Here is a 112,578-nt window from a genome sequence, read left to right as displayed (position 1 = left end):
CGTGCAGATGCAGGAGCGGCTGATCTTTGCGAACCGGCGCTTCTTCACGCTGACGCGCTACGAGGATCTCGACGCGCTGGAAGCCGCCGGCGGCCTCGACCATCTCGTGCAGACGTCGGGTTCCGGCTTCGACGACGAGACGGCGCTGATCCAGTGCGCGGACGGCTCGTTCGAGCGCGCGCGCCTCCATCTCCAGCGCATCAGCGTCGCCGGGCGCTCCTGCCTTCTCATGTCCTTCCCGCCGGCCGAGGCCGAGCCCGAAGAGGACATGACGCCGATCCTTCTCGACCTCCAGGGCGAGGTCGAGGAACTCCAGGCCGTTCTCGACACGGCCACCGACGGCATTCTCCTCCTCGACGAGGGCGAGCGGCTGCGCAAGATGAACGGCGCCGCCGAGGCGCTGTTCGGCCTGCGGCCCGAGTCCTACGTCGGGCTGCCGCTGCAGGAGCTGCTGGCGCCCGACAGCCGCCGCGTCCTTACCGACTATATCGGCACGCTGCGCGACAACGGGCTCGCCGCGATCCTCAACGACGGGCGCGAGGTCGAGGCACGGGTCGCCGGCGGCGACCGCACGATCCCGCTCTTCGTGACGCTCGGCCGTCTCAGCCAGGGTCGCGGCTGGTGCGTGGTGATCCGCGACATCGCCCAGTGGAAGAGCGCCGAATCCGATCTCATCGAGGCGCGTCGCCTCGCCGAGGACGCCAGCCTCCACAAGAGCCGCTTCCTCGCCAATATCAGCCACGAGTTGCGTACGCCGCTCAACGCCATCATCGGCTTTGCCGACGTCATGGCCTCGGAATGCTTCGGCCCGATCGGCCACGAGCGCTATCTCGAGTATCTCGGCGACATCAAGCGCTCGGGCCACCACGTGCTCGATCTCGTCAACGACCTCCTCGACATCTCCAAGATCGAGGCCGGCAAGGTCGACCTTGCCTTCGAGGCGGTGTCGCTCAACGAGGTGGTCGCCGAGGTCGTGTCGCTGATGCAGCCGCAGGCCAACCGTGAGCGCGTCATCGTCCGTTCGGTGCTGCCCGCGAGCGTTCCGAGCGTCGTCGCCGACCGACGATCGGTGCGCCAGATCGCCCTGAACCTCATCGCCAACGCCGTGCGCTTCACGCCGGCCGGCGGCCAGATCGTCGCCTCGACCCACTATGGGGCGGCGGGCGAGGTCGCCCTGCGCTTCCGCGATTCGGGGATCGGCATGACCGAGCGCGAGATCGAGATCGCGCTGACCCCGTTCCAGCAGGTGAATGCCGGCCGCAACGAGCGCGGCGAAGGCACCGGCCTCGGCCTGCCGCTGACCAAGGCGATGGCCGAGGCGAACCGCGCCCAGTTCTCCATCGCCTCGACGCCCGGCGAGGGAACGCTGGTTGAGATCGTCTTCCCTGCGCAACGGGTGCTGGCCGACTGACGCGAAATGCTTCGCAAGCATTAGCATTGTCGCGTTGCTATTGGAACGATTCCAATCTGGCAGTTGAACGGAACGTTACTGCCGGATCTACTTGATTTCATCTCATGACTCGGGCATCCGAAACCGGACTGCGAAACGCAAGTTTCGCGGGCCGCCCGGCGGGGCCGTTCCGGCGCTGCCGTCCCCATCCGCGACCGGCGCATGGCGTCGGTGCTGTCCCGAGGACCCGACATGACCAAGCTTCTTTCGAGCCGCGCCGCTTTCGGACTGGGCGCCTGCGCCCTCGCCCTGTCCGCGCCGGCCGCGGCGCAGGCGGCCGACGTCAACATCTACTCCTCGCGCCAGCCGGCGCTGATCCAGCCGCTGCTCGATGCCTTCACCAAGGAGACCGGCCTCACCACGGCGACGATCTTCATCGAGAAGGGTCTCGAGGAGCGCATCAAGGCGGAGGGCGCGAACTCGCCGGCCGACGTCGTGCTGACGGTCGACATCGGCCGCCTCGACGCCACCAAGCAGGCCGGCGTGCTGCAGCCGCTGGAAGATGCGGTGATCGAGAAGGACATCCCGGCGGAGTTTCGCGACTCGGGCAAGGAATGGTCGGGCGTGACCTCGCGCGCCCGCGTCGTCTACGCCTCGAAGGAGCGTGTCGGCGACGAGGCGATCACCTACGAGAGCCTCGCCGACCCGAAGTGGAAGGGCAAGATCTGCATCCGCTCGGGCCAGCACCAGTATAACGTCGCCCTGGTCGCGGCCTATCTCGCCCACCATGGCGAGGAGGCGACGCGGACCTGGCTGACGGGCCTGCGCGACAACCTCGCCTCGGCGCCCGAGGGCGGCGACCGCGACCAGGCGCGCAACATCGCGGCCGGCCAGTGCGACATCGCCATCGGCAACACCTATTACGTCGGCCTGATGCAGAACAACGAGAAGGAGCCGGAGCAGAAGGAGTGGGCGAACGCCATCAAGGTGATCCTGCCGACCTTCGAGAACGGCGGCACCCACGTCAACATCTCCGGCATGGGCCTCGCCAAGAATGCGCCGAACCGCGACAACGCGGTGAAGTTCATGGAATTCCTCACCACCGACGAAGCCCAGCGCATCTACGCCGAGGTGAACTACGAGTACCCGCTGAAGCCGGGCGTCACCCTGTCGGAGACGGTGAAGAGCTTTGGCGAACTAAAGCCCGACACGCTGTCGCTGAGCGACATCGCGGCCAACCGCGCCAAGGCCTCCGAACTCGTCGACGAGGTCGGCTTCGACAACGGCCCGAAGTCCTGAACCCTCCTCTCGCAAACATGATGGCGCGGGCGGCCGAAAAGGCCGCCCGCGCCGCCGCGTGGACGCACGAGGGACGGCTTTGAGCGAATTGCGGCTGGGCAGCGCGGGCGTCTCCCCGGCGCGGCGGGCGAGCGTCGGCTCGGAGCGCCTGTTCCTCGCCGCGGCGCTTGCCGTCGGGCTCCTCGCCGCGCTTCCCGTCCTGTCGCTCGCGGCGATCGCGCTCACCGGCGGCACCGCGAACTGGTCGCACCTCGCCCGCACCGTCCTGCCGCGCGCCACCGGCACGACGTTGGCGCTGATGGCGGGCGTCGGCGTCGCGACCGCCGTCGTCGGCACGTTCACCGCCTGGCTCGTCACGAGCTTCCGCTTCCCCGGCCAGCGCGTCTTCGCCTGGGCCCTGGTGCTGCCGCTCGCCGTACCGACCTATATCGCGGCCTACTGCTTCAACGAGCTCCTGCACTATGTCGGGCCCGTCCAGTCCGGCCTCCGGGCGCTGTTCGGCTGGACGACGCGCTCCGACTACTGGTTCCCCGACATCCGCTCGGCCGGCGGCGCCGTCCTCGTCCTGTCCAGCGTCCTCTACCCTTATGTCTTCCTGACCGTGCGGCTCGTCTTCCTGATGCAGGGGCGAAAGGCGGCCGACGTCGCGCGCACGCTCGGCGCGGGTCGGCTGCGCATCCTCGCCACCGTGCTCCTGCCGATGGCGCGCCCCGCGATCGCCGTCGGCGTCGCGCTGGTCCTCATGGAGACCGTCAACGACATCGGTGCAGTCGAATTCCTTGGCGTCCAGACGCTGACCTTCGCGGTCTACGCGACCTGGCTGAACCGGGGGGATCTCGCCGGGGCGACGCAGATCGCGCTCCTGATGCTCGCCTTCATTCTGCTTCTTCTGTGGGTCGAGCGCTTCGCCCGGCGGCGTCAGCGCTTCACGGCCGGGCGCTCCGACACCGTGCGCGCCGGCGCCGAGCAGCTCGCCGGCTGGAAGGGCTGGGCAGCCGCCGCGGCCTGCCTCGTGCCGATCGCCTCCGGTTTCGGCGTGCCGCTCGCCATCCTCGGCGGCTACGCCTTCCGGCGCCCGGAGGACTTCGCCGATCCCCAGCTCTGGCGGGCCCTGCAGAACACGATCGTCGTCGCCGGTTCGACCGCGCTCCTGACGGTCGCGATCGGCTTTCTCGTCGCCTACGGCATCCGCCTGACCAACGCCCGGCCGCTGCGCGTCCTGTCGCGTCTGGCCGCCTTCGGCTACGCGGTGCCCGGCACGATCCTCGCCATGGGCATCCTCGTCCCCTTCGCCGCCTTCGACAACGCGCTGGATGCCGCCCTTCGCGCCGCGTTCGGCGTGTCGACCGGACTTCTCCTGTCCGGCTCCGGCTTTGCCATCGTCTTCGCCTGCACGGCACGTTTCATGGCGATGGGCCACGGCTCGCTCGACAACGGCTTCGCGCGCCTGTCGCCGCATCTCGACATGGCCTCGCGCGCGCTCGGGCACGGACCGGGCGGCACGCTGCGGCGCGTCCTCCTGCCCTTGATGCGGCCGGCGCTCCTCACCGCCATGCTCCTCGTCTTCGTGGAAGCCGCCAAGGAATTGTCGGCGACGATCCTCCTGCGGCCCTTCGACTTCGACACGCTCGCCACCTTCGTCTACGCGCAGGCCTCGCGCGCGGCCTTCGAGGACGGGGCGATCGCCAGCCTCCTCATCGTCGCGACCGGCATCCTGCCCGTCGTCGTGCTCACGCGAAGCCTCGCACGGGACGGCCGTCCGCGCGCCGACTGACAAGGTTCGGGCAAGCCGGAAGCGCCAACGCCTTGGCTCCGGCACAATTCGATGCGACACAAGCGACGATCCGTCGGCCGTCGGTCCGACCGACCGCCCGATTCCGCCATCCGAAAGGCCCTTCTTGACCCCAGCGCGCGATCCGTCACCTCGTGTCCCGACGGACGCGAGCCCGCGCCGACGCGGGGTCAAGCGCTCGCTGGCGATCGGCGGCGTGGCGGCGCTGGTGCTGGGCGGCGGCCTCGTCGCGGCCTTCTCGACCTTTCCCCTCACCCTGCCCGCGGCGCAGGCCGAAATCGAGGCCCGGCTCGGCCGGCTGGTCGGCGCGCCGGTCTCGGTGGCGGGCACGGCGGAATTCTCGCTCCTCCCACGCCCGAGCGTGATCCTCTCCGACGTGCGCGCCGTCACCTCGGCGGACGGCGCGGCGCTGCAGCTCGACGTCGACCGGCTGGAAGCCGACTTCAACCTGCTCGATGCGCTGGCGGGACGCGCCGAGATCCGCCGCGTGACGATGGTGCGGCCGGAACTCGGCCCTGCCGATCCCGCAACGCTCAGCCCCCCCGGCTCGCCTTCAGCCGGGACACCGCCGGCCGCCGCCGTGCCCGCGCCGCCAACGCCAGCCGGCGGGCGCGAGGCGATGCGGGCCCTCCTCGCGCGGTTCCAGGGCGTCAACGAGCTGCGGCTGCGCGACGGGCTGGTCCGCCTGCCGGGAATGGACAGTCCTGTTTCCAGCGCCGACATCGACTTCCGCTGGAACGGCGATGGGGCGTCTGCGAACCTGTCCGGCTCCTTCGTCTGGAACGGCCAACCGGCCAAGGTCCAGGGTCAACTCGACCGTCCCGTCCCCTTCTTCGACGGCGAGACGAGCCCGCTCCGGCTCGTCCTGTCCGGCCCTTCCGGCGAGGTCAGCTTCTCGGGCGAGGGCTCCGGACGCACGCCGCTTCAGCTGTCCGGCCTCGTGCGCCTTGCGACCCCTTCCCTGTCGCGGGCAGCGCGCTGGCTCGGCGAGCCGTCGGTGCCCGATCTCGGCGCGCTCGCGCTGGAAACGCGCATCGAGCTGTCGGGCGAGCGACTGAACTTCGGCGCGGTCCAGCTCGACCTTGGCGGCAATCAGGCGCGCGGCGCGCTGGAGGCCGATCTGTCAGGCACGGCGGGACGGCGCTCGCTGTCGGGAACCCTCGCGTTTTCCGATCTCGACCTCGGGCGCGCGTTCCAGGCGATCGCCCCGATCCCGCGCAACGTTCTCGATCTCCAGCGGCCGATGCACTTCGCGCTCGGGCGCGACCTCGACATCGATCTCCGCCTGTCGGCCGAACGCGCCCAGCTTGGCCCCGTGGCGGCGAGCGAGCTTGCAGCCGCCATCAAGGTGGTCGGCGGGGCGGGCACGCTCGATATCGGCGACATGGCGGCGCTCGGCGGGCGCGGCGGCTTGCGCCTGCGCTTCGCCTCGACGAACGGGCATCCGAGCGTCGACGCCAGCCTCCGCCTCTCGGCCGTCAGCATGACCGAGCTCGACGCCCTGTCCGGCGTGCCCCTGCCGGTATCGGCCGGGTCGGGCGATCTCGACGTCTCGTTCCGCGGCCCGGCCGCCAGCTGGGGCGACCTTCTGGCCAATGGGCGTTCGACCCTGTCCCTGCGCGTCTCGGACGGGCGGATGCGGGGCTTTGCCAACGAGCTGATGCGGGCATCCGGCCGCCACGAGATCGAAGCCGGCACGGCCTCGGCAGCGCAGGGGTTCCAGTCGCTCACCGCCTCGCTCGAAGGGTTCGGCACGCGCATGCGCCTAGACACGCTGTCGATGACCACCACCGCGGGCAAGAGCGAGGCGCGCGGCGTCCTCGACGCCTACACGCGACGCCTGAATCTCTTCGGCACGACGCAATCGTCAGTGGTCGAGGCGTCGGGCGCGAGCGAAGCGTTCACCTCCTCTCAACCCATTCCGTTTACGATCCAGGGAGAATGGCCCCGCCCGGTCATGACCGTGGACGCGCCCGAGGCGCCGATCTGAATCCGGCGGGCGGGGTGCCAACCCTTGCCCGGGAGCCGGACGTCCATGGCCACGACGACCCACCGCCGCACCGCTGCGGTCCGCTCGCTGTTTCTCGCCCTCGCAGCCACGGCCGCCGTCTCGGGCACTCCAGCCGCCGCCTCGTCGGTTCTCGTCGTCGGGGCCTCTCGGACGCCGCAGGCGCCTGCGGCGACCACCGCGGCGCCAGCCAAGCCCGCCTCGCCCGCCGCCTGCGCCGACGCCTTCCACGCGCGCTTCGGCGCCATTCGCGAGAGCGAATTCGCAGCTCTCAAGGCTGCGGCCGGCGCCGAGGCCGGTGCGTCCGATGCGGCGCTTCCGGGCGTTCTGATCTTCCCCCCAGCCGGTCGGGCGCAGCCGGGCGGCAACGCGGCGGCGCTGCGTACAGCAGCCGATCTTGCCAAGGCTAGAGGCCGCACCGTCGGTCCGCTCGACGCCAACGCGCGCTGGATCGCCGCCCGGATCCGCGAGGATCTCGGCGACTTCCTGTCCCAGAAGGAAACGCCGTTCCTGTGCAGCGGCATCGACGCCTATCTCACGACGCTGCGGGCTCAGGCGGCGCGCATCGGCCAGTCGCCCGACCGGCTCGCGGCCCTCGTGAAGACGCAGCGCGAGGCAGCGCGCGTCAGCCTCGACGCCGCCCGCACCGCGCTCCGGCCGGCGCCCATCCCCCGGTTCGCTCCCGACGACCGGCCGGGCGAGGCGCTGGTCGCCAGCAACCTGCGCTCCAGCGTCGGCTTCCAGGCGAGCGACGTCTACGGCCCCGTGATGCGCGTGGCGACGCGCCAGGACGTCGGCGTGTCGGAGGGCAGTTCCGATCCCGACCTGCCGCCGCTGAAGCCGAGCGAAGCGCTGGCCAGCGAAAGCGACATCGCGCGGGCGATCCGCGACCTGTCGAGCCGTGCCGAAACCGCAGGCGTCCTCGGCGGCCCCGCGGTCGCCGGCACCGACCCAATGCAGACCGGGGCAATCCCGGCGCCGGGACCGGGCGCGTCCGACGCCCGGCCTTCGCTCGCACTCCTCGCGGCGCTTCGCCAGCGCCTGGTGCAGCCAGCCGCCGATCCGCTGCAGCGCGCCGACTTCGTGCGCGCGCTCTCCGACCTCGAGGCGCTCGACTATCTGATGGCGGCGGCCGCGGCACCCTCCCACCCGCTGCCGGCGGCGCTGGAAGCCACCTTCTCGGCGATCGAGACGGCGCATGCGGACAGCTGCGGCTGCAAGGGCTGATCAGGCCCCGGCGGCGAGCCGCTCGTCGCGCAGCCGCCGGACCTCCTGGCGCTTCGTCAGAAGCGAGGCGATCACGACGCCGACCGCCACCACCGCGATCAGGATGGTCGAGATCGCGTTGATCTCGGGCGTCACGCCGAGGCGCACCTGGCTGTAGATGCGCATCGGCAGCGTCGTCGCGCCCGGCCCCGAGGTGAAGCTCGCGATCACGAGGTCGTCGAGCGACAGGGTGAAGGCCAGCATCCAGCCGGCGGCGACCGCCGGCCAGATCACCGGCAGGGTGACGAGGAAGAACGCCTTCCAAGGCGGGCAGCCGAGATCCTGCGCCGCCTCCTCCAGCGACAGATCGAACGACACCAGCCGCGACTGCACCACCACGGCCACGAAGCACATCGTCAGCGTCGTGTGGGCGATCGTCACCGTCCAGAAGCCGCGGTCGAAGTCGATCGCGACGAAGAGGAGGAGGAGCGAAAGACCGGTGATCACCTCGGGCATGACGAGCGGCGCGAACACCATGCCGGAGAACAGGAGCCGCCCGCGGAAGCGCTTGTGGCGCACGAGCGCGAGCGCAGCGAGCGTGCCGAGGATCGTCGCCAGCGTTGCCGAGACGATGCCGACCCGCAAGGTGACGAAGGCGGCGTCGAGGAAGAGCCGGTTTCCGGCCAGCGCCGTATACCACCGCGTCGAGAACCCGCCCCAGACGGTGACGAGCTGCGAGGCGTTGAAGGAATAGACCACGAGAAGCAGGATCGGCAGGTAGAGGAAGGCGAAGCCGACGACCAGCGACACGACGTTGAAGAGCGAGAGGCCGCGTCCCATCAGTTCACCCTCGCCTGGACGCGCTGGAACAGCATGATCGGGATCACGAGGACGAGAAGCAGCAGCACCGCCACCGCCGAGGCCACCGGCCAGTCGCGGTTGGTGAAGAACTCGTCCCAGAGCGTCTTTCCGATCATCAGCGTCTGCGAGCCGCCGAGAAGATCGGGAATCACGAACTCGCCGACCGCCGGGATGAAGACCAGGAAGGCCCCGGCGAGGACGCCCGGCAGCGAGAGCGGGAACGTCACCTGCCAGAAGGCGCGCAGCGGCGTGCAGCCGAGATCGCTCGCGGCCTCGAGAAGCCGCCCATCCAGCCGCTCGAGGCTGGCATAGATCGGCAGCACCATGAAGGGCAGGTAGGAATAGACGATGCCGATGAAGACGGCGGTCTCGGTGTTGAGGATCTCGAGCGGCGAGGACACGAGGCCGCTCCAGAGCAGCACCTGATTGAGGTAGCCTTCGCTGCGCAGGATGCCGATCCAGGCGTAGACGCGGATCAGGAAGCTCGTCCAGAACGGCAGGATCACCAGCATCACGAGGATCTGGCGCATCGTCGAGGATGCCCGCGACATGGCATAGGCGAGCGGATAGGCGACGAGAAGCGCCAGAACCGTCGAGATCGCGGCGATGCGCAGCGACGAGAGGTAGGCGTCGAGATAGAGCGGGTCGTCGGCAAGCCAGACATAGTTGTCGACGGTGAGACGCTTCAGGTTGGCCAGAAAGTCCGGCCAGTTCTCCAGTGCGAAGGCCGGCTCGTAAGGCGGCATCGCGATCGTCGTCGTCGACAGCGAAATCTTGAGGACGATCGCGAAGGGGACGAGAAACAGCGCCAGCAGCCAGAGATAGGGGATGCCGATCACGGCGCCCCGCCACCATCCGCCGCCGGTCTTCGAAGGCTCGGCCATCCGCCCTACTCCGCCAGCACGACGCCGGCGTCGCGCGCGAAGGAGAGCGTGACCTCTTCCTCCCAGGCGATCTGCTCGGACGCGACGCGCGCCGCGTTGATCACGGTGGAGCGCACCAGCGTGCCGTCGGTGAGCTTGATATTGAAGAGCGTGACGTCGCCGAGATAGCCGATGTCCCACACCGTGCCGGTCAGCGTGTTGGCGGCGCCCGCTTCCGGAGCGCGGCGCGACAGGCGCACCTTTTCCGGGCGGATCGCGAAGGCGACCGTCTGCCCCGGCGAGAGCGGAACCGTGGTCTCGGTCTCGATGCGCCCGGACGCGGACCGCAGGACCGCCAGCCCCCCGGCGACACTTTCCACCTCCGCCTCGATCAGCGAGACGTTGCCGACGAAATCGGCGACATAGCGCGAGGTCGGTGCCTCGTAGACGACGGCGGGCGGGGCGACCTGACAGATGCGACCGGCCCGCATCACGGCCATGCGGTCGGCCATGGTCATCGCCTCCTCCTGATCGTGGGTGACGATCACGAAGGTCAGGCCGAGCTCCTGCTGGAGGTCCATCAGTTCGAACTGGGTCTCCTCGCGCAGCTTCTTGTCGAGCGCGCCGAGCGGCTCATCGAGTAGGAGCACCTTCGGCCGCTTGGCGAGCGAACGGGCGAGCGCCACGCGCTGCTGCTGGCCGCCCGACAACTGGCTGGGCTTGCGGCGCCGGAAGGGCTCGAGCTTGACGAGCTTCAGCATCTCGTCGACGCGCGCGTCGATCTCCGATCGCGCCATGCCGTCCTGCTTCAGGCCGAAGGCGACGTTCTTCTCGACGCTCATGTGCGGGAAGAGCGCGTAGGACTGGAACATCATGTTCAGTGGGCGGCGATAGGGCGGAACGCCCTTGAGGCTTTTCCCACCTAGGCGGATGTCGCCGCTCGTCGGCTCCTCGAAGCCCGCCAGCATGCGCAGGAGCGTGGACTTGCCGCAGCCCGACGGCCCGAGCAGCGCGAAGAACTCGCGAGTGTAGATGCCGAGCGACAGGTCGTCGACCGCCACCGAGTCGGCGAACCGCTTGGTGACGTGGTCGAACTCGATGAGGGGCTTGGCGGCGGGATCGTTCCAGGGATCGAAATTGCGTCGGATGTTGCCGAGGGATTTCTGTGCGCCCGCCATGCCCGTCCTTCGTGTCGCGGTTGCCGGTCGTCGGGCGCTCGAGGGGCACCCGACCGTTTCAGCCGTCAGCGGCCGGTCTTCACCGTGGTGAAGGCGCGGGTCGCCAGGCGCTGGGCGCGCGAGTCGTAGGGGCGCTTGATGAAGAGCTTCTGGAGCGTCGCCTCGTCCGGGTAGATCGCCGGATCGTCGAGGATCTCCTTCTTGATCAGCGGCTGCGAGGCGAGGTTGCCGTTGGCATAGGACACGAAGTCCGTCGCCTTCGCGATCACCTCGGGGCGCATCATGTAGTTGATGAAGACATGCGCTTCCTCGACATGCGGCGCATCGGCGGGGATCGCCATCTGGTCGAACCACATCATCGCGCCTTCCTTCGGGATCGAATAGCCGATCTCGATGCCGCGCCCGGCCTCGGCCGCGCGGTCGCGCGCCTGGAAGACGTCGCCGGAGAAGCCGACCGCCACGCAGATGTCGCCGTTGGCCAGCCCGTTGATGTATTCCGAGGAGTGGAACTTGCGGATGAAGGGGCGCACGCTCATCAGGAGCTCCTGCGCCTTGCCGAGCGAATCCGCGTCGGTCGCGTTCGGGTCGAGCCCAAGATACTGGAGGGCGGCGGGCAGGATCTCGCCCGGCGCGTCGAGCATGTCGATGCCGCATTTCGACAGGGGCTCGGCGAACTTCGGATCGAAGACGAGGGCCCAGGAATCCAGCGGCGCGTCGGGCGCGAGCTCCTTCACCTTGGCGGCGTTGTAGCCGATGCCCGTCGTGCCCCACATGTAGTTGACCGAATGGGCGTTGCCGGGATCGTAGGCCGCCACGCGCTCGGTCACCACCGGCCACATGTTCTTCAGGTTCGGCAGCTTGGACGGGTCGAGCTTCTGGAAGACGCCCGCATCGATCTGGCGCGACAGATACTCGGCCGAGGGCACCACGACGTCGTAACCGCTGCCGCCGGCTAGCAGGCGCGTTTCCAGGATCTCGTTGGAATCGTAGGTGTCGTAGACCACCCGGATCCCGGTTTCCTTGGTGAAGTCGTCGATGATCGAGGTGTCGATGTAGTCCGACCAGTTGAAGACGTTGAGCACCTTTTCCTGCGCGGAGGCCGCATGAGTGCCGAGACCGGCGAGCACGCCGGCAAGCAGGAAGGGGGTCAATCGCATCGGACGGGCACCTTTCGCATCGAACTGTATTGCAAGGCAATATTGCGAAAGCGTCCTGATTTGCCTAGGGCCGGCGGCCGACTTTCATCCTTCCTTCATAGTCTCGCGCAGCATGAACACGGCGTCCTCGCCGTAGCTCGCGAGCTTGGACGTCAGCGCCTCGTCCTCGACGGGCCGGAATCCGTGCCGCGCCCAGAAGGGCGGCGTGCCGTAGACCGACACGAGAACCGCCGCACCGAACGGCTCGGCCAGCGCGAGGAGCCTTTCGATCGCGGGCTCGGCGAGCCCTCGCCCGCGCCATTCCGGCGCCACGGCGACGTCGTGGATGTAGAGCGCGTCAGCGCCCTCCGGCAGGCGGCCGAGCACCGTGTCGAGCGGCGGCGGGACGAAGCGGCGCACGGGATAGGCGATCGCATAGGCCGCGAGCCCGCCGCCCGGCGCCGCCAGCACCAGCGAGCCGTCCGGAAACAGCGAGAGTCGATCGCGGAAGACGGCCTCGTCCTCGTGGAACGTCGGATGCACCCGGTCGGCGAGCGACACGACGGCGGCCGTGTCGCTCGGCACCATCCCCCGCCAGTCGGCGGCGACCGGCGCGCCGTCCACGCTCATCGGTGCTTGCGCCCCTCGCCGTAGAACATCTTTTCCCAGGCCTTGTGGGCCTTGTAGCCCTCGCGGATGAAGGGGGTGAAGACGGCAAGGTTGAGCACTGCCTTGTTGGTGACGCTGGCCGGGAAGCGGAGCGGCTTCTCGAAGTCGACGAACAGCACCACACGCACCAAGTCCGAATGGTTCCAGGCCTCGTGTTCGTAGGCGTCGTCGAAGATCAGCGCCTCGCCCTCGCGCCAGTGGCGCGTGTCGTCGGCGATGCGGATGCCGATCTTCTCGGGCTGGTCGGGCACGATCAGGCCGAGATGGAAGCGCAGGACGCCGTTATACGGCCCGCGATGCGGCGGCAGATGCTTGCCCGGCTCGAAGATCGAGAACATCGCCGACTTGAGGCCCGGGATCTTCTGCAGGATGCGCCAGGTCTCGGGGCACTGGCGGATCGCCTCCTCCGACTTGATCCCGTAGCCGCACAGGAAGAACGTCTTCCAGTTCTGATCCGACGAGATGGAGCGGACCTCGGACGAGATCTCGTGGAAGGCCGGCAGGTCGCCCTTGCGCACCAAAATCTTGTCGAGTTCGGCGCGGATCAGGCGCCATTCGGCCTCGACCTCGCGCGCCCAGGGAAACTCGTCGGTCGGATAGACCGGCGGATTGCCGTTGGGGGCGTATTTCAGGTTCAGCGCCTCGGCCTTGTCGACGAGGCCCTGCACGACGCGGGCCGCCGTGCCCTGGCGGCTCATCGTGTCCTCGAGCCCTTGCGTCTTGCCGGTCTGCTGGGGGCCGGCCTTTTTCGACGACGTGTCTGTCATGATCGTGTCCGATACTGTCACGGCCGCGCGGCCGTTCGTCCTTTGCATGGCGCTCTTTCCACGCCCGTTTCAACGGAAATCGTAAGGCGTGAGACCGGATACCCATTCGTCGAGCGCGAGCGGGCGCGTCAGCGGAGGCTTGGCGCGCGACGCGCAGGCTTCTCGCTCGCAGGTCCGGCAGGCCGGGCCGATGCCGACGGCGCGCGCCGTCCCGAGCGCGCGCGCATAGACCGTCTCCGCCGCGGCGTCCCATTCGCAACCGAGAAGGACGCGCGTTCGCCGGCCGGGATCGGGGAAGTCGCCGGGCAGGCCGGCCTCTCCCTTCGCGACGAGGAGCCAGGCCGTGCCGTCCGGCATCTCGGCGCGCTCGGCGACGACCGCATCGCCGGCGCGCACATGCGGGAGCCTCGCGCAGGCGCCGCCGAAGAGCGCCGCCGGAAAACCCCGCGCGCCTGCCCGCCGGAGGACATGGCCCACTGGGTCGGTTTCCAGGAAGAAGAAGGGCAGCCCAGGTGCCGTGTGCCGCTGGAGAGAGGTCAGCCGCTCCGCGGCGTCGGTGAAGCTCGCGCCGAAACGGGCGGCCAGCCGCTCGACGTCGTAGCCGACCGACACGGACACATCGCGGAACGCACCGTAGGGCATGACGAGGGCGAGCGCCCCGTAGCGCGTCAGTTCGCGCACCGCGATGCGCTGCGCCTCATTGCTGGAGAAGCCGAAGCTCGCGACCTCGGCCTCCACAGCGTCGCCAAAGGCGAGGCGCACGGCCTCCGCCGCGGTCTCGCGCAGGCGGCCCGCGGCGTCGAGGCGCTCCGACAGGAACAGGCGGCGCGAATGCCGGTCGTAGCGCCGCCGCCAGAGCGGCATCACCTCGACCGGCAGGACGCGCACCGCAATGTCGTGCCGCTCGCGCAGCCAACGCCGCAGCGCGCCGCCGAGGTCCTCGCCGACGGGTCCGACCTCGGTGCGCAGGCGCTCGGCCGCGCCCTCCAGCGCGGCATGATGGTGCGGGCGGGTTTCCAGGACGTCGCGCACCTCGTCGAGCGGCAGGCGGGACAGCCGGAGCCCCGCCCCCTCGCCGCGACCCATCGCGGCCGACAGGTCGGACAACCGCGCCTGCGTCTCGCCATAGGCTCGATGGAGCTTGGCGAAGGCTGCGGCGACGTTGGGCGCGGCGTCGGCCAGTTCGACGAGCTCGCCCTCGCCCGGCAGTTCGCCCGCGATCAGCGGATCGGCAAAGATGCGCCGGAGGTCGGCCACCACCTTCTCGCGGTCGCCCCCCTGCCACTCCCCGAGGTCGAGCGAGAAGGCCTGCGCCATCTTCAGGAGAAGCTGCACGGTCAGCGGCCGCTGGTCGCGCTCGATGAGGTTCAGATAGGACGGCGAGATGCCGAGCGTGCCGGCCATCGCCGTCTGCGTCAGGCCGAGCTGATTGCGCAGGCGCCGCACTTTGGGGCCGGCGAAGACCTTGTTGTCGGCCACATCCGCTCCTTGACTGGATTTTACAAACCGACCGGCCGGCTTGTCGGGATCGCGACAACCCGACACGAATTGCGAGGGCATTCCTGCAGATCAGGGTCGCTCCGAGAGCCCAAGCTTGTCAATTTCTTTCCACGGACGCCGCTTCGAGACGGCGCGCCAGGACGGACCGGACACAGGAGCCATCGCGATGACCGATTTTTACACGCTCGTTCCCAGCGCGCCCGAAGGTCGCTTCGACGGTGTGGAGCGCGCCTATACGGTGGCCGATGTCGAGCGGCTGCGCGGCTCGGTCGCGATCCGCCACACGCTCGCCGAGAACGGCGCCAACCGGCTCTGGAAGCTTCTCCACGAGGAGGACTTCGTCAACGCGCTCGGCGCGATGACCGGCAACCAGGCGATGCAGCAGGTCCGCGCCGGGCTGAAGGCGATCTACCTGTCGGGTTGGCAGGTCGCGGCGGACGCCAACACGGCCGGCGCGATGTATCCCGACCAGTCGCTCTATCCCGCCAACGCCGCGCCCGAGCTCTGCCGCCGCATCAACCGCACGCTGCAGCGCGCCGACCAGATCGAGACGGCGGAGGGCTGCCATTCGGTCGACACGTGGTTCGCGCCGATCGTCGCCGACGCCGAGGCCGGCTTCGGCGGACCGCTCAACGCCTTCGAGATCACCAAGGCCTTCATCGAGGCAGGCGCGGCCGGCGTCCATTTCGAGGACCAGCTGGCATCGGAAAAGAAGTGCGGCCATCTCGGCGGCAAGGTGCTGATCCCGACGGCGGCGCATATTCGCAACCTCACCGCCGCGCGGCTCGCCGCCGACACGATGGGCACGCCCACGCTCGTCATCGCGCGCACCGACGCCGAGGCCGCGACGCTCCTCACCTCCGACATCGACGAGCGCGACCGGCCGTTCGTCGATCACGACCGGGGCCGCACGCCGGAGGGCTTCTTCCATGTCAGGAACGGCCTCGAGCCCTGCATCGCGCGCGCCATCGCCTATGCGCCGCATGCCGACCTCATCTGGTGCGAGACCTCCAAGCCCGATCTCGCGGAAGCGCGGCGCTTTGCGGAAGCGGTGCGGCGCGAGCACCCCGACCAGATGCTGGCCTACAACTGCTCGCCCTCGTTCAACTGGCGCAAGAATCTCGACGAGGCGACGATCGCGACGTTCCAGCGCGAGCTCGGCGCGATGGGCTACAAGTTCCAGTTCATCACGCTCGCCGGCTTCCACCAGCTGAACTTCGGCATGTTCGAGCTGGCGCGCGGCTACCGCGACCGGCAGATGGCTGCCTATTCCGAGCTGCAGGAGGCCGAGTTCGCAGCGGAAGCGAACGGCTACACCGCGACGCGCCACCAGCGCGAGGTGGGCACCGGCTACTTCGACGCGCTCGCCACGGTGATCGGCGGCGGCGCCTCCTCCACCACTGCCATGCACGGCTCCACCGAAGCCGCGCAGTTCCGCCACGCCGCTGAATGACCATCCGCCACCCAACCGCGACAAGGAGAAGCACCATGAGCAACGTCAGCCCGATCGAGCGTCCCCGCACCCATGTCCGCGAGCGCGCCGAGGCGCAGGCGAGCACGCTGTCGGAGGACGCACAGAACGCCATCCGCATCCTCGCCAACGACCTGCACCGCCTCAACCAGTCCGTGATGCGCGCCGTCGAGGCCGGCGTGTCGGTCGAGCTCGTCCGCTCGGCCCGCCATCACGGCGGCGACGGAAGCTGGGGCGACCTGATGATCCCGGTGGTGCTCGCCGGCCGCATCTGAGCTGGCGCCCTGCCCTCGACCTGAGCCTCCGGCGCCCTGCCGCCGGAGGCTTTCGGCTTTCCCGGCAACCGGCTATGCTTTTGCCATCTGCCCCTTGCCAGCAGGACCGCATGCAGGACCGTACCCGACCGCCCAAGCACGACGCCGGCGCCTTGTCGAAGATCAAGCGCGACAAGCCCAAGCGACGCGGTGCACCGGAGGCGCGGACGATCGGCAAGGTGTCGGGCGCGCCGGCGGAACGGCCGCGAATTGCCAAACCCGTCCCCGCCGCGGCCGTGGACCGCTCCGGCTTCCTCGATTCCCGACGCGGCGTGCGCTCCATGGCGGAAGCCGCCGAATGGCTGCGCGTGCGGGGCATCGAGGATCTCGAATGCATCACGCCCGACCTTGCGGGCGTCGCGCGCGGCAAGATGATGCCGGCCAAGAAGTTCACCGGCAACACGTCGCTGGCGCTCCCCTCCGCGCTCTTCATGCACACGATCTCGGGCGAATACCCGGAGGAGACGGGCTCGTTCCGCTATTCGCCGAACGACGGCGACCTGAAGCTCGTGCCGGACCTCTCGACGCTGTCGGCCGTGCCTTGGGAAACCGACCCGACGGCGCAGGTGATCTGCGATCTCGTGGACACGGCGGGAGAGGCGGTCGGCTACACCCCGCGCAATGTGCTGAAGCGCGTCGTGAAGCTCTACGAGGACCGCGGCTGGCGCCCGGTGGTCGCGCCCGAGATCGAGTTCTACCTCGTCTCCAAGAACGTCGACCCCGACTATCCCCTGACGCCGCCGATCGGCCGCTCGGGGCGCCAGATCCAAGGCGGGCAGGCCTATTCAATCGGCGGCATCAACGAGTTCGACGAGCTGATCGACGACATCTACCACTTCTCCGACGGGCAGGGCCTCGAGATCGACACGCTGATCCACGAGGACGGCGCGGCGCAGCTCGAGATCAACCTGCGGCACGGCAACCCGGTGGAGCTGGCCGACCAGGTCTTCATGTTCAAGCGCACGATCCGCGAGGCGGCGCTGAAGCACGACATCTACGCGACCTTCATGGCGAAGCCCATTCAGGGCCAGCCGGGCTCGGCCATGCACATCCACCAGTCGGTCGTGGATCTCGCGACCGGGCGCAACGTCTTCTCAGGTGAAGACGGCTCGCCGTCGCCGCTGTTCTATCACTTCCTCGGCGGCATGCAGCGCTACGTGCCGGCCGCGCTCGTGATGATGGCGCCTTACGTCAACTCCTATCGCCGCCTCACCTACGGCATGTCGGCGCCGACCAACAACGCCTGGGGCTTCGACAACCGCACCACGGCCTTCCGCGTGCCGGCGTCGGACGCCGCCGCCCGGCGCGTCGAGAACCGCCTGCCCTCCTCCGACGCCAATCCCTACCTCGCGCTCGCGGCCTCGCTCGCCTGCGGCTGGCTCGGCATGGTCAACGCGGTGGAGCCGGACCAGCCGACCGACCGGACCGTCAACGAGGACGGCGTGATCTCGCTGCCGCGCGGCCTTCTCGAGGCGGTCGCCGCCTTCGAGGCGGAAGAGGCGTTCCAGGAGGTGCTGTCGAAGGAGTTCGTCGGAACCTATGCCGGCATCAAGCGCGGCGAGCACGAGACCTTCATGCAAGTCATCAGCCCGTGGGAGCGCGAGTTCCTGCTCCTGAATGTCTGAGCCCTACCAGTCCCCGATCTCGCCGGGCCGGTCCTGGTACGAGGACTCCGTCGGCGAGCGCCCGCGATATCCGGCGCTCGACGGCTCGGCCCGCGCCGACGTGCTCGTCATCGGCGGCGGCTTCACCGGCCTGTCCGCCGCGCTCCACCTCGCCCGCGCCGGCATCGATGTCGTCGTCTGCGAGGCCGCCCGGATCGGCGACGGCGCCTCGGGGCGCAACGGCGGCCAGTTCGGCACCGGCCAGCGCCTCTGGCCGGAGGAGATGGAAGAGAAATACGGGCTGGAGCCCGCCCGCCGCCTCTTCGCGATGGCGGAGGAGGCCAAGGCCGGGCTGCACGAGACCATGGTGCGCGAGGGCATCGCCGCCGATTTCCGCCCCGGCCAGATCTCGCTCGCCCATCGCACGCGCTATGTCGACGAGTTCCGCCGGCATGCCGACCATCTCGCCGAGCGCTACGACTACCCGCATCTGCGCTTCATGGACCGCGAGGAGACCGCCGAGCGCCTCGGCTCCAGCACCTACCATGCCGGCCTTCGCGACGTCGGCACCGGCCACCTCCACCCGATGAAGCTCCTCGTCGGCCTCGGGCGCGCGGCCGCCCGTGCGGGGGCCAGGCTCTGCGAGGAGACGCGCATCGAAAGCCTGACGCGGACTGCCGCCGGGCTCTGGGAGGCGCGAACGGCGCGCGGGACGATCAGCGCCGCGCGCGTGCTTCTCGCGACAAACGCCCATGGCGGCCGGCTGGAGCCGAGGAGCGCCGCACATGTCATGCCGATCCGCTCCTTCATCGCGGCGACCGAGCCGCTGGCCGAACCGGACCGCGTGCTGCCCGGCAACGAGGCGGCGGACGATTCCCGCTTCGTGGTGCGCTATTTCCGCAAGAGCGCCGACGGGCGGCTCCTCTTCGGCGGTCGCGAGGCCTACACCTCGGCGTCGGGCGACATCGCCGGGCAGATCCGCAAACAGGTCGTCTCGATCTGGCCGCACCTGTCCGACGTCCGCTTCACCCACGCCTGGGGCGGCTCGGTGGCCGTCACCATGCCGCGCATGCCCTATGTCGCGGAAACCCAGCCGGGCCTCGACGTCGTCGCCGGGTTCTCGGGCCACGGGGTGATGCTGACGCACTGGACAGGCAAGCTCTACGCCGACCGGCTGACCGGCCACGGCGACCCGCTCGCCGCCCTTCGCGATCTCGACATCCCCGCCTTCCCCGGCGGGACGTGGCTGCGCGCGCCGCTCCTGTTTCTCGCCATGACGTGGTACGCCTTGCGCGATCGGTTGTGATGACGGAAAAGGGCGAAAGGAACGGTCGCGTTTCCATTTTGTCCGATCTATCAGAAGTTGCTGGATTTGAGCGCCATCCCCGCCCCCTCCCGCTCCGAACCCTCGCTGCGGGATCGGCTGCGCGCGGACACACAAGCGGCGCACGAGGCGCTCGACGCATCCTTCGCCGATATGTTCGCGGATGCCTCCGGCGCGCAGTACCGGCGCTTCATCGCCATGAACCTTCAAGCCCACCAAGCGATCGAGCCGGTGCTGTCGCAGAGCCCGCTCGGACGGCTGGGTGCGGACGGCGACCACGCCGACCGCCTGGAGGCGGCGCGCCGCGACGCGGAGGTCCTCGGCATCGAACCGCGTGCGGCGGCACCGTTTTCGTTGCCGCGACCGGATATCTTCGAGGCTTTCGGCATCGCCTATGTGCTGGAAGGCTCGCGCCTGGGCGCTAAATACATGTCGCGCGCCATCAAACGTGATGAGCGACTTTCTGGCGCGCGCTGGCCGACTCACTATCTGGAGGCCTCCAGCGACGCGCGCCCGTTCACATGGCTGCTCGATCGCATGGCGGCCGAGCCGGCGGGCGAGGCGGACATGCGGCGGGCCGTGGCGGCAGCGGACGCGACGTTCCGCTACTTCCGCATGCTGTGCGGGGACGACGACAAGAGGACGACCCGCGCTTGACGATCCAGCCACCGCCGTTCGGCGACGTCGACATCACCAACTGCGAGCGCGAGCCGATCCAGTTTCTGGGTCGGATCCAGAACTTCGGCTATCTGCTGGCGGTGTCGACCGACTGGCTGATCGAACGCGTCTCGACCAATATCGGTGACGTCGTCGGGCGCGAGCCCGAAAGTCTTCTCGGCGAATCCGTCCTCACCATCGTCTCGGAAAGCGCGCTCCACTCGATCCGCGGCCGCCTGCAGATCCTGTCGGGCGACAACGGGGCCGAGCGCATCGTCGGCCTCGACCTCTTCGGCACCGGTACGCGCTTCGACGTGGCGATCCACGTGTCCGCCGGCTCGATCATCATCGAGGCGGAGCCGCAGGCCGAGCGGCCGTCGACCAATCCCGGCGCGCTCGTCAAGAGCATGATCACGCGGGTTCAGAAGACGCAGGGGCTCGACGGGCTCTACAAGGAAAGCGTGCGCCAGCTGCGCGGCATCACCGGCTTCGACCGCGTGATGCTCTATCGCTTCGCGAGCGAAGGCGCCGGCTCCGTGATCGCGGAGGCCGCGCGCTCCGGCATCGGCTCGTTCCTCGGCCTGAACTATCCGGCGACCGACATTCCGCCCCAGGCGCGCGCGCTCTACGTGCGCAACCAGGTGCGCCTCATCGCGGACGTCCAGTCCGAGACGGTGCCGGTGATCCCGGAGTTCGATCCGCACGGCAAGGCGCTCGACCTGTCGCTGTCGGTGCTGCGCTCGGTCTCGCCGATCCACATCGAATATCTCACCAATATGGGCGTCTCGGCCTCCATGTCGGTCTCGATCGTCATCGACGGCCAGCTCTGGGGCCTTTTCGCGCTTCACAACTACGCCCCGCGGCATCTCGCGATGGAAGTGCGCGCGGCAGCCGAACTGTTCGGCCAGATGGTCTCGCTGATCATCGAGGGGCGCCTTGCCAAGGAGCAGCGTCAGCTGGAGGAAGCCGGTCGCGTCCTGCACGACCGCTTCGTCTCGCGCATCGTCGCGGCGTCCTCGACGCTCGACACGATCGGCGAGTTCGCCGACGACCTGCGCGAAATCATCCCCGCCGATGGCTTCGCGGTCTACGTGAAGGGCGAGGCGCAGTGCTACGGTCATTGCCCGTCGCCCGAAGAGATCGCCCATCTCGCGCGCTTCCTCAACCGCGCGGGCTCCGGCCGAATCTTCGCGACCGACGAGATCTCGGCGGTCCATCCGCCGGCAGCCGACTACATCGAACGCGCCTCGGGGGTCCTTGCGATCCCGATCTCGCGCTCGCCGCGCGACTATCTCCTGTTCTTCCGGCGCGAGATCATCCAGACCGTCACCTGGGCGGGCGACCCGAAGACCAAGGAGCGGACGGTCGGCCCGAACGGCGTGCGCCTGACGCCGCGCAAGAGCTTCGAGGCCTGGAAGCAGACCGTCCACGGCAAGAGCTTCCCATGGACCGTCAGCGAGACCAAGGCCGCCGAGGGGCTTCGCGTGTCGATCCTCGAAGTGCTCCTGCGCTTCAACGAGGAGTCGCAGCGCCAGCAGACGCTGGCGACGCAGCGCCAGGAACTCCTGATCGCCGAGTTGAATCACCGTGTGCGCAACGTCCTCAGCCTGATCCGGGCGCTGGTCGTTCAGTCGAAGCCGGGCGCCGCGACCGTCGACGAGTTCGCCGCGATCATCGGCGGGCGCATCCAGGCGCTGGCGCGCGCCCACGACCAGATCACCAGCGCCGACGCGGGCGCGGTGACGCTGAGCGACATCATCCGCACCGAGGTCTCGGCCTATATCGGCGAGAAGGCGGGACGCGTCCTGATGTCGGGCCCCGAGATCGTCGTCGAGGCCGTGACCTTCTCGACGCTGGCGCTGGTGTTCCACGAACTCGTGACCAACTCGGCCAAGTACGGCGCCCTGTCGGACTCCTCGGGCAGCGTCGCCGTGAACTGGTACATCGACGAGAACGACGCCTGCCGCATCGAATGGGCCGAGAGCGGCGGGCCGCCCGTCACCGCGCCGACGCGCCGCGGCTTCGGATCGACGATCATCGAGCGCTCCATTCCGCACGACCTGTCGGGCGAGGCGCGCATCGACTACCACCTCGCCGGCGTGCGCGCGCATTTCACCCTGCCCGGCAACGTCTTCCATCTTGCCGGCGATCCGGGTGCGCCCGTCGCGCAGGCTCCGGTCGAAACGCAGTCCGCCGCGGCGCCCGTCGCGGCCCTCGCCGGCCTTCGCGGCCTCGTGGTCGAGGACAACCTCATCATCTCGCTCGACGCTGAGCAGATGCTCGCCGAACACGGGATGACGGAAGTCTTCACCGCCGCCAGCGTCGGCGAGGCGCGCAAGGTGATCGAGGGTCAGGCGATCGACGTCGCGCTGCTCGACGTCAATCTCGGCTCGGAAACCTCATTCCCGCTGGTGCGCGACCTCAACACCAAGGGCATCCCCTTCGTGTTCGTCACCGGCTACGGCGAGGCGATCGAGTTTCCCGAGGAAGCACGCGGGGCCGATGCGGTGAAGAAGCCGTTCGTCAGCGATCTTCTGGTCAGCGCGATCGCCCGCGCGGCCGCGCGCCGTCCTCGCAAACCATGATGCGTCCCGCCGTTCGGGCCTTGGCCCGGACGGTTCGACCTTTCCTTTTTCAATCGATTGAATTATCCACGGCTGCGGGATCGGATCGGCTGTAACCGGTTCCCCGCTGAACGGAGAAGGCATCGCGTGTCCAGTCAGATCATTCCTGTCGAATGCTTCGACTACATCGTCTTCGGCGGCAACGGTGACCTTGCCGAGCGCAAGCTCCTGCCCGCGCTCTACCACCGGGACCTCGACGGCCAGATCCCGCCCGGCGCCCGCATCATCGGCGCCTCGCGCACGCCGTTCACCGACGAGGAATACCGCGCCTTCGGCCGCGAGGCGCTGAACAGCTTCGTCGGCGAGGCCCATCGCACCGAGGAGGCCGTCGAGCGCTTCCTGTCGCGTCTCTACTACCGCCAGGTCGACGCCAGGAGCGAGACCGGCTGGGCCGAGCTGAAGAGCCTTCTCGACGAGGCGGGTCAGGACCGGATCCGCGCCTTCTATCTCGCCGTCAGCCCCAGCCTCTTCGGCGACCTCGCCTCCTCGGTGAAGCGTCACGGCCTCGCGCACGAGAAGACGCGCATCGTCGTCGAAAAGCCGGTCGGGCGCGACCTCGCCTCGGCGAAGGCCCTGAACGCCTTGATCGGCGAACATTTCGACGAAAGCCAGGTCTTCCGCATCGACCACTATCTTGGCAAGGAGACGGTGCAGAACCTGATGGCTCTGCGCTTTGCCAACATGCTCTACGAGCCGCTCTGGAACTCGGCCTATGTCGACCATGTCCAGATCACGGTGGCCGAGAGCGTCGGCCTCGAGGGGCGCGCGGGCTACTACGACAAGGCCGGCGCGCTGCGCGACATGGTGCAGAACCATATCCTGCAGCTGGTCTGCCTCGTGGCGCTGGAGCCGCCGTCCGCGATGGACGCCGACGCGCTGCGTGACGAGAAGCTGAAGATCCTGCGCTCGCTGAAGCGCATCGACGAGAGCAACATCGAGCACCTCACCGTTCGCGGCCAGTACAAGGCCGGCGCCTCCAACGGCGGCGCGGTGAAGGGCTATCTCGAGGACCTCGGCGAGCCGACGAGCGACACCGAGACCTTCGTCGCCATCAAGGCCGAGATCAACAACTGGCGCTGGGCGGGTGTGCCCTTCTACATCCGTACCGGCAAGCGCCTGTCGGAGCGCATGAGCGAGATCGTCGTCACCTTCCGGCCGATCCCGCACTCGATCTTCGACAACGCCGCCGGCCACGTGCAGCAGAACCAGCTCGTCATGCGCCTGCAGCCCGACGAGGGCGTGAAGCAGTGGCTGATGATCAAGGACCCCGGCCCCGGCGGCATGCGCCTGCGCCACGTGCCGCTCGACATGAGCTTCGCCGAGAGCTTCCACGTGCGGAACCCGGACGCGTACGAGCGTCTTCTGATGGATGTGATCCGGGGCAACCAGACCCTGTTCATGCGCCGCGACGAGGTCGAGGCGGCGTGGGAATGGGTCGACCCGATCCTCAAGGCCTGGGATGCGCGCGCCGTGCGTCCGCAGGGCTACACGTCCGGCACCTGGGGCCCCTCCTCCTCGATCGCCCTGATCGAGCGCGACGGGCGCACCTGGCACGAACCCGATTGAGGCTGGAATGACGATACGCGAGCACCATTACCCGACGCGCGAAGCGCTGGCCGAGGCGCTGGCGACGGGCGTCGCCGCGGTTCTTTGCGGCGGCATCGCGACGCGCGGCCAGGCGGTGCTCGCGGTCTCCGGCGGCTCGACGCCGAAGCTCTTCTTCCGGACGCTGGCGAAGGCCGATCTCGACTGGTCGCGCGTCACCGTCTGCCTCGTCGACGAGCGCTGGGTGCCCGAGACGAGCGACCGCTCCAACACGCGCCTCGTGCGTGAGAACCTCCTGACGGGACCGGCCGCGAGCGCGCGGCTCGAACCTTTATTCGAGGAGGGGGCGAGCGCCCGCGAGGCCGAGGACGAGGTATCGCGGCGCCTGGCGGCCCTGCCCCGCCCATTCGACGCCGTGATCCTCGGCATGGGCAACGACGGGCACACCGCCTCGTTCTTTCCGGGCGCCGATCGCCTGGCCGAGGCGATCGACCCGCAAGCCGGGCACCGCGTCCTTGCGATCGGGGCGCCGGGCGCCGGCGAGCCGCGCATCACGCTGGCACTGCCCTTTCTCCTCGAGGCGCGCCTTCTCGCGCTGCACATCGAAGGCGACGAGAAGCGCGAGACGCTGCAGAAGGCGCTGGCCGACGGAACGGTCGCCGAAATGCCGGTCCGCTCCGTCCTTCGCGCCCCGCGCGAGGAACCCTTGCAAGTCTTCTGGGCGCCCTGACGCGCCGCAAACCACACCCCTGCGACCCGAAGGGATGATGCCATGGCCGCCGACCGCCGCATCGAAGAGATCACCAACCGCATCCGCGAGCGCTCCAAGCCGACGCGTGAGCCCTATGTCGACCGCATCCGCCTGAAGGGCGAGAGCGCGCCCAAGCGCACCGCCCTCAACTGCGGCAACCTCGCCCACGGCTTTGCCGCCTGCGGTCCGACCGACAAGGCGCGGCTGACCGGCGACGCCACGCTCAATCTCGGCATCATCACGTCCTACAACGACATGCTCTCGGCCCATCAGCCGTTCGAGACCTACCCTGAGATCATTCGCCAGACGGCGCGCGAGGCTGGCGCGACGGCGCAGGTCGCGGGCGGCGTGCCGGCCATGTGCGACGGCGTCACGCAAGGCCAGATCGGCATGGAGCTGTCGCTCTTCTCGCGCGACGTGATCGCCATGTCGGCCGCTGTCGGCCTCAGCCATGACATGTACGACGCCGCCGTCTATCTCGGCGTCTGCGACAAGATCGTGCCGGGGCTCGTCATCGCGGCGCTCTCCTTCGGCCACCTGCCGGCGATCTTCGTGCCGGCGGGCCCGATGACGACGGGCCTGCCCAACGATGAGAAGGCGCGCATCCGTCAGCTCTACGCGGAAGGGAAGGTGGGCCGCGACGCGCTGCTCGAGGCCGAATCGAAAAGCTACCACGGGCCGGGCACCTGCACCTTCTACGGCACGGCCAACTCCAACCAGATGCTGATGGAGATCATGGGCCTGCACACGCCGGGCTCGTCCTTCGTCAATCCGAACACGCCGCTGCGCGACGCCCTGACCCGCGAGGCGACGCGCCGCGCCCTCTCGATCACCGCGCTCGGCAACGAGTATACGCCGGCCGGCCTCGTGGTGGACGAGCGGGCGGTGGTCAACGGCGTCGTCGGCCTCCATGCCACCGGCGGCTCGACCAACCACACGCTGCATCTCGTCGCGATGGCCGCCGCAGCCGGCATCCAGCTGACCTGGGCCGACATTTCAGACCTCTCGGAGGTCACGCCGCTGCTCGCGCGCGTCTATCCCAACGGGCTCGCCGACGTGAACCACTTCCAGGCTGCCGGCGGCATGGGCTTCCTGATCCGCGAGCTCCTGTCCCACGGGCTCCTGCACGACGACGTGCGCACCGCCTGGGGCACCGGCCTCTCGGCCTACACGGTCGAGGCGAAGCTCGGGGACGAGGGGCAGGTCGTGCGCGTACCGGCGCCGGCCGAAAGCGGCGATCCGAAGGTTCTCACCACCGCCGACAAGCCCTTCTCCTCGAACGGCGGCCTTCGCGTCCTCAACGGCAATGTCGGCAAGGCCGTCATCAAGGTCTCGGCGGTGAAGCCGGAAAAGCGCGTCGTCGAAGCGCCAGCCCGCGTCTTCCACGACCAGGACTCGCTGCAGCGCGCCTTCAAGGCCGGCGAACTGACGGGCGATTTTGTCGCCGTCGTGCGCTTCCAGGGCCCGAAGTCGAACGGCATGCCCGAGTTGCACAAGCTGACGCCCTCGCTCGGCGTTCTGCAGGACCGCGGCCAGAAGGTTGCCCTCGTCACCGACGGGCGCATGTCCGGCGCGTCCGGCAAGGTACCGGCCGCGATCCATGTGACGCCGGAAGCCCTCGACGGCGGGCCGATCGGCAAGATCCGCGACGGCGACCTGATCCGCCTCGACGGCGAGGCCGGCACGCTGGAAGTGCTCGTGGATCCCGCCGAGTTCGCGCGTCGCCCCAACGCCGAAGCCGACCTTTCGGGCAACGAGGTCGGGCTCGGGCGCGAGCTCTTCGCCGTGTTCCGCCGCGCCGTCGGCACCGCCGATACGGGTGCCAGCGTCTTCTGACGCCGGCACCGCGGCCGGCCGTTCGCGTGACATTTGCCGCCGTTCGGTTAGAGGTTCGCAGGAGGTGAAGCCGCCCCGGCGGCTTTTCCGCGCCCCTGCCCTTCGGAACTGCCGATGCTGCCTCGCCTTCTGTCCCTTCTGCCCCGCGGCTCGTTCCGCTCGCTCGGCATCGTCCACGACGTCCTGATCGCGGCCATCGCGATCTCGCTGTCGCTCGGCCTCGCCTTCGGCTTCCGCATCACATTCAACAACTGGCAGATCTGGTCGCTGATCGTCGCGTTCACGGCGCTGTCGGCCGCCATGTTCCCGCTGTTCTCGCTGAACAGCGGTGCCTGGCGCTATGCCTCGCTCCTCGACGTCCTGTCGATCGTCAAGGCGGTGACCGCGATCAACGTCGTCTTCCTCGCCGGCCACTTCATCCTGTTCCGCGGCCTTTACCTGCCGCGCTCGTCGCTGGTGATGACGTGGTTCATCATGATCGTCGGTCTCGGCGGCCCGCGCCTCGCCTACCGCCTGTGGAAGGAGCGCGGCCTGTCGGCGCGCTTCTTCGACACGAGCGGCATTCGCGTGCCGGTCGAGAACGTCGTGATCTACGGCTTCACCGACAATGCCGACCTCTTCATCCGCGACGCCCGGCGCTCCCACCACGGCGTCCACATCGTCGGCCTCGTGGACGACAAGGCGAAGAACCAGGGGCGCCAGCTTCACGGGGTGAAGGTGCTCGGCGCCCTCGCCGACCTGCCGGAGATCGCCCGCCGGGCCGAACTCGGCGCGACGCCGATCAACCAGCTGATCGTCGCTAAGGCCCAGGTGCCGCCGGCTGAACTTGCGGCCGTGGTCGAGGTCGCGGCGCCCCTCAAGATCGCGGTGAAGCGCCTGCCCGATATCTCGCGCGCCGGCGATCTAGGCGAGGCGCCGATCGAAGTGCTTCCCGTCTCGCTCGAAGACCTCCTCGGCCGCCGCGAGATCCGGCTCGACATCGACGAGGTGGCGCGGCTGATCGAAGGCCGCTGCATCGCGGTGACAGGCGCCGGCGGCTCGATCGGCTCCGAGCTCGTGGCGCAGATCGCCTCGTTCAAACCGAAGCGCCTCGTCCTCATCGACGCCGGCGAGTTCAACCTCTACTCGATCGGCCGCCGCATGGCCGACCAGCATCCGGGCGTCGAGACCGTCGAGCGCGTCGCCGACGTGCGCCAGCGTGCGCGCATCATGGCGATCTTCGACGAGTGGAAGCCGGAGGTGATCTTCCACGCGGCGGCGTTGAAACACGTGCCGATCGTCGAGGAAAACCCGCTCGAGGGCATCGAGACCAACCTTCTCGGCTCGCGCAACGTCGCGGACGCCGCCCTCGGCTGCGGGGCACTCGCCTTCGTCATGGTGTCGACCGACAAGGCGGTGAACCCGACCAACGTGATGGGCGCCACCAAGCGCGCGGCGGAAGCCTATTGCCAGGCGCTGGACCTCGGCCAAGCCGGCACGCGCTTCATGACCGTGCGCTTCGGCAACGTCATGGGCTCGGCGGGCTCGGTGATCCCGCTCTTCCAGAACCAGCTGTCGCGCGGCGGGCCGCTCACCGTCACCGATCCCGACATCACCCGCTTCTTCATGACGATCCCGGAAGCCTCGCGGCTGATCCTCCATGCCGCGGGCCACGGCATCGCCGACCGCGCGGCGGAGGGGCAGATCTTCGTGCTCGACATGGGCGAGCCGATCCGCATCACGGAACTCGCCGAGCGGCTGATCCAGCTGGCGGGCCTCAGGCCCTACAAGGACATCCGCATCGAGTACACGGGGCTTCGAAAGGGCGAGAAGCTCTACGAGGAACTGTTCGGCGAGGGCGAAACCCGCGAGGACACCGGCCTGCCCGGGCTTCTGATCGCCCGCTCGCGCGTTTCGGACGTCGCCTTCCTGCGCGCCCGCTTCGAAGCGATCGCAGAGGCGATCGCCGCCGGCGACGCCCCAGCGGCCGTCGCCCTTCTCTCGGACGTGGTGCCGGAGTTCGGCCGCGCGCGCCTGTCGAACGCGGCCCTCATCAGCCCCGCCCTGCCGGCGCCGCGCCCGGAGGCGTAGCGCCCCTGGCGTTCAGCCGTGTTCGACGTCGGCCCGGTCGGTGATGTCGGCACGGCGCCCGCGAGCGGCCGCGAGGCGCAGGCTGATGCGCTCGCGCCGTTCGTCGGCAGACAGGGTCTCCGGCGCAGCGGGTGCGAGATGCGGCGCGCCGAGGCTGCGGGCGCCGCGCACGGCGCCGAGCTCGCGGATTCTCTGACGCAGCGCCTCGCGGCGTGCCTCGATCTCGCTGACGCCCGTCGGAGCGTCATCCTCGTCGTCGGAAGGGGTCTCGTCGATCCGGGGCACCACGGGCGGCTCGGCTTCGGCCACCGGCTCGTGGATGGCTTCATTCGGCTCCTCGACCGCGGTCGGCTCGACGATCCGGTCGTCCTCATCGACCTTCGCCGCGACGATAGGCGTTTCGCGGACCTCTTCCGGCTCCGCATCGGCGACGTCGAAGGAGCCACCGCGCAGCGACCAGTCGCCTTCGCTGGTGTCGAGCGCCGGGGCGGTTTCGGGCGTCGAGGGCCGGGGCGATGCCGCAACGGGCGCTGCCGCAGCGACCGCGGCGACCGGCACGACGGCGGGTTCCGCCATGTGATCCGGCGTCTTGCGCTCTCTGGCGCGCATGTCCGTAGCCAGCGCCGCCATGGCGGGGGAGGCGGCCGTGCCGTTGATGGCGCGCACCATGGCAACCAGAAGCGCCAGCGCGATCCCGAGGCCGATGCCCCCGACGAAGCCGAGGATCACCACGATCTTGCGCGACAGGCTGGAGGGCTGGAACGGGACGGTGGCGTCGGAGATCACGCGCACGTTGGTGGTGTTGAGCCGCTCCTGCTCGCTCGTCTGGCGGGCCCGCAGGAGATAGGCCTCGTAGACCGCGCGCGAGGCATCGACCTCGCGCTCCAGTTCCCGCAGCCGCACGAAGGCGCCGCTGGTCTCGATCTGGCGCGAGCGCAGCGTGTCGATCTGGCCGGTCAGGTCGCGCTCGGTCGCCTGGGCTCTGGCGAGTTCGGTCTGGGCCGAGGCGACGATGCGCGACAGTTCGGTCTCGATCGCGCGGCGCGCGGTGGCGAGCGCCTGGTCGGCGGCGATGCGCTGGGGATGGCGGGGCCCGAGGCGCGAGGCGAGGATCGCCTGGTTCTGCGCGGCCTCTGAATAGACCTGACGCAGGCGCAGGAGCGATTCCGAGTTGAGGCCTTCCGGGAAGGAGCCGGCGGCGATGTCCTCGACGCTCGCCTCGCGCAGCGAGCGGGCGCGCACGTTCAGCGAGGTGATCTGCGAGCGGACGTCCGCCAGCTGGTTGTTGACGCGGGTGATGTAGTCGTCGTCGATCAGCCGTCCGCCGACGCCGACGAGCTGGTTCTGCGCCTTGTAGGCCTCAGCCGCGTCCTCGGCCTCGACGACGCGGGCGCGCAGTTCGGCGAGGCGCGACGACAGGGCCTCGGTCGCGCGCCGCGCGAGGTCCGACTGCGCGCGGCCCTGTTCGGCGATGAAGGTCTGCGTCGTCAGGTTGGCGAGCCGGGCCGCCTTGTCGGCGTCCTCGCTCGTCACCGACACGTTGATGACGAAGCTGTTGGCGTTGCGCACCGCCGAGATGTGGCGCCAGAGGTTGGTGACGGTGCGAAGCTCGCGCGTGTCGGCCGCCGCGACGGGATCGTCCGACATCAAGGCGGAGAGCGTCGCCGACAGGCCGCCGAGCCACGTCTCGCGCAGACCGTTGAACTCAGTATCGGCGGTAAGGTTCGCCTCCCGGACGACGCGCAGGAGCACGCTGTTCGAGGTCATCACCGAGATCTGCCCCTCGACGAGGGCGAGCGCCGCATCCGTGTTGAGGCCGTTCGCCGTCGGGGTGAGCTCGTTCTGGACGAGGTTCAACTCGCGCGGGTCGAGGACGATCTGTGCGGTCGCGGTGTATTGCTTGGGCTGCGACAGGGCGAAGGCGCCGGCCACGGCCGCTCCGAGGACCCCTGCGAGGAGGATCTTGCGCTTCACCCGCCAGACCGAGGCGGCGAGATAGGCCGGATCGAGGAAGCTCTCGTGCCGGCGCACGGGTTCCGCCTTCGGAACGGGGTCCCAGCGGGACGCGGGGCGGGATGCGGCATCCTCGGCGTAGAACATGGAAGGGCCCTGGACAGGAACGGCGCGGTTTGCAGCCCGCACCTTTCACCGCTCATGGCAAAGAAAGGGTTAACCCCCTGCCGGTCTCGGCGAAGCGGTCAGGCCTGCGACAGCCGGCGGCGCAGCATCCCGTACCAGTCCTTCGGCCGGAGGTCGGCGTCGAAGGGCAAGGGGCGGCAGGGCGCACCGTCACTGCGCGGCATGACGTCCTCAACCCAGTTGTAGCGGTCCGTCAGTCCCCAGGTGATGACGGTCTCGGGGCGCTGCCCCCCCATCAGCCCGTCGAGGAAGTCGCCGACCACCCGGGACGCGGCCGCGTCGATCTCCGCCGGTCCGCCGCGGACCTGGAAGTCGATGACGTCGAGTTCCGTGGCGAGGAGCCCGACGCCCAGCGCCTTGAGGTCGGCACCGAAGCGCGCCAGCGCCTCCACGTCGATCTCCTGATGGGCGTAGAGATGGCCCTGGATACCGACCGCATCGATGCGGATGTCGGCCTTCTGGAGCTGGCGCACGATCGACAGGACGATGGCGCGGCGCTGGTCGAAGCGGGGCCCGCGAAACTCGAGGTCGTAGTCGTTGAGCACGAGCCGCGCCGTCGGATCGGCGCGCGCGGCGGCCTGGAAGGCGACGGGAATGTGCCGGGGCCCGAGGCGGCGCAGCCAGAACGTGTCGCGCAAGGGGCCGCGATGCTCCTGCGGATCGTGCGCGACGACCTCGTTGACGACGTCCCAGCTCGTCAGCCGGCCCTTGCAGTGGTCGGCGACGCGCTCGATGTGCTCGACGAGCGCCCGTTCGAGATCCAGGGGGTCCTCGATCGCTTCGAGCCAGGGCGGGTTGGTCGACCACCAGACGAAGGTCGTGCCGCGGGCGCTCTGCCCGTTGGCGTCCGCGAAGGCGAGGAGGCGGTCGGCGCGGCTGAAATCGAACTGCCCGCGCTCCGGCTGGACCAGCGCGAACTTCAGCTCGTTCATCGGCATCACGAGATCGCATTCGCCGGTGAAGAGCTGGCGATAGCCGAGGTCGTCGAAATACTCGTTCTGGATGGCGGCGCCGAACGGGATGCCCGTGCCGCGCGCCGACGCCGTGGCCGGAATGCCGGCGGCCAAGGCGGCGGCGCCGGCGAGGAGCGAACGCCGCGTTAAGCTCGGGCCGGTATGGAAGGGGGAGCGCGGCGCGGCGCGGGGAGCGCTGCTTTGGTCGTTCGTCATCCGTCCCCGCCCTTCCAAGGTGCCTCATGCGACGCCCCGGAGTCCTGACAGGAAGTCTTGAAGCAAAGCTGAAGATGGCACGCGACTACGCCAAGCTGCTCGGCGGGTCGGGTGGCCGGCTGGTCCTGTCGCTCGCCTATTTCACGGCGGTCGCCAACGTCCTGACCGTCTCCGAGTTCGGCCTCTTCGCCACGGCGTCCGCCACCGGCATCGTCCTGTCGCGCGTGGCCGGGCTCGGCTTCGTCTCGCCGCTCTACCGCTCCGCGACGCGAAAGCCCCATCTCGTGGGCACCTACACCGCCGGACTGCTCGCCGCCTTCGCCCTGTCGCTGCCGCTGGTCGCGCTCGGCGCCGCGCTGTTCTATCTCGGCGTCTTCGCCGGCGACATGGCGCTGGCGCCCTTCGCCGCGATCCTCGCCGCCGAGATCGTCTGCTGGCGGGCGCTCGAGGTCGTCTGCATCGTCAACAATGGCATGAACCGCTTCGGCCGCGCCTCCGTGCTGGTGGTGATCGGCACGGGCGCCAAGGCGCTCGCCGCACTCGTCTTCGCGGCCACCACCGGGCGCGAGGGCGGGCTCGCCGCCTGGAGCCTCTTCTACCTCGCCGCCAACGGGCTCGCGGCGCTCGGCGGCATCCTGTTCCTCTACCCGCGCCAGCGCCTGCGCTGGCGGCCGGACCTCTACCACCGCCGTGCCGCCGACAGCATCGCCGTGGCCGGGGCCGAGGTCCTGTTCTACCTCCAGTCCGAACTCGACAAGCTGCTCGTCCTGTCGCTCGGGGGCCCGCACATCGCCGGCCTCTACGCCATGCTGATGCGCCTTGTGGACCTCACCGCCCTGCCCGTGCGCTCCTTCAACATGATGGCGGTGCAGGCGCTGATGCGGCGGCCCGACCGGCTGGACTCCTGGCGCGTGCGCTGGGGCGTCGAGGCCGGAATCGCGCTGGTGTCAGTCGGCGGCCTCGCCGCGCTCGGCCTCGTCCTCCACGCCCGCCCGACGCTGCTCGGCGCCAATGTCGCGGATGCGGCACCGCTCGTCCTGATGGCGCTTCTCGTGCCCGCCTTCCGCAATCTCGTGGAGTACGAGGGCGAACTCCTCTACGCCCGCGGCCGCACGGGCACGCGCGCCGTGGTCCTCGGCTTCCTGACGCTGACCAAGGGTGCGCTCCTGACGCTGGTCCTGCGCGGGGGCGAAGCAGCCGGCGACACGGCCTGGGTCGTCGGTCTCAACGGCGTGTTCGCCGCGCTCTGGCTCGCCTCCGCGATGGCGACCTACACCGCGCTCGACACGCGCCGGATGCCGATCGCGCGGCCGGCCTGAGCGGCCGGCGGGGTCAGAGGCCGACGACGCGGCGGATCAGGGCGGGGTCGGTGCCGGTGAAGGACTGGAGGCCGATCGCCACCTGATGGGGCGCGAGATCGGCGAGAAAGGCGGCAAGGCCCATCTCGTCGAGCGGCGGCCCGTCCCAGTAGACGGCGCAGCGCTGCGTGGCGTCCGGCGCATGGCGCTCCGGCCGTGCCTCCGCTTCTTCAACGAAGCGGCCGTAGATCGTGCATTCGGAGAGGGCCCGCGAGGCGCACAGCACCATCATCGTCGGCCGCCGGCCGACCGCCGCGATCCGGGCGAGAAGGCCGCACACCGTGTCGCGACGCCAGGCGATCAGCGTGCCGATATAGGTGGTGCGGGTGGTGGACGGCGGGCGAAGCCCGATCAGCCGGGCGGCCCGCAGGGCCCAGGTCTCGTGCTCTGCCTGAAGTTGCGGGAGCACGCGGTCCATGCCATCCGGCACGCGGTAGAACGCGACGCGCCCGCCCGCCTCCATCGACCGGACGTCGAACGGCTTCACGAAGACGACGTCGGAATCCAGAGACACCATCGCCTCCTCCGCCATCGTCTCGGCCATCGCGAAGCGGCGAAGCTGCTGGACATGCCAGCCGTGCAGCGGCAGGCCGAACGGATGGATCCAGAGCCGGCGACCGCGCTGCCGCGGGTGGTTCACCGGCCGCAGCCACCAGGGCAGGAGATCGCGCTCGCTGACGACCCGTCGCCGAGGGCCTTCGAACCTTCTGAACAGCGGGAGATCGCGCGCCTCGACGAGAAGGTAGTGCGTCTCGAAGCCCGTGACGAAACGATCGATGCTGTCGCACAGCAGGCGGCAGCGTTCGAGATCGCCGCGATAGCTCGAGGTGACCAGCGCAAAGCGCATCGACGTCACTTGCGAAGACGCTGGCGGGCGATGCGAGCGAGGAAGGCCGGATTGCCGGCGAGATATCGCCGCGCGAGACGCCGCGGCTCCATCAGGAGGCGCCAGATCCATTCGATCCGCAGGCGCCGCACGAAGGCGGGCGCCCGGGCGACCTTGCCGGCGGTGAAGTCGAGGAGCGCGCCGACGGCGAAGGCGACCGGCGCCTCGCGCACGCCGACATGGCGGGCGAGGAAGCGCTCCTGCCGGGGCACGCCGATGCCGACGAGAAGCACGTCGAGCCGTGCCAGGCGGATCCAGTCGAGCAGCCGCTCGGTCTCCTCGCCCTCGGCGAAGAACCCGTGCGAGACCGCGATGAAGCGATGCTGCGGGAAGCGCTCGCCGAAGCGCTCGGCCGCGCGGTCGACGATGCCCGGCTCGCCGCCGACGAGGCCGACGCGCAGCTCGCCCTGCGTCTCGCCGAAGAAGCGCGGCAGGAAGTCGGTGCCGTTGAGGTTCTCTGGGAACGGCTCGCCGAACAGCATGCGCGAGCCGACGTCGACGCCGATCCCGTCGGGCAGGCACAGCATCTCGGACATCACCGCCGCATAATCCGCATCGGTCATCGACACGTTGACGCAATGGGCGTTGACGAAAGCGATCTGCAGGCGTTGGCGCGAGGCGATGGCCGCGTCGATGCGAGCGATGGCGTCGACGCCGGTGACATCGAGGCCGCCGAGCCGCCGGACAGGTGTCTGTGCGTCGGCCCGTTTGCGGATGACGACCGGTTTACCGGCCGCGGGCTGGATGGGCGCGGGATCGATCATGACGCAAGTGCCTCCATCGCCGGGACCGCCGGTCCGCTCGCTTCCTCCGCACCCAGACCGACGAGCGCCAGCCCGGCGCGCACGCCCCGCTTGCAGTCGAGCCGCTGGCGTTCGGCAAAGGCGCGGCCGTCGAGGCGCAGGACCTCGCCGGCGCGCTCGCGGGTCACGAGGTCTTCCAGGGCGCGGGCAAAGCTCACCCCATCGCTCGCCACGCGCACGTTGCCGGGCAGGGCCGCGCCGATGCCACGGAGCGCGGACGGGGTCGCGACGGCCGGCATGCCCTCTTCCAGGGTCTCGATCGTCTTCAGCTGAACGCCGGTGCCGCCGCGCGTCGAAAGCGCCACGACGCGCCCCGAGCGCACGAAGGCCTGTGCGTCCGGCACGCGCCCGAGAAAGGATACGTTGCCGGGTGCCTGCGGCGGCGTGCCGTCGAACCGACCGGCGACGCCGACCGTGATGCCGGGCGACAGGCGCGGCGCGACCTCGGCGGCGAACCAGTCGAGACCGAGGCGGTTGGGCGCCCAGCTCCAGGTGCCGATCATCACGACGTCGAACTGCCGGGCGCCGTCGTCGGCGGGCGCGGTGCCGCGCCCGATGCCGAGGCTGAGCGGGATCGAGCGGGGATCGCCGGACAGACCCAGCCGCTCGGCGTCGGCGGCGGCGAGGCTGTGGACGACGCGCGCGGCGGCGCAGAGGCGCTCTTCCGCCGCGCGCAGGAGCTTCGCCTCGCGGCGATAGAGAAGGCGGGACGCGGCGCTGCCCGCGCTCCGCCCCATCTCGGCGGCCGAGAGATGCTCGACATTGTGGGCGACGAAGATCGGCGGGGCGATGGTGAGAAGGCCGGGAAAGGCGATCGGAAGCTGGGCCGCCGACAGCACCACGGCATCGAAGGGTCCGGCCGCGCGCAGGCGCCCGAGAAGCGTCGCCTCCGGCATCACCCGGAGCTTGGCCGCGCCGACCGGTAGGCCGCGGCGGATCGCGTTCAGCACCCAGCGCACCTTGCGCGCGCGCCCGGCCCCCGCGTTTTCGATCGCGACCTCGCCGAGATCGACATGGGCGACGTCCGGCAGCGCCGCGCCGGGGCGCCGGAAGCCCGCCACCGTCACCCGCGCCCCGGCCGCGCGATAGGCGTCGGCGATCGCACGGTTGGCGATCTCGAAACCGGTCGCCGGTTCCCTTTCGGGCAGGAGCGATGTCGCAAAGAGGATATGCATCGGCGCTACGATTGACCCTGTTTGACCGACACATTGGCACCCCGCCCGTTGCGATTTCGTCAAAGCCGGCGTTTTAACGCGTCATCTTCGCCGCTTATTCAGGACTGCCGCGCTAGCGTGCCGGTCATGGATGATCACAAGCCCGCCTCCCCTTGCGTCACGATCGAAGCGCGCTCGCCGCATGCCGCAAGCGGGTTCGAGGCGGTGGTGATCCTACCAACCTTCCGACGCCCCGACGGGCTCCTGCGGACGCTCGCCTCGCTGGCGGCGCAGGTGACGAAACGGAACCTTGCCGTCGTCGTGATGGAGAACGACGCGGACGGCCGGGCGGGCCTTGCGGCGGCACGCGGCCTCTTCGAGACCGGGGCGATGGCGGGGCTCGTTCTCGTCGCGCACGAGCGCGGCAACTGCTCGGCCTACAATGCCGGCTTCCAGGTCGCGCTGGCCGAGTTTCCCGCGATGCGCTACTGCCTCGTGATCGACGACGACGAGGCGGCCGGCACGGACTGGGCCGAGCGGATGATCGAGACGGTGGAGCGGCTCGACGTCGACGTGGTCGGCGCCCCGCAGGTCCCGGTCTTCGAGGGGCCGGCGCGCGACGCCGTCGCCCGACATCCCGTGTTCCGCCCGCCCTACGGCGCGACGGGCCGCGTCCCGATCCTCCTGTCGTCCGGCAATCTCTGCCTCACGCGTGCGCTGCTGGAGCGCATGGGCGACCCGGTCTTCGACACCGCCTTCAACTTCACCGGTGGCGGCGACTCCGACTTCTTCTCGCGCGCCGCCCGCAAGGGCGCCCGCTTCGGCTGGTGCGCGGAAGCCCCGGTCGACGAGACGGTGCCGGCGCGCCGCACGGAATGGTCGTGGCTCCACGCGCGCTCGCTGCGCAACGGCGCCCTGTCGAGCGCCATCCAGCGGCGGCGCGACGGGCGCGTGCGCTCGGCCGCCAAGACCGCGGCGCTTCTTCTTGCCGCCCCGCCTCGCGCCATCCTGCAGGCGATCCGCCAGCGCTCGCTCCTGATCGGCCTCTACCCCTTGCAGATCGCGCTCGGCCGGGTGCAGGGCGAGTTCGGACGGATCGGCGAACAGTACCGCAAGCCGGAAGCGAACTGACGGGAACCGGACGGTCGGACCGGCCGCCCCTTCCCTTCCGCGAATCGATGGGCTAGACGGGCCGCCCCGCCCCGTCCCCCGTTTCGACGCCTCGCCCGGCCGAGGTGGCGACGCCGTTCCTGCATGAGCCCGCCCCCATGTCCGCCTCCTTCGCCGGCCTCGACTTCGGCACCACGAACTCGACCCTGTCGCTTTGCGCCCCCGGCGGCGCGCCGCGGCTCCTGCCCGTCGAGGGCGACCACCTGACGATCCCCTCGGCCCTGTTCTTCTCGCTGGAGGACGGCCAGACCTACTTCGGCCGACGCGCCGTCTTCGAATATGTCGACGGTGCGGAAGGCCGCTTCATGCGCGCGCTGAAAAGCATCCTCGGCTCGTCGCTGATGAAGGAGACGACGCAGGTCGGTCGCCAGCGCATGAGCTTCGAGGCGCTGATCGGCACCTTCCTCGAGCACCTGCGCAAGACGCTGGAGCGCGAGAGCGACGCGCCGGTCGACCGCATCGTGCTCGGCCGGCCCGTGCGCTTCGTCGACGAAAGCGACGCGGCCGACCAGGAAGCCGAGGACCAGCTCGCCTCGGCCGCGCGGGCGCAAGGCTTCGCCCATGTCGAGTTCCAGTACGAGCCGGTTGCTGCCGCCCTCTACTTCGAGAGCGGCATGAACGCCGAGCAGGTGGCGCTCGTCGTCGATATCGGCGGCGGCACGTCGGACTTTTCGATCCTGCGCCTCGGCCCCGAGCGCGCCCGGCGTCCCGACCGCGCCGACGACATCCTCGGCACCACGGGCGTCCATGTCGGCGGCACGGATTTCGACCGCCTCCTGAACATCGCCCGCATGCAGCCGCTGCTCGGGCTCGGCTCGACCACGGCCGACGGCAAGCGGACGCTGCCGGTCTGGTACTTCAACGATTTCGCGACCTGGCACCGTATCAACACGCTCTATACGCCCAAGGTGCTGGCCGACATCCGCTCGCTCGCCAAGGAAGCCGCCGAGCCGGAAAAGCTGAAGCGCATGGAGCACATGCTGGCGCACCGCTCCGGCCACCGGCTGGCCGGGGCCGTGGAGCGGGCGAAGATCGCTCTCACCCACGAGGAGGAGGCGACGATCAGCCTTCGCGAATCGGGGCTGACGCTGGAGGCTCCCGTCACGCGCGCCGAGTTCGAGGCGGCGACGGCCGAGCTCGTGGAACGGATCGACGGCGCGATCGCTGCCTCGCTCCAGCTTGCCGGCATCGGGCCGGAGGCGATCGAGACGGTGATCCTGACCGGCGGCGGCGCGCAGGTGCCGGCCGTGGCGAGGGCGGCGACGGCGCGCTTCCCGGAGGCACGCGTCGCCTTGTCGGACGCCTTCGGTTCGGTCGGCCTCGGTCTCGGCCTCGACGCGGCCCGCCGCTTCGCCTGAACGGCGGTTTGCCAGCAGTGGTCGCCGCGCGCTAGGGAGGGCTCCCCGACACGAGGAGCCCTTGAGCCCATGACCGCACTGACGCTCGACACCGCCCGCCGCATCGTCGAGGCCGCCCGCGCCAAGGGGCGCGAGCTCGGCCTGAAGCCGCTGACCGTCGCGGTGCTCGACGCCGGCGGCGACCTTCTGGTGCTGGAGCGCGAGGACGGCGCCTCGCCGCTGCGCCCGGCGATCGCCATCGGCAAGGCCAACGGCGCGGTGCAGATGGGCATGGGCTCGCGCGCGCTGTGGAAGCGCGCCGAGGAGCAGGCCTATTTCATCAACGCGATGAACACGCTGACGAGCGGCTCGCTCGTGCCGGTGCCGGGCGGGGTCCTGATCCGCGATGGCGGCAAGGTCGTCGGCGCGGTCGGCATCACCGGCGACACCTCGGACAACGACGAAGCGGCGGCTACGGCCGGCATCGAGGCTGTGGGTCTCACCGCCGACGCCGGCTGATTTCTTCCGCAATGCAGCAGGGGCGGCGCGCGGGATATTGCGCCGCCCTCGCCTCTTTGCCACTCTTCCCGCCATGGAACCCCGCCCCGCCCTTGCCGTCCTGATTGTCGACGAGAACCGGGCGCGGGCCGCGATCATCGAAGAGGGCCTGCGCGAGGCCGGCCACGAGCGCGTCCACATCGTCGCGGACGCGCAAGGGCTGGTGCGCGAGATCGAGGCGTTCCGGCCCGACGTGATCGTGGTCGATCTCGAAAATCCCAACCGCGACCGGCTGGAGGCCTTCTTCCAGGTCTCGCGCTCGGTGCGCCGTCCGATCGCCATGTTCGTCGACCGCTCGGACGCCGATTCGATGGAGGCCGCGATCGCCGCCGGCGTTTCGGCCTATGTCGTGGACGGGCTGAAGAAGGAGCGCGTGAAGCCGATCCTCGACACGGCCGTCCTGCGCTTCGAGGCCTACTCGCGGCTGGAGCGCGAGTTGCAGAACGCGCGTTCGGAGCTCGCCGACCGCAAGGTGGTGGAGCGCGCCAAGGGGCTTCTCATGCGGATGCGGGGCCTGTCGGAAGAGGAGGCGTATCGCCTGATGCGCCAGACCGCCATGAACGAGAAGAAGAAGCTCGTGGACATCGCCCGCTCGCTGGTGACGGCCGCCAGCCTTCTCGGCGGGGAGGATTGAGGATGAGCGCTCCCGAACGGATCGTGCGCGCGGGCTTCATCCCGCTTCTCGACGCCGCGGTGCTCGTGGCGGCCTCGGCGCTGGGCCTCGACCGGCGCGAGGGCGTGCGGATCGAGCTGACGCGCGACGTATCGTGGTCGAACATCCGCGATCGCCTCGCCTTCCGCCAGTTCGACGTCGCCCACATGCTCGGCCCCATGGCGGTCGCGGGCGAGCTCGGCCTCGGCTCCAACCCGCACAAGGTCATCGCCCCCTTCGCGCTCGCCGAGGGCGGCAACGCCATCACGCTCTCGACGCCGCTGATGGCCGCCATGCGCGCGGCGATGGACGGCGAGGACTACCCCGACGTGGCCGGCGCCCATGCGCGGGCGCTGAAGCGGGCGCTGGAGCGACGACGCCGGGTGGGCGAAGCCGTCCCGGTGTTCGGCGTGACCTATCCCTTCTCCTCGCACGCCTACGAGTTCCGGCTCTGGCTGGCGTCGGCGGGGATCGATCCCGACCGCGACGTGACGCTGACGGTGGTGCCGCCGCCGATGACCGCCGATGCCCTGCGCGCCGGGCTGATCGACGGGTTCTGCGTCAACGCGCCGTGGAACGTGATGGCCGTGGAAGAGGGGATCGGGCGCATCGTGGCGGTGAAGGCCGACATCTGGCCCGGCTCGCCGGAAAAGGTGCTGGGCCTTCGGCCGGACTGGTGGCAGGACCAGCGCGACACGGCCGAGCGTCTGCTCGCGGCGCTCGACGCCAGCGCCCTCTGGTGCGCCGAGCCCGCCAACCGGCGGGAACTGGCCGCGATCCTCGCCGAGCCCGCCCATGTCGGCGGCCGCGCCGCCCTGTTCGAGACGGTGCTGGGCGGCGACCTGCCGGTGGACCCGGACGGCACCCGCCGGGCGCTCGCCGCCTATGTCGACTTCCGGCCGGAGGGCGCCAACCTGCCGCGCCGCTCGCAGGCGCTCTGGGTCTTCGCGCAGATGGTGCGCTGGGGACAGGCGACCTACTCGCCGGACGCGGCGCGCCAGGCCGCGCAGGCGTTCCGGCCCGACGTCTACCGCTCGGCCCTGCCCGGACGCGCCGAGGCGCTGCCCGACAGTCGTATCGAACGCTCGCCCGATGCCGGCCCGGACTTCGATCCGGATGCGATCGAGGCGGCGCTCGCGAAGATCCCTGCGGCGCCCCCCGGCGCGTCACCAGCCAGCGACTGACGAGCGCTCGAGGATCGATGCCCAACATTTGCGCGTCGTGACCGAAGAACACGCGCGAGGCCAAAGCACCATCAAACGCCTGCGGCGCCGCAATCTGGAACCATTATGCTGAATTTCTAGGCGTGCTTATCTGGCGTACATTTGTGCTTTGCAAAATGACGCTTCTGCGGTTGGATAGCACCATGACCCGTCAAGGACGACAGGGTCACCGAGCTTCTCCCAAGCCTCGACGACATCGACGTCGCGAACCCGATGCCACCCAACCCACGCCGGACGAGGCGCGGACGGGGCATGTGGTCCGCGGCGTCGTTTTCGTTTGGCCTTCCCTCACCCGCCGAGGACCGCCATGCCCGCTTCCGACAATTCCGGCCTCAACCGTCGCCGCTTCCTTCTCGGCACCGCCGCGACCGCGGGCACCGCCGCGCTCGTCTCGGCGATCTCGGCGAGCTTCCCAGGCGGCGCGTTTGCGCAAGGCGCGGGCCCCGAGACCACCAAAGCCGTCCTCGGCTTCATCGCCCTGACCGACGCCTCACCGCTCATCATCGCCAAGGAAAAGGGCCTCTTCGCCAAACACGGCATGCCCGATGTCGAGGTGGTGAAGCAGTCGTCCTGGGGCACGACGCGCGACAACCTCGTGCTCGGCTCGGCGGGATCGGGCATCGACGGCGCCCACATCCTCACCCCCATGCCCTACCTGATGAGCGCCGGGACGATCACGCAAGGCGCGCCGCTGCCGATGCAGATCCTCGCCCGTCTCAACCTCGACGGCCAGGGCATCTCGGTCGCGACCGGCCTGCGCAAGGAGAATGTCGGCCTCGACGCCGGTGTCCTGCGCGACGCGTTCGCGGCCAAGAAGGCGGCCGGCACCGTGTCGAAGGTCGCCGTCACCTTCCCCGGCGGCACGCACGACCTGTGGATGCGCTACTGGCTGGCCGCCGCCGGCATCGATCCGAATTCCGACGTCGAGACCATCGTCGTGCCGCCGCCGCAGATGGTGGCGAACCTCAAGGTCAACACGATGGACGCCTTCTGCGTCGGCGAGCCGTGGCACGAGCAGATGGTGAACCAGGACGTCGGCTACAGCGCCATCACGACGGGCGAGCTCTGGGCCAGGCATCCCGAGAAGAGCTTCGCGATGCGCGCCGACTGGGTCGCGGCTCACCCCAACGCCGCCAAGGCGCTGACCATGGCGGTCCTCGAGGCGCAGCAGTGGTGCGACGCGATGGAGAACAAGGACGAGCTCAGCCAGATCGTCGGCAAGCGCGCCTGGTTCAACGTCGCCCCCGCCGATATCGTCGACCGCCTCAAGGGCACCTACGACTACGGCAACGGCAAGCCGGTGGTCGAGAACTCGCCCCACGTCATGAAGTTCTGGCGCGACCACGCCTCCTACCCCTTCCAGAGCCACGACCTCTGGTTCCTCACCGAGGACCAGCGCTGGGGCTACCTGCCCGCCGGGCTCGACAAGGCGGCGCTGATCGCGGCGGTCAACCGGGAGGATATCTGGCGCGCCGCGGCCAAGGACCTCGGCGTCTCAGCGGCCGACATCCCGGCCTCGACCTCGCGCGGCGTCGAGACCTTCTTCGACGGCAAGACCTTCGATCCCGCCAATCCCGACGCCTACCTCGCGAGCCTGTCGATCAAGCGCATCGCCTGAAGCCCGTCCCGCCCCTCGCTTCAACGGAGGCCGTCCCCCGTGTCCCAGACCGTCACCAAGCTGCCCCTGAAGGGCCCGGCGCCCGCGGCCAAGGCCGGCGCCGCCGTCCTCGCGCTGCCGACGCGCCGTGCGCCCGTCGGCCCCGCTCTCGTCCGGCGCTCGCGCGACTGGGCGGCCGAAATCCTGCCCTTCCTCGTCACCCTCACGGTGCTTCTCGGTCTGTGGGAGCTCCTGTGCGCCCATCCCGGCGCCGCGCTTCCGGCGCCGAGCCAGGTGCTCAGCGATAGCTGGGAGCTGATCGCCCATCCGTTCTACGTCAATTCGGGCAACGACGTCGGCCTCGGATGGCAGATCTGGGCGAGCCTCCAGCGCGTCGCGATCGGCTATTCGATCGCGGTCGCCGTCGGCATCTCGCTCGGCGTGCTCGTCGGCCAGTCGACGCTCGCCATGCGCGGCCTCGATCCCATCTTCCAGGTGCTGCGCACGGTGCCGCCGCTCGCCTGGCTGCCGCTCTCGCTCGCCGCCTTCCAGAACGGCCAGCCGGCCGCGATCTTCGTGATCTTCATCACCTCGGTCTGGCCGATCATCATCAACACGGCCGTCGGCGTGCGCAACATTCCGGCCGACTATCGCAACGTGGCGGCGGTGCTGCGCCTGAACGGCCTCGAGTTCTTCGCCAAAATCATGCTGCCGGCCGCCGCCCCCTACATCTTCACCGGACTTCGCATCGGCGTCGGCCTGTCGTGGCTGGCGATCGTCGCGGCCGAGATGCTGATCGGCGGCGTCGGGATCGGCTTCTTCATCTGGGACGCTTGGAACTCGTCGCTGATCTCCGACATCATCGTCGCCCTCGCCTATGTCGGCCTCGTCGGCTTCGTGCTCGACCGGATCGTGGCGCTGGTCGGCCGTCTCGTCACCCGCGGCACGGCCGCGGCCTGATCTCTCCTCGACAGACCCGGAGCGAACCCATGCAAGCCAAGCCGTTCCTGTCGATCGAAGGCGTCGACATGACCTTCAAGCGGGGCGCCGCCACCACCCAGGTCCTCAAGGGCATCGACCTGACGGTGGACAAGGGCGAGTACATCTCGATCATCGGCCATTCCGGCTGCGGCAAGTCCACGCTTCTCAACATCGTGGCGGGCCTGACGAAGGCCACGACCGGCGTCGTCCTCCTCGAGGACAAGGTCGTGGACCAGCCGGGCCCCGACCGGGGCGTCGTGTTCCAGAACCATTCGCTCCTGCCCTGGCTCACGGTCTACGAGAACGTCGCGCTCGCGGTGGACAAGGTGTTCGGCAAGGCCAAGTCGGCACCTGAGCGCCGCGAATGGGTGATGCGCAACCTCGAGCTCGTCCATATGGGCCACGCCCGGGACAAGCGTCCGTCGGAGATTTCGGGCGGCATGAAGCAGCGCGTCGGCATCGCTCGCGCACTCGCCATGGAGCCGAAGATCCTCCTCCTCGACGAGCCCTTCGGCGCGCTCGACGCGCTCACCCGCGCGCATCTGCAGGATCAGGTCATGCAGATCCAGGCTGACCTCGGCACCACGGTGATGATGATCACCCACGACGTGGACGAGGCCGTGCTCCTGTCGGATCGCATCGTGATGCTGACGAACGGCCCATCGGCCAACATCGGCGAGATCCTCGCCGTGCCGCTCGCCCGGCCGCGCGACCGCATCAAGCTCGCGACGGACCCGATCTACCTCAAGTGCCGCCAGGCGGTGTTGCGGTTCCTCTACGAGCGCAACCGCTTCGTCGAAGCGGCCTGACGCCGGACTGATCGCCCGGCGCGCCACCGACGCCGCGCCGGACGCCCTTCTCAACCTTTCCGTTTCGGGATGAGACCCATGACCCAGAAACTCGTCGTCGTCGGCAACGGCATGGCCCCCGGCCGGATGCTCGAACACCTCTTCGAACTGGCGCCGAATGCCTTCGAGGTGACGATCTTCAACGCCGAACCCCGCGTGAACTACGATCGCATCATGCTCTCCCCCGTCCTGTCGGGCGAGAAGAGCTTCGAGGACATCGTGATCCACGGCGACGGCTGGTACGTCAGCCACGGCGTCACGCTCCACAAGGGCCATCGCGTCGTCGCGATCGACCGCGCGGCAAAGACCGTGACGTCGGACAAGGGTGTGACCGCGCCTTACGACCACCTGGTCATCGCCACCGGCTCGACGCCCTTCATCCCGCCGGTGCCCGGCCACACCCTACCCGGCGTCCTCGCCTATCGCGACCTCGACGATGTCGACGCGATGATCCTGGCGGCACAGTCCAAAGCCAAGGCCGTCGTCATCGGCGGTGGCCTCCTCGGCCTCGAAGCCGCCGCGGGCCTGCGCGCGCAAGGATTGGAGGTCACGGTCCTCCATCTCATGCCGACGCTGATGGAGCGCCAGCTCGACCCCGCCGCCGGCTTCCTCCTCCAGCGCGCCCTGGAGAAGCGCGGTATCGAGGTGATCTGCAACGCCAACACGGAAGAAATCCTCGGGACCGAAAAGGTCGAGGGCGTGAAGCTCAAGGACGGGCGCGTCATCCCCGCGAGCCTCGTCGTCATGGCCGTCGGCATCCGCCCCTCGGCGGGTCTCGCGAAGGAGGCGGGCTTGGCCGTCGGGCGCGGCATCCATGTGGACGACCAGCTTCTGACCTCGGACGAGAGCATTTCCGCGCTCGGCGAGTGCGTCGAACTCGACGGGCGCGTCTACGGCCTCGTCGCCCCGCTCTACCAGATGGCGGAAGTGGCGGCCCGCCGCCTCGCGGGCCAGCCGGGCGAAGGCTTCCGCCACTCCGACACGCCGACCAAACTGAAGGTCACGGGCATCAACCTCTACTCCGTCGGCGACTTCGCCGATGCGCCCGACCGCGAGGAGATCGTGCTGCGCGACGCCTCGGCCGGCGTCTACAAGCGCCTCGTCGTCAAGGACAACAGGATCCTCGGCGCCGTGCTCTACGGCGAGACGGCGGATGGGGGCTGGTTCGGCGACCTTCTGAAGAAGGGCACCGACATCGGGGAGATGCGCGACACGCTGATCTTCGGCCAGAGCTACCAGGGAGGGTCCCCGCTGGACCCTATGGCGGCCGTTGCAGCCTTGGGCGATGACGCCGAGATCTGCGGCTGCAACGGCGTCTGCAAGGGCAAGATCACGTCCACCATCACCGCCAAGGGCCTGACGACCTTCGACGACGTGCGCGCCCACACCAAGGCCTCGGCCTCCTGCGGCTCCTGCACCGGCCTCGTCGAGCAGCTGATGAGCGTGACGCTCGGCGACAAGTTCAACGCGCAAGCCGTCAAGCCGATGTGCGGCTGCACCACGCTCGGCCACGGCGACGTGCGCCGGCTCATCAAGGCCAAGGAACTGAAGTCGATCCCGGCCGTGATGCAGGAGCTGGAATGGACGACCTCCTGCGGCTGCGCCAAGTGCCGCCCGGCGCTCAACTACTATCTCCTCGCCGACTGGCCGGGCGAGTACCAGGACGACAAGCAGAGCCGCTTCATCAACGAGCGGGTCCACGCCAACATCCAGAAGGACGGCACCTATTCCGTCGTGCCGCGCATGTGGGGCGGCATGACCTCGTCAGCCGAGCTGCGCGCCATCGCCGACGTCGTGGACAAGTTCGCCATCCCGGCCGTCAAGTGCACCGGCGGCCAGCGCATCGACATGCTGGGCGTGAAGAAGGAGGACCTTCCCGCCGTCTGGGCCGACCTCAACGCCGCCGGCATGGTCTCGGGCGCGGCCTATGCCAAGGGGTTGCGCACGGTGAAGACCTGCGTCGGAACCGACTGGTGCCGCTTCGGCACGCAGGATTCCACCGGCCTCGGCATCCGGCTGGAGAAGTTCATGTGGGGCTCCTGGACCCCGGCCAAGCTCAAGATGGCCGTCTCCGGCTGCCCCCGGAACTGCGCCGAGGCGACGTGCAAGGACATCGGCGTCATCTGCGTGGATTCGGGCTACGACATCCACTTCGCCGGCGCCGCCGGCCTCGACATCCACGGCACGCAGGTCCTCTGCCATGTCGTCACCGAGGACGAGGCGGTGGTGGTGATCGCCGCCCTCACCCAGCTCTACCGCGAGCAGGGCCACTATCTCGAGCGCATCTACAAGTGGCTGAAGCGCGTCGGCATGGACTCGATCCGCGCGGCGGTCGTCGACGACCTCGAGAAGCGCCAGGCCTATTTCGAGCGCTTCGTGTTCTCCCAGCAGTTCGCGCAGGTCGACCCCTGGGCCGAGCGCGCCTCGAAGGGCGTCGCCTCGCACGAGTTCAAACCCATGGCGGAGATCGGTTTCCGGGAGGCTGCGGAATGACGATGCAGGGCGCATGGGCGGCGATCGGCCGCCTCGACGACATCCCCCGGCGCGGCGCGCGCTGCGTGACCTCGCCGCTCGGCCGGATCGCCGTGTTCCGTACGATGGATGACAAGGTCTTCGCGACCGAGGACCGCTGCCCCCACAAGGGCGGCCCGCTGAGCCAGGGCATCGTCCACGGCGGCTCCGTCACCTGCCCGCTCCACTCCCAGGTGATCGCCCTCGACACCGGGCTGGTGCAGGGGCCGGACGAGGGCCGGGTGCGCACTTTTCCCGTTCGCGTCGGCGCGGACGGGGCGCTGGAAATCCTGCTGGAAGCCGAAGCCTTTCAAGAAGCCGCGGAATAGGAGACGCACCATGCTGTCGAAGAAGGACGTCACCGACCTCGTCTACGAGCGCAAGCGCCAGGCGGGCCTGTCCTGGGCCTCGATCGCGGAGGGCATCGGCATGAGCGAGGTCTTCACGACCTCCGCCTGCCTCGGCATGAACGCCCTGCCGCGCGACAAGGCCGACCTCCTCGTCACCAATCTCGGCCTGCCGCAGGAGGCGGCCGTCACGCTGGCCGAGTACCCGACCAAGGTCTGGGACCGCAGCGTTCCGACCGATCCCTGCATCTACCGCTTCTACGAGATCGTCGGCGTCTACGGCGACACGCTGAAGGAGCTCGTCCAGGAGAAGTGCGGCAACGGCATCATGAGCGCGATCGACTTCCACATGGAGGTCGAGAAGGTGCCGAACCCCAAGGGCGACCGGATCGAGGTGCGCATGAGCGGCAAGTACCTCGCCTACAACGCGTGGTGAGATGAACACGCTGGCGACCCCGGGCGCAACCCGCACCACCTGCCCCTATTGCGGCGTCGGCTGCGGGGTCGTCGCGACGCCCCGCCCCGACGGCACGGTCGCGATCGCGGGCGATGAGACGCACCCCGCCAATTTCGGCCGCCTCTGCTCCAAGGGCTCGGCGCTTGCCGAGACGCTGGTTCCCGACCGCCGGCTGCTGCATCCGCAGATCGGGGGCGAGCGCGCTTCCTGGGATGCGGCGCTCGACACGGTGGCCGCCCGGTTTGCCGAGACGATCCGCGACCACGGGCCGGATTCGGTGGCGCTTTATGTCTCCGGTCAGATCCTGACCGAAGACTACTACGTCGCCAACAAGCTGATGAAGGGCTTCGTCGGCTCGGCCAATATCGACACCAATTCGCGCCTGTGCATGGCCTCTTCCGTCGCCGGCCACAAGCGCACGTTCGGCTCCGACACCGTGCCCGGCACCTACGAGGACCTGGAGGAGGCCGACCTCCTGGTGCTTGTCGGCTCCAACCTCGCCTGGTGCCATCCGGTGCTGTTCCAGCGCGTCCAGGCGGCGCGGGCGCGACGCCCGCAGATGCGCCTCGTCGTCATCGATCCACGCGAGACGGCGAGCGCGCGGGAAGCCGACCTGCATCTGCCGATCCGCGCCGACGGCGACACGGCGCTGTTTCTCGGGGCTCTCGCCGCGATCGAGGCGGCGGGCGCGATCGACCGCGCCTACACGCAAGCGCACACGGAAGGCCTCGACGCCGCGCTGGAGGCCGCGCGTCCTTTCGCCGACCTCGATCGTCTTGCGGAAGCGACCGGGCTCGACACGGACAAGCTCGCGGCCTTCCTCGACCTCTATGCCCACACGGACAAGACCGTCACCGTCTACAGCCAGGGCGTGAACCAGTCGGCGGGCGGCACCGACAAGGTATCGGCCATTCTCAACTGCCATCTCGCCACCGGCCGCATCGGGAAATCCGGGACCGGTCCCTTCTCCGTGACCGGCCAGCCCAATGCGATGGGCGGGCGCGAGGTCGGCGGGCTCGCCAACCAGCTCGCCGCCCATATGGACCTCGGCAATCTCGCCCATGCGGACGTCGTGCGCCGCTTCTGGAATGCGCCGAGCGTGGCGCAGACGCCCGGCCTCAAGGCCGTGGACCTCTTCCAGGCGGTCGCCGACGGCCGGGTGCGCGCGCTGTGGATCATGGGGACCAATCCCGTCGATTCGCTTCCCCAAGCCGACGGCGTCGCTGAGGCGCTCCGCCGCTGCCCCTTCGTCGTCGTCTCCGACGTCGTGACCGACACCGACACGATGCCTTTCGCCCATGTCGCCCTGCCGTCCGCCGCCTGGGGGGAGAAGGACGGGACGGTCACGAATTCGGAGCGCCGCATCTCGCGCCAGCGCGGCTACCTCGCCCTGCCCGGAGACGCGCGGCCGGACTGGTGGCAGATCCAGGAAATCGCGAAGCGCATGGGTTTCGCAAAGGGCTTCGACTTCGCCAACGCCGCCGCGATCTTCCGCGAGCATGCCGCGCTGTCCGCCTTCGAGAACGAGGGCACGCGCGATTTCGATATCGGCGCGCTCAAGACGCTCGACGATGCGGCCTACGAGGCGCTGGCGCCGGTGCAATGGCCGATGCCGGCCGGCGCCGCGCCGACCACCCGCTTTTTCGCCGACGGCCGCTTCTTCACGCCGAGCGGCCGGGCGAAGCTCCTGGCCGTCGCCCCCGCCGAAGCGCCCGCCCTCACGGCCGAGCGTCCGTTCGTGCTCAACACCGGCCGCATCCGCGACCAGTGGCACACGATGACGCGAACCGGCCGTTCGCCCCGCCTGTCGGCCCATCTCGCCGAGCCCTTCTGCGAGATCCACCCGGCCGACGCGGAACGCCTCGGCATCGCGGAGGCCGATCTCGTGTCGCTCTCGACGGATCACGGCGGCGCCACCCTGCGCGCGCTCCTGACGCCCCGCGTCGCGCCCGGCACGCTCTTCGCCCCCATGCACTGGACCGGCCAGTTCTCGGGCGCGGCCCGCGTCAACGCGCTCGTTCCCGCGCGCACCGATCCGATCTCGGGCCAGCCGGCGTCGAAGGCCGCGCCCGCCGCGCTCCGTCGCGTTTCGGCCGAGTGGTACGGCTTCGCGGTCTCACGCGCCGAGCCGGAGGCCGGCGATCCTCTCTACTGGGCGAAGGCCCGCGCCTCCGGCGGCTGGCGGCTGGAGCTCGCCGGCAACGGCACCGCGCCGAACCCCCACGCCCTCCTCAGCCTCGACCCCGCCGCAGACCTCCTCGACTACACCGACCGCACCGGCCAGCGCCGCCTCGCCGCCTTCGATGCCGACGGCCGGCTCCTCGCCGCGCTCTGGCTCTCGCCGGAGCCCGTCGCCGTCTCGCGCGCCTTCGCCGTCTCGCTGCTCGACGCTCCGGCCTTCGAGCCCCAGGCCCGCGCCCGCATCCTTGCCGGACGCGCCGGCACCGAGCGGCCCGACCCCGGCGCGCTCGTCTGCTCTTGTTTCGGCGTCGGGGCCAACGACATCAGGAGGGCTGTGGGCGGCGGCTGCGCCAGCGTCGCGGCCATCGGCCAAAGCTTGCGGGCGGGCACGAATTGTGGCTCCTGCAGAACCGAGATCCAGGGATTGATCGATGCGGAACGACGTGTCCTCGAGCCAAGCTGACACCGCGCCCGCCCGCCAGCGCCCGCAGCGCATGGGCGAGCTCGCGACCCTGCCCGTCTTCTTCGACCTCAAGGGCAAGCGCGCGGCGATGGCCGGCGGCTCGGACGGCGCCGCCTGGAAGGCCGAACTGCTGGCCGCCTCCGGCGCGACCGTCGATCTCTATTGCCCCGCCGACGACCTCGGCGAGGAGATGCGCACCGTCCTCGCCCTCCCCTTTGCGGACGGCGAGATCCGCCATCACGACCGCCCTTGGGCACTCGACGTCTTTGCCGCCGCCTCGCTTGCGGTCGCCGACTGCGAAAGCGAGGCGGAAGCGCAGGCCTTCTTCTGCGCCGCGCGCGCCGCCGGCGTCCCGGTCAACGTCATCGACAAGCCGGACTTCTGCCAATTCCGCTTCGGCACGATCGTCAACCGCTCGCCCGTCGTCGTCGGCATCTCGACCGATGGCGCGGCGCCCATCCTCGGCCAGGCGATCCGCCGGCGCATCGAGACGCTGCTGCCCGCCACCCTCACCGGCTGGGCGAAGATGGCCGCGCGCGTGCGCGCCGAGGTGATGGACCGCCTCACACCGGGCCCGTCCCGCCGTGCCTTCTGGGAGCGCTTCTCCGACGACGCCTTCACGCGCCGTGCGCCCGACGAGGCGGCCGAGCTGGAGGCCCGCGCCTTCGTTCGCGACCTCGCCAATCGCCCGCAGGCCGGCGGACGGGTGACGCTGGTCGGCGCCGGCCCCGGCGACGCCGAGCTTCTGACGCTGAAGGCCGTGCGCGCCCTGCAGGCCGCCGACGTCATCCTCTTCGACGACCTCGTGTCCGACGACATCCTGGAGCTCGCCCGCCGCGAGGCCAAGCGCATGCTGGTCGGCAAGCGCGGCGGGCGCGAGAGCTGCCGGCAGGAAGACATCAACGCGATGATGGCGCAGTTCGCCCATGCCGGTAAGCATGTCGTGCGGCTGAAATCCGGCGACGTCTCCGTCTTCGGGCGCTCGGGCGAGGAGATCGCCGATCTACGAGCGCAGGGTATTCCCGTCGCGATCGTGCCGGGCATCACGGCGGCCTCGGCCATGGCCGGCGCCTTCGGCGTGTCGCTGACCCACCGCGACCGGGCGCAGGCCGTGCGCTTCGTCACCGCGCACAGCCAAAAGGGCGACCTTCCCGACGACATGGACTGGCGGGCGCTCGCCGACGACAACGCGACCACGATCTTCTACATGGGCGGGCGCATGGCGCGGCGCATCGCCGAGCAGCTCATCGCCCACGGGCTTCCACCGGAAACGCCGGTGGCCGTCGCCGCGGCCCTCACCCGGCCGGACGAGATCCGTGTGGTCGGACCGCTCTCATCTCTCGGGGAGATCGTCGGGCGCGTCGGCATCGACCGGCCGATCCTGATCGGCGTCGGGCGCGTGTTTGCCGATGTCGAGCCGTCCGCCCTCCTCGGCTACGAGCCCGAGCGGCTCGATCCCTCTCGCCAAACCTCGCGCCTTCAGGCAAAGGCCGTCTGACCACTTCGGGAGGACGGACATGGGCGAGCAGGTGACGCTGGCGGGGCTGACGAACGCGCTTCTCAGCGAGGAGGGCGAGCGCCGCCGGATCGTCGCGATCGCCGGCGCGCCGGGCTCCGGCAAGTCCACCACGGCCGATCAGCTGAGGGAACGCCTCAACGCGCGCCGCTCGGGCGTCGCCGACGTCTTTCCAATGGACGGTTTCCACTACGACGACATGGTGCTGAACGCGCGCGGCCACCGCCCGCGCAAGGGCGCGCCGCACACGTTCGACCTCGACGGCTACCGCACGGCGCTGGAGCGGCTTCGCGCCGACGACGGCCGCGAGGTCGCCGTGCCCGTCTTCGACCGATCGATCGAGATCGCGCGCGCGGGCGGTCGCATCATCGAACCGTCGACGCGCATCGTCCTGACGGAGGGCAACTACCTCCTCCTCGACGAGCTCGGCTGGCGCGACCTCGGCGCCCTCTTCGACGTCACCGTGATGGTCGAGGCGAGCGAGGAGGTGCTGATCGGCCGGCTGACGGAGCGCTGGATGGGGTTCCAGCTCGATCCGGACGCGATGGTGCGGCAGATGGAGGGCAACGACCTGCCGAACATGCGCCTCGTGCTGGCCAAAAGCCGGCCGGCCGATCTCGTGCTGCGCTCCGACGCCTGAGGGACCAAAGACTCAAGGTCCCGCGAGCCAGACCGCGACCGTGATCCAGATCGGCAGCGTGACCAGCGAGGCGACCGTGGTCGCGACCAGCGCACCGCCCGATTCCGCCGTGCCCTCGCGATAGATCGCCGAGAGGATCGTGCCGACGAAGCCGGCAGGGATCGCCATCGCGACCAAGATGCGCGCTTCGACCGCCGGCGGCAGCGACAGGAGGAGGCAAAGCGCCAGCGCCAGCGCCGGGCGCAGGACATTCGACAGGGCGACGGCGAAAAGGCTCGTCCGAGACAAGCGCAGGCGCTGCGTCGACAGGATCACCCCGGTCAGGAACAGGCCGACGCCGCCGGTCGCCTGCGCCAGGGGCTTCAGGACCGCGATGCCGAGCGCCGGAAACGGCACCTCGGCGAAGGCGATGACGAAGCCGAGCACGGGCAGGATCGTCATCGGCTTGACCAGCGCTGCACCGACGGCTCGGCCGATATGGCCGCCGCCCTGCATCTCCAGCCGGACGAAGCAGTAAAGCGTGACGGTCAGCGTGCCGACGAGGTTGGCGACAGCCAGCGTCACCTCCGACCCCGGCCCTTCCAGCGCCTGGAACAGGCCAAGACCGATGCCGCCAAGATTGGGAATGCCGACGGTTTGGGCAAAGAGCGCCGTGGTGATCGGCGTGAGGCCCCAGCGTCGTGAGACGAGGAGCGTGAGGCCGAGCATCGCCGCGAAGGTCGCGACGTAAGCAGCGGTCGGTGCGAGTTCGGCCGTCAGCAAGCTGCGGGGCGCTGTGACGATCGCGAGGAACAGGGCGATCGGCAGCGCGAACTGCGCGACGAAGGCGCCGAGCATGCCGGTGGCACTCGCGTCCACCCACCGACGGCGACCCGCGACGAAACCGAGCCCGATCACGAAGAAGACCGGCGCGAGCGAGAAGAGAAGGATCTGGAACATCGGGTCGGACGGGAATGCGATGAAGGGCCGGTGGAGCGACCGCCGACCCTTCTGGCATGCTTACGTTCTCAAGGCGAGGTTCTGCCCACGCCTTGGCGCATCACCGGCGCCGCGCCTTCAGCGCATCACCGGCATCGAGAACTCGGCGCCCGACTTGATGCCGGACGGCCAGCGGCTCGTCACCGTCTTGGTGCGGGTCCAGAACTTGATCGAATCCGGTCCGTGCTGGTTGAGGTCGCCGAAGGACGAGCGCTTCCAGCCGCCGAAGGAGTGATAGGCGAGCGGGGTCGGGATCGGCACGTTGATGCCGATCATGCCGATCGGAACGCGGCTTGCGAAATCGCGCGCTGCATCACCGTCGCGCGTGTAGATCGCGACGCCGTTGCCGTATTCGTGCTCGGTCGGCAGGGCGAGCGCGGCCTCGTAGTCCTTGGCGCGCACCACCGAGAGCACGGGCCCGAAGATCTCGGCCTTGTAGATCTCCATGTCGGGCGTGACGTGGTCGAAGAGGCAGGAGCCGACGAAGAAGCCGTCCTCGTAGCCCTGCATGCGGAACTGGCGACCGTCGACGACGAGCTTGGCGCCTTCCCGGACGCCCGTCTCGACGAGGCCGAGGATCTTCTCCTGGCTCGCCTTGGTGACGACCGGTCCGTAGTCGGCGGCGGCATCGGTGTAGGGACCGATCTTGAGCGCCTCGACCTTCGGGATCAGCTTCTCGATCAGGGCGTTGGCGGTCTCCTCGCCGACCGGCACCGCCACCGAGATCGCCATGCAGCGCTCGCCGGCCGAGCCGTAGCCCGCGCCGATCAGCGCGTCCGCCGCCATGTCGAGGTCGGCGTCGGGCATGATGATCATGTGGTTCTTGGCGCCGCCGAACGTGTGGGCGCGCTTGCCCCGCTTCGTCGCCTCGGCATAGACATGGGCGGCGATCGGCGTCGAGCCGACGAAGGAGATCGCGCCGATCTCCGGATGCTCCAGCACCGCGTCGACCGCCTCCTTGTCGCCGTTGACGACCTGCAGGATGCCCTTCGGCAGGCCCGCTTCCATCATCAGTTCGGCCAGGCGCATCGGCACGGACGGGTCGCGCTCCGATGGCTTCAGGATGAAGGCGTTGCCGCAGGCGATCGCCGGGGCGAACATCCACATCGGGATCATCGCCGGGAAATTGAACGGCGTGATGCCGGCGCCGATGCCGACCGGCTGGCGGATCGAGTACATGTCGATGCCGGGCCCCGCGCCTTCGGTGAACTCGCCCTTCATCAGGTGCGGAATGCCGATCACGAACTCGCAGACCTCGAGGCCGCGCACGATGTCGCCCTTGGAGTCCTCGACCGTCTTGCCGTGCTCCGACGACAGGAGTTCGGCGAGTTCCTGCATGTGGGCGTTCAGCAGCTCGACGAACTTGATGAAGACGCGGGCCCGGCGCTGCGGGTTGGTGGCGGCCCATTTTGGCTGGGCGGCGCGCGCCGCGTCCACCGCACGCTGCAGCTCGTCGCGGCTGGCCAGCGACAGACGCGCCGTCGCCTGCCCCGTGGCCGGATTGAAGACGTCGGCGAAGCGCCCACTGGTGCCCGCGACGCGCGCGCCGTCGATGAAGTGACCGATCTCGTTCATGCGTCTCTCCCTTGTGCTGCCCGTTTGTGGCCGCCACCCGCCCTTGAAAGCAAGGGGCGGGATCGTGCATCCATTGTGCGAAAATCGAAGTCTTAGGAGACGTCCGCGTGAATTGGGACGACGTGCGCGTATTTCTGGCGGTCTCGCGCGCCGGGCAGATCCTGGCGGCTTCGCGGCGGCTCGGCCTCAACCATGCGACCGTCGGCCGGCGGCTCGACGCACTGGAGGGTGCGCTCGGCACCCGCCTCTTCGAGCGGCGACCGGGCGGCTGTACGCTGACCGGCGAGGGCGAAGCCTTCCTTCCGGCGGCCGAGCGAATGGAGGCGGAAGCGCAGAACGCGCGGGCCCTCATCGGCGAGGCGGACCTGGCCCTGTCCGGCACCGTGCGGATCGGCGCGCCGGACGGGTTCGGCACCGCGTTCCTCGCCCCGCGCCTCGGGCCTCTGATGGACCGCCATCCCGGCCTGACGCTGCAGCTCGTGCCGGTGCCGCGCGCTTTCTCGCTGTCGCGGCGCGAGGCCGACATCGCGATCACCGTGGAGCGTCCCGAGCAGGGCCGGCTCGTCGCCCGGCGTCTCGTGTCCTACAGCCTGCGCGCCTACGCCTCGACGGATTATCTCGACCGGGCGGGGCGACCCCAGGGCGTCGGCGATCTCGCCGCCCATTCGCTCGTCGGCTATGTCGACGACCTCCTCTACAGCGCCTCGCTGCAATACGCGGCCGAGTTCGCGCCGGGGTGGCAGAGCCGGATCGAGATCTCCTCCGCTCTCGGTCAGGCCGAGGCCGTGGCGGCGGGCCTTGGCATCGGCATCCTGCACAGCTTCTCGGCGGCCGGGCGCCACGGTCTCGAGCGCGTTCTGCCCGAGCGGGAGCTCCGGCGCGAATATTGGCTGGTGTACCATGAGAGCGCACGCGACCTCTCGCGAGTCCAGGCCGTCGCTCGCTTCATCGCCGAACTGGTGGATACGGAGCGGGCGATCTTCGCCTAGAAAGCATCACCGATGCCATATCATTTTGCATCGCAGCATGACGACATCCCAGCGCAACCCCGCACTTCGGGCTGAATTGCATTCAATTCCGTCGGGCTCACGGATCGTTACAAGCTCGTTATAACGATTTATCCCGGGCTTTTTGACGGTTCTGCGAACCCTGAAGTTGTTGAAACCGCTTTCTCAGGCCGCCTTGAGAGGTGTCTTCCGCAACCTGCGCGTCTAGCGCAAACCCGCCCTGCACTGTGCAACTGCGAACGGAGCGTTGCCGGGAAGCATCAACTCCTCTATAAGATGCTTACCGTTCTTTAAAGAACCCGACGGGAATCCGATGGCAAAGATCACCACGTTGGCGACCACCACCAGCGACGTCACCCGACAACCTGCAGCGGTCGATCTTTCCCGCCCGGTCGGCGGATCGCTGAAGCGGGCCGTCGACATCACGCTGACCTTGGGCGCCCTCCTCGTTCTCAGCCCCCTGATGCTCATCATCATCGCCGCGATGAAGATCAGCGACCCCGGCCCGGTCTTTTTCGGCCATAAGCGCGTCGGCTTCGATGGCCGACATTTCCGCTGCTACAAGTTCCGCTCGATGGCCACCAACTCGGCCGAGCTCCTGCAGCGCCTCCTCCAGACCGACCCGGCGGCGCGCGCCGAGTGGGAAGCCACGCAGAAGCTTCGCAACGATCCGCGCGTCACGCGCCTCGGCCGATTCCTGCGCGAGACCAGCCTCGACGAGCTGCCGCAGCTCTTCAACGTGCTGCGCGGCGAGATGAGCCTGATCGGCCCGCGCCCGATCGTCGATGAGGAGGTGCATCGCTACACGCACCGCTTCGAGGCCTACAAGCGCACCCGTCCGGGCGTCACCGGCATGTGGCAGGTCAACGGCCGGTCGAACACGAGCTATGCCTCGCGCGTCAAGTTCGACACCTACTACGTCCGCCATTGGTCGCTGTGGCTCGACATCCAGATCCTCATCAAGACGGTCAAGGTCGTGATGAAGCGCGAGGGTAGCTGCTGATCTCAGCCGCTTCGCACTCGAACTGAAAAGGGGAAGGTCGCCCGCGGCCTTCCCCTTTTTGCTGTGGCGGCGCGGCTTTCCTGACGACGCGCTTCGTGCGAAGGACTGCAGGCATGACGCACCCGCTCCCCCCTTCGCCCGACCGGCCGGCGCTCGATCTCGATGCGCTGCTCGAGCCGCTTTGCGCGCTCGCGCTGGAGGCCGGCGCCTGCATCCTGCGACACTACAGGCCGGACGTCGCGGTGGCGACGAAGGGCGACGGTTCGCCGGTCACCCAGGCCGACGGCGAGGCCGAGGCGATCATCCTCGAGGGATTGGCTGAGATCGCGCCGGGAATCCCCGTGGTGGCGGAGGAGGAGGCGGCGGCTGGGCGGTGCCCCGACGCCAGCGCCCGCTTCTTCCTGGTCGACCCCCTCGACGGCACGCGCGAGTTCATCACCGGCAACGGCGAGTTCACGGTCAACATCGCTCTCATCGAGAACGGCGTGCCGGTTCTCGGCGTGGTCTATGCCCCGGCGCTCGGACGCCTCTTTGCTGGCGGCCCGGCAGGCGCCTGGCGCCGCGAGGGCGCGGAGAAACGCCATTCGATGCGGGTGCGCGCGGCACCGGGTCCCCTCACCGTTGTCGGCTCGCGCAGCCACGGTTCGGCGGAAACGGCCGTTTATCTCGAACGCCTGCCGGTCGCGGGCTTTGCCGCCTGCGGCTCGTCGTTGAAGTTCTGCATGCTGGCCGCCGGCGAGGCCGACTTCTACCCCCGCTTCGGCCGAACGATGGAATGGGACACGGCGGCCGGCGACGCCATCCTGCGCGCGGCGGGCGGATGCGTGACGACCTGCGACGGGGAGCCGCTGCGCTACGGCAAGCGGCAACAGGGGCATGACGCCGATTTTGCCAACCCGCACTTCCTTGCCTTCGGCGATCCCGCCATTCTCCCGCTCGCCTGCACGGATCGCATCGCCCGCGAATCGTGAGCTGTCGAGCCTGACCCGGGAGATCCGTCGCATGCCGCCCCACGCCCCCGAAGCGTCCGCTCCGCTGCGCCTTCTCCTCTGCGGCCTTCGCGGTGGCGGCGACATCGACCTGCCGAACGGGTCGATACGTGGTCGCCCGCTGATGGTCAGCGACCTCCGAGGCACCGACGATCCCGGCGCGCTGGCGCGGGCCGGCACAGGATGCGAGGCGGCGGTCGTCGTGTCGGATCGGCCTCTTCGCGACGTCGGGACCCACCGCCTTCTCGAAATCGTCCGGCTCATCGGGCTCGACCATATGCTCGTGCTGGTCGAATCGCCCGATGGCGAGGAGACGCCGCCTTCCCGGACGGGGAGCGCGGCGGCACGCGAACCCGGTGAGGTCACCGTCACCCTCGGGCGGAACAGTGCCGACTTGCTGCGTCATCTCGACGACTGGCTCGACAGCCTGCCGGACGTTGCCCCCTCGCCCGACGCTCCCTTTCGCGTCAGCGTCTCGGGCGCGCCGTCCGCGCAGACGGCGGTCGGCACCATCGTCGCGGGGTCCGTGCGCCCCGGCGACAGGATCGCCGCCGTGGAGACGGGGCGGGTCGCCGGTGTCCTCGCCGTCGAGGTGGAAGGCGAGGCGCGAGCAGCGGCTGGGCCCGGCGATACGGCGACGATCCGTTTCGACGCGCCGCTCGGTCCGGTCGCGGGCGACGTGCTGGCGGCGGCCGGCGACCGGCCCGAGACCTGCGACCAGTTCGCCGCCGATCTCCTCTGGCTCGACCCGGACCCTCTCCTGCCCGGCCGCGCCTACCGGATCGAGATCGGCCCGCGGCAAGTGGCGGGAAGCGTGACGCGCATCAAGCACCGGATTGCCGGAGACGGAGCCGGCGCGGCGTCGAGCACGTTTCGCGCCGGCGACCGCGGACGGGTGAACCTGTCGCTGGCGCAGTCCATCGCCTTCGAGCCCTTCGAGCGCAACCGCGTGCTTGGCACCTTTATGGTCGCCGATACGGCGAGCGGGCGGACGGTCGGGGTCGGCACCATCGATTTCGCCCTTCGCCGCGCGGCCAACATCCATCGGCAGGCCGTGGATGTGACAAAGGCCGCGCGCGCGGCCGCCAAGGCGCAACGCCCCGCGCTCCTCTGGTTCACCGGCCTGTCGGGCGCCGGCAAGTCGACCATCGCCAACCTCGTGGAGAAGCGCCTCTTCGCGCTCGGCCACCACACCTATCTTCTCGACGGCGACAACGTGCGCCACGGGCTGAACCGCGACCTCGGCTTCACGGCGGCGGACCGGGTGGAGAACATCCGGCGCGTCGCCGAAACGGCGAAACTCATGGTCGACGCCGGCCTGATCACGCTCGCCTCGTTCATCTCGCCGTTCCGCGCCGAGCGGCAGCTGGCGCGCGATCTCCTCGCCGAGGGCGAGTTCGTCGAAGTATTCGTGGACGCGCCGCTCGGCGTCGTCGAGGCCCGCGATCCGAAGGGGCTCTACGCGCAGGCGCGCGCCGGCCGAATTCCGAACTTCACCGGCATCGACAGTCCCTACGAGCCGCCGGCTGCGCCGGAACTGCATCTCGAGACGCACCGCCGCTCCGCCGACGAACTGGCGGACGAGGTCGTCACCTATCTCGACCGGGCGGGCTTCCTGTATCGGACCGGCGGCTAGACCAGCATCGCGATATTCACGACGGCCAGCCAGAGGATGGCCGAGAGCGCCAGCCCGACCGCGAGACCTCGCGCCGGGCGAAGGACGTCCGGGCATTCCACATAGGCCTTGGCCGCGGCGCGGCGGAGGAGAGCGGCAAGCTCCAGCGATCCCGTCATGAGATGAGCCCTTCGCCACATGCTGGTCCGCCCAACGTTAACGGATCGCGCCGCCCCTGTCGCCTAAACTCGCGTTCAGGACTTCGTGGTCTTGCGCCGAGCCCAAAGATCCGGACGCCGCTCCGCCGTCAGTCGCTCGGCCGCTTCGCGGCGCCAGCGCTCCACCGCGCCGTGATGGCCGGAAGCCAACACTGGCGGAATTTCGCGCCCTTCCCAGACCGCAGGGCGCGTGTAATGCGGGTGCTCCAGAAGTCCGTCCTCGAAGCTCTCGGTCTGGCCGGACTGGGCATTGCCCATGACGCCCGGCAGGAGACGCACCACGGCGTCGAGGAGCACCAGCGCCGCCATTTCGCCCCCGGAGAGGATGTAGTCGCCGATCGAGACCTCCTCGAGCGCCCGTGCCTCGATGACGCGCTCGTCGACGCCCTCGAACCGGCCACAGACGATGACGGCGCCGGGCCCCGCGGCGATCTCACGCACCCGCGCCTGATCGAGCGGACGACCGCGCGGGCTCATGAGAAGGCGCGGCCGCGCGTCGCCGTCGGGCGTCGCCGCGTCGATCGCCTCGGCGAGGACATCGGGCCGCAGCACCATGCCCGGCGAGCCGCCCGCCGGCGTGTCGTCGACCGTGCGATGGCGCCCGATCCCGTGGTCGCGGATCTGGCGCGCCTCGAGCCGCCAGTCCCCGCGCTCCAGCGCCCGACCGGCGAGCGATACGCCCAAGGGGCCGGGAAACATCTCGGGATAGAGCGTCAGGACGCTGGCGTGAAACGGCATCGCGTGGCTGGCTCGGGTCAGGCGAAGGGTTCGACCGAAGCCGTTTCGATCAGCTTCAGCTGCAGTTCCTTCACCTCGACGGTCTTCAGGGCGTCGCGCCACACGGTCATGTGAGCCGCCTTGCCGTGGGCATCCAGCGCCTCGCGGCTTTCCCATTCCTCGTAGATGCGAATGAGGCCCGGCTCGCGGATGTCCTCGGCAAAGGCGTAGACGATGCAGCCGGCCTCGGTGTTGGTGGTCGTGACGGTCGCGCGCGCGACCTCGCGAACCGCAGCAAGGCCCTCGGGCGTCAGTCTCAAGATTCCGGCAACGACGATCATCGGCACGCATCCCTCCGGCGCAGCCGGGGTTCGGCCCGCGTTGCCGTCTGGCCTATCGCGTGCGTCGGCTCGACGCAACGCGGCGTTGGCATCGGCCTCGCCGCGCGACATGACGCAGCGCAGCAATGCGGCTTGACGGCGCTCCGGTGAAGGCGGCAATGATGAATCTGTTGCCGGACAACGAATAAAGGACGATGCGCATGCCTTGGATCGCCTGCCGCCCGTCCACCCTTGGTGCCGCGCTTCTCGCCGGGCTCCTCGCCTGCGCGCCCGTCTCGGCCGGCGAGCCCTACAGGCTTCAGGTCGGCGACATGGTCGACTTTGCGATCCTTGGAACGCTTCCCGTCACGCGCAAGATCATGATCGACCAGGACGGCACGATCAGCATTCCGCTCGGCGGCCGGTTTCCTGCCGCCGGGCTGACGATCGAGGCCCTGCGCGAGAGCGTCTCGCAGCGCCTGAAGACCGTCTCCTATCCCGCCGGCGTCGATGTGCAGGGCGCAGCCGTCTGGAGCGTGATCTACCCGGAGGGCGTCCTTCTCGACGTCGGCGAGTTCCGCCCGGTCTATGTGTCGGGCGACGTCCTGACCCCGAGCGCCCAGCCGTTCCGGGCGGGCCTCACGGTGGCGCAGGTGGTGGCGGTCGTCGGCGGCCCGAGCGTCTCGCGATCGCGGCAGGACCATTCGCTGGACCGCGCCGGGTTGGGCGAGGAGGAGACCGCGGCATTCTCGGCGCTGTTCCAGGCGCGGCTCAAGGTGGCACGCCTCGAAGCGGAGCTTGCGGGACCGGGCGAAGCCGACCTTGCCGCGGTTGCCGCCGACGGAGTCGAGCCGGCACTGGCCGAGCGTCTGCGCACGCTGGTCGGCGAACAGCTCGCGGCCCGCCGCGACGACCGCGAGAAGTCGCGCCGAAACATCGTGACGAGTATCGAGGGGTCCACCGCGCGCCTCGGCTTCCTTCGGCAGACGCAACGCAACCTCGCGGACGAGACCCGCAATTACGACGATGAGATCAAGCGCGTCGAGGACCTTCTGCAGAAGGGGCTGACCCCGATCGACCGGCTCCGGGCGGCCCAGCGCGGCGCTCTCCTGGTCTCGACCCGTTCGCTCGACACCCTGTCGGCGATCAGCGTGGTCGAGCGCGACGTGACCGATCTCCAGCGCGAACTCGCGAAGCTCGACGACACCGCACGCATGGAGAATCTTGCCGCGCTCCAGATCGCGTCGGCCGAGGCGAATCATGCGTCGGCGCATGTCGAGGGGCTACGCCAGAAGGCACGCATCGTGTCGGGAGTCGGCGACGAGCCGGAAGCGATCCGCTACTTCATCACGCGCAGCGGCGGCGCGTCGGCGCGGCAGGAGGTCGAGGCGACTGCCGTCCTCCAACCGGGCGATCTTGTCGAGGTCGTTCTGGTCGAGCCGCCTCGCGGGTCACTGCCCGAAGCCGATAGCGTCGCGCAGGTCGGCCCGGTCCTGCCGACCGTTGCGGCCCCGGATATGGCGCTGGCGGCCGCCGACGCTGCTGCGGCCGATCGGGTGCCGACGCCGACGCCGGCCCTGCACTAGGGTCGATCGTCAGCCGAAGATCAGCGCGCCGATCCCGGTCCAGATCATCGCGGAGATCCCGAGACCGAGCATGATGCCGCGGGCGGGCTTCAGGGCTTCGCCCGCTGGTGCGGTGGCAGCGCGCGAACGGCGGCGGGAGGGGTTGGCCGACAGGACGGAAGCGGACATGGCGAGTTCCCCGGATGGATCTGACGCCAGAATGCCGGACCGGCAGCTAACGCATTCCCTCGGCAATCCGTAAGATTCGACGCAAGCCCTACTTTGCGCCGCGCGGCTACCGAAACATCGTGGTCATCAGCCGTCGTCCGGCCTCATCGCACCGAACCAGGCCGATAGGATCGCGCGCGCGCCGTCCGAGACGCCGCCGAGAAGGGCCGGCGTATCACGGCCGCAGCGAAAGAGGGGCGCGCGGCGGTCGGCAAAGGCGACCGCGCGCTCCAGCCCGGACCCCGTCGGCCCTGCAACGTCCTGCGCTGCCCCGACGAGGCAGGGCGCCTCATCATCGCTCGGCGCCTTCAGCACGACGAGGAGGTCGGGCGTGCTCGATGCGGCATCGGGAAACCGGTAGCGAAGGACGGCGGCGAACGGGCGATCACCGAGAAGCCGCCACGTGACCGAACGGCCGAGCCGCCCGCCCTCGGGCGGCGGCGGCAGGAAGGCGTCGGGCCTGCCGAGGGCCACCTCGCGCGACGCCTCGTCGCCGCGCAGGAAGACATCGGTCCCGACGAGCCCGGAGCAGCGCAGGACAGCCCCGTCGCCCTGCCCTTCGCCAAACGGCCGGCAGAGACCGGCGATAAGCGGCGAGACCGCGCCGGTGATCTGCGAGGGCGGCGGAGCGGCGGGCTGCCCGGACAGGACGCCGAGAACGAGAAGCAGGGGATGCATCGAATGTCTCCCGTCTGGACCGATCCCTAGAGTTCGAGTGTGCCTTCGATCAGGATGGTCACCGCGCCGCCGATGAGGACCCGTCCCTTTCCGTCCGAGCGCACACGCACGCGTCCGAGGCGGCCGATCGCGGTTCCCTGCGCCGCCGTGTAGCGCTCCGGCAGACGACCCTCCCCCTCCAGCCAGCGGGCCAGCGCCGCATTCAGCGATCCGGTGATCGGATCCTCCTTGATGCCGTGCCAGACCGTGAGCATGCGCACCTCGACGTCGGCGTCGCCGCCGGGCGGATGCGCGCCGATCAACCCGATGCGGCGCTCGGTCGGAAAGCTCGCGCCGCGCGCGTCGGCGGCCAGCACGGCTTCCGCGCCGTCGAGCTCGATCGCATCCCAGGTCGGGCCGTTGTCGAGACGCACGGCGCGGCGCACCGCGCCGGAGGGAATGCGCAGCGCCGCCAGGGTTTCGGCGAGGCGCTCGGGCTCCATCGGCTGGATGCGGATCGGCGGCGCCACGAAGGCCGGGACCGGGCCGCTGCGGTCGATCTCGACGACCCCGATCGCGCATTCCTGGCGCACCAGCGCGGCATCGCGCGGCGTGCCGCCGGCCTGGAGCCACGCGGCGCAGCTTCCGAGCGTCGGGTGGCCTGCAAAGGGCAGTTCGCCGGTGGTGGTGAAGATGCGCACGCGGTAGTCGGCGGCCTCGGGATCGCTCGGCGGCAAGAGGAAGGTCGTCTCGGCAAGATTGGTCCAGGCCGCGAAGCGCTGCATCGCCTCGTCGTCCAGCCCGGCGCCGTCGAGCACCACGGCCAGACCGTTGCCGAGGGTCGGAACGTCCGAAAAGACATCGCACTGAATGAACCGACGACGCATGGCCTTTCCTTTCCACATCTCGCGCATGGATCGGCTTATGCGCCGCAGTGGCCGCCCCGTCCAGCCGGGTGCCTTGCCGTCCCCGGCGCGCTCGGCTACGCGCGAAATGCAAGCGCATCAGGTACGATCGGACAAGGGTGGCATGGCGACGATCTTCGGCTTCTCGGCGATCCTGATGTGGGCGCTTCTCGCGCTGCTCGCCGCGCGGAGCGGCACGATGCCGGCCTTCCAACTGGCGGCGATGACGTTCGCGATCGGAACCCTCGTCTGCCTCGTCCCGCTTCTCGTCCGGCCCGGCGGCCTGCGCGTCCTGCGCCAGCCGCCGCATGTCTGGCTCGTCGGGGTCGGCGGCCTGTTCGGCTACCACGCCCTGTATTTTGCTGCCGTGCGGGCCGCCCCGCCGGTCGAGGCGAGCCTCATCGCCTATCTCTGGCCGCTCCTGATCGTGGTCGGCTCGGCGCTCCTGCCCGGCGAGCGGCTGCGCTGGTACCATATCGCGGGGGCGGCGATCGGCCTGGTCGGCACGGCGCTGGTGATCGCGGGCCGCGGCGAGGGTCTCTCCTTCTCGCCCCAGTACACGCCGGGCTATCTCCTCGCCGCGACGGCGGCCGTGTTCTGGGCGGGCTACTCGCTCCTGTCGCGGCGGCTTGCCGCCGTGCCGAGCGAAGTCGTCGGCGGCTTCTGTGCGGCGACCGCGATCCTCTCCCTCCTCTGCCATCTCCTGTTCGAGGAGACGGTCTGGCCGACGGGCGGCGAGGAATGGGCGGCGATCGTCCTGCTCGGCCTCCTGCCCGTCGGCGCCGCCTTCTTCTCGTGGGACATCGGCGTGAAGCGCGGCGATATCCAGTTGCTCGGCGCTGCCAGCTATCTCGCGCCGATCCTCTCGACCCTGGCGCTCGTCGCCTTCGGCGAGGCGCCGTTTTCGCTCTCGCTTCTTGCGGCAGCGCTCCTGATCACAGGCGGCGCGGCACTGGCCGCCCTGCCGATGTTTCGAAAGCTTGCGATGCGCGGGGTCTCCTGAAGCCGTCCCGTAGCCGGGCAAGGATCGTTCACGCATCCTCGATCATCAGACAGACAGACTTTTAAGCCGCAGGTGAGACCTTCGCCCTCGAGAACAATTCAGGGGGGAACCATCCGCACCATGCGTCTTACGATCTCACGCAAGCTCGCCATGCTTATCGCGCTCGCCGCGATGGGCAGTCTCGCCGTGATGGCGGTCCAGCTCATGGAGCTGCGCTCCACCATCTGGGCCGACCGCCAGCACATGCTGCAGATGCAGGTCGAGGCGGCCGTCTCGGTGATGAAGCACTTCGCCGAGGAGGCGGATGCGGGTCGCATGACGCAGGAGCAGGCGCAGACCGCCGCGCGCGAAGCCGTGCGCAACGCGCGCTACGGCAAAGGCGAATACGTCTTCGCCTTCCTGCCGGACGGCACGCGCGTCATCCACGGCGACAGCAAACTCGAAGGCAAGAGCGGCTGGGATGAGCGCGACAGCAACGGTCTTTACCATATCCGGGCCCTGATCGCGAACGCGGCGAACGGCGGCGGCTTCACCAGCTACTACCGCACGCGCGTCGGTGAGGACGTGGCGCAGCCCAAGCTCTCCTTCACCACCCAGTTCGCGCCCTGGAACTGGACGGTCGGGACCGGCGTCTACGTCGACGACCTCGAGACGCTGTTCCGCTCGTCGCTCTACAAGGCGGCCGGCTGGAGCGCGGCGATCCTCGCCGTGCTGTGCGCCGCAGCCTTCGCCATCGCCGGCTCGATCTCCAAGCCCGTGATCCGTCTCACCGCCGACATGCGTCGCCTTGCCGAGGGCGACAAGACGGTCGAGGTCTCGGGCCTTGGTCGTCGCGACGAGATCGGCGCCATGGCCGAGACGGTGCAGGTGTTCAAGACCGCCGCGATCGAGAAGGAGCGGCTGGAAGCCGAGGCCGAAGCCTCGCGCATGGCGCAGGCCTCGACCCGCGAACGCCAGGCGGCGATCGACAGCGCCCGCGCCGAGGATCTGCGCGCCTTCGTCCATCTCGTCGAGACTAGCTTCGAGCGCCTCGCGTCGGGCGACCTGACGGTGCGCATGGACGCGGGCGTCGCGCCCGAGTTCGAGCCGATCCGTCAGACCTTCAACGCCTCCGTCGATTCGCTGGAGACCGCGATCGGCGCGGTGGTCGGCGCGATCGGGACGATCCGCCTCGGCCTCGGCGAGATCTCCAACGCGTCCAACGATCTCGCCCAGCGCACCGAGCAGCAGGCTGCCAATCTCGAGGAGACCGTCGCGGCGCTCGGCGAGGTGACGCGTGCAGTGAACGGCACGGCCGAGGGCGCCTCGAAGGCGCAAGGATCGGCCGCCGCCACGCAGAAGAACGCCGAGGCCGGTGGCGCGGTGGTCGCGCGCGCCATGGCGGCGATGGCCGAGATCGAGGATTCGTCCGGCAAGATCGGCCGCATCATCGGCGTGATCGACGAGATCGCCTTCCAGACCAACCTGCTGGCGCTGAACGCCGGCGTCGAGGCCGCACGTGCCGGTGAGGCCGGCCGTGGCTTCGCGGTCGTCGCGCAGGAGGTGCGCGGGCTCGCCCAGCGCTCGGCCGAGGCCGCCAAGGAGATCAAGACGCTGATCTCGGCCTCGGGGACGCAGGTCGAGGCGGGCGTCGAGCTCGTCACCGCCTCGGGGCGTAGCCTCGAGCAGATCATGGGCGAGGTCGCCGACATGAACCGGATCGTCGGCAAGATCGCGGGTTCGGCCCGCGAGCAGGCCGTGGCGCTTCGCGAAGTGTCGACGGCCGCCGACCAGATGGACAAGGTCACGCAGCAGAACGCGGCGATGGTGGAGGAGACGACGGCGGCCGCGCAGGCGCTCTCGGCCGAGACCGAGCAACTCGCCGCCCTCACCCGCCGCTTCCGCACCCGTGCCGGGGGCCTGGCGGCCGAGACCGCACCCGCGCGCGTCCCGCATCGCCCCGCCCCGGCGGCCTCGCGGCCGGTGGCGCAGATGCGAAGCGTCGCTCAGGCCAAGGCGAGCCCCCATGCCGCCGTGGCCGAGGACAGCTGGGAGGAGTTCTGAGACCGGACGCCCGCCGCGCTATCCGGCGCGCGGCGGGCGCGGCGTCGGCCGCCAGTCGGGCGGCGCCATCTCGAAGCTTTCGAACCGTAAGCCCGGCGCGACGGTGCAGGTGACGAGCGTCCATTCTCCGAGGCTCGTCGCCGTCTGCCACCAGCCGGCCGGCACGGTGAACTGGGGCGCCTCGCCGGTGAGGATGCCGGGCCCGAGCCGCTGGGCCGAGGCGTCGTGCCCGTTGGGCGACACGGTGATCACGAGCGGCGCGCCGGCATGCCAGGCCCAGGTCTCGGCGGCATCCGTCACGCGGTGCCACTCCGACGTCTCGCCGAGGTCCAGAAGGAAGTAGATCGCGGTCGAGCGCGCTCGGCCCGTCTCGTCCGTGGCGGTGTCGCGGAACGTCTCGCGATACCAGCCGCCCTCGGGATGGGGTGCGAGCTTCAGCGCCGCTATGACGTCGCGCGCCCTCAATATCCGTTCCTCTTCTCACGCAGCGCCGCGAACACGGCGACGGGGTCCTCGCCCGCCATGCCGAAGGCGGCCTGAAGCTCCGGGTCGTCCGCCCTGAGGAACGGATTGGTCCGCTTCTCGCGCCCGAGCGCGACGGGCAACGTCCCCTCGCCCCGCACCCGCAGCGCCTCGACCTCCTTCACCCGCTCCTGCAGGAGAAGGTTGCCGGGATCGACGTCGACCGCAAAGCGCGCGTTGGTCGCGGTGTACTCGTGCCCGCAATAGAGCAGCGTCTCGTCCGGCAGGGCGCGCAGGCGCTGGAGGCTCTCCCACATCGTCGCCGCATCGCCCTCGAACAGCCGGCCGCAGCCGAGCGAGAAGAGGGCATCGGCCGCAAACAGCGCGTTGGCCCCCGGCACGAAGTAGGCGACGTGCCCGGCGGTGTGGCCGGGCGTGTCGATCACCTCGACGCCGAGCGACCCGACCTCGAACCGGTCGCCCCCGCGCACGCCCCGGTCGATGCCGGGAATGCGGTCCCGCTCGGCCTCGGGGCCGATGACCTCGGCCCCGAACCGCGCCTTCAGCGCCGCGTTCGCCGCGACGTGGTCGCCGTGGTGATGGGTGGTCAGGATATGCGTCAGGCGCCAGCCCTCGCGCTCCAGGGCATCGAGGATCGGCCCCTCCTCCGGCGCGTCGATCGCGATCGTGTTTCCTGCCTGCGGGTCGTGCAGGAGAAGACCGATATTGGTCTCGCGACAGGGAAACTGCCGAATCGGATACTCTGACATCGCAAACCTCGCGCCTTGGCCTCGCCCGCGCTAGGTAGGGCGCGAGCCCTGCACCGGGAGAGCGGATGACGACCGTGAACGCCGACATCGTGGACCTGCGCGATTTCTACGCCTCGCGGCTCGGCGATGCCTGCGTGCGCTCGCTCGCCATGGCGCTCGGCACGGTGTGGAAGCCGATCCGCGACGAGCGCCTTGTGGGCCTTGGCTACGTCACCCCCTATCTCGACCGCTTGACCGGCGAGGCCGAGCGCACGCTCGCCTTCATGCCGGCGGCGCAGGGTGCGGTGAACTGGCCGCTCGGACGCCCCTCGCTCGCCGCCCTCGTCCACCCCGCCGAACTGCCGCTCGGTGACGCGGCCGTCGACCGCATCCTCATGGTGCACGCGCTGGAGTTCGCCGAGGATCCGGCGGAGATGCTGGGCGAGGCCTGGCGCGTCCTGGCGCCGGGCGGACGCCTCGTGATGGTCCTGCCGAGCCGCGGCGGAATGTGGTCGCGCTTCGAGCACACGCCCTTCGGCTCGGGCCGTCCCTGGTCGCGCGCGCAGGCGACCCGTCTCCTGCGCGACACGCAGTTCACGCCCGCCGGCTTCTCGGAGGCATTGTTCTTTCCGCCCTTCCGCCGCGAACGCTTCCTCAACCTCGCCGGCCCCTGGGACCGCGCCGGGCGTCGCTTCTGGCCGATCTTCGCGGGCGCGATCGTGATCGAAGCGGTCAAGCTCGTCTATCGCGGCATTCCCGTCACCAGCCGCGAGCGCAGCCGCATCCGCGCGATGCGCCCGGTGCTGGTGCCGCAGGGTCGTCCGGCGCTACACCTCGAAAAGCCGCCCGAGGCACCCTAGCTCCCGGCCTCGGCCATCGAACAGGAGTGCCTCCATGGAACAGCGCAAGCTCGGCCCCGATCTTCAGGTCTCCGCCCTCGGCCTCGGCTGCATGGGCATGTCGGAATTCTACGGCGCGGGCGACGACGGCGAATCGCTCTCCGTCATCCACCGGGGGCTCGACCTCGGCATCACCTTCCTCGACACGGCCGACATGTACGGCGTCGGGCGCAACGAGGAGCTCGTCGGGCGCGCGCTGAAGGGCCGCCGCGACCGCGTGGTGCTCGCCACCAAGTTCGGCAATGTGCGCGGGGCGAGCGGCGAGCGCCTCGGCATCAACGGCCGGCCGGACTACCTGCGCCGCGCCTGCGACGCCAGCTTGAAGCGCCTCGGGGTCGAGCACGTCGACCTCTACTACCAGCACCGGGTCGACCCGAACGTTCCGATCGAGGACACGGTCGGCGAGATGGGCCGCCTCGTGGAGGAGGGCAAGGTGCGCTTCCTCGGCCTGTCGGAGGCCGGACCCGAGACGATCCGCCGCGCGCACGCGACCCATCCGATCGCCGCCCTCCAGACCGAGTACTCGCTCTGGAGCCGCGACCCGGAGGCCGAGATCCTGCCCACTTTACGCGAACTCGGCATCGGCTTCGTGCCCTACTCGCCGCTCGGCCGCGGCTTCCTCACCGGCCGCTTCCAGACGCCCGAGGATCTGCCGGACGACGATTTCCGGAAAGGAAGCCCGCGCTTCTCGCCGGAGAATTTCGCCAAGAACCTGAAGCTCGTCGATACGGTGAAGGCGATCGCCAAGCGGAAGAACGCCGCCCCGTCCCAGCTCGCGCTCGCCTGGGTTCTGGCGCAAGGCGACGACATCGTGCCGATCCCCGGCACCAAGCGGATGCGTTATCTCGAGGAGAACGCGGAAGCCGTCCATGTCGAGCTGACCGCCGACGATCTCGCCGAGATCGACGAGGCCTTCCCGGCGGGAGCGGCCGCCGGCGAGCGCTACCCGGAAGCGGGGATGAAGGCGGTCAACCTCTGACGATCGGCTGCCGGGCGGCGCGTCAGCGCCGCCTCAGCACGAACACGCCCTGCGCGCCGAGGAGGTTCCACACCGCCCAGGGCAGGCGCATGCCGATGCGCTCGCCCGCGGAGTTCAAGGCGACCGCGCTTTCCACCTCGGCGCCCAGCTCGCGGGTCAGTTCGACGAAGTCGCGGATCGTGCAGAAGTGGATGTTGGGCGTGTCGTACCAGGAATAGGACAGGCTCTTCGTCACCGGCATCCGCCCCTTGAAGAAGAGCGACGAGCGCACCGACCAGTGGCCGAAGTTCGGGAACGACACCACGGCGCGCCGGCCGATCCGCAGGAGTTCGCCAAGCACGAGCTTGGGGTTGTCGGTCGCCTGGATGGTCTGCGAGAGGATCGCGTAGTCGAAGGCGGCGTCGGGATAGTGGACGAGGTCGCGGTCGGCGTCGCCCTGGATCACCGACAGGCCGCGCCGGACGCAGGCGTTGACGCCGGGCTGCGAGAGCTCGATGCCGCGCGCGTCGACGCCGCGCCGCGCCTGCAGGAGTTCCATCAGCGAACCGTCGCCGCAGCCGATGTCGAGGACGCGCGTGCCCGGCTCGACGAGTTCGGCGATGATGCGCAGGTCGACGCGCGCGCCCGCGTCCTCGAAGGCGACGCCCGGCGTCGTCGGCACCGGCAGGCTATCCACCGCGCTCATGAGAGGCCCCTCGCCTTGGCGGCCGCCGACACGAAGCCCTGCACCGCGCCGGTGAACTCGGGCTCGTCGAGCAGGAACGCGTCGTGGCCCTTGTCGGTCTCGATCTCGACGAAGGAGACCGAGGCGGCGTTGGCGTTCAGCGCATGGACGATCGCCCGGCTTTCGCTGGTCGGGAACAGCCAGTCCGACGAGAAGGACACGAGGCAGAAGCGCGTGCGCGCGCCGCGGAACGCCTCGGCAAGCCGGCCGCCGTGCTCGGCCGCGATGTCGAAATAGTCCATCGCGCGCGTGAGGTAGAGATAGGCGTTGGCGTCGAAGCGGTCGACGAAGGTCATGCCCTGGTGGCGCAGGTAGCTCTCGATCTGGAAGTCCGCCTCGAAGCCGAAGCCAAGCTTCTCGCGGTCCTGTAGGTTGCGGCCGAACTTGCGGTGAAGCGCGGCCTCCGACAGGTAGGTGACGTGCGCGGCCATGCGCGCCACGGCGAGCCCCTTGTGCGGGCGCGTGCCGTGCTGGAGGTAATGTCCGCCGCGCCAGTCGGGGTCGGCCATCACGGCCTGCCGCCCGACCTCGTGGAAGGCGATGTTCTGCGAGGAGTGGCGTGCGCCGGTGGCGATCGGCAGCGCCGCGAAGACGCGGGTCGGATAGGCCACCGTCCACTGCAGCACCTGCATGCCGCCCATTGAGCCGCCGATCACGGCAAAGAGCTGGTCGATGCCGAGCCGGTCGATCAGCATGGCCTGCGCCCGCACCATGTCGCCGATCGTCAGCACCGGCAGGTCGAGCGCGTAAGGGAGCCCCGTCGACAGGTCGACCGAGGCCGGCCCCGTCGAGCCCATGCAGGAGCCGATGACGTTGGAGCAGACGACGAAGAAGCGGTCGGTATCGATCGGCTTGCCCGGACCGATCAGGCTCGACCACCAGCCAGGCTTGCCCGTCACCGGGTTGGGGCTCGCCGCGTACTGGTCGCCCGTCAGCGCATGGCAGACGTAGATCGCGTTGGACTTGGCCGCGTTGAGTTCGCCATAGGTCTCATAAGCGATGTGGAAGGGCGAAAGCGTCCGGCCGGCGTCAAGGCGCAGCGGCTCGCCCTCGCCGAAGAAGGCGACCTTCGAGGAGGGCTGGCGCGCCTCGCGCGCGCTCAAGGTTTCTTCGGTGGCGGGATCGGCGATGATCGACATGGCCCGTGCTATCGCCGACCGTCCCGCAGCGCAACGGATTGTTGCGCTTCGTCTCGACAGGCGCAGCGGTGGGGAGTATGCGCGGGCGCATGTCACTTACCGGCCGACCGTCAGGACCCGCCATGACCAGCCTTCCCGCCCGCCCGCAGCCCAAGCCCGGCGTCCTCGACATCGAGGCCTACGTGCCGGGCAAGAGCAAGGCTCCGACGGGCGTCAAGCTGCACAAGCTCTCGTCCAACGAAACGCCGTTCGGCGCCTCGCCCGACGTGCAGGCCGCGCTGCGCGACGTGGCGGCCCATCTCGAGCTCTACCCCGACGGCCAGGCCGGCGCGCTGAAGGCGGCGATCGCCGAGGTGCATGGGCTGGAGCCCGCGCGCATCCTGTGCGGCAACGGTTCGGACGAGCTTCTCGGGCTTCTCGCGCAGGCGTTCCTGTCGCCGGGCGACGAGGCGATCCACACCGAGCACGGATTCCTCGTCTACGACATCTACATCCGCGCCGCCGGGGCGACGCCGGTGGTCGCGCGCGAGCGGGACGAGCGCGCCGAGGTCGACGCGATCCTCGCCTGCGTCACCGCACGCACCAAGATCGTGTTCCTCGCCAACCCGAACAACCCGACCGGCACCTACCTGCCGGAGACGGAGGTCCGTCGGCTGCATGCCGCGCTGCCGGGTCACGTCCTCCTCGTCCTCGACGCGGCCTATGCCGAATACGTCCGCCGGGAGGACTACGAGGCCGGCGCCAAGCTCGTCGCCGAGTTCGACAACGTCGTGATGACGCGCACCTTCTCGAAGATCCACGGCCTCGCGGCGCTGCGCATCGGCTGGATGCTCGCCCCCGAAGCCATCGTCGACGCGCTCGACCGCATCCGCGGGCCGTTCAACCTCAATGCGATGGCGATCGCGGCGGGCGCCGCCGCGATCCGCGACCGCGACCATGTCGAGAAGACCGTCGCGCACAACGACGCGTGGCTGGAGCGGCTGACGCGCGAGTTGTCGGCGCTCAACCTCCGCGTCACGCCCTCGGTCGGCAACTTCGTGCTGGTCCACTTCCCCGACGAGGCCGGTCGCACCGCGGCCGATGCCGACGCCTTCCTGACCGAGCGCGGCTTCATCCTGCGGCGCGTGGCGGGCTACGGCTTCCCCAACGCGCTGCGCCTCACGGTCGGCTCGAGCGAAGCCAACGAGGGCGTCGTCGCGGCACTGAAGGACTTCCTCGCGAAATGACGGAACCGCTCTTCGACAAGATCGCGCTGATCGGCATCGGTCTGATCGGCTCCTCGATCGCGATCAACATCCGCGACCGGGGCCTTGCGCGTCACGTCTCGATCGCCACGCGCCGCGAGGCGACGCTGCGCCGCGCCGAAGACCTCAGGCTCGGCACGAGCTACCATCTCGATCCGGCAGACGCCGTGCGCGATGCCGACCTCGTGATCCTCTGCCTGCCGGTCGGCTCGTGTGGTGCGGCGGCGGCCGCCATTGCCTCGAGCCTCAAGCCGGGTGCGATCGTCTCGGACGTCGGTTCGGTGAAGAAGGCGGTGGTGGACCAGATGCAGCCGCATCTGCCGCCCCACGTCCATTTCGTGCCCGGCCACCCGATCGCGGGCACCGAGCAGTCCGGCCCGGACGCCGGCTTCCTCGAGCTCTTCGAGAACCGCTGGACGATCCTCACCCCCCTGCCCGAGACCGACGAGGCGGCGACGGAGCGCTTGCGCGCCCTGTGGTTGGCGACCGGCGCCATGGTCGAGACGATGACGCCCGAGCACCACGACCTCGTGCTCGCGATCGTCTCTCACGTGCCGCACCTCATCGCCTACAACATCGTCGGCACGGCCGCCGACCTCGAGACGGTGACCCAGTCCGAGGTCATCAAGTTCTCGGCCTCGGGTTTTCGCGATTTCACCCGCATCGCGGCGTCCGACCCGACGATGTGGCGCGACATCTTCCTCACCAATCGCGAGGCGGTGCTGGAAATGCTCGCCCGCTTCTCGGAGGACCTTGCGTCGCTCCAGCGCGCGATCCGCTGGGGCGACGGCGAGGCGCTGTTCGACCTCTTCACCCGCACGCGCGCCATCCGACGCTCCATCGTGCAGGCCGGCCAGGACACGGAAGAGGCGAACTTCGGGCGCCTCAAGCCGCGCAAGGACCCGTGGAACGAGGCCGGCGCGCCCGGCGAATAGAGCCTTTTCGTCAGATGCGCGGCAGGCGGCCGAGGGGAATGAACCCGAGGCGGGCCTCGCCGTCGCGGACCGCGACGTCGAGCACCGTCTGGCCGCTCTCCTGACGCCCGACGAGGCCGATGCCGCTGGCGATCGTGGACGCGATGCCGGCGGTGCCAGGCACAAGCACCGAGACGAGCTGCGCGATCGCCTGCGGGTTCTGGAGCCCCAGGCGGAAGTCGCCGGAGATTTCGCCGGTCTCGGACACGCGGAACGGGCCGGAGACGTCCACCATTGCACCGACCGAGGAGCTCAGGCGCAGGGCGCGGATCATGCCGGCTTGCCCACGCAACGCCGGACCGACCTGGCCGCCGGGCACCCCGTCGCGCAGCCAGTTCGCCGCGCCGTCGACGGTGAGGTCGACGGCCAGATCGAAGGCGGGAATATCGCCGATCGGCGGGATGGTGGCGATGACGCCCGTATCCGACAGGGCGAAGTCGAGACCCGCCCCGTTCTGGCGGGCATGCGTCTCGAGCCGCGCCGAGCGGGCGAGCGGCGTCAGCGCCCCCGCTTCGCCGACCAGCGACAGGACGGGCTGGTCGACGGCGACCGACACACGCTCCAGCCCTTCGCTCCAGAGGCTCGTCGAGCCCTGCGCGAGCGACCAGCTCATTTCCATCGTGGGAAGGTCGGGAACCGTGGCGCGCAAGGGACCGGCGAGCTCGGCCACGATGTGGGATGGCTGGTAGACCTGCGCCGCGGTGCGCAGCGAGCCCGCCGACAGGCGGATGCCGTTCTCCGGGGCGTCGACGCCGACGCTGTCGCAGGACAGGCCGATGCGGAAGGGGTAGCCGAAGACGCCGCGGTTGTCGCAGGTGATCATGGTGCCGCCGCCCGCCGCCGCGTCGAGCGCCGAGGCGACGCGCCGGTCGAGTTCGCCCGCCAGCCAGTACCAGGCACCGGTGAGGGCGGCCGCCAGCACGACGACGAGGATCGCGACGCCCGCGAAGACCCTGCCCGCGCCGGAGCGACGGCCCGTTTCCCCATCCGCCCTTGACCTTGCCATCCCGGCATCCTTTCTGCACGGCCGAACCGGCGCCTTCATGAAGCGCCGGGAACGGGAATGGCAAGAGCGATGGACGATTTGTGGGTGTTCGGATACGGCTCGCTGATCTGGCGGCCGGGCTTCGAGTACGAGGAACGCGCCAAGGCGCGCCTTGCCGGCTTCCACCGCTCGCTCTGCATCTATTCCCATGTCCATCGCGGCACGCCGGAGCGGCCGGGGCTGGTGTTCGGCCTCGACCGCGGCGGCTCCTGCGTCGGCATGGCGTTCCGTGTCGCGGCGAGCCGCGCCGAGGCGACGATCGCGTATCTGCGCGAGCGCGAACTCGTGACCAGCGTCTATCTCGAGACGACCCTGCCGGTGCGCCTTCTCGACGGACGGCCGGTGCGCGCACTCGCTTATGTCGTGGACCGCGGCCACTCGCAATATGCGGGCCGGCTGTCGGTGGAAACGGCGGCGGCGCTGGTCGGGCGCTCGCACGGCCAGTCCGGCGCCAATCGCGACTATGTGCTCTCCGCGCTCGCCGAGATCCGCGCGCTCGGCCTCAGCGACCGCTGGCTCGAAGGGGTCGCCGCGCGGCTCTAGAGCCCCTGCGTGCCCGCCGGCGCGCGCTCCTCGACCGCCGGATGGGGGTCGGGATCGGCAAGGAGCCGCGTCACCAGATCGCTCTTCGGCAGGTCCGGCCGTTCGGCATAGGCGCGTTTGACGAGGTCGAGCGAGCGGGCTTCGATCCGGTCGCGCAGTTCCGAGATGAACGGCTCGCGCTCCAGCCCCGGCGGGATCGGCTCCAGAAACTCGGCCCGGATCGTCCCCGGCTCGCGGCGCACCGCCTGGCGCGGCCAGAACAGGCCGGAATTCAGGGCCACGGGCACGACGGGCAGCCCGAGTTCGGCGTAGAGATAGTGGATGCCGGGGCGGTAGTTCGGCGCGGTGCCGGGCGCCGAGCGGGTGCCTTCCGGGTAGATCACGATCTGCCGCCCCTCGGCCACCGCCTTGCGGGCGCCGGCCAGGAGCGAGGGCAGGACGGCGGCGCGGCGCGAGCGGTCCACCGGGATCATGCCCATGGTGCGCGCGTACCAGCCGAAGACCGGAATGCCCATCAGCTCCTTCTTCAGGATGAAGGTCGGGCGCTCGACCACCAGGAGAAGGACGATCACGTCCCAGAAGGACTGGTGCTTGGCGGCGACGATGCAGGGGCCGTTCGGCACGAGGTCGGCCTTCTCGACCACGGAATGCGTTCCGGCCACATGGCGCAGCAGCCAGAGGCTGTTGCGGGCCCAGCCCTTCACGGTGCGCCAGCGCGCCTCTTCCGAACGGAGGAAGAAGACCGGCAGGTTGATGAGGAGCTGTCCGATCAGGTGCGTGTAGAACAGGACCTGGAACAGCACGGAGCGCAGGGTGATCATCGGGCGAAAGGCTCGGGAAGTGCGGCGGCCCACGGGCGGGCGCCTTCTCATACGGGGTGCGGCGGCGGAGGGGAAGCGGCGCGCGCCTAGTCCGACCGCTCGGCCACGCGGTGATGCGTGCTGCCGCTCAAGGTCGAGAGATCGACGCCGGTCGCCAGCCGCGCCTTTACCACCAGCACCTTGGCGTATTCGGTGACGAGCAGGCGCAGGCCGAGCCGCGTCGGCCAGCCGTCGCGCCGCCACAGCTTCTCCGGCGATACGGGGTAGGGCACGATCGCCGGCGGGTCCGACACGCCGCTCATCTCGAGGAGCGAGCGGGGAATGTGGTAGTCGCTGGTGACGAGCAGCAGCCTCGCGAAGCCGTGCTCCTTGGCCCAGCGGGCCGTCGCCTCGGCGTTGCCGATCGTGTCCATCGCCTCGTAGTCGAGGTCGACGCAGCAGTCGATCAGCGCCATCTCGGTGCCGGTGGCGCGCGCGATGGCGCCGGCGCTCGTGTCACGGTTCACGCCGCTAATGAGGAGCCGACGCCCCTCGCCCTCGCGCAGGAGCCCGATCGCCTTGCGCAGGCGCTGCTCGCCGCCCGTCAGCACCACGATTCCATCAGCATGGGCGGCGGTCGGCGGCGCCGACAGCGCCGCGACGTCGCTCGCGAACCGCGCGAAGCCGCCGACGAGATAGGCGCCGCTCGCCAGGACCGCGAACAGCACGAGCCATGCGATGCGGCGCGGCCAGCGGCTGCGCCGTTCCTCCAGTGCCCTCACCGCACCGCCTCGCGTTCAGAGCGGTCGCTCGTATTCATTCTCATCCGTCCACCGGCGACAGCATGTCGATCGCGGCCAATTGGCTGGTGACCGTGATGCGGGAGGTGAGTGCGGTCAAGACGCCGATCAAGACCACCAGCGCCGCCGTGCCGCCATAGCCCCACCAGGAGATGGCGAACGAGCCGAACAGCGCGCTGATCTGATCGGCCTCCGGCGTCGCCTGGTTGGCGCGCGTCCACTGGCCGATCGCCAGGAACACGAGGAAGGCGCAGGCGCCCCCGGTCACGGCCCCGATCAGCCCGAGCTTCAGGAAATGGCGCTGGAACTCGCCCGCGATGAAGCCGCTGCGCGCGCCGACGAAATGCAGAACCTCGATGATGTGGCGGTTGCCCGTCATTGCGCCGCGCGTCGCGAAGACGACGGTGAGAACGGTCGCGATCATCACGAGGCCGAGGATCGCGATGCCGATCAGGACCGTCGCATGGGCCATGGAGACGAGGCGCGAGACCCAGGCGCGGTGGTCGTCGAGGCTGGCCTGGGGGACCGCGGCGCGAACCGCCTCGCGCAGGCGCTGGAAGTCGGGCGGCGAGCGCTCGTCGATGCCGACGATCACGAGGCGCGGCACCGGCAGTTCGTCGAGGTCGAGGCCCTCGCCGAGCCAGGGCTCCAGAAGCCGCCCGGTCGCCGCGTCATCGAGCGCGCTCGCCGACACGACGCCGGGAACGGCCAGCACCGTTTCGCGGACTTTTGCCAGCGCCGCGGCCATGTCGAGACCTTCGTCCGGCCGGATCTGCACCGTCACCTCGCGCGCGATCTCGCTCTGCCAATCGGCCGCCGTGTCGGCGACGAGCGTGACGGCGCCGAGCGTCAGGCTGGCGAGAAAGGTCATGATCGCGATTACAGTCAGGAGCGCGCGGCCCGCGACGTTGCCGGGCGGCACGATCGGGGTCGGCCGCGCCTCGGCGCGCGCACGCCACCATGCGAGGAGGGCGCGCGGATCAGTCATAGATCTGCAGCCTCCCCTCGGCGAGGATGAGGCGGCGCGCCTCGACCTGGTCCATCAGGCCGAGGTCGTGGGTGGCGATGACGACCGCCGTGCCGGTGCGGTTGAGTTCCATGAAGAGACGCAGGAGGCGGCGGGCGAGCGGCGGGTCGACGTTGCCGGTCGGCTCGTCGGCGAGAAGGATGTCGGGCCGGTCGATGAGGGCCCGCGCGATCGCCGCGCGCTGCTTCTCGCCGCCCGACAGCACCACGGGCGAAGCGTCCATGCGCTCGCCGAGCCCCACCCACTTGATGAGGTCCTCGACGTCGCGCCGGTAACTCGCCTCCTCGCGCCCGCGCACGCGCAGGGGAAGCGCGACGTTCTCGTAGGTCGTGAGATGGTCGAGCAGGCGAAAATCCTGGAACACGACACCGATGCGGCGGCGGATCGCGGGCAGATCGGTGCGCTTCAGGGTCGAGGCGTCCTTGCCGAGCACGGTGATCATGCCGCGCGTGGGTTTGAGCGCCAGGAAGAGCATGCGCAGGAGGCTGGTCTTGCCGGCCCCTGACGGTCCCGTCAGGAACTGGAAGGACTTCGACCGGATCTCGAAGGTCAGGTCGCGCAGGACTTCCGGTCCCATGTCGTAACGCAGGCCCACGTTCTCGAACCGTATCAAGCCGCCCCGGCCTCCCTCTCGCACCGGCGCCGCGCGGCGCCGAACCTCGTCCCTGATCCATCATTCCGGCCGCATTCGGGCCGCGTTCTCGATCCCACAAGCTTCCGTTAACCATAGGAGCTTACCGAATCCTGACCTGTCGCGCCGATCTCGCGCGCGATCTTAATCGGAAGGAGGGTGGCATGGAGTCGATCCACCGCGAAACCCGGCGCAGCCGGCTTCGGGACGACTGGCGCAACGCCCGCGGCCTCGTGATCGAGGGCCACGTCGTTTCAGGCGGCCGCTCGTCCTTCGCACCGCCGTCCGTGCCCCGCTGGGGCGCGGCGCTCGAGGCCGCGTCGCGGTTCGCGCCCGCAACGCCGGGCCTCACCCGTCTCGCGCTGCCGGCCGGCGTCGCGCTGGCGGCGCTCGCCGTCTTCGCGCTCCTGCCCGGCGAGCCCGTGCGCCATGGCGCGGCTGAGTCGAGCGTGCGCGTCGCCGCCGCCCCGCAGGTGGTCCGATGACCCGGGTTCGCGGGCGCGAGCTGGAAGTCCTCTTCGGCGAGGAGGCCATCGTGCGCGAGATCGACCGCATGGCGGGCGAGATCGCGGCGAAGGAGCCGGAGAATCTCCTCGTCGTCGCCGTGCTGAAAGGCTCGTTCGTCTTCGCCGCCGACCTCATCCGCGCGCTGCATCGACACGGCGTCGCGCCTGAGATGGAGTTCATCTCCCTCTCCTCCTACGGCGCGGGCACCGTCGGCGGCGACGTCAGGATCGTGCGCGACGTCGAGGGCGCGATCGAGGGCCGCAAGGTGCTGATCGTCGACGACATCCTGGAATCGGGCCGCACGCTCCTCTTCGCGCGCGACCTGATGCTGAAGCGCGGTGCCACGGCTTGCGAGATCGCGGTTCTCCTCGACAAGAAGATGAAGCGCGCGGCCGCGATCGAGGCCGAGCATGTCGGCTTCGACTGCCCGGACGTCTTCGTGGTCGGATACGGCATGGACGTCGGCCACGCCTTCCGCGAGCTGCCTTTCGTCGGTCGGGTCGTGGACTGAACGCCCCCTCGGGACATTTAAGGTTCTGCGCGCGTTTGCGCGTGGAGCCGCAGCGTCGCCGACGCGTTGTCGCCTCCAATCGGATCAGGAGTAGACGCCAATGCCCAAGCCGTCATGGATCACCCTCGCCCTGGTCCTGGCGATGGGCGAGACCGCGCTCGCAGCGCCCCCGATGCCCGACCTCTCGGAAAGCGCGATCAATTCGGCAAGCTTCGAGGACTGGACGGCGCGGCAGCAGGCCGCCGACGCCGCGGCCGAGAACCCGGGCGACCAGCCGGCCGACGATGATGCCGCCGCCCCGGTCGAGGACGGCGACGAACCCGCCCCGCCGGAAGGCTCGCAGACTGCAAGCCCGACCGCCGAGCCGCCCGCGGAGGCCGAGCCGGAGGATGCGCCGGACCCGTTCATGATTCGCGTCCAGGTGCTTCTCGACCGCGCCCACGCGTCGCCGGGCGTCATCGACGGCCGTTCGGGCGGCAACACCGAGAAGGCGATCCGCGCCTACGAGGAGGCGCACGATATGAGCGTCGACGGCGTCGTGGACGAAGCGCTCTGGAAGGCGCTCTCAGTGGATGGCGGCGCGGCGGTGAAGACCTACCAGCTGACGCGCGAGGACATCGACCAGCGCTACATCTCCGAGATCCCGTCGGACTACGGCGCGATGGCCAAGCTCGACTGCCTCTGCTACCGCGGCCCCTCGGAAATGCTCGCCGAGCGGTTCCACATGGACGAGAAGCTGCTTCTCGCCCTGAACCCCGGCGCCGACTTCAAGTCCACCGACACGAAGCTCATCGTCGCCGACCCCGGCGCGCCGCCGGAAGGCGAGGTCGACCACATCGTCGTCGACAAGTCGAAGGGCGAACTCTTCGCCTACGACGCGGACAACCGCGTTCTGATGTCGGCCCCCGCCACGATCGGCTCCGACGACACGCCCTCGCCGAGCGGCACGATGAAGGTCAACGGAAGCGCGCCCAACCCGACCTACGAGTACGATCCGGACAAGAACTTCCAGCAGGGCAAGAACCGGAAGAAGCTGACCATTCCCGCAGGCCCGAACGGCCCCGTCGGCGCGATGTGGATCGACCTGTCGAAGCCGACCTACGGCATCCACGGCGCGCCCGAGCCCTCGCAGATCGGCAAGACCGGCAGCCACGGCTGCGTCCGCCTGACCAACTGGGATGCGGAAGCGCTCGCTGAGCTCGTCCAGCCGGCCAAGACGACGGTCGAGTTCAAGGGCTGAGGGCGCGCGGAGCGCCTTCACCAACGGTTAGCCCTGTTCGGTAAGGGTTCGGACAAGGATCGCCCCGCATACTCCGTGCCACGGACCGGGTCTTGCCCTGTCCGGCCGGTGCTTTCCGGCGCATGCGAGGAAGAGGACACCATGGCCCGAATCTTGATCGCCGAGGACGACACCGGCATCCGGCTTCTCGTGGCGCGTGCCCTGCGCCTCGAAGGCCACGAGGTGCTGGTCGCCGAGGACGGCGAGATGGCGGTGGACATTCTCGCCGAGGAGAACGGCGCGTTCGATCTCCTCCTGTCCGACATCCGCATGCCGGGCATGACCGGGATCGAACTCGCCCACGCGGCCCATGCGACCTTCCCCGACCTGCCGATCCTCTTGATGACCGGCTATGCCGAGCAGAAGGAAGCGGCCGAGGACCTGTCGGCCTTCATTCTCGGCGTCGTCGAGAAGCCCTTCACGATCGCCGAGATTCGCCAGCGCGTGGCGCATGCGCTGCGCGGCTCGACCGCCACGCAGACCTCCGAACCGCTCCGCCGCTACGCCTGACGCGTCACGCCTTCCGCGCGACCATGAACAGGCGCGGAAAGGCGAGGAGCCGCCGACCGTCGGCGCGCGGCGGGTAACGCCGGTCCATTTCCTCAGTGTAGCGCTGGGAGAACGCCGCCCTCATTGCCGCGTCGAGCGGGTCGAGAAACGGCTTCAGTCCCGTCGACGTGAACCAGTCGGTGATCGCCTGCGGCGATTCCATCGGATGGTTGTAGACCGTCGCCCACACGTCGACCTCCGACGCCTCCGCCGCCAGCCAGTCGTAATAGCGCTCGCGCGGGGCGATCACCTCGCGCGCCTCGTCCATGCCGCCGAGGACCGCCGCGAACGGCGCTTCCGCCGCGATGTCGCGCATGGCCACCTGCGAGGGATCGCCGAGATTGTCGGGGATCTGCGCAGCGAGGAGACCGCCCGGGCGCACATGCGAGAACAGCGCCGGCAACAGCTGCGCATGCCCCGTCACCCATTGCAGAGCGGCGTTGGAAAACAGGAGATCGAAGGAGACGCCCGGTGCGAAGGCGCCGATGTCGGCACGCTCGAAGCGGGTGTCCGGGAGGCGGCGTCGCGCCGCTTCCAGCATCGACTCCGACATGTCGTAGCCGATGATCTCGGCCTCCGGAAAGCGCTCGACGAGGAGCGCGGTGGAGTTGCCGGGGCCGCAGCCGAGGTCGGCGATCCGCAGACCCGCACCGCGCTCGCCCGCGCCGATCCGGCACCGGGCAAGGAGATCGCGCGCGGGCCGGGTGCGTTCGTCCTCGAAGCGGGAGTAGAGCCCCGGGTTCCAGTCGACCATGGCAAGCGATCCTTCGGGCGTGCGGATGCCCGCTTCTACGCCCACCGACCTTCCGCGCCAACCCGCCGGCGACGCGTCAGGGCGTCTGCAGGAGGCGCTCGAGGTACTGCCGCTCCTGTTCCGGCGACAGCTGGTGGCCGAGGCGATCGCGGATCTGGTCGAGGATGCGGCGCGCGCGCTGGATGTCGATCTCGTCGGGCACGCCGACATCCTGCCCGAAGTCCGGTCCCTGCGTCTGGCGTTCGCGACCGAGCGGGTCGCGGCCGGAGCGCTGCTGGCCCGGAGCCTGACCGAACTGGCCGGGACCACCCGGCTGCATGCCTTGGCCCGGCTGCTGGCCCTCGCCCTGCCCTTGCCCCTGCATCGCCTGCATCTGGTTCATCGCGTCCTGCGCGCCGCGGCGGAGCGCGCTCATCGCCTCGCCCTGCTGGCCGACGGCCTCGCCATCGTCGCCCTGGCCGATCGCGCCTTCAGCCCGCCCCATCGATTCGCCGGCCTGGCCGAGGTCGTCGCTCGGCTGCAGTCCCTGACCGCGCATCGCCTCCTGCAGAGCCTGAAGGTCCTTCTGAAGCTGGCCCTGCTCGGCCTGCAGGCGTTCCTGCATGGCGCGCAGCTCCTCCGCCGTCATCGGGGCCTGCTGCCCTTGCTGACCCTCCTGTCCCTGCTGAGGCTGCTGGCCCTCTCGACCCGGTTCGCCGCCGCGCTCATTCTCCATCTGGCGGCGCATCTGCTGCCGGCCGAGCTCGAACGTCTCGTCCATCAGCTTCTGCTGGCGCTGCAGCATCTCGCCGAGCTGGTTCATCTGCTGCTGCATCGGGCTCTGCTGCCCGGACTGCTGCTGGCCCTGGTTCGGGCGCATGGCCTGCAGGCTGTCCATCATCTCGCGCAGTTCCGACAGAAGCTGCTGCGCGGCGTCCTTCGACCCGGAGCGTGCGAGGTCCTCGATCTTGTCGAGCATCCGGTCGAGATCCTGAGGGCGGATCTCCTGCGCTTCGCCCATCTGCGACAGGCTCTGCGGCGGCATGTTGCGCATCGCCTCGGCCATGGCCTGCATGTATTCCTGCATGGCCTGGCGCAGCTCCTGCATGAGCTTGGCGATCTCCTCGTCGCTTGCGCCGTTCTCGAGCGCCTCGCTGAGCTGCTCCTGCAGGTCGCGAAGCCGCCGCTCGGAGGCGCCGAGATCGCCGTCCTCGATGCCGATCGCGATCTGCCAGAGGAAATCGACCGCCGAGACCAGCGTCTCGTCGTCCGGCGCGTGGGCGATGCGCTCGCGCACGGCGCGCAGCGCCAGGTAGTGCGAGGGGTTCGGAATGAACTCGTCGCCGCGCAGCGTGATCGCGTCGAGCATCGAGACGACGCGCGGCACGGCGTTGGCGTCGAGCGCGAGGATCCGGCGCTGCTCGACCACGGCCCGCGCCATCGGGTCGGTGAAGCGGCGCTCGGGGAGCGTCACCTCCAGCGGCGGCGTCTCGCCGACCTGTCCGGCATCGTCGCGCACGGTCAGCGTCAGCGCGGCGCGCGTTCCGGCATAGGGGCTGTCGGCGAGCGCGAGGCTGGTGCGCCCTTCCGACTCGCCCGCGCGTCGGCGCGGCAGGGACAGGGCCGGCTCGGGCGGCGCGATTAGCGGCCGCGCGCCGGGCGCCACCGGCTCGCGCGTCGCGAGCTTGGCCTCGCCCGACGCGACGCCGTAGTCGTCGCTCACCGCAAAGGCGAGATTGAGCGAGCCGTTGCGCCCCGGCTCCGGCTCTCCGCGGAAGGCGACGGTCGGCGCATGGTCCGGGGTGACCGAAAAGGTCCAGGCGCCGAGTTCGCGGAACGTCGTCGCGATGCGCGCGGTGCCGCTGGCCTGGAGGGGAAGCTCGTACTCGCCGGCCACGGGCGCATCGGCCTCCTCGAGCGCCGCCGCATCGGCCGGCGCCTGCCCCTCGGGCACGACGGGCGCGATCGGTGCGGCATCGCTGCCCTCCGGCCGAAAGCTCACGTCGGTGCCGCGGCGGTCGGACACGCGCAGCGACAGGACGGTGCCCTCCGGGACCTCGATCGGGCCGGTCGCGCCCACATCGGCGCTGAGAAGGATCGGCGCGCGGCCGGTGTAACCCGGCGGCGTCGCCCAGGCATCGACCCGCACGCCCGCGACGAGCGCGGTCTCGAACGGCGCCACGGCATCGGCGATGCGCCCGCCCCGCGGCCCGAAGGAGAAGGCGAATCCGGTGACGACGAGGAGCGCCAGCACGGCGCGCAGGCCATAAGGGTCGATCGCATAGGTGCGCGTGCGCGGCCCCGACGCGCGAAGGCCCCGGAGCCGCTCGGCCATGCGGCGCTGGTGCTCGCGCCAGAGCGCGGCGGCGAAATCGTCGCCCGCCGGCACCCGGTCCTCCTGCGCCTGCAACGGCTGGTGCTGGAGCGCGCTGTCGGCCTCGACCCGCCGCGCGACGTCCGCCTTGGTCGGCAGGCGCACGCGCCGCGCGCCCCAGAGGATGGCAAGAGCGCCGAGAGCAAGGACGACGAGTAGCGCGATGCGCAGCCAGTCCGGCACGGCGGCGAGGATGCCGAACCAGGCGAGGACGAGGAAGATGCCACCGAGCGCCACGAGGCGCACCGCGACCGGCCAGGTCCGCTCGACCAGAAGCGCGGCAAAGGCGGCACCGCGCACGGAGGCGGTGCGGGCCATGTCGAAGCCGGAGGTTTCAGGACCCATGAAGCCGCTTTCGAAACGGGCGGGCCGTGCCGCCGCCGGCTCGGGCTCCGCGCCTCATCGCGAGGGGCGTGGCCGGCGATCGCAGCCGCCGGGCGCCCTCAAGTCATTCAACAGACTAACAGCTTTTGAGGCGAAGGCGAGGCGCTGACGCGGGCGTGATGCCGCGCCGTCCCAGGTCTCAGAGCCAGGGCGGCAGGCGGTCGAGCGCAATCAGGTCCTCGACCTCCATGCGCGAGCGCACCACGGCGTAGGCGTCGTACTTCACCAGCACCTCGGGCACCAGCGCCCGCGTGTTGTAGGTGCCGGACTGCACGGCCCCGTAGGCCCCGGCCGAGGCGACGGCGAGAAGATCGCCGGCGTTCGCCGCCGGCAGCGAGCGGTCCTTGGCGAGGAAGTCGCCGCTCTCGCAGACCGGGCCGACCACATCGGCGGTCACGAAATCGGCATCGCGATCGGGCTCCACCACGGGCCGGATCTCGTGCCAGGCCTCGTAGAGCGTCGGGCGGATCAGGTCGTTCATCGCGGCGTCGACGATCAGGAAGGTGCGACCCGCCTCTTCCTTGCGGTAGATCACCGAGGTGACGAGGATGCCGGCATTGGCGGCGATCAGCCGGCCCGGCTCGAAGATCACCTTGGCGCCGAGGTCGCGCACATGCCGCTTGACGATCTCGGCATAGGCCGGGGGTCCGGGCGGCAGCTCGTTGGACTGGCGGTAGGGCACGCCGAGCCCGCCGCCGAGGTCGATATGGGTGATGTCGTGGCCCCGGCCGCGCAGGCGGCGCACGAGTTCGGCGAGCTTGGCGAAGGCGAGGTCGAAGGGCTCGAGATCGACGATCTGCGAGCCGATATGCATGTCGATGCCCGAGACCGCGATGCCCGGCAGCGTCGCCGCAAGGTCGTAGACCGCCTCGGCACGCTCGAAGGCGATGCCGAACTTGTCGGACTTCTTGCCGGTCGAGATCTTGACATGCGTGCGGGCGTCGACGTCCGGGTTGATGCGGAACGAGACACGGGCGGTGCGCCCCGAAGCGGAAGCGCGCACCGAGATGGCGTGAAGCTCGGGTTCCGATTCGACGTTGAAGCAGAAGATGCCGGCGTTGAGGCCCGCGTCGATCTCGGCCGCCGTCTTGCCGACGCCGGAGAACATGATCTTCTCCGCCGGAATGCCGGCGGCGAGCGCCCGCGCGAGTTCACCACCCGACACGACGTCGGCGCCGGCACCCAGCGCCGCCAGCGTCTTCAGCACCGCCTGGTTGGAGTTCGCCTTCATCGCGTAGCAGACGGTGGCGTCGATGTCGGCGAAGGCGTCGGCGAAGACGCGGTAGTGCCGCGTCAGCGTCGCGGTGGAATAGCAGTAGAACGGCGTGCCGACGTCGGCCGCGATCGACCTGAGATCGACGCCCTCGGCATGGAGGATGCCGTCCCGGTATTCGAAATGGTTCATGGCGTCGCCTTGGGCGGTCTAGTTCAGAAGGCCGTCGAGGACGAAGCGCTTCTTCTCGGCATTCGGGTTGGTGGTGACTTCGGTCGGCAGCACCGAGCGATCGCTGGCGAGCGGCGCGACCTTCGGCAGGCGGGCGGTGCCGGTCGCGTCGGGAACGATGGCTCGCGACACCTGCCCGTCGGCACGCGTCGCCACGGGCACGGCCTTGCGCCCGCATCCGGCCAGCGCCAAGGCGGCCACGAGGCCGAGGCAGATCGCGTAAGCTGGTTTCGTCATGCTGTCCGGCATCCCGTCGCCCATCGGTCCGGGCGCGTCGCGCCCGGCTGCCTCGTGCTTACCCCGTCCGCGCAGCTTTCTCTAGCCTTCGGCACTCAAGCGCTCGCGCCAAGCCTTGGCTTGTGCGCGCACGCCCTCGGGTGCCGTGCCGCCGAAGCTCGTCCGGCTGGCGACCGATGCGTCCACGGAGAGGACCGAATAGATCTCCTCGCCGATCCGCGCCTCGATCGACCGGAGGTCGGCGAGCGGCAGGTCCTCCAGCGCGACGCGACGCTCCTCGGCGAGCGCCACGACGCGGCCGGTCACATGGTGGGCCTCGCGGAACGGCAGCCCGAGTTCGCGCACCAGCCAGTCGGCGAGATCCGTCGCGGTCGAGAAGCCGGCACCCGCCGCCGCGCGCATCTTGGCCGCATTGACCTGGAGATCGCTCACCATGCCGGTCATCGCGGCGAGCGCCAGCGCCAAGCTGTCGACGGCGTCGAAGACCTGCTCCTTGTCCTCCTGCATGTCCTTGGAATAGCTGAGCGGCAGACCTTTCATGATGGTCAGGAGCGCCACCAGCGAGCCGGCGATCCGGCCGGTCTTGGCGCGCACCAGCTCGGCGGCGTCGGGATTCTTCTTCTGCGGCATGATCGACGAACCGGTCGAGAAGGCGTCCGACAGGCGCACGAAGTCGAACTGCGGCGTCGACCAGATCACGATCTCTTCGGCAAGGCGCGACAGGTGCGTGGCACAGATCGCCGAGGCCGACAGGAATTCCAGCGCGTAGTCGCGGTCGGAGACGGAATCCAGCGAGTTGCGCGTCGGCTCGCGGAAGCCGAGCGCCTCCGCCGTGCGATGCCGGTCGATCGGAAAGCCGGTGCCGGCCAGCGCGGCGGCGCCGAGCGGCGATTCGTCCATGCGGCGCATCGCATCCTGCACCCGGCCGCGGTCGCGCGCCGCCATCTCGACATAGGCGAGGCAATGGTGGCCGAAGGTGACGGGCTGAGCGGCCTGAAGATGGGTGAAGCCCGGCATCACGGTCGCCGCATGCTCCTGGGCGCGGGTCAGCAGCGCCTCCTGCAACGCGCGCAGCGCCCGGTCGAGGTCCTGTGCTGCGCCCTTCACGAACAGGCGGAAGTCGACGGCCACCTGGTCGTTGCGCGAGCGCGCAGTGTGCAGACGCCCGGCCGCCGGGCCGATCAGTTCGGCAAGCCGCGCCTCCACGTTCATGTGGATGTCCTCGCGCGCCTTCGAGAAGGCGAAGCGTCCCTCGACGATCTCGGTGCGGATCAACTCCAGACCGCGCCTGATTTCCGCCGCGTCTTCGGCCGAGATGATGCCTTGATTCCCGAGCATTTCGGCATGGGCGATCGACCCGACGATGTCTTCCCGGTAAAGGCGCTTGTCGAAGTCGATCGAGGCGTTGATCGCTTCCATGATCGCGCTGGGACCGGAGGCGAAGCGTCCGCCCCACATCTCGTTGCTCGTCGTCTTGTCCACGAAAAGGCCTTTCCTGCCGATGTCCGACCCGAAGCAGACCCCGTCCCCCGCCCCCCGGCCTTGGGGCACGAAGCGGATCCTGAGCATTGCGCTCGCCGGCGGACTGCTCGCCGGAGCCCTCGGCGTATACGTGATGGAAACGCGCTCTGGCAACGAAGCGGTGGCGGCCTGCCCCGCCGCGGCGGCCCTTTCGGCGGCGCTCGACGGCGCGGCGCGTGGCGAGGTCGCGGCGATGCGTCCGCTGGAGACCCCGTTCGACGTCTCCGCGCTGCGTTTCAAGGACGGGGATGGCCGCGACACCAGCCTCGCCGCCCTGAAGGGCCAGTCGCTCCTCGTCAATCTCTGGGCGACGTGGTGCGCGCCGTGCCGCGCCGAGATGCCGGCGCTCGATCAACTCGAGCGCGAGGCGGGCGACGAGAGCTTCGCGGTGGTGCCGATCAACGTCGACATGGGCGACGACGCCAAGCCACGCAGGTTCTATGCCGAGACGGGCCTCAAGTCCCTGCCCTACTACCGCGACGAGACGATGGGCGTCTTCAACGACCTGAAGCGCCAGGGCGTGGCGCTCGGCCTGCCGGTGACGCTGCTGGTCGACGCGGGCGGCTGCGCGCGGGCCGCGATGAACGGGCCGGCGGAATGGGCGAGCCCCGACGGTCTGCGTCTCATCGACGCCTTGAAGGGCGGTGGCGCCTGACGATCAGGCCTTCTTAAGGAACTCCGTCCGCAGCACAAGGTCCTTTACCTTCTCGGCCCGGCACTCGACGAGATCCGGGTCGCCGGTCAGGCGGATATTCTTCACCAGCGTGCCGCGCTTCAGCGTCACGCTGGTGCCTTTGACCTTAAGGTTCTTGATCAGGGTCACGCTGTCGCCGTCGGAAAGCGGCGTGCCGTTCGAGTCGCACGTGGTGTCGCTCAAGGCCTTTGGACCTCTCAGCGCGTCGGGACCGGCGTCTCGCCGCGATAGTCGTAGAAACCGCGCTTGACCTTGCGGCCGAGCCATCCCGCCTCGACATATTTCACCAGAAGCGGGCACGGCCGATACTTCGAATCGGCGAGGCCGTCGTGCAGCACCTGCATGATCGACAGACAGGTATCGAGTCCGATGAAGTCGGCCAGCTGGAACGGGCCCATCGGATGGTTGGCGCCGAGCCGCATCGAGGCGTCGATCGATTCCACCGAGCCGACGCCCTCGTGCAGCGTGTAGATCGCCTCGTTGATCATTGGGATCAGCACGCGGTTGACGATGAAGCCCGGAAAGTCCTCCGAGATCGTCATCGTCTTGTCGAGGCTGGCGACGAAGCCCTTGGACGCCTCGAACACGGCGTCGTCGGTGGCAATGCCGCGCACCAGCTCGACGAGCTTCATGACCGGCACGGGGTTCATGAAATGGATGCCGAGGAAGCGCTCCGCGCGGTCGGTGCCGGACGCCAGGCGCGTGATCGAAATCGAGGACGTGTTGGACGCGAGGATCGCGTCAGGGCGCAGCACGGGGCAGACCTGCGCGAAGATCCGCCGCTTGATCTCCTCCTTCTCGGTCGCCGCCTCGATCACGAGGTCGCACGGGGCGAGATCGTTGACCCCGTCGGCGGGCTTGAGGCGCTTCAGCGCCGCCTCGCGCGCTTCGGCATCCAGCTTGCCGCCGGCGACGAGCCGATCGAGACCAGAGGCGATCTTCTCGATCCCCTTGGTCGCGAGGTCGAGGCTGACGTCGTAGAGCACGACGTCGTAGCCCGCCTGTGCGCTGACCTGCGCGATTCCCGCGCCCATCTGCCCGGCGCCGATGACGCCCACCGTCCGAATGTTCGTCATCGCGCCCTCCGTATCCGTCCCCGTCAGAGCTTGCCGGTCAGTTCAGGGATGATCTGGAAGATGTCGCCGACGAGGCCGTAGTCGGCGACCTGAAAGATCGGGGCATCCTCGTCCTTGTTGATGGCGACGATGACCTTGGAGTCCTTCATGCCGGCGAGATGCTGGATCGCGCCCGATATGCCGCAGGCGACGTAAAGGTCGGGCGCGACGACCTTGCCGGTCTGGCCGACCTGCCAGTCGTTCGGCGCGTAGCCTGCGTCCACCGCCGCGCGGGACGCGCCGACGGCCGCGCCCAGCTTGTCGGCGAGCGGCAGCATGACCTCCTCGAACTTCTCCTTGGAGCCCAGCGCCCGGCCGCCCGACACGATGACCTTCGCGCCCGACAGCTCCGGGCGTTCGGAATGGACGACGGCCTCCGAGACGAACTTCGACACGGCGGGATCACTCGCGGCCCCGACGCTCTCGACGTAGGCCGAGCCACCCTCGGCCGCTGCCGCGAAGGCCGCGGTGCGCACGGTCAGCACCTTGATCTTGTCGGTAGAGCGCACCGTCTCGACCGCGTTGCCGGCATAGACCGGACGCTCGAACGTATCGGTGCCATGCACGGCGATCACGTCCGACACCTGCATGACGTCGAGGAGCGCCGCCGCGCGCGGCAGGGCGTTCTTGAGGGCCGCAGTCGCCGGCGCGACGATCGCGTCATAGCTCGGGGCAAGCTGCACGACGAGGGCGGCCAGCGGCTCGGCGAGGTGGTGGCCGAGGCCGGCGGCGTCGGCATGCAGCACCTTGGCGACGCCCTGGAGCTTGGCAGCGGCCTCGGCGACCGCGGCGGAGCCCTCGCCGGCCACGAGGACATGGACGTCGCCGCCGAGTTGGCTTGCGGCGGTCAGCGCCTTGGCGGTCTCGCCCGAGAGCGTCGTGTTGTCGTGTTCGGCGATCAGAAGCGTGGTCATGGAACGGATCTCGCGAAAAAGAGGGAGCGGGGCGTCGGTCGCGGGCGGCTCAAACCAGCCCAGCGCCCTTGAGGGCCGAAACCAGCTCGTCCACCGAGCCGACCTTGACGCCCGCCTGCCGGCCCTTCGGTTCGGCGACCTTGACGACCTCGAGGCGGGGCGAGAGATCGACGCCGAACTCGGCCGCGTCCCGCTCCTCCAGCGGCTTCTTCTTCGCCTTCATGATGTTGGGGAGCGAGGCATAGCGCGGCTCGTTGAGGCGAAGGTCGGTGGTGATGATCGCCGGAAGCCGGAGGCCGACCGTCTGGAGACCGCCGTCCACCTCGCGCGTGACGTTCAGCGCGCCGTCCGCCACCTCGACCTTCGAGGCGAACGTGCCCTGCGCCCAGCCGAGAAGGCCGGCGAGCATCTGGCCGGTCTGGTTGCAGTCGTCGTCGATCGCCTGCTTGCCGAGGATCACGAGGTCGGGCTTCTCGGCCTCGACGACGCCCTTGAGGAGCTTGGCCACGGTGAGCGGCTCGAGACGCCCTTCGGCCTTCACGAGGATGCCGCGGTCGGCACCCATGGCGAGCGCCGTGCGGATCGTCTCCTGCGCCTGGGCCGGGCCGGCCGATACCACGACGATCTCGGTGGCCGCACCCTTCTCCCTAAGGCGCAGCGCCTCCTCCACCGCGATCTCGTCGAACGGGTTCATCGACATCTTCACGTTGGCGAGCTCGACGCCCGTCCCGTCCGCCTTCACCCGGACCTTCACGTTGTAGTCGACGACACGCTTCACGCAGACGAGAATCTTCATGCGGGGCTTCCCTGTCTTGGCCCGTTTCGAGTCGCGCTTCGGGCCGGTCTCTCAAGCTCCGACTGTCTTAAGGAGACGGCGAAGCGGGTTCAAGCGAGCGGATGGCAGCCCGGCTCGATGGATCGCGCTGGACGCTATATTCCTTTGACGTAAAGGTCAAAGCGTTCAGCGGTTCGCGCCGGGCACCCACAGGACGTCGCCGCGCCCGCCGTCGTTCGCATGGCGCGCCGCGACGAAGAGATAGTCCGACAGGCGATTGACGTATTTCAGCGCAGCGTTCGAGACGCGCTCGCCCTCGCGGCGCGACAGCTCGACCATATGCCGCTCGGCCCGTCGCGCGACGGTGCGGGCGACGTGCAACCGGCTCGACGTCGCGGCGCCGGCGGGAAGAACGAAGGAGTTTAGAGGCTGGAGGTCGGCATTCAGCCGGTCGATCTCGCGCTCCAGCCAGTCGACCTGCGCCGGCACGATCGCCAGCCGCTCGAACGGCAGCGGTTCGTCGGTTTCGGGGGTCGCGAGATCGGCGCCGAGATCGAAGAGGTCGTTCTGAATGCGCGACAGGCTGGCGTCGAGTTCGGGCGACGCGTCGAGGCGCGCGACGCCGATCAGCGAGTTCGCCTCGTCCACCGTGCCGTAAGCCTCGATCCTGAGATCGCTCTTGAGGCGCCGCTCGCCGCTGCCGAGCGCCGTCGTCCCCTTGTCGCCGGTGCGCGTGTAAATCTTGGTGAGCCGGACCATGCTTAGTTTCCCCGTCGCCATGTCGCGCCCCATCTAGGACGCGGCGCGGCCGGGAAAACGGCTCAGCGTGCGAAGTAGAGGGCGCCCACGATCACGGCGACCGCGATCGCCTGCAGCATGACGCGCGCGCGCATCAGCTTCTGCGAGGTGTTGCCCGGACCGCCGCGCATCATGTTGGCAAGGCCCATAACGAGGACCACGGCGACCGCGACCATGAAAATCACGGCGAGGATGGTGAAGATCGTCGACATCTGGCTTCTTTCCGGCTGCTGGCCGCTGGGCGGGATATAGGTGTTCACGCGCGCGTGCGCGAGCACCGCGACGTCATGCCTCGCGGCCGCGCCGGCCGATCTGCAGCGCGCCGGTGGCCGCCGCGACGCCGCCGGCCGCCAGCGCCATGCCGAGAAGCTGCACCGCGGTCAGCTGCTCGCCGAAGAGCACGAAGGTCTGCAGCGCGGTGACGGCCGGCACCAGATACATCAGCGAGGCGACGCGCGAGACCGCCCCTTCGCGGATGAGGTAGAGAAGCAGGAAGATCGCCCCGATCGACAGCGCCAGCGTCAGCCAGACCAGCGCGAGCACCATTTCGGCGGCCCAGTCGACCTGCATGGTCTCGAAGGCATAGGCGGCCATGAAGGTCGGCAGCAGCGCCCCGACATATTGAACCGCCGTTCCGACGCGCAGGTCGAGGCTGCCGACGAACCGCTTCTGCCACACGGTGCCGAGCGAGATGCCGGCGACGGCGCCGAGCGCCGGCATCAGCTGCCCGATCGTGAAGCCGCCGGCGTTCCCGAGCTTGGGCGCGACCACGAGGCCGACGCCGACGAGGCCGACGCCGAGCCCCATCCAGTGCCGCGCGGTGACCCGCTCGCCAATGAGCGAGGCGGCGAGAAGCGCGGTGAGGAGCGGCTGCAGCCCTGCCACCAGCGCCGTCACGCCAGCCGGCAGCCCGTGGCGCACGGCGAAGAACACGCCGCCGAGATAGAGCCCATGGATGAGGCTGCCGGCAAACGCGGCATGGGCGAGACGCGGCACCGTCACGCCCTTGGCACTGCGCAGCGCGAAGGCGGCCATCGGCACGAGGATCACGAGCGCTAGCGCATAGCGCATCGAGAGGAACGTGAACGGCTCGACATGGGGCATGGCGTAGCGCGCGCCGACGAAGCCGGTGGACCACAGAAACACGAAGATGGCCGGGAAGAAGGGAAGAAGCCGGCGCAAGGCCCGAAGATCCTTTCATGCAGCGCCGCACGATCTCGCGATCGTTCCGGCGACAAGCCCGCGATACCAGCCGGGCGGCATGCGTCAAGCCCGCGGGCCGTTCGATTGCGCCTCGCCTCGCCCGGTCTGCCGCGGTAACGGGAGGCACGATCCGCCGCAGCCGAGATGCCATGACGCTCGTCCTTTCCGTCGTCGCCCCGATCTTCGTCCTGATCGCGCTCGGCACGCTGTCGGCGAAGGCCGGCTACCTCCCTGGCTCGACCGGCGACGCGCTGTCGGGCTTCGTGTTCAAGGTCGCGGTGCCCGCCCTGATGTTCCGCACGGTCGCCACGGCCGACTTCGGCGAGGCGAACCCTCTCCTTCTCTGGATCGCGTATTTCGCGGGCGTTGCGCCGGTCTATGCCGCCGGAATGTGGATCGGACGGCGCTTTGCGGGCACCGACCGGCGCGGCGCGGTGATCGCCGGCGTCTCGGCGAGCTTCTCCAACCTCATCTTCGTCGGCGTGCCGATGACCGAGCGCGCCTTCGGCCGCGAAGGGCTCGACGTCCTCGCCCTGCTGCTCGCGATCCACCTGCCGACCATGATGCTGGTCTCGACGCTGCTTCTGGAGCGGGCCGGGCTCGGCGACGCGCGCGACCGGGGCGAGACGGCCTCGTTCTCGCCGCGCCGCGTCGTCGGGCAGGTCGCGCGCAACCTGTCGCGCAACGCGCTGGTGGTAGGTCTGGCGCTCGGCGCGCTCTGGCGCTGGACCGGCCTGCCGCTCGACGGGCCGCACGGCGAGGTGGTCCGGCTGGTGGCGGGAACCGCGGGGCCGACGGCGCTCTTCGCGCTCGGCATGTCGATGGTGCGCTTTCCCATCGGTTCCGACCGCGCGGCGCCGCTCGCCCTCGCTGCGCTGGCGCTTCTCGTGCAGCCGGGGATCGTCTTCGCCGTCGGCGTCGCCATCCTGCCGCCGCTGTGGCTGGCCGTCGCGGTGGCGGCCGCCGCCTGCCCCGTCGGCGTCAACGCCTATCTCTTCGCGACCTTTTTCCGCACCGGCGAGCGGCTGGCGGCCGGCGTCATCGTTCTATCGACGCTCCTGTCGGCCCTGACGCTGACGGGGTGGCTGGCTCTGGTGCCGTGAGCCCCACCATGCGGCGGATGTCGGCGGGCGAGAGCCCGGCCTCGCGCAGCGTGCGAAGCGCCACGTCGCCCCGGCTCTTCGAGAGCTTGCGCCCGTCCGGCCCGAGGACGAGGTCGTGATGGCGATAGACCGGCACGGGCAGCGCGAGAAGCGCCTGAAGCACCCGGTGCACCGAGGTCGAGGCCAGAAGGTCGCGTCCGCGCACGACATGCGTGATACCCTGGAGGGCATCGTCCACCACCACCGACAGATGGTAGCTCGTCGGCGTCTCGCGGCGCGCCAGCACCACGTCGCCCCAGAGCGCCGGCTCGGCCGCGATCTCGATCGCCTCGCCACCGCCGGTCTCCAGGAAGGCGAGCGGTCGCCCGAGCCGCCGCAGCGCGGCCGTCATGTCGAGACGCCAGGCGAAAGGCGCGCCGGACGCGATTTTCAGCTTACGCTCCCGGCCGCCGCGCGATCGGTCGAGGGCGGGGTAGAGCGGCGCGCCATCGGGATCGAGCGGCCACGGACGCCCCTCGCGCGCCTCGAAGGCGGCGGCATGGCGGCGGATCTCGCCTCGCGTCATGAAGGCGGGATAGGCGAGGCCTTCGGCGACGAGGACGTCGAGCGCCGCGCGGTAGTCGTCGAAATGCTCGCTCTGCCGACGCACCGGCGTCTCGAAGGGAACGCCGAGCCAGGCGACGTCCTCCAAAAGCATGGCTTCCAGCTCCGGCGTGCAGCGGACAGGGTCGATGTCCTCGAGACGCAGGAGGAGGCGCCCCCCGCTCGCAGCGGCAAGATCGGCATTCATGAGCGCCGACGCGGCGTGCCCGAGATGCAGGAGCCCGTTCGGGCTCGGCGCGAATCGAAAGACGGGCGGAGCGGCGACCATGCTCCCCTATCTCATGCGGTCCGGGCGGCGAAAAGGAGCGGGCGATGATCCGGACACAAGGAGATGTGGAGCGCGACCTCGCAGCCCTTCTCGTGCTCGACACGCGCCTTCGGCCGATCGCAGCCACCGCCGGCACCGTTCCCCTCCGCCCCGGTTCGCCCGGTCTCGACGGCCTCGTCGCGACCGTGGTCGCCCAGCAGGTCTCGCGCGCCAGCGCGACCGCGATCCTCGGCCGCCTCGCGCGGCTGGTCGACCTGTCCGACGCCGGCGCTCTCGCCCACGCATCCGACGAGACGCTGCGCGAGGCGGGGCTTTCCGCCGCCAAGATGCGCACGTTGCGGGCGGTCGCGGCGGCGATCCTGCGCGGCGACCTCGCGCTCGACCGGGTGGCGCTCATGCCGGCCGACGAGGCGGTGGCGGCGCTCGTCGCGCTGCCGGGCATCGGGCGCTGGACGGCGGAGTGCCATCTCCTCTTCGGGGTCGGCCATCCCGACATCTTCCCCGCCGGCGACCTCGCGCTGCGAATTGCGGTGGGCCGCGGCCTCGGGCTCGGGGAGCGGCCGCCCGAGCGCGTGGTGGCGCAGGCGGCCGCCGCCTGGCGGCCCCACCGCTCGGTCGCCGCGCGGCTGTTCTGGGCCTATTACGCCGCGCTCCTCCGGCGCGATGCTGCGCCCGTCGCAGCGCCGCCGGGCGAGGCGTGACGCCGCAGGGGTCCGACCTGTCTGTGCATGGCGTTTTGCAAGCGACGCCAAAGGCTTCACAAAGGCGACACGATAGGCCACGATAAAGGTGACGCATATGAAACGTGCATGAGCATACGGTTTCGCAAAACCGGCTCCCGTTCTTGCGAAACCTCTGCCTTGCGTGAAGGAGAAGCTCCTTGACGATCGCAGTGCCGTCTTCCTTGTCTCCGGCGCTTGTCCTCAACGCCGACTATCGCCCGCTGAGCTACTATCCGCTGTCCTTGTGGTCGTGGCAGGACGCGATCAAGGCCGTGTTCCTCGACCGCGTGACGATCCTTGCCGAGTACGACCGGGCCGTTCACAGCCCGACCTTCTCGATGCGGCTACCCTCGGTCGTGTGCCTGAAGTCCTACGTGAAGCCGGCCCGGCACCCAGCCTTCACGCGCTTCAACGTGTTCCTGCGCGACCGCTTCCAGTGCCAGTACTGCGGCTCGCCGCACGAGTTGACCTTCGACCACGTGATCCCGCGCTCGCGCGGCGGCCTCACCACCTGGGAAAACGTCGTCGCCGCCTGCTCGCCCTGCAACCTCAAGAAGGGCGGCCTGATGCCGCGCGACGCGGGGATGCACCCGCACCAGACGCCATACCAGCCGACCGTGCACGACCTGCACAACAACGGCCGGCAATTCCCGCCGAACTTCCTGCACGAAAGCTGGCTCGACTATCTCTACTGGGACACCGAGTTGGAAGCCGAATAGAAGCCCGCGCGACCTGCAAGGTCGGCGGGCTTTTCTCGTTCAGGCGAAGCGGTCGCCCCGCGCCAGCGCGCTGCGCAGCGCCAGCGCCGCGAGCACGGTGGCGATCAGCGCGTTCCAGCCGGCGAGCGACACGCCGAGGATGCGCAGTGCCGCCTCCGAGCAGGAGGGCGGACGCACCGCGTCGATCGAGGACAGGAGATCGACGGAAAGATCCACCGCGCCGCCCGCCGCGCAGTCGGCGGGTCCGGCCCAGAATCCCCACTCGACGCCGGCATGGTAGACGCCGAGGGCAGCTGCCCAGAGCATCAGGAGCCCGACGACCAGAAGAAGGCCGCGCGTCACGATGGCCGGTGCGCGGAGCTTCGACGCCGCGAGCGCCGCCAGCGCCACGGGAATGCCGATGTAGTAGGGCGTCCGCTGCTCCAGACAGAGGGCGCAGGGCATGTAGCCGCCGACATGCTGGAACAGGAGCGCGCCCCCGACCGTCGCCGCCATGCCGCCCGCGAGCAGCGCTGCCGAAAGGGTCTGCCGGAAGCCCGTGCGACCCTGGAATGTGACCTGCCCCGCCATGTCCTTGAAAACTCCGCTCCGATGCCGCCGCGTCACGCCGCCCGCCCGCCGGGCGCTATGGACGCATTCGCGCTTTTCTGGCAAGAGGATCGCGGCGCGGCCAAGGCGGCGCCCGCTGCGGGCGTGGCGGAATTGGTAGACGCAGCGGACTCAAAATCCGCCGTCCTCACGGATATGTCGGTTCGAGTCCGACCGCCCGCACCATCCCCTTTCCACCGCGAGAACCTGCCGCGTCAGACCGGCACCGAGCCTTTGACGGTTACCGCCGGACGGCGCCACTGCGAGGGGCCAGTTCGGTGGATCGAGTTGCCCTCGGCATCGACCGCCACGGTGACCGGCATGTCCTCCACCACGAACTCGTGGATCGCCTCCATGCCGAGATCGGCAAAGGCGAGGACACGCGCCGCCTTCACGGCCTTAGAGACGAGATAGGCCGCGCCGCCGACGGCGATCAGGTAGGCCGCGCCGTAGCGACGGATGCTCTCGATCGCGGCGGGTCCCCGTTCGGCCTTGCCGATCATCACGAGAAGGCCGGTCGCGTCGAGCACGAGATCGGTGAAGCCGTCCATGCGGGTGGCCGTGGTCGGGCCGGCCGGGCCGACGACCTCCTCTCGCACCGGGTCGACCGGCCCGACATAGTAGATCGCACGGTCCTTCAGAGCGACCGGCAGCGGCTCGCCACGGCGGATCATGTCGACTATCCGCTTGTGGGCGGCGTCGCGCCCGGTCAGCATTCGCCCCGACAGAAGCAGCGTCTCGCCGGCCCGCCAGGTCGCCACCTCCTCGCGCGTCAGGCGGTCGAGATCGATGCGCCGCACACCGGCGCTCTGCTCGCCCATGTCGAGCTCGGGCCAGAGCGAGAGGTCCGGCGGGGTCAGCCGAGCCGGGCCGGAACCGTCGAGGGTGAAGGTGAGATGCCGGTCGGCGGCGCATTGCGGGATGAGGCCGACGGGCTTGGACGCCGCATGGCAGGGATGCGAGCGGATCTTCACGTCGACGACGGTCGTCAGGCCGCCGAGCCCCTGCGCCCCGATGCCGAGCGCGTTGACGCGCTCGTGGATCTCGAGCCGCATCTCCTCGATCGGCGAGGACGGGCCTCGGCGAAGGAGTTCGGCCATGTCGATCGGCTCGAGAAGGGCTTCCTTCGCCATCATCATCGACTTCTCGGCCGTGCCGCCCACGCCGATCCCAAGCAGCCCCGGCGGGCACCAGCCGGCGCCGAGCGTCTCGACCGTCTCGACCACCCAGTCCGACACGGAGGCCGCGGGCGCGAGGTTGGCGAACTTCGCCTTGTTCTCCGAGCCGCCGCCCTTGGCGGCGACCGTGATCGTCAGCGCATCGCCGGCCACGACGTCGAAATGCACGACGGCCGGCGTGTTGTCGCCGGTGTTCGTCCGGCCGAACAGCGGATCGCGGACGATCGAGGCGCGGAGCGGGTTGTCGGGGTCGGTGTAGGCGCGTGCGACGCCCTCGTTGATGAGGTCAGTGAGCGGGCGCGCCGTCTCGATGCGCGCGCCGATGCCGAGCTTGACGAAGACGTTCACCGTGCCCGTGTCCTGGCAGATCGGGCGCCGGCCGAAGGCCGCCATGCGCGAGTTGATCAGGATCTGGCGGATCGCGTCGCGCGCCGCGGGGCTCTCCTCGCGCTCATAGGCGGCGGCGAGGCTTCGGACGAAGCTCGGCGGGTGGAACACCGCGATGTACTGCAGCGCGTCGGCGACGGAGGAGACGAGATCCGCCTCCCGGATCGGGGCCCCTTGCGAACTCATCATCGTCCTCCCCGGCCCGCCCGCGCGGCGGCCGCCAAAATCGCCTGCGCGCGCAGGATCACCGGCGCGTCCACCAACTCGCCATCGAGCGACACGGCGCCCCCGCCCTGGCCGGCGTCGAGGACCCGCGCGGCCCAGGCGACCGCCTCGGCGTCCGGTGCGAACCCGCGCGCGGCCGGCGGAACCTGAGCGGGATGGATCAGGAGCTTTGCGGAAAAGCCGAGCTCGGCGGCATAGGCCGCGTCGGCCTCGATCAGGGCCTCGTCGCGCGTCGCCGCCGTGACACCGTCGATCGGGCCGGGACGAGCCTTGAGGCGGCTGGCCAGAACGAACTCGTGGCGCGCGGCGGCCAGCGCCTCGCGAGTCGGCCGGCAGCCGAGATCGGCGGCATAGTCGAACGTGCCGAAGGCCAAGCGCGCCGCGACGCCCGCGATCTCCCGAAGCTCGCCAAGCCCCAGCGCGCTCTCGACCAGTGCCACCACGGGCTTGCCCGACGCCTCGGCGACCCGCTCGACATCGCCCGCGCGCTCGGCCTTCGCCAGCATGATGCCCGCGATAGGCAGCCTTCGGGCGAGCGCGACGTCGGCCGCATGCCCCGCGTCGGCCACCGCGTTGATGCGCAGGAGAACGGCGCAGGGCGCGTCCGCGATCTTGGGTTTGGCAGCCTCGATCGCCTCGCGGGCACGCGCCTTCGCGTCCGACGCGACGGCGTCCTCGAGATCGAGGATCACCGCGTCGGCACCGGCCGAGAACGCCTTCGCGAAACGCTCCGGGCGGTCGCCCGGCACGAAGAGGAACAGCGCGGCGTCGCTGATCGTGGACGGCATGGGGTCTTTCCTGTCTCGTCGACACCACGGACCCGGGGGTTGTCGGGCCAGCGGCCGCCCGACGGGAAATAGGCTTTCGCGCTGGCAGTCATAGGGGATCCCTATGCGCTGCCGGCGCCCATATCGACGGGTTATGGAGCGTCTCGCGCATCGCTATTGGCGTGTGCGGCGCGTCCGTCGTTGAGTGCCAAGCATCCGAGAAACGAGAATCCGAGCCGATGAACACCGATCTCGAAGGTCTTGTCGTCGTCTCCGTCGAACAGGCGGTCGCGGCACCCTATGTGTCGAGCCGGCTGGCGGACGCGGGCGCGCGCGTCATCAAGGTGGAGCGGCCGGAGGGCGATTTCGCCCGCGGCTACGACCATCTGGTGAAGGGCGAGAGCGCCTATTTCGTCTGGCTCAACCGGGGCAAGGAGTCGGTCTGCCTCGACCTGAAGTCGGGGGCCGACAACGCGGTGCTCGCGCGCATGATCGATGCGGCCGACGTCTTCGTCCAGAACCTCGCGCCCGGCGCGATCGACAAGCTGGGATTTCCGCCCACTGAGCTCCGCCGCCGCAACCCGCGCCTCATCACCTGCTCGATCTCGGGCTATGGCGACGAGGGCCCGTATCGCGACCTCAAGGCCTACGATCTCCTCGTGCAGGCGGAGAGCGGCCTGTCGAACATCACCGGCAACGAGCACGGCATGGCGCGCGTCGGCGTGTCGGTCTGCGACATCGCCGCCGGCATGACGGCCTTCCAGGCGGTGCTGCAGGCGCTGATCGGCCGGGCGAAGACCGGCGAGGGACGGCACATCGACGTGTCGCTCTTCCACGCGCTCGCCGACTGGATGAACGTGCCGTACCTGCAATATGTCTATGGCGGCAAGGAGCCGGCGCGCTCGGGGCTCAACCATCCGACCATCGCGCCCTACGGCGCCTACGCCTGCCGCGACGGGGCCTCCGTCCTGTTCTCGATCCAGAACGAGCGGGAATGGGCCAATCTCTGCCGCGACGTCCTGCTGGTGCCGGAGTTGGCGGGCGATCCCCTGTTTTCCGACAACTCCCGGCGCGTCGCCAACCGCGAGAAGCTCGATGCGATCGTCACCGGTGCCTTCGCCATGGCCGACCGGCCGGAGATGATCGAGCGGCTGGAAAAGGCACGCATTGCCTATGGCCGCGTCAGCTCGATGCAGGATCTTGCCGACCACCCGCAGAACCGCTTCGTGACGGTCGAGACGCCGGCCGGCCCGGTCGCCTATCTCGCGCCCGGCGCGCGCTTCGACGGGCAGGACCCGGCGTTCCGTGCCGTTCCGGCGCTCGGGCAGCAGACCGAGGCGCTGCGCCGCGAATTCGCCCCCGCCGGCCGTGTGGAGGACGCGGCTTAAGCGGGCTCGCCGCGTCGGGGCCTTCCGCCATATGCTCTGCCATGATTTGGGAGGATCGCACGACATGACGGGACGGCTGGACGGCAAATCGGCGCTGGTGACGGGCGCGGCATCCGGGTTCGGCGCGGCGATCGCCAAGGCCTTCGCACGCGAGGGCGCCCGCGTCGTGATCATGGACCTCGACGAGGACGGCGGACAGCGCGTCGCGGGCGAGATTGGTGCAGCGGCGGCGAGCCTCAAGGGCGACGTGACGCGTCGCGAGGACTTCGAGCGCGCGGTGGCCGAGGCGACGCGGAACGGTGGACGGCTCGACATCCTCGTCAACAATGCCGGCTGGACCCATCGCAACAAGCCGCTGGAGGAGGTCACGGAGGACGAGTTCGACCGGGTCTACGCCATCAACGTCAAGTCGATCTACCACTCGGTCCAGGCGAGCCTGCCGGTCTTCTCGGCGCAAGGGTCGGGCGTCATCCTCAACATCGGATCGACCGCGGGCCTGCGCCCGCGCCCCGGCCTCACCTGGTACAACGGCTCGAAGGGCGCCGTGAACATGCTCAGCCGCTCGCTGGCGGTGGAGCTCTCCCCGCGCGGCATCCGCGTCAATGCCATTGCCCCGGTGATGGGCGCGACGGCGCTTCTGGAAAGCTTCATGGGCCTGCCCGACACGCCCGAGAACCGAGCGAAGTTCATCGCGACGATCCCGCTCGGCCGCCTGTCGGAGCCCGACGACGTCGCCGGCGCCTGCCTCTATCTCGCCTCCGACGAGGCCCGCTTCGTGACGGGCGTCATCCTCGAGGTCGACGGCGGACGGACGATCTGACCCGTCAACGCTGCGGCGCGAACCAGCCGAGGCCGGCGCGGGTGTCGCCCCGTGGCCGGTATTCGCAGCCGACCCAGCCATCGTAGCCCGCCGCGTCGAGCCGCTCGAACAGCCAGGGGTAGTTCACCTCGCCTTCGTCCGGTTCATGACGGTCGGGAACGGAGGCGATCTGGATGTGCCCGACCGTCCCCTGGTTGGCCTCGAACAGACGCCACAGGTCCCCGTCCATGATCTGGGCGTGGTATAAGTCCATCTGGATCTTGAGGTTCGGCTCGCCGATCTCGGCGACGAGGGCGTGCGCCTCGCTCTGGTGGTTGAGGAGATAGCCCGGCATGTCGCGCGTGTTGATCGGCTCGATCACGAGCGTCAGGCCGTCGTCGGCAAGGCGGCGCGCGGCGGCCGCGATGTTGCGCCGGTAGCGGTCGAGCGCCTGGTCGCGCTCGGTGCCGGCCGGCAGGAGCCCGGCCATCGCGTGCACCCGTCGGCAGCCGAGCGTCCGCGCGTAGCGCACCGCCGTCTCGACCCCTTGCGTGAACTCCGCCTCGCGGCCCGGCAGGCAGGCGATGCCGCGCTCGCCGGCCGCCCAGTCGCCCGGCGGCATGTTGAAGAGAGCCTGCGTCAGCGCGTTCTCGCGCAGCCGCTCGGCGATCGCCTCGGCCTCCCACTCGTAGGGAAACAGGAACTCGACGCCGGCAAAGCCCGCGCGCCCGGCCTCGGCGAAGCGGTCGAGGAACGGCACCTCGTTGAACATCATAGTGAGGTTGGCGGCAAAGCGCGGCATGGGTGGTGTCCTCCGATCGCTACCAGATGGCGCCGAACGTCTCGCGCAGCGGCTGGATCTCGTCCTCGCCGAGAACGCGCACCGGCCGTCCGTGGAGGAGAAGCGCGAGGCGCGCGGTCTCCTCGAGTTCCTCCATCGCGGCCTTGGCAGTGGCCAGCGTCGGGCCGGACACGACCGGACCGTGATTGGCGAGAAGCACGCTGGAGCGCGTATCCGCCATCCGCGCCACCGCCTCGCCCATCGCCGGATCTCCCGGCCGAAAGTAAGGCTGGAGCGGCAGCCGCCCGACGCGCATCACGAAGTAGGGGGTGATCGGCGGAATGCAGCTCTCCGCGTCCAGCCCGTCGAGGCAGGACAGGGCGACGGCGTGGGGCGCATGGAGATGAACCACGGCGCCGGTGCCCGGCCGGTTCTCGTAGAACGCGCGGTGGAGGACGGCTTCCTTGGTCGGCTTGTCGCCGGCCAGATGGTTGCCGTCCCAGTCGAGCTTGGAGATGCGCTCCGGCACGAGGTCGCCGAGCGCGACGTTGGTCGGCGTCATCAGCCAGCCGTCGTCGAGGCGCGCGCTGAGATTGCCGGATGTGCCGGGTGCAAGGCCGAGTGCGCGGAACTCCGCACCGATCCGCGCCATCTCCTCGCGCAGCGAGGCTTCGGCGGGCGACATCGTCATGCGAGGCGCTCGAAGGCGCGGGTCATAATGTCGGGCCCGCCGAAATTGCCGGATTTCAGCGCCAGCGCCAGCGGTTCGGCGGTGCCGACGCTCTGCGTCCAGGGCACGCCGGGATCGATCGTCGGACCGATGCGAAGGTTCGTCACGCCGAGCGCGCTCACCACCGCGCCGGACGTCTCGCCGCCGGCCACGAGGATCCGGCGCACGCCGCCCGCCTCGACCAGCCGGCGGGCAACGGTTGCGAGCGCATGCTCCACGCGCTCGCCCGACTGCGCCACGCCGTACCGTTCCTGCACCGCGCGCAGGCGCTCAGGCGGCATGCTGGCATGGATCAGCACCGGCCGGTCGCCGTCTCGGTCGGCGGCGAACGCCACCAGCGCATCGCTGTGGCCTTGCGCGTCCGAAAACAGCGCGTCGACGTCGACCGCCATCGCCGGCATATGCGCCCTCGCGTGCTCGACCTGCGCCAGCGTCGCGCGCGAGCAGCTGCCGGCGACGACCAGCGCCCGGCCGCCGATGGGATCGAGCCGGGCGGCGTCGCCCCTTGGCAAAAAGCCCGGAAAGGTCGCCGGGATCGTGAGGCCGAGGCCGGAGCCGCCGGTGACGAGCGAAAGGTCGCTCGAGCCCTCGGCGATCGCGACGAGATCGTCGTGGTCCAGCGTGTCGCAGACGGCGATGCCGACGCCCTCGCAGCGCAGCTCCGCGATCCGCGCGCGCACGCCCGCCGCGCCCCCGGCCAGCGCAAGATGGCTGACGAGGCCGACCTTGTGCCGCGTCTGCGGGGCGAGGACGCGCGGCAGGAAGGCGTCGCGCATCGGGGTGAGCGGGTGGTCCTGCATGCCGCTTTCGTTGAGGAGCACGTCGCCTGCGAAGAGATAGCCGTTGTAGACGGTGCGGCGGTTGGCCGGCAGCGAGGGCACGGCGAGCGTGAAGTCCTGACCGAGCGCGTCGAGGAGCGCGTCGGTCACCGGCCCGATATTGCCTTCCGGCGTCGAATCGAAGGTCGAGCAGTACTTGAAGAAGAAGCGCCCGGCGCCCCGGCCGCGCAGCCAATCCAGCGCCTCCAGCGACTGGCGGACGGCTTGCGCCGGCGCGACCGTGCGCGACTTCAGCGAGACGACCACCGCATCGCATGGCGTGTCGAGCGGCCCGTCCGGCACGCCGATCGTCTGCACGACGCGCATGCCGGCCGAGACGAGCTGGCTGGCGAGATCGGTCGCGCCGGTGAAGTCGTCGGCGATGCAGCCGAGAAGCGGCGCCGACATTCAGGCCGGGTCCTTGCCGTCGCGCGACGGCAGCGCGACACCGGGGAAGATCTTCACGACGGCCGCGTCGTCCTCGCGGCCGAGGCCCATGGCGGAGGCCTGCGTGAACATCTGCAGCGCCTGCGCCGTCAAAGGCAGCGGGAACTTACGGGCGTGGGCGCTGCCGTGGACGAGCCCGAGGTCCTTGACGAAGATATCGACCGCCGAGCGCGGCACGTAGTCGTCGTCGAGGATGTGGGGCACGCGGTTCTCGAACATCCAGGAATTGCCGGCGCTCGCCGTGATCACCTCGAACAGCGCCTTCGGGTCGCAGCCGCCAGAGATGCCGTAGGCCATGGCTTCGGCTGCGGCCGCGATGTGGACGCCCGCCAGGAGCTGGTTCACGAGCTTGACCTGGCTTCCAGCGCCGATCTCGGGACCGAGATCGAACACCTTGGCCGCCACGGCGTCGAAGGCGGGCCGGGCCTTCGCGAAGGCCGCCGGGTCGCCGGACGCCATGACCGTGATCTCGCCCGTTGCGGCCTTGGCGGCGCCGCCCGAGATCGGTCCGTCGATGAAGAGGAGCCCGGCCTCAAGGATCGGCCGGGCCAGCGCGCGCACGGCGTCGGGCGCGCAGGTCGCGCACTGGACGACGACTGAGCCGGGCGCCATGGCGCCCACCGCGCCGGCCTCTCCGAGAAGCGCGGCCTCCGCCTGCGCGGCGTTGACGACGACGCAGAAGAGAACGTCCGCCTGCGCGCCGACCTCGGCCGGGGACGCGGCGACGTGGCCGCCCTTGTCCGCGAAGGCCTTGCCAGCCGTGGGATTGGGATCGAAGCCCCATGTCTCGATGCCGGCGCGCACCAGCGACGCGGCGATGCCGAGCCCCATGGAGCCGAGCCCGACGACGCCGGCGCGGATCGGTTGCGTGGTCATCCCTTGAGGCCTCCCCTCCCCTCGAGAAACGATGCGTCGACCACGCGAATCGGCCGACACCCTGTCCCGTCAGCTTAGGCCGATCGATCGGGTCTGGCGAGTGGTCCGGTTTCCGGACCTCTCACGCTTGCGTCAGGCGAACTCGGCCTCGGCCGACATCGCGAGCGGCCCGCCGGGGCGCGAAGTCCAGAGCGACACACCGGCCTCGGTGCGCCGCGCATGAAGGCGCAGCCCGTCACCGTCGAAGATCGTCGACAGGCTGCGGAAGCGGAAGCGCCGGGGCGTCTGGCCGGCGATCTCGGCGGCGAGGAGGCAGAGAAGCGTCGCCTGCATCGGACCATGGACCACGAGACCCGGATAGTGCTCGACCTCGCGGGCGTAGCGCCGGTCGTAATGGATGCGGTGCCCGTTGAAGGTGAGCGCGGAGTAGCGGAAGAGGAGCGTCGGCGTGGTCTCGACGTCGCGGACCGTCTCGCCCTCCGGCGCCGGTTCGGCGGCCGGCGGCGCGGGGGCGTCGTCGCCGCGATAGACGAGCGTCTGCGTCTCGGCGACGCGGCTGTCGTCCCCGACCCGGATCTCGTGCTCGACGTCGATGAAGCAGAGCGGCCCGGTGCGGCCGATCTTCGGGGTGACGCCGGCGATGCGCGAGACGCGCGTCACGCGCTCGCCGACCAGCAGCGGCGCATGGAAGCGCAGGTCTCCCCCGGCCCACATCCGGCGCGGCAGCGGCACCGGCGGCAGGAAGGTTCCGAGCTGCGGGTGTCCGTCACCACCCAGAGCATCGGGCGGAAGGGCCGGCTGCGCGAGGCACAAATGGATCATCGGCGGGGCGGGCTCACCCTCGGCAGGGGGTGCACCCGGCAGCGCCAGCGTCGCGTGGAACTTCGCGGCGAGATCGGGCGTCAGCCAGTCCGCGCGCCGCTCCTCCCGCCCGATCCAGTCCCGCAGATGATCGAGGTTTTCGGGCATCAGAACGACCGCGGCAGGCCGAGCATGTGCTCGGCGACATAGGAGAGGATGAGGTTGGTCGAGATCGGGGCCACCTGATAGAGCCGCGTCTCGCGGAACTTGCGCTCGACATCGTATTCCGCCGCGAAGCCGAAGCCGCCATGGAACTGGATGCACGCGTTGGCCGCCTCCCAGCTCGCCTTGGCCGCCAGGTATTTCGCCATGTTGGCCTCGGCCCCGCAAGGCCGGCCGGCGTCGTAGAGCCGGCACGCCTCGTAGCGCATGAGGTCGGCCGCCTTCAGTTCGATGAAGCTCTCGGCGATCGGGAACTGGACGCCCTGGTTCTGGCCGATCGGGCGACCGAACACGACGCGCTCCCTGGCATAGGCCGTGACCTTATCGACGAACCAGTAGCCGTCGCCAATGCACTCGGCGGCGATCAGCGCGCGCTCGGCATTGAGCCCGGTCAGGATGTAGCGGAAGCCCTCGCCCTCCTCGCCAATGAGGTTCTCGGCCGGGATTTCGAGATCGTCGAAGAACAGCTCGTTGGTCTCGTGGTTGACCATGTTGCGGATCGGCTGGACGGCGAGCCCTCGCCCGATCGCCTCGCGCAGATCGACGAGAAAGATCGACAGGCCGTCCGACTTCTTCGCGACCCGATCGAGCGGCGTGGTGCGCGCGAGGAGGATCATCAGGTCGGAATGTTGCACGCGGCTGATCCAAACCTTCTGGCCGTTGATCACCCAGCGATCGCCCCGGCGAACGGCGGTCGTCTTGATCTTCGTCGTGTCGGTTCCGGCGGTCGGCTCAGTGACGCCCATCGACTGGAGCCGCAGCTCGCCGCTGGCGATCTCCGGCAGGAAGGTGCGGCGCTGCCAGTCCGACCCGTGCCGCACCAGCGTCGTCATGTTGTACATCTGGCCGTGGCAGGCGCCCGAATTGCCGCCCGATCGGTTGATCTCCTCCATGATGACGGAGGCTTCCGTCAGCCCGAGGCCGGAGCCGCCGTATTCCTCCGGGATCAGCGCCGCCAGCCAGCCGGCCTTCGTGAGCGCCTCGACGAAGGCTTCGGGATAGGCGCGCGCCTCGTCCACCTCGCGATGGTACTCGGGCGGGAACCCGGCGCAGAGCGCGCGCACGGCCTCGCGGATGTCGCCGTGCGCGTCGGGGGTCGACAGGGTGTCCATGGGCGCTCCGACAGAGAGGTCGCCCCCTTATGTCGGGCCCGACGCCCGGTTTGGCAAAGACGGATCGCGGCTGGCGGCCATAGGTCGAAGCTATGGCCGCAAAGCACCGGCTCCCCAGCCGATTGCCGGAACGGACGCGTCAGCAGCGCGCGAGCTGGGCGGCGTAGCGGCGGGCCATGTCCTGCGCCCGCTTGGCGCCGCGCAGCGCCTCCGGGCGGCTGCGCCAGACGCCGCGCTCGTAGCCCGCATGTCCGGAATGGTAGGCGAGGTAGAGGCGGTAGGCGTCGCTCTTGTCGATGCCGAGCCGGCGCGCGCTGTCGGCATGGTACCAGCCGATGAAGCGCACCGCGTCGGCAAAGTCGTTGCGCCGGTCGGCATGGCGCCCGGTGCGGCGCTGGTAGTCGTCCCAGGTGCCATCGAGCACCTGCGCATAGCCGTAGGCGGTCGAGATACGCTTGCCCGGTATGAAGCCGAGGATCCAGCGGCGCGGCGGTCGGGCGCGCGCCTCGAAGTTGGATTCCGCCTGGATCGTCGCCATCAGCACGTGGACCGGAACGCCGAACTCGGCGGATGCGCGCCGGGCATCGGCCCGCCAGTCCGACAGGAGCCCGTCGCGCTGGCTGAAGATGGCGCAGGCGTTGCCGGTGCTCTTCGGGGCCGAGGCGCAGCCGGCGAGCGCCAGGACGGCCAGAAGGCTCGGGATCGCTATGAAACGCATGGGCGTCCCCCTTTCGCGGGGGACGCTAGGACGCCCGACTTAATGGAGCGTTATCCCTGACCGGCCCTTACCCGGCGATCCACAATCGGAGCGGTCGCAAGCTCAGCGCAGCGGCGGCTGGCCGTTCGAGGCCGACAGGCCGCCGTCCACCGGCAGGTTGACGCCCGTGATGTAGTGGGCGTCCTCGCTGGCGAGGAAGGCGATGGCCCCGGTAATGTCGTCCGGCTGCGCGCCGCGGCCCATCGGGATCCGCGCCTCGAACTCGGCGATGAGGTCGGGCTGGTCCTGCATGCCGGCGGTGAGGCCGGTATAGGTGAGCGACGGGTTGACCGCATTGACGCGCACGCCGTTCTTCGCCTCGTCCAGGCTGAGCGCGCGGGTGAAGTTCGTCACTGCGCCCTTGGCCGCGCAGTAGAAGCTGTGGTTCCAGTCGCCACCGAGGCCCGAGACCGATGAGACGTTGACGATCGCCCCGCGCGAGGCGCGCAAGGCGGCGATCGCCGCGCGGCTCATCTGGACGACGCCGTAGAGATCGCTCTCGATCACCGTCGTGAAGGCGGAGAAGTCGCCCTCGTCGAGCTTGCCGAGATGGTCGACGCCGGCGTTGTTGACGAGGACGTCGATGCGGCCGAAAGCCTTGGTCGCGTGCGCCACCAGCGCCTCGCAGTCGGCCATCTGCGACACGTCGCCGGCCAGCGTCTCGACGCGCGCGTTCGAAAGGCTCGCTGCGACCTTCGACAGCCCCTGCGCGTCGCGGTCGTTGAGGACGAGCGTCGCCCCTTCCGCCGCGAAGCGCCGGGCGGCGCCCTCCCCGATGCCCGATGCGGCGCCTGTGATGATGACGACCTTGTCCGTGAAGCGTGCCATGTCGATGCGGTGCTTTTCGATTGCCGGAGGCGGCCCTTCGCCGCCTCACGAGATGCGAAGTAGAAGCCTTTGAAGCAAACAAGGGTTGCATCTGCGGCCAAACCCCGCGCCGGGCGCAAGGCTGCCTTGCACGGGCGAGATAGCGAGCGCCTGCATGGCTGTTCTGCGGACTTTGCGCTCCTTTCCGCAGTGCCGCGCGACTATGTTCCGGGTGTCGAAAGAAACGAGAGACGCGGCCACCATCGACGAGAGGCCGCACAGAAAGGGACCATCCCATGCGCTTCGCCAATGCCCTCCGCTCCTTCCGCAAGGCTCGCGAAACCGCCAACGAGTTGAATAGGCTGTCCAACCGCGAGCTCGCCGACCTCGGCATCTCGCGCTCCGACATCCCGGCCGTGGCCCGTCAGGCCAGCCGCTAACGGTTTTTGAAGGTTTCGCGTCGGCCACTCTCCTCCCAACGGCCGAAGCGGATCGAAGCCCGCGTTCCTCCCACGCTGGCTTTACCCATGACGCCCTGCCGGTCCTCCCCCGGCAGGGCGTTTTGCGTTCGGGGCAGGCGGTGCGATGCGAGACGGTGGCGGCCGAGGGATCGCAGCTTCGAAACTCGCGGGCGGCATAGACGCTTGTCGCAAGGACCCACGGTGGCTTCGTCGGCGGGATCGAAGCTCGGGCCATGAACGCCCGGCGGAAACGGATCCGGCTTCGCCCGCCGCACTGGCGAAAGGCGTCTTGGAAACTAATGAGGCTTCGAGTCTCCGTTCATCGGCCTATCCGGCGCCGCAGGCTGGCATGTCAGGTCTTGTCGGTCCGGGCTCGTACCGACGCGAGCAGCCTCGTCGAAGCGGACCAGCGCGGCTGACGATCTCATGCGTGCCGGCGAACGCGTTCACCCGGGGCGCCAGATCTGGCGTCCCGGGCGACAGTTCACCATCGTCATGACTCGATCCTCGAGGAAGTTCAGCCGAGCCCTCGGCTCGGCGCGTCAGTCGACCGGCAACGCCGCCGACTGAAGACCGATCAGGAGGTCGCGGATCGCAGCGGGTTGAACGGTCAGGGCGACAGCATCGCCCGACCCCGTCATGCCGAACACGGCGATCGTCCCGTCCTCGTGCGGCTCCACCCGCTCGACCCGGGCCAGGGTGACGCTCCTGAAGCGACGATCCTTTACCATTTCACTCCCTGCCCCACCCCATCGGTCGCGGACCGAAGACACATGCCTGCCTTCTGGACCGGCGGGCACCGCCGCCAGTCCTCCCACGGAAGGACGCCGCTCAGAACTCTTCCCAATTGTCCTCCAAAGCGGTCAAGGCAGCGTTACCTTGCGCGACCGGCTTCATCTGCACCATCGGGCGAGGCGCGGCGCGCTTGGCGACGTTCGCGGTCCGCTGGGCGGCGCGCTCGCTCTGGCGGGCATGGTTGGCGGTCGCCGCCGTCCTGAACTCGGCAATCAGGCGCGCAAGCTCGTCCGTCTCGTTCGCCAGCGTCTGCGCGGCCGCCGTCGCCTGCTCGACCATCGCCGCGTTCTGCTGCGTGACCTTGTCCATCTGGTCGGCCGCCGTCGACACCTCACGCAAGGACACCGCCTGCTCCTGCGCCCGGCGCGCGATCTCCGAGACGACGCGGCTGACGTCGCCGACCTCGGAGATGATCTCGGCAAGGCTCTTGCCCGAGGCCGAGACGAGCTCGACGCCCGAGGCCACCTGCTCACCCGACGCCTGAATGAGGTC

108 protein-coding genes and 1 tRNA gene (1 of these 109 only partly in view) are annotated in these 112,578 nt (G+C 69.8%); 54 read left to right on the top strand and 55 right to left on the bottom strand.

Annotated features, from left to right (window positions below):
- From BM175_RS10885 to BM175_RS10865, 5 genes are all read left to right on the top strand, one after another.
- A protein-coding gene (locus tag BM175_RS10885) for a PAS domain-containing protein (RefSeq protein WP_090962926.1) crosses the window boundary here: on the top strand, positions 1-1,411 show its final stretch. The gene continues 1,574 nt to the left of window position 1, outside the view; the window shows 1,411 of its 2,985 coding nt (coding positions 1,575-2,985); the start codon falls outside the window, past its left edge; its stop codon occupies positions 1,409-1,411.
- A gap of 231 nt (positions 1,412-1,642) precedes the next feature.
- Positions 1,643-2,689: a Fe(3+) ABC transporter substrate-binding protein gene (locus BM175_RS10880; protein WP_090962925.1), complete on the top strand. Its 1,047-nt coding sequence runs from the start codon at positions 1,643-1,645 to the stop codon at positions 2,687-2,689.
- A 79-nt stretch (positions 2,690-2,768) separates the two neighbouring features.
- Positions 2,769-4,463, top strand: a complete 1,695-nt coding sequence (locus tag BM175_RS23225; protein WP_090962924.1) for an ABC transporter permease — start codon at positions 2,769-2,771, stop codon at positions 4,461-4,463.
- Between the two features lie 124 nt (positions 4,464-4,587).
- Complete coding sequence (locus BM175_RS10870; RefSeq protein WP_090962923.1) at positions 4,588-6,471, top strand: AsmA family protein; 1,884 nt, start codon at positions 4,588-4,590, stop codon at positions 6,469-6,471.
- A 45-nt stretch (positions 6,472-6,516) separates the two neighbouring features.
- Positions 6,517-7,716 carry a hypothetical protein gene (locus BM175_RS10865; RefSeq protein ID WP_090962922.1) on the top strand — a complete coding sequence of 400 codons (1,200 nt, stop codon included), beginning with the start codon at positions 6,517-6,519 and terminating at the stop codon, positions 7,714-7,716.
- Here the strand turns inward: BM175_RS10865 and BM175_RS10860 are convergent, their stop codons facing one another.
- From BM175_RS10860 to BM175_RS10830, 7 genes are all read right to left on the bottom strand, one after another.
- Positions 7,717-8,535 (bottom strand): ABC transporter permease, encoded by an 819-nt coding sequence (locus BM175_RS10860; RefSeq protein WP_090962921.1) that lies wholly within the window; start codon positions 8,533-8,535, stop codon positions 7,717-7,719.
- Positions 8,535-9,440 (bottom strand): ABC transporter permease subunit, encoded by a 906-nt coding sequence (locus tag BM175_RS10855; protein WP_090962920.1) that lies wholly within the window; start codon positions 9,438-9,440, stop codon positions 8,535-8,537. Before BM175_RS10855 ends, BM175_RS10860 begins: the two co-directional genes overlap by 1 nt.
- Positions 9,441-9,445: 5 nt before the next feature.
- On the bottom strand, positions 9,446-10,597 hold the full coding sequence (locus tag BM175_RS10850) for an ABC transporter ATP-binding protein (protein WP_090962919.1): 1,152 nt from the start codon (positions 10,595-10,597) through the stop codon (positions 9,446-9,448).
- Positions 10,598-10,662: 65 nt separating this feature from the next.
- Positions 10,663-11,754: a polyamine ABC transporter substrate-binding protein gene (locus BM175_RS10845; RefSeq protein ID WP_090962918.1), complete on the bottom strand. Its 1,092-nt coding sequence runs from the start codon at positions 11,752-11,754 to the stop codon at positions 10,663-10,665.
- An 84-nt stretch (positions 11,755-11,838) separates the two neighbouring features.
- Entirely contained in the window at positions 11,839-12,363 is a 525-nt protein-coding gene (locus tag BM175_RS10840; protein WP_210185785.1) for a GNAT family N-acetyltransferase, read from the bottom strand.
- Positions 12,360-13,169: an aspartyl/asparaginyl beta-hydroxylase domain-containing protein gene (locus BM175_RS10835; RefSeq protein WP_090963074.1), complete on the bottom strand. Its 810-nt coding sequence runs from the start codon at positions 13,167-13,169 to the stop codon at positions 12,360-12,362. The genes BM175_RS10840 and BM175_RS10835 overlap by 4 nt, the downstream gene beginning before the upstream one ends.
- A 69-nt stretch (positions 13,170-13,238) precedes the next feature.
- Positions 13,239-14,648, bottom strand: a complete 1,410-nt coding sequence (locus BM175_RS10830; protein ID WP_090962917.1) for a helix-turn-helix domain-containing protein — start codon at positions 14,646-14,648, stop codon at positions 13,239-13,241.
- A 187-nt stretch (positions 14,649-14,835) separates the two neighbouring features.
- Here BM175_RS10830 and aceA point away from each other — a divergent pair, with 187 nt between their 5' ends.
- From aceA to BM175_RS10785, 10 genes are all read left to right on the top strand, one after another.
- Positions 14,836-16,122 carry an isocitrate lyase gene (aceA, locus tag BM175_RS10825; protein WP_090963072.1) on the top strand — a complete coding sequence of 429 codons (1,287 nt, stop codon included), beginning with the start codon at positions 14,836-14,838 and terminating at the stop codon, positions 16,120-16,122.
- A 35-nt stretch (positions 16,123-16,157) separates the two neighbouring features.
- Complete coding sequence (locus tag BM175_RS10820) at positions 16,158-16,415, top strand: SMc00767 family acetate metabolism repressor (protein ID WP_090962916.1); 258 nt, start codon at positions 16,158-16,160, stop codon at positions 16,413-16,415.
- 248 nt (positions 16,416-16,663) lie between these two features.
- Positions 16,664-18,079, top strand: a complete 1,416-nt coding sequence (locus BM175_RS10815) for a glutamine synthetase family protein (RefSeq protein WP_425285271.1) — start codon at positions 16,664-16,666, stop codon at positions 18,077-18,079.
- On the top strand, positions 18,072-19,364 hold the full coding sequence (locus BM175_RS10810; protein WP_090962915.1) for an NAD(P)/FAD-dependent oxidoreductase: 1,293 nt from the start codon (positions 18,072-18,074) through the stop codon (positions 19,362-19,364). The genes BM175_RS10815 and BM175_RS10810 overlap by 8 nt, the downstream gene beginning before the upstream one ends.
- A 66-nt stretch (positions 19,365-19,430) precedes the next feature.
- Entirely contained in the window at positions 19,431-20,039 is a 609-nt protein-coding gene (locus tag BM175_RS23075) for a biliverdin-producing heme oxygenase (protein WP_244545964.1), read from the top strand.
- Positions 20,036-22,624: an HWE histidine kinase domain-containing protein gene (locus BM175_RS10805; RefSeq protein WP_244545963.1), complete on the top strand. Its 2,589-nt coding sequence runs from the start codon at positions 20,036-20,038 to the stop codon at positions 22,622-22,624. The genes BM175_RS23075 and BM175_RS10805 overlap by 4 nt, the downstream gene beginning before the upstream one ends.
- A gap of 126 nt (positions 22,625-22,750) precedes the next feature.
- Positions 22,751-24,229: a glucose-6-phosphate dehydrogenase gene (gene zwf, locus BM175_RS10800; RefSeq protein WP_090962913.1), complete on the top strand. Its 1,479-nt coding sequence runs from the start codon at positions 22,751-22,753 to the stop codon at positions 24,227-24,229.
- 7 nt (positions 24,230-24,236) lie between these two features.
- Entirely contained in the window at positions 24,237-24,938 is a 702-nt protein-coding gene (pgl, locus tag BM175_RS10795; RefSeq protein ID WP_090962912.1) for a 6-phosphogluconolactonase, read from the top strand.
- 42 nt (positions 24,939-24,980) lie between these two features.
- Positions 24,981-26,795, top strand: a complete 1,815-nt coding sequence (gene edd / locus BM175_RS10790; RefSeq protein ID WP_090962911.1) for a phosphogluconate dehydratase — start codon at positions 24,981-24,983, stop codon at positions 26,793-26,795.
- Between the two features lie 114 nt (positions 26,796-26,909).
- Entirely contained in the window at positions 26,910-28,865 is a 1,956-nt protein-coding gene (locus BM175_RS10785; protein WP_090962910.1) for a polysaccharide biosynthesis protein, read from the top strand.
- A 12-nt stretch (positions 28,866-28,877) separates the two neighbouring features.
- Here the strand turns inward: BM175_RS10785 and BM175_RS10780 are convergent, their stop codons facing one another.
- The gene (locus BM175_RS10780; protein WP_090962909.1) at positions 28,878-30,965 is read right to left on the bottom strand and encodes a GumC family protein; all 2,088 of its coding nucleotides are present in this window, start codon (positions 30,963-30,965) and stop codon (positions 28,878-28,880) included.
- Positions 30,966-31,063: 98 nt separating this feature from the next.
- Complete coding sequence (locus BM175_RS10775) at positions 31,064-32,173, bottom strand: endo-1,4-beta-xylanase (RefSeq protein WP_175526829.1); 1,110 nt, start codon at positions 32,171-32,173, stop codon at positions 31,064-31,066.
- A 74-nt stretch (positions 32,174-32,247) separates the two neighbouring features.
- Here BM175_RS10775 and BM175_RS10770 point away from each other — a divergent pair, with 74 nt between their 5' ends.
- On the top strand, positions 32,248-33,492 hold the full coding sequence (locus BM175_RS10770; protein WP_244545962.1) for a lipopolysaccharide biosynthesis protein: 1,245 nt from the start codon (positions 32,248-32,250) through the stop codon (positions 33,490-33,492).
- 13 nt (positions 33,493-33,505) lie between these two features.
- Here the strand turns inward: BM175_RS10770 and BM175_RS10765 are convergent, their stop codons facing one another.
- From BM175_RS10765 to BM175_RS10755, 3 genes are read right to left on the bottom strand one after another with little or no spacing between them, the layout of a single operon-like run.
- On the bottom strand, positions 33,506-34,378 hold the full coding sequence (locus BM175_RS10765; protein ID WP_090962905.1) for a DUF6492 family protein: 873 nt from the start codon (positions 34,376-34,378) through the stop codon (positions 33,506-33,508).
- Positions 34,379-34,383: 5 nt separating this feature from the next.
- Positions 34,384-35,181: a WecB/TagA/CpsF family glycosyltransferase gene (locus tag BM175_RS10760; RefSeq protein ID WP_090962903.1), complete on the bottom strand. Its 798-nt coding sequence runs from the start codon at positions 35,179-35,181 to the stop codon at positions 34,384-34,386.
- Positions 35,178-36,395, bottom strand: a complete 1,218-nt coding sequence (locus tag BM175_RS10755) for a glycosyltransferase (RefSeq protein ID WP_090962901.1) — start codon at positions 36,393-36,395, stop codon at positions 35,178-35,180. Before BM175_RS10755 ends, BM175_RS10760 begins: the two co-directional genes overlap by 4 nt.
- Before the next feature lie 126 nt (positions 36,396-36,521).
- Here BM175_RS10755 and BM175_RS10750 point away from each other — a divergent pair, with 126 nt between their 5' ends.
- The 14 genes from BM175_RS10750 (at position 36,522) to BM175_RS10685 (ending at position 52,855) form a co-directional block, all read left to right on the top strand.
- Complete coding sequence (locus tag BM175_RS10750; protein WP_090962899.1) at positions 36,522-37,505, top strand: glycosyltransferase family 2 protein; 984 nt, start codon at positions 36,522-36,524, stop codon at positions 37,503-37,505.
- A gap of 137 nt (positions 37,506-37,642) precedes the next feature.
- Positions 37,643-38,902, top strand: coding sequence for an Hsp70 family protein (locus BM175_RS10745; protein WP_090962897.1), 1,260 nt, complete (start codon positions 37,643-37,645; stop codon positions 38,900-38,902).
- A 69-nt stretch (positions 38,903-38,971) separates the two neighbouring features.
- The gene (locus BM175_RS10740; protein ID WP_090962895.1) at positions 38,972-39,400 is read left to right on the top strand and encodes a GlcG/HbpS family heme-binding protein; all 429 of its coding nucleotides are present in this window, start codon (positions 38,972-38,974) and stop codon (positions 39,398-39,400) included.
- Positions 39,401-39,473: 73 nt separating this feature from the next.
- Positions 39,474-40,073: an ANTAR domain-containing response regulator gene (locus BM175_RS10735; RefSeq protein WP_090962893.1), complete on the top strand. Its 600-nt coding sequence runs from the start codon at positions 39,474-39,476 to the stop codon at positions 40,071-40,073.
- A gap of 2 nt (positions 40,074-40,075) precedes the next feature.
- Positions 40,076-41,275, top strand: a complete 1,200-nt coding sequence (locus tag BM175_RS10730; protein WP_090962891.1) for a CmpA/NrtA family ABC transporter substrate-binding protein — start codon at positions 40,076-40,078, stop codon at positions 41,273-41,275.
- A gap of 346 nt (positions 41,276-41,621) precedes the next feature.
- Positions 41,622-42,932 (top strand): CmpA/NrtA family ABC transporter substrate-binding protein, encoded by a 1,311-nt coding sequence (locus tag BM175_RS10725; protein WP_090962889.1) that lies wholly within the window; start codon positions 41,622-41,624, stop codon positions 42,930-42,932.
- A gap of 39 nt (positions 42,933-42,971) precedes the next feature.
- Positions 42,972-43,871 (top strand): nitrate ABC transporter permease, encoded by a 900-nt coding sequence (ntrB, locus tag BM175_RS10720; protein ID WP_244545961.1) that lies wholly within the window; start codon positions 42,972-42,974, stop codon positions 43,869-43,871.
- A gap of 29 nt (positions 43,872-43,900) precedes the next feature.
- Positions 43,901-44,701, top strand: coding sequence for an ABC transporter ATP-binding protein (locus BM175_RS10715; RefSeq protein ID WP_090962887.1), 801 nt, complete (start codon positions 43,901-43,903; stop codon positions 44,699-44,701).
- 78 nt (positions 44,702-44,779) lie between these two features.
- Positions 44,780-47,233, top strand: a complete 2,454-nt coding sequence (gene nirB, locus BM175_RS10710) for a nitrite reductase large subunit NirB (protein ID WP_090962885.1) — start codon at positions 44,780-44,782, stop codon at positions 47,231-47,233.
- Complete coding sequence (gene nirD / locus BM175_RS10705; protein WP_090962883.1) at positions 47,230-47,580, top strand: nitrite reductase small subunit NirD; 351 nt, start codon at positions 47,230-47,232, stop codon at positions 47,578-47,580. The genes nirB and nirD overlap by 4 nt, the downstream gene beginning before the upstream one ends.
- Positions 47,581-47,590: 10 nt before the next feature.
- On the top strand, positions 47,591-48,034 hold the full coding sequence (gene cynS, locus BM175_RS10700) for a cyanase (RefSeq protein WP_055893218.1): 444 nt from the start codon (positions 47,591-47,593) through the stop codon (positions 48,032-48,034).
- Position 48,035: 1 nt separating this feature from the next.
- On the top strand, positions 48,036-50,699 hold the full coding sequence (locus BM175_RS10695) for a nitrate reductase (RefSeq protein WP_090962881.1): 2,664 nt from the start codon (positions 48,036-48,038) through the stop codon (positions 50,697-50,699).
- Between the two features lie 31 nt (positions 50,700-50,730).
- Positions 50,731-52,197 carry a siroheme synthase CysG gene (cysG, locus tag BM175_RS10690; RefSeq protein WP_425285270.1) on the top strand — a complete coding sequence of 489 codons (1,467 nt, stop codon included), beginning with the start codon at positions 50,731-50,733 and terminating at the stop codon, positions 52,195-52,197.
- Between the two features lie 19 nt (positions 52,198-52,216).
- Positions 52,217-52,855, top strand: a complete 639-nt coding sequence (locus tag BM175_RS10685; RefSeq protein ID WP_090962878.1) for a nucleoside triphosphate hydrolase — start codon at positions 52,217-52,219, stop codon at positions 52,853-52,855.
- 12 nt (positions 52,856-52,867) lie between these two features.
- On the opposite strand, the gene BM175_RS10680 is transcribed toward BM175_RS10685, so the two are convergent.
- Complete coding sequence (locus tag BM175_RS10680) at positions 52,868-53,794, bottom strand: AEC family transporter (protein WP_090962876.1); 927 nt, start codon at positions 53,792-53,794, stop codon at positions 52,868-52,870.
- Between the two features lie 117 nt (positions 53,795-53,911).
- The gene (locus BM175_RS10675; protein WP_090962874.1) at positions 53,912-55,408 is read right to left on the bottom strand and encodes a CoA-acylating methylmalonate-semialdehyde dehydrogenase; all 1,497 of its coding nucleotides are present in this window, start codon (positions 55,406-55,408) and stop codon (positions 53,912-53,914) included.
- A 107-nt stretch (positions 55,409-55,515) separates the two neighbouring features.
- Here BM175_RS10675 and BM175_RS10670 point away from each other — a divergent pair, with 107 nt between their 5' ends.
- The 4 genes from BM175_RS10670 (at position 55,516) to cysC (ending at position 60,043) form a co-directional block, all read left to right on the top strand.
- Positions 55,516-56,397 carry a LysR family transcriptional regulator gene (locus tag BM175_RS10670; RefSeq protein ID WP_090962872.1) on the top strand — a complete coding sequence of 294 codons (882 nt, stop codon included), beginning with the start codon at positions 55,516-55,518 and terminating at the stop codon, positions 56,395-56,397.
- A gap of 331 nt (positions 56,398-56,728) precedes the next feature.
- Positions 56,729-57,418 (top strand): exopolysaccharide biosynthesis polyprenyl glycosylphosphotransferase, encoded by a 690-nt coding sequence (locus tag BM175_RS10665; protein WP_090962870.1) that lies wholly within the window; start codon positions 56,729-56,731, stop codon positions 57,416-57,418.
- 113 nt (positions 57,419-57,531) lie between these two features.
- Positions 57,532-58,389, top strand: coding sequence for a 3'(2'),5'-bisphosphate nucleotidase CysQ (gene cysQ / locus BM175_RS10660; protein WP_090962869.1), 858 nt, complete (start codon positions 57,532-57,534; stop codon positions 58,387-58,389).
- 31 nt (positions 58,390-58,420) lie between these two features.
- Positions 58,421-60,043: an adenylyl-sulfate kinase gene (gene cysC / locus BM175_RS10655; RefSeq protein WP_210185784.1), complete on the top strand. Its 1,623-nt coding sequence runs from the start codon at positions 58,421-58,423 to the stop codon at positions 60,041-60,043.
- Here the strand turns inward: cysC and BM175_RS22700 are convergent.
- From BM175_RS22700 to BM175_RS10645, 3 genes are all read right to left on the bottom strand, one after another.
- Positions 60,040-60,201 carry a hypothetical protein gene (locus tag BM175_RS22700; protein ID WP_175526828.1) on the bottom strand — a complete coding sequence of 54 codons (162 nt, stop codon included), beginning with the start codon at positions 60,199-60,201 and terminating at the stop codon, positions 60,040-60,042. The genes cysC and BM175_RS22700 overlap by 4 nt on opposite strands.
- A 75-nt stretch (positions 60,202-60,276) precedes the next feature.
- The gene (gene trmD / locus BM175_RS10650) at positions 60,277-60,978 is read right to left on the bottom strand and encodes a tRNA (guanosine(37)-N1)-methyltransferase TrmD (RefSeq protein WP_090962867.1); all 702 of its coding nucleotides are present in this window, start codon (positions 60,976-60,978) and stop codon (positions 60,277-60,279) included.
- Positions 60,979-60,995: 17 nt separating this feature from the next.
- A complete protein-coding gene (locus BM175_RS10645; RefSeq protein ID WP_175526827.1) occupies positions 60,996-61,298 on the bottom strand; it encodes a putative quinol monooxygenase in 303 nt (100 codons plus the stop codon).
- Positions 61,299-61,498: 200 nt separating this feature from the next.
- Here BM175_RS10645 and BM175_RS10640 point away from each other — a divergent pair, with 200 nt between their 5' ends.
- Positions 61,499-62,863: a polysaccharide biosynthesis/export family protein gene (locus BM175_RS10640; protein ID WP_175526826.1), complete on the top strand. Its 1,365-nt coding sequence runs from the start codon at positions 61,499-61,501 to the stop codon at positions 62,861-62,863.
- Between the two features lie 9 nt (positions 62,864-62,872).
- On the opposite strand, the gene BM175_RS22695 is transcribed toward BM175_RS10640, so the two are convergent.
- The 3 genes from BM175_RS22695 to BM175_RS10630 form a co-directional block, all read right to left on the bottom strand.
- Positions 62,873-63,031 (bottom strand): hypothetical protein, encoded by a 159-nt coding sequence (locus BM175_RS22695; RefSeq protein ID WP_175526825.1) that lies wholly within the window; start codon positions 63,029-63,031, stop codon positions 62,873-62,875.
- A 126-nt stretch (positions 63,032-63,157) separates the two neighbouring features.
- Positions 63,158-63,748: a hypothetical protein gene (locus tag BM175_RS10635; RefSeq protein WP_090962861.1), complete on the bottom strand. Its 591-nt coding sequence runs from the start codon at positions 63,746-63,748 to the stop codon at positions 63,158-63,160.
- A gap of 26 nt (positions 63,749-63,774) precedes the next feature.
- On the bottom strand, positions 63,775-64,614 hold the full coding sequence (locus BM175_RS10630; RefSeq protein WP_090962859.1) for a PhzF family phenazine biosynthesis protein: 840 nt from the start codon (positions 64,612-64,614) through the stop codon (positions 63,775-63,777).
- A 142-nt stretch (positions 64,615-64,756) separates the two neighbouring features.
- Here BM175_RS10630 and yddG point away from each other — a divergent pair, with 142 nt between their 5' ends.
- Positions 64,757-65,635, top strand: coding sequence for an aromatic amino acid exporter YddG (gene yddG / locus BM175_RS10625; RefSeq protein WP_090962857.1), 879 nt, complete (start codon positions 64,757-64,759; stop codon positions 65,633-65,635).
- A 120-nt stretch (positions 65,636-65,755) separates the two neighbouring features.
- Positions 65,756-67,678 (top strand): methyl-accepting chemotaxis protein, encoded by a 1,923-nt coding sequence (locus BM175_RS10620; protein WP_090962855.1) that lies wholly within the window; start codon positions 65,756-65,758, stop codon positions 67,676-67,678.
- A gap of 18 nt (positions 67,679-67,696) precedes the next feature.
- On the opposite strand, the gene BM175_RS10615 is transcribed toward BM175_RS10620, so the two are convergent.
- Together BM175_RS10615 and gloB are read right to left on the bottom strand one after the other, a co-directional pair.
- Positions 67,697-68,143, bottom strand: coding sequence for a cupin domain-containing protein (locus tag BM175_RS10615; RefSeq protein WP_090962853.1), 447 nt, complete (start codon positions 68,141-68,143; stop codon positions 67,697-67,699).
- Positions 68,140-68,910: a hydroxyacylglutathione hydrolase gene (gloB, locus tag BM175_RS10610; protein ID WP_090962851.1), complete on the bottom strand. Its 771-nt coding sequence runs from the start codon at positions 68,908-68,910 to the stop codon at positions 68,140-68,142. The genes BM175_RS10615 and gloB overlap by 4 nt, the downstream gene beginning before the upstream one ends.
- A 74-nt stretch (positions 68,911-68,984) precedes the next feature.
- Here gloB and BM175_RS10605 point away from each other — a divergent pair, with 74 nt between their 5' ends.
- Both BM175_RS10605 and BM175_RS10600 read left to right on the top strand, forming a co-directional pair.
- Entirely contained in the window at positions 68,985-69,749 is a 765-nt protein-coding gene (locus tag BM175_RS10605; protein WP_090963063.1) for a methyltransferase domain-containing protein, read from the top strand.
- Between the two features lie 34 nt (positions 69,750-69,783).
- A complete protein-coding gene (locus BM175_RS10600; protein ID WP_090962849.1) occupies positions 69,784-70,767 on the top strand; it encodes an aldo/keto reductase in 984 nt (327 codons plus the stop codon).
- 22 nt (positions 70,768-70,789) lie between these two features.
- On the opposite strand, the gene metW is transcribed toward BM175_RS10600, so the two are convergent.
- Together metW and metX are read right to left on the bottom strand one after the other, a co-directional pair.
- Positions 70,790-71,452: a methionine biosynthesis protein MetW gene (gene metW / locus BM175_RS10595; RefSeq protein ID WP_090962846.1), complete on the bottom strand. Its 663-nt coding sequence runs from the start codon at positions 71,450-71,452 to the stop codon at positions 70,790-70,792.
- On the bottom strand, positions 71,449-72,630 hold the full coding sequence (gene metX, locus BM175_RS10590; protein ID WP_090962844.1) for a homoserine O-acetyltransferase MetX: 1,182 nt from the start codon (positions 72,628-72,630) through the stop codon (positions 71,449-71,451). Before metX ends, metW begins: the two co-directional genes overlap by 4 nt.
- A gap of 122 nt (positions 72,631-72,752) precedes the next feature.
- On the opposite strand from metX, the gene hisC reads away from it, so the two are divergent.
- Together hisC and BM175_RS10580 are read left to right on the top strand one after the other, a co-directional pair.
- A complete protein-coding gene (gene hisC / locus BM175_RS10585; RefSeq protein WP_090962842.1) occupies positions 72,753-73,856 on the top strand; it encodes a histidinol-phosphate transaminase in 1,104 nt (367 codons plus the stop codon).
- Entirely contained in the window at positions 73,853-74,809 is a 957-nt protein-coding gene (locus BM175_RS10580) for a prephenate/arogenate dehydrogenase family protein (RefSeq protein WP_090962841.1), read from the top strand. The genes hisC and BM175_RS10580 overlap by 4 nt, the downstream gene beginning before the upstream one ends.
- A 10-nt stretch (positions 74,810-74,819) precedes the next feature.
- Here the strand turns inward: BM175_RS10580 and BM175_RS10575 are convergent, their stop codons facing one another.
- Positions 74,820-75,854: a DUF2125 domain-containing protein gene (locus BM175_RS10575; protein ID WP_175526824.1), complete on the bottom strand. Its 1,035-nt coding sequence runs from the start codon at positions 75,852-75,854 to the stop codon at positions 74,820-74,822.
- Between the two features lie 69 nt (positions 75,855-75,923).
- Here BM175_RS10575 and BM175_RS10570 point away from each other — a divergent pair, with 69 nt between their 5' ends.
- Positions 75,924-76,436 carry a gamma-glutamylcyclotransferase gene (locus BM175_RS10570; protein ID WP_055893149.1) on the top strand — a complete coding sequence of 171 codons (513 nt, stop codon included), beginning with the start codon at positions 75,924-75,926 and terminating at the stop codon, positions 76,434-76,436.
- Here the strand turns inward: BM175_RS10570 and BM175_RS10565 are convergent.
- Genes BM175_RS10565 through ftsE form a run of 4 tightly spaced genes read right to left on the bottom strand, consistent with a single transcriptional unit; the run spans position 76,433 to position 79,676 of the window.
- Entirely contained in the window at positions 76,433-77,290 is an 858-nt protein-coding gene (locus tag BM175_RS10565) for a lysophospholipid acyltransferase family protein (protein ID WP_244545960.1), read from the bottom strand. The genes BM175_RS10570 and BM175_RS10565 overlap by 4 nt on opposite strands.
- 53 nt (positions 77,291-77,343) lie before the next feature.
- The gene (locus tag BM175_RS10560; RefSeq protein WP_244545959.1) at positions 77,344-78,018 is read right to left on the bottom strand and encodes a YdcF family protein; all 675 of its coding nucleotides are present in this window, start codon (positions 78,016-78,018) and stop codon (positions 77,344-77,346) included.
- A gap of 40 nt (positions 78,019-78,058) precedes the next feature.
- Positions 78,059-79,024, bottom strand: a complete 966-nt coding sequence (locus BM175_RS10555; RefSeq protein WP_090962835.1) for a cell division protein FtsX — start codon at positions 79,022-79,024, stop codon at positions 78,059-78,061.
- Positions 79,017-79,676, bottom strand: coding sequence for a cell division ATP-binding protein FtsE (gene ftsE, locus BM175_RS10550; protein WP_055893141.1), 660 nt, complete (start codon positions 79,674-79,676; stop codon positions 79,017-79,019). The genes BM175_RS10555 and ftsE overlap by 8 nt, the downstream gene beginning before the upstream one ends.
- 182 nt (positions 79,677-79,858) lie before the next feature.
- Here ftsE and BM175_RS10545 point away from each other — a divergent pair, with 182 nt between their 5' ends.
- From BM175_RS10545 to BM175_RS10530, 4 genes are all read left to right on the top strand, one after another.
- Positions 79,859-80,179 (top strand): hypothetical protein, encoded by a 321-nt coding sequence (locus BM175_RS10545; protein WP_090962833.1) that lies wholly within the window; start codon positions 79,859-79,861, stop codon positions 80,177-80,179.
- Positions 80,176-80,712 carry a phosphoribosyltransferase gene (locus tag BM175_RS10540; protein WP_090962831.1) on the top strand — a complete coding sequence of 179 codons (537 nt, stop codon included), beginning with the start codon at positions 80,176-80,178 and terminating at the stop codon, positions 80,710-80,712. The genes BM175_RS10545 and BM175_RS10540 overlap by 4 nt, the downstream gene beginning before the upstream one ends.
- 100 nt (positions 80,713-80,812) lie before the next feature.
- Positions 80,813-81,952 carry a L,D-transpeptidase family protein gene (locus BM175_RS10535; RefSeq protein WP_244545958.1) on the top strand — a complete coding sequence of 380 codons (1,140 nt, stop codon included), beginning with the start codon at positions 80,813-80,815 and terminating at the stop codon, positions 81,950-81,952.
- A gap of 141 nt (positions 81,953-82,093) precedes the next feature.
- Positions 82,094-82,501, top strand: a complete 408-nt coding sequence (locus BM175_RS10530; RefSeq protein WP_090962830.1) for a response regulator — start codon at positions 82,094-82,096, stop codon at positions 82,499-82,501.
- Between the two features lie 4 nt (positions 82,502-82,505).
- Here the strand turns inward: BM175_RS10530 and tam are convergent, their stop codons facing one another.
- The 5 genes from tam to argH all read right to left on the bottom strand — a co-directional run bounded on the left by tam (position 82,506) and on the right by argH (position 89,170).
- On the bottom strand, positions 82,506-83,294 hold the full coding sequence (gene tam / locus BM175_RS10525; RefSeq protein WP_090962828.1) for a trans-aconitate 2-methyltransferase: 789 nt from the start codon (positions 83,292-83,294) through the stop codon (positions 82,506-82,508).
- Between the two features lie 76 nt (positions 83,295-83,370).
- Entirely contained in the window at positions 83,371-85,992 is a 2,622-nt protein-coding gene (locus tag BM175_RS10520) for a TIGR02302 family protein (RefSeq protein ID WP_090962826.1), read from the bottom strand.
- 178 nt (positions 85,993-86,170) lie between these two features.
- Positions 86,171-87,436: a diaminopimelate decarboxylase gene (gene lysA, locus BM175_RS10515; RefSeq protein ID WP_090962825.1), complete on the bottom strand. Its 1,266-nt coding sequence runs from the start codon at positions 87,434-87,436 to the stop codon at positions 86,171-86,173.
- A gap of 18 nt (positions 87,437-87,454) precedes the next feature.
- Complete coding sequence (locus tag BM175_RS10510) at positions 87,455-87,712, bottom strand: hypothetical protein (protein ID WP_139224604.1); 258 nt, start codon at positions 87,710-87,712, stop codon at positions 87,455-87,457.
- Between the two features lie 81 nt (positions 87,713-87,793).
- The gene (argH, locus tag BM175_RS10505) at positions 87,794-89,170 is read right to left on the bottom strand and encodes an argininosuccinate lyase (protein ID WP_090962821.1); all 1,377 of its coding nucleotides are present in this window, start codon (positions 89,168-89,170) and stop codon (positions 87,794-87,796) included.
- A gap of 43 nt (positions 89,171-89,213) precedes the next feature.
- Here argH and tlpA point away from each other — a divergent pair, with 43 nt between their 5' ends.
- On the top strand, positions 89,214-89,888 hold the full coding sequence (gene tlpA, locus BM175_RS10500) for a thiol:disulfide interchange protein TlpA (RefSeq protein ID WP_090963057.1): 675 nt from the start codon (positions 89,214-89,216) through the stop codon (positions 89,886-89,888).
- A 3-nt stretch (positions 89,889-89,891) separates the two neighbouring features.
- Here tlpA and BM175_RS10495 read toward each other — a convergent pair whose 3' ends face one another.
- From BM175_RS10495 to BM175_RS10465, 7 genes are all read right to left on the bottom strand, one after another.
- Positions 89,892-90,110: an alkylphosphonate utilization protein gene (locus tag BM175_RS10495; protein ID WP_244545957.1), complete on the bottom strand. Its 219-nt coding sequence runs from the start codon at positions 90,108-90,110 to the stop codon at positions 89,892-89,894.
- A gap of 14 nt (positions 90,111-90,124) precedes the next feature.
- Positions 90,125-91,003 carry a 3-hydroxybutyryl-CoA dehydrogenase gene (locus BM175_RS10490; protein WP_090962818.1) on the bottom strand — a complete coding sequence of 293 codons (879 nt, stop codon included), beginning with the start codon at positions 91,001-91,003 and terminating at the stop codon, positions 90,125-90,127.
- Positions 91,004-91,026: 23 nt separating this feature from the next.
- Positions 91,027-91,956, bottom strand: coding sequence for an electron transfer flavoprotein subunit alpha/FixB family protein (locus BM175_RS10485; RefSeq protein WP_090962816.1), 930 nt, complete (start codon positions 91,954-91,956; stop codon positions 91,027-91,029).
- A 49-nt stretch (positions 91,957-92,005) separates the two neighbouring features.
- On the bottom strand, positions 92,006-92,752 hold the full coding sequence (locus BM175_RS10480) for an electron transfer flavoprotein subunit beta/FixA family protein (protein WP_090962814.1): 747 nt from the start codon (positions 92,750-92,752) through the stop codon (positions 92,006-92,008).
- A 165-nt stretch (positions 92,753-92,917) separates the two neighbouring features.
- Positions 92,918-93,490: a cob(I)yrinic acid a,c-diamide adenosyltransferase gene (locus BM175_RS10475; RefSeq protein ID WP_090962813.1), complete on the bottom strand. Its 573-nt coding sequence runs from the start codon at positions 93,488-93,490 to the stop codon at positions 92,918-92,920.
- A 62-nt stretch (positions 93,491-93,552) separates the two neighbouring features.
- Positions 93,553-93,741, bottom strand: coding sequence for a twin transmembrane helix small protein (locus BM175_RS10470; protein WP_090963055.1), 189 nt, complete (start codon positions 93,739-93,741; stop codon positions 93,553-93,555).
- A 73-nt stretch (positions 93,742-93,814) separates the two neighbouring features.
- Positions 93,815-94,711: a DMT family transporter gene (locus tag BM175_RS10465; protein WP_090962811.1), complete on the bottom strand. Its 897-nt coding sequence runs from the start codon at positions 94,709-94,711 to the stop codon at positions 93,815-93,817.
- Positions 94,712-94,881: 170 nt separating this feature from the next.
- Between BM175_RS10465 and BM175_RS10460 the strand changes: the two genes are divergently transcribed.
- Positions 94,882-95,835 (top strand): AEC family transporter, encoded by a 954-nt coding sequence (locus BM175_RS10460; protein ID WP_090962809.1) that lies wholly within the window; start codon positions 94,882-94,884, stop codon positions 95,833-95,835.
- On the opposite strand, the gene gluQRS is transcribed toward BM175_RS10460, so the two are convergent.
- Positions 95,771-96,706, bottom strand: coding sequence for a tRNA glutamyl-Q(34) synthetase GluQRS (gene gluQRS, locus BM175_RS10455; RefSeq protein ID WP_090962807.1), 936 nt, complete (start codon positions 96,704-96,706; stop codon positions 95,771-95,773). The genes BM175_RS10460 and gluQRS overlap by 65 nt on opposite strands.
- A gap of 44 nt (positions 96,707-96,750) precedes the next feature.
- Between gluQRS and BM175_RS10450 the strand changes: the two genes are divergently transcribed.
- Positions 96,751-97,407: a DNA-3-methyladenine glycosylase family protein gene (locus BM175_RS10450; RefSeq protein WP_090962805.1), complete on the top strand. Its 657-nt coding sequence runs from the start codon at positions 96,751-96,753 to the stop codon at positions 97,405-97,407.
- A gap of 179 nt (positions 97,408-97,586) precedes the next feature.
- A complete protein-coding gene (locus BM175_RS10445) occupies positions 97,587-98,147 on the top strand; it encodes an HNH endonuclease (RefSeq protein ID WP_055893092.1) in 561 nt (186 codons plus the stop codon).
- A 39-nt stretch (positions 98,148-98,186) separates the two neighbouring features.
- Here the strand turns inward: BM175_RS10445 and BM175_RS10440 are convergent, their stop codons facing one another.
- Positions 98,187-98,717, bottom strand: a complete 531-nt coding sequence (locus BM175_RS10440) for a disulfide bond formation protein B (protein WP_090962803.1) — start codon at positions 98,715-98,717, stop codon at positions 98,187-98,189.
- Between the two features lie 117 nt (positions 98,718-98,834).
- On the opposite strand from BM175_RS10440, the gene BM175_RS10435 reads away from it, so the two are divergent.
- Positions 98,835-98,921 (top strand) — tRNA-Leu (locus BM175_RS10435).
- Between the two features lie 29 nt (positions 98,922-98,950).
- On the opposite strand, the gene BM175_RS10430 is transcribed toward BM175_RS10435, so the two are convergent.
- Both BM175_RS10430 and BM175_RS10425 read right to left on the bottom strand, forming a co-directional pair.
- Positions 98,951-100,486 (bottom strand): fumarate hydratase, encoded by a 1,536-nt coding sequence (locus tag BM175_RS10430; protein ID WP_090962802.1) that lies wholly within the window; start codon positions 100,484-100,486, stop codon positions 98,951-98,953.
- Entirely contained in the window at positions 100,486-101,313 is an 828-nt protein-coding gene (locus tag BM175_RS10425; RefSeq protein ID WP_090962800.1) for an HpcH/HpaI aldolase/citrate lyase family protein, read from the bottom strand. Before BM175_RS10425 ends, BM175_RS10430 begins: the two co-directional genes overlap by 1 nt.
- A gap of 218 nt (positions 101,314-101,531) precedes the next feature.
- Here BM175_RS10425 and BM175_RS10420 point away from each other — a divergent pair, with 218 nt between their 5' ends.
- Both BM175_RS10420 and BM175_RS10415 read left to right on the top strand, forming a co-directional pair.
- Complete coding sequence (locus BM175_RS10420) at positions 101,532-102,680, top strand: CaiB/BaiF CoA transferase family protein (RefSeq protein ID WP_090962798.1); 1,149 nt, start codon at positions 101,532-101,534, stop codon at positions 102,678-102,680.
- 64 nt (positions 102,681-102,744) lie between these two features.
- Positions 102,745-103,500, top strand: a complete 756-nt coding sequence (locus tag BM175_RS10415) for an SDR family oxidoreductase (RefSeq protein WP_090962796.1) — start codon at positions 102,745-102,747, stop codon at positions 103,498-103,500.
- A gap of 4 nt (positions 103,501-103,504) precedes the next feature.
- Here the strand turns inward: BM175_RS10415 and otnI are convergent, their stop codons facing one another.
- The 8 genes from otnI to budC all read right to left on the bottom strand — a co-directional run bounded on the left by otnI (position 103,505) and on the right by budC (position 110,851).
- The gene (otnI, locus tag BM175_RS10410) at positions 103,505-104,281 is read right to left on the bottom strand and encodes a 2-oxo-tetronate isomerase (RefSeq protein WP_090962794.1); all 777 of its coding nucleotides are present in this window, start codon (positions 104,279-104,281) and stop codon (positions 103,505-103,507) included.
- Between the two features lie 19 nt (positions 104,282-104,300).
- Positions 104,301-104,951, bottom strand: coding sequence for a 3-oxo-tetronate 4-phosphate decarboxylase (gene otnC / locus BM175_RS10405; protein ID WP_244545956.1), 651 nt, complete (start codon positions 104,949-104,951; stop codon positions 104,301-104,303).
- Positions 104,948-106,216: a 3-oxo-tetronate kinase gene (gene otnK, locus BM175_RS10400; protein WP_090962792.1), complete on the bottom strand. Its 1,269-nt coding sequence runs from the start codon at positions 106,214-106,216 to the stop codon at positions 104,948-104,950. The genes otnC and otnK overlap by 4 nt, the downstream gene beginning before the upstream one ends.
- The gene (gene ltnD, locus BM175_RS10395) at positions 106,217-107,164 is read right to left on the bottom strand and encodes an L-threonate dehydrogenase (protein ID WP_342029242.1); all 948 of its coding nucleotides are present in this window, start codon (positions 107,162-107,164) and stop codon (positions 106,217-106,219) included.
- Positions 107,165-107,263: 99 nt separating this feature from the next.
- On the bottom strand, positions 107,264-108,100 hold the full coding sequence (locus BM175_RS10390; RefSeq protein ID WP_090962788.1) for an HTD2 family dehydratase: 837 nt from the start codon (positions 108,098-108,100) through the stop codon (positions 107,264-107,266).
- Positions 108,100-109,266 carry an acyl-CoA dehydrogenase family protein gene (locus BM175_RS10385; protein WP_090962786.1) on the bottom strand — a complete coding sequence of 389 codons (1,167 nt, stop codon included), beginning with the start codon at positions 109,264-109,266 and terminating at the stop codon, positions 108,100-108,102. Before BM175_RS10385 ends, BM175_RS10390 begins: the two co-directional genes overlap by 1 nt.
- 139 nt (positions 109,267-109,405) lie before the next feature.
- Positions 109,406-109,984, bottom strand: a complete 579-nt coding sequence (locus BM175_RS10380; RefSeq protein WP_090962785.1) for a transglycosylase SLT domain-containing protein — start codon at positions 109,982-109,984, stop codon at positions 109,406-109,408.
- Positions 109,985-110,086: 102 nt separating this feature from the next.
- Positions 110,087-110,851, bottom strand: coding sequence for a meso-2,3-butanediol dehydrogenase (gene budC / locus BM175_RS10375; RefSeq protein WP_175526823.1), 765 nt, complete (start codon positions 110,849-110,851; stop codon positions 110,087-110,089).
- A 275-nt stretch (positions 110,852-111,126) separates the two neighbouring features.
- Here budC and BM175_RS10370 point away from each other — a divergent pair, with 275 nt between their 5' ends.
- Positions 111,127-111,270 carry a DUF1127 domain-containing protein gene (locus tag BM175_RS10370; protein WP_090962781.1) on the top strand — a complete coding sequence of 48 codons (144 nt, stop codon included), beginning with the start codon at positions 111,127-111,129 and terminating at the stop codon, positions 111,268-111,270.
- A 563-nt stretch (positions 111,271-111,833) separates the two neighbouring features.
- Here BM175_RS10370 and BM175_RS10365 read toward each other — a convergent pair.
- Positions 111,834-112,022: a hypothetical protein gene (locus BM175_RS10365; RefSeq protein ID WP_090962779.1), complete on the bottom strand. Its 189-nt coding sequence runs from the start codon at positions 112,020-112,022 to the stop codon at positions 111,834-111,836.
- Between the two features lie 100 nt (positions 112,023-112,122).
- Positions 112,123-112,578, bottom strand: a 456-nt coding sequence (locus tag BM175_RS10360; RefSeq protein WP_244545955.1) for a methyl-accepting chemotaxis protein, incomplete at its 5' end; no start/stop codon positions are given.

The sequence above is a fragment of the Aureimonas phyllosphaerae genome (assembly GCF_900113065.1).
Taxonomy (GTDB): Bacteria; Pseudomonadota; Alphaproteobacteria; order Rhizobiales; family Rhizobiaceae; genus Aureimonas; species Aureimonas phyllosphaerae.
Note: the sequence above shows the minus strand (reverse complement) of the source record. Positions and strands in the feature narration are given on the sequence as shown.

Bases quoted from the DNA above. Each gene is read 5' to 3' on its own strand.
- BM175_RS10880 (WP_090962925.1), top strand. From the start codon at position 1,643: ATGACCAAGCTTCTTTCGAGCCGCGCCGCTTTCGGACTGGGCGCCTGC.
- BM175_RS10865 (WP_090962922.1), top strand. From the start codon at position 6,517: ATGGCCACGACGACCCACCGCCGCACCGCTGCGGTCCGCTCGCTGTTT.
- BM175_RS10860 (WP_090962921.1), bottom strand. From the start codon at position 8,535: ATGGGACGCGGCCTCTCGCTCTTCAACGTCGTGTCGCTGGTCGTCGGC.
- BM175_RS10855 (WP_090962920.1), bottom strand. From the start codon at position 9,440: ATGGCCGAGCCTTCGAAGACCGGCGGCGGATGGTGGCGGGGCGCCGTG.
- BM175_RS10850 (WP_090962919.1), bottom strand. From the start codon at position 10,597: ATGGCGGGCGCACAGAAATCCCTCGGCAACATCCGACGCAATTTCGAT.
- BM175_RS10845 (WP_090962918.1), bottom strand. From the start codon at position 11,754: ATGCGATTGACCCCCTTCCTGCTTGCCGGCGTGCTCGCCGGTCTCGGC.
- BM175_RS10840 (WP_210185785.1), bottom strand. From the start codon at position 12,363: ATGAGCGTGGACGGCGCGCCGGTCGCCGCCGACTGGCGGGGGATGGTG.
- BM175_RS10835 (WP_090963074.1), bottom strand. From the start codon at position 13,169: ATGACAGACACGTCGTCGAAAAAGGCCGGCCCCCAGCAGACCGGCAAG.
- aceA (WP_090963072.1), top strand. From the start codon at position 14,836: ATGACCGATTTTTACACGCTCGTTCCCAGCGCGCCCGAAGGTCGCTTC.
- BM175_RS10820 (WP_090962916.1), top strand. From the start codon at position 16,158: ATGAGCAACGTCAGCCCGATCGAGCGTCCCCGCACCCATGTCCGCGAG.
- BM175_RS10810 (WP_090962915.1), top strand. From the start codon at position 18,072: ATGTCTGAGCCCTACCAGTCCCCGATCTCGCCGGGCCGGTCCTGGTAC.
- pgl (WP_090962912.1), top strand. From the start codon at position 24,237: ATGACGATACGCGAGCACCATTACCCGACGCGCGAAGCGCTGGCCGAG.
- edd (WP_090962911.1), top strand. From the start codon at position 24,981: ATGGCCGCCGACCGCCGCATCGAAGAGATCACCAACCGCATCCGCGAG.
- BM175_RS10785 (WP_090962910.1), top strand. From the start codon at position 26,910: ATGCTGCCTCGCCTTCTGTCCCTTCTGCCCCGCGGCTCGTTCCGCTCG.
- BM175_RS10780 (WP_090962909.1), bottom strand. From the start codon at position 30,965: ATGTTCTACGCCGAGGATGCCGCATCCCGCCCCGCGTCCCGCTGGGAC.
- BM175_RS10775 (WP_175526829.1), bottom strand. From the start codon at position 32,173: ATGACGAACGACCAAAGCAGCGCTCCCCGCGCCGCGCCGCGCTCCCCC.
- BM175_RS10770 (WP_244545962.1), top strand. From the start codon at position 32,248: ATGGCACGCGACTACGCCAAGCTGCTCGGCGGGTCGGGTGGCCGGCTG.
- BM175_RS10765 (WP_090962905.1), bottom strand. From the start codon at position 34,378: ATGCGCTTTGCGCTGGTCACCTCGAGCTATCGCGGCGATCTCGAACGC.
- BM175_RS10760 (WP_090962903.1), bottom strand. From the start codon at position 35,181: ATGATCGATCCCGCGCCCATCCAGCCCGCGGCCGGTAAACCGGTCGTC.
- BM175_RS10755 (WP_090962901.1), bottom strand. From the start codon at position 36,395: ATGCATATCCTCTTTGCGACATCGCTCCTGCCCGAAAGGGAACCGGCG.
- BM175_RS10750 (WP_090962899.1), top strand. From the start codon at position 36,522: ATGGATGATCACAAGCCCGCCTCCCCTTGCGTCACGATCGAAGCGCGC.
- BM175_RS10745 (WP_090962897.1), top strand. From the start codon at position 37,643: ATGTCCGCCTCCTTCGCCGGCCTCGACTTCGGCACCACGAACTCGACC.
- BM175_RS10740 (WP_090962895.1), top strand. From the start codon at position 38,972: ATGACCGCACTGACGCTCGACACCGCCCGCCGCATCGTCGAGGCCGCC.
- BM175_RS10735 (WP_090962893.1), top strand. From the start codon at position 39,474: ATGGAACCCCGCCCCGCCCTTGCCGTCCTGATTGTCGACGAGAACCGG.
- BM175_RS10730 (WP_090962891.1), top strand. From the start codon at position 40,076: ATGAGCGCTCCCGAACGGATCGTGCGCGCGGGCTTCATCCCGCTTCTC.
- BM175_RS10725 (WP_090962889.1), top strand. From the start codon at position 41,622: ATGCCCGCTTCCGACAATTCCGGCCTCAACCGTCGCCGCTTCCTTCTC.
- BM175_RS10715 (WP_090962887.1), top strand. From the start codon at position 43,901: ATGCAAGCCAAGCCGTTCCTGTCGATCGAAGGCGTCGACATGACCTTC.
- nirB (WP_090962885.1), top strand. From the start codon at position 44,780: ATGACCCAGAAACTCGTCGTCGTCGGCAACGGCATGGCCCCCGGCCGG.
- nirD (WP_090962883.1), top strand. From the start codon at position 47,230: ATGACGATGCAGGGCGCATGGGCGGCGATCGGCCGCCTCGACGACATC.
- cynS (WP_055893218.1), top strand. From the start codon at position 47,591: ATGCTGTCGAAGAAGGACGTCACCGACCTCGTCTACGAGCGCAAGCGC.
- BM175_RS10695 (WP_090962881.1), top strand. From the start codon at position 48,036: ATGAACACGCTGGCGACCCCGGGCGCAACCCGCACCACCTGCCCCTAT.
- cysG (WP_425285270.1), top strand. From the start codon at position 50,731: ATGGGCGAGCTCGCGACCCTGCCCGTCTTCTTCGACCTCAAGGGCAAG.
- BM175_RS10685 (WP_090962878.1), top strand. From the start codon at position 52,217: ATGGGCGAGCAGGTGACGCTGGCGGGGCTGACGAACGCGCTTCTCAGC.
- BM175_RS10680 (WP_090962876.1), bottom strand. From the start codon at position 53,794: ATGTTCCAGATCCTTCTCTTCTCGCTCGCGCCGGTCTTCTTCGTGATC.
- BM175_RS10675 (WP_090962874.1), bottom strand. From the start codon at position 55,408: ATGAACGAGATCGGTCACTTCATCGACGGCGCGCGCGTCGCGGGCACC.
- BM175_RS10665 (WP_090962870.1), top strand. From the start codon at position 56,729: ATGGCAAAGATCACCACGTTGGCGACCACCACCAGCGACGTCACCCGA.
- cysQ (WP_090962869.1), top strand. From the start codon at position 57,532: ATGACGCACCCGCTCCCCCCTTCGCCCGACCGGCCGGCGCTCGATCTC.
- cysC (WP_210185784.1), top strand. From the start codon at position 58,421: ATGCCGCCCCACGCCCCCGAAGCGTCCGCTCCGCTGCGCCTTCTCCTC.
- BM175_RS22700 (WP_175526828.1), bottom strand. From the start codon at position 60,201: ATGACGGGATCGCTGGAGCTTGCCGCTCTCCTCCGCCGCGCCGCGGCC.
- trmD (WP_090962867.1), bottom strand. From the start codon at position 60,978: ATGCCGTTTCACGCCAGCGTCCTGACGCTCTATCCCGAGATGTTTCCC.
- BM175_RS10645 (WP_175526827.1), bottom strand. From the start codon at position 61,298: ATGATCGTCGTTGCCGGAATCTTGAGACTGACGCCCGAGGGCCTTGCT.
- BM175_RS10640 (WP_175526826.1), top strand. From the start codon at position 61,499: ATGCCTTGGATCGCCTGCCGCCCGTCCACCCTTGGTGCCGCGCTTCTC.
- BM175_RS22695 (WP_175526825.1), bottom strand. From the start codon at position 63,031: ATGTCCGCTTCCGTCCTGTCGGCCAACCCCTCCCGCCGCCGTTCGCGC.
- BM175_RS10635 (WP_090962861.1), bottom strand. From the start codon at position 63,748: ATGCATCCCCTGCTTCTCGTTCTCGGCGTCCTGTCCGGGCAGCCCGCC.
- BM175_RS10630 (WP_090962859.1), bottom strand. From the start codon at position 64,614: ATGCGTCGTCGGTTCATTCAGTGCGATGTCTTTTCGGACGTTCCGACC.
- yddG (WP_090962857.1), top strand. From the start codon at position 64,757: ATGGCGACGATCTTCGGCTTCTCGGCGATCCTGATGTGGGCGCTTCTC.
- BM175_RS10620 (WP_090962855.1), top strand. From the start codon at position 65,756: ATGCGTCTTACGATCTCACGCAAGCTCGCCATGCTTATCGCGCTCGCC.
- gloB (WP_090962851.1), bottom strand. From the start codon at position 68,910: ATGTCAGAGTATCCGATTCGGCAGTTTCCCTGTCGCGAGACCAATATC.
- BM175_RS10600 (WP_090962849.1), top strand. From the start codon at position 69,784: ATGGAACAGCGCAAGCTCGGCCCCGATCTTCAGGTCTCCGCCCTCGGC.
- metW (WP_090962846.1), bottom strand. From the start codon at position 71,452: ATGAGCGCGGTGGATAGCCTGCCGGTGCCGACGACGCCGGGCGTCGCC.
- metX (WP_090962844.1), bottom strand. From the start codon at position 72,630: ATGTCGATCATCGCCGATCCCGCCACCGAAGAAACCTTGAGCGCGCGC.
- hisC (WP_090962842.1), top strand. From the start codon at position 72,753: ATGACCAGCCTTCCCGCCCGCCCGCAGCCCAAGCCCGGCGTCCTCGAC.
- BM175_RS10580 (WP_090962841.1), top strand. From the start codon at position 73,853: ATGACGGAACCGCTCTTCGACAAGATCGCGCTGATCGGCATCGGTCTG.
- BM175_RS10575 (WP_175526824.1), bottom strand. From the start codon at position 75,854: ATGGCAAGGTCAAGGGCGGATGGGGAAACGGGCCGTCGCTCCGGCGCG.
- BM175_RS10570 (WP_055893149.1), top strand. From the start codon at position 75,924: ATGGACGATTTGTGGGTGTTCGGATACGGCTCGCTGATCTGGCGGCCG.
- BM175_RS10555 (WP_090962835.1), bottom strand. From the start codon at position 79,024: ATGACTGATCCGCGCGCCCTCCTCGCATGGTGGCGTGCGCGCGCCGAG.
- BM175_RS10545 (WP_090962833.1), top strand. From the start codon at position 79,859: ATGGAGTCGATCCACCGCGAAACCCGGCGCAGCCGGCTTCGGGACGAC.
- BM175_RS10540 (WP_090962831.1), top strand. From the start codon at position 80,176: ATGACCCGGGTTCGCGGGCGCGAGCTGGAAGTCCTCTTCGGCGAGGAG.
- BM175_RS10535 (WP_244545958.1), top strand. From the start codon at position 80,813: ATGCCCAAGCCGTCATGGATCACCCTCGCCCTGGTCCTGGCGATGGGC.
- BM175_RS10530 (WP_090962830.1), top strand. From the start codon at position 82,094: ATGGCCCGAATCTTGATCGCCGAGGACGACACCGGCATCCGGCTTCTC.
- tam (WP_090962828.1), bottom strand. From the start codon at position 83,294: ATGGTCGACTGGAACCCGGGGCTCTACTCCCGCTTCGAGGACGAACGC.
- BM175_RS10520 (WP_090962826.1), bottom strand. From the start codon at position 85,992: ATGGGTCCTGAAACCTCCGGCTTCGACATGGCCCGCACCGCCTCCGTG.
- lysA (WP_090962825.1), bottom strand. From the start codon at position 87,436: ATGAACCATTTCGAATACCGGGACGGCATCCTCCATGCCGAGGGCGTC.
- BM175_RS10510 (WP_139224604.1), bottom strand. From the start codon at position 87,712: ATGACGAAACCAGCTTACGCGATCTGCCTCGGCCTCGTGGCCGCCTTG.
- argH (WP_090962821.1), bottom strand. From the start codon at position 89,170: ATGTGGGGCGGACGCTTCGCCTCCGGTCCCAGCGCGATCATGGAAGCG.
- tlpA (WP_090963057.1), top strand. From the start codon at position 89,214: ATGTCCGACCCGAAGCAGACCCCGTCCCCCGCCCCCCGGCCTTGGGGC.
- BM175_RS10490 (WP_090962818.1), bottom strand. From the start codon at position 91,003: ATGACGAACATTCGGACGGTGGGCGTCATCGGCGCCGGGCAGATGGGC.
- BM175_RS10485 (WP_090962816.1), bottom strand. From the start codon at position 91,956: ATGACCACGCTTCTGATCGCCGAACACGACAACACGACGCTCTCGGGC.
- BM175_RS10480 (WP_090962814.1), bottom strand. From the start codon at position 92,752: ATGAAGATTCTCGTCTGCGTGAAGCGTGTCGTCGACTACAACGTGAAG.
- BM175_RS10475 (WP_090962813.1), bottom strand. From the start codon at position 93,490: ATGGTCCGGCTCACCAAGATTTACACGCGCACCGGCGACAAGGGGACG.
- BM175_RS10470 (WP_090963055.1), bottom strand. From the start codon at position 93,741: ATGTCGACGATCTTCACCATCCTCGCCGTGATTTTCATGGTCGCGGTC.
- BM175_RS10460 (WP_090962809.1), top strand. From the start codon at position 94,882: ATGACGCTCGTCCTTTCCGTCGTCGCCCCGATCTTCGTCCTGATCGCG.
- gluQRS (WP_090962807.1), bottom strand. From the start codon at position 96,706: ATGGTCGCCGCTCCGCCCGTCTTTCGATTCGCGCCGAGCCCGAACGGG.
- BM175_RS10450 (WP_090962805.1), top strand. From the start codon at position 96,751: ATGATCCGGACACAAGGAGATGTGGAGCGCGACCTCGCAGCCCTTCTC.
- BM175_RS10440 (WP_090962803.1), bottom strand. From the start codon at position 98,717: ATGGCGGGGCAGGTCACATTCCAGGGTCGCACGGGCTTCCGGCAGACC.
- BM175_RS10430 (WP_090962802.1), bottom strand. From the start codon at position 100,486: ATGAGTTCGCAAGGGGCCCCGATCCGGGAGGCGGATCTCGTCTCCTCC.
- BM175_RS10425 (WP_090962800.1), bottom strand. From the start codon at position 101,313: ATGCCGTCCACGATCAGCGACGCCGCGCTGTTCCTCTTCGTGCCGGGC.
- BM175_RS10420 (WP_090962798.1), top strand. From the start codon at position 101,532: ATGAACACCGATCTCGAAGGTCTTGTCGTCGTCTCCGTCGAACAGGCG.
- BM175_RS10415 (WP_090962796.1), top strand. From the start codon at position 102,745: ATGACGGGACGGCTGGACGGCAAATCGGCGCTGGTGACGGGCGCGGCA.
- otnI (WP_090962794.1), bottom strand. From the start codon at position 104,281: ATGCCGCGCTTTGCCGCCAACCTCACTATGATGTTCAACGAGGTGCCG.
- otnC (WP_244545956.1), bottom strand. From the start codon at position 104,951: ATGACGATGTCGCCCGCCGAAGCCTCGCTGCGCGAGGAGATGGCGCGG.
- otnK (WP_090962792.1), bottom strand. From the start codon at position 106,216: ATGTCGGCGCCGCTTCTCGGCTGCATCGCCGACGACTTCACCGGCGCG.
- BM175_RS10390 (WP_090962788.1), bottom strand. From the start codon at position 108,100: ATGCCCGAAAACCTCGATCATCTGCGGGACTGGATCGGGCGGGAGGAG.
- BM175_RS10385 (WP_090962786.1), bottom strand. From the start codon at position 109,266: ATGGACACCCTGTCGACCCCCGACGCGCACGGCGACATCCGCGAGGCC.
- BM175_RS10380 (WP_090962785.1), bottom strand. From the start codon at position 109,984: ATGCGTTTCATAGCGATCCCGAGCCTTCTGGCCGTCCTGGCGCTCGCC.
- budC (WP_175526823.1), bottom strand. From the start codon at position 110,851: ATGGCACGCTTCACGGACAAGGTCGTCATCATCACAGGCGCCGCATCG.
- BM175_RS10370 (WP_090962781.1), top strand. From the start codon at position 111,127: ATGCGCTTCGCCAATGCCCTCCGCTCCTTCCGCAAGGCTCGCGAAACC.
- BM175_RS10365 (WP_090962779.1), bottom strand. From the start codon at position 112,022: ATGGTAAAGGATCGTCGCTTCAGGAGCGTCACCCTGGCCCGGGTCGAG.